Annotated in this window: 95 protein-coding genes and 1 riboswitch; of the genes, 45 read left to right on the plus strand and 50 right to left on the minus strand. The window is 27.8% G+C overall.

Going from position 1 to position 92,620, the window contains the following annotated elements; translation table 11 throughout:
- Window positions 1-247 precede the first annotated feature (247 nt).
- From GIL12_RS02340 to GIL12_RS02400, 13 genes are read left to right on the plus strand one after another with little or no spacing between them, the layout of a single operon-like run.
- A complete protein-coding gene (locus tag GIL12_RS02340; protein WP_163468740.1) occupies window positions 248-787 on the plus strand; it encodes a DUF116 domain-containing protein in 540 nt (179 codons plus the stop codon).
- A gap of 5 nt (window positions 788-792) precedes the next feature.
- A complete protein-coding gene (locus GIL12_RS02345) occupies window positions 793-3,693 on the plus strand; it encodes a tetratricopeptide repeat protein (RefSeq protein WP_163468742.1) in 2,901 nt (966 codons plus the stop codon).
- Complete coding sequence (locus GIL12_RS02350) at window positions 3,656-3,988, plus strand: hypothetical protein (RefSeq protein WP_163468743.1); 333 nt, start codon at window positions 3,656-3,658, stop codon at window positions 3,986-3,988. The genes GIL12_RS02345 and GIL12_RS02350 overlap by 38 nt, the downstream gene beginning before the upstream one ends.
- Window positions 3,989-4,003: 15 nt before the next feature.
- Window positions 4,004-4,612 (plus strand): MotA/TolQ/ExbB proton channel family protein, encoded by a 609-nt coding sequence (locus GIL12_RS02355; RefSeq protein WP_163468744.1) that lies wholly within the window; start codon window positions 4,004-4,006, stop codon window positions 4,610-4,612.
- A 5-nt stretch (window positions 4,613-4,617) separates the two neighbouring features.
- The gene (locus GIL12_RS02360) at window positions 4,618-5,052 is read left to right on the plus strand and encodes a biopolymer transporter ExbD (protein ID WP_163468745.1); all 435 of its coding nucleotides are present in this window, start codon (window positions 4,618-4,620) and stop codon (window positions 5,050-5,052) included.
- Between the two features lie 10 nt (window positions 5,053-5,062).
- Window positions 5,063-5,941 (plus strand): energy transducer TonB, encoded by an 879-nt coding sequence (locus tag GIL12_RS02365; RefSeq protein ID WP_163468747.1) that lies wholly within the window; start codon window positions 5,063-5,065, stop codon window positions 5,939-5,941.
- A 15-nt stretch (window positions 5,942-5,956) separates the two neighbouring features.
- Complete coding sequence (locus tag GIL12_RS02370) at window positions 5,957-7,348, plus strand: sigma-54 dependent transcriptional regulator (RefSeq protein ID WP_163468749.1); 1,392 nt, start codon at window positions 5,957-5,959, stop codon at window positions 7,346-7,348.
- Window positions 7,349-7,381: 33 nt separating this feature from the next.
- Window positions 7,382-8,839, plus strand: coding sequence for a DNA polymerase III subunit gamma/tau (dnaX, locus tag GIL12_RS02375; protein WP_163468751.1), 1,458 nt, complete (start codon window positions 7,382-7,384; stop codon window positions 8,837-8,839).
- On the plus strand, window positions 8,839-9,681 hold the full coding sequence (locus GIL12_RS02380) for a hypothetical protein (protein WP_163468753.1): 843 nt from the start codon (window positions 8,839-8,841) through the stop codon (window positions 9,679-9,681). Before dnaX ends, GIL12_RS02380 begins: the two co-directional genes overlap by 1 nt.
- A gap of 27 nt (window positions 9,682-9,708) precedes the next feature.
- Entirely contained in the window at window positions 9,709-10,155 is a 447-nt protein-coding gene (gene rplI, locus GIL12_RS02385; protein ID WP_163468755.1) for a 50S ribosomal protein L9, read from the plus strand.
- Window positions 10,156-10,160: 5 nt separating this feature from the next.
- A complete protein-coding gene (gene dnaB, locus GIL12_RS02390; protein ID WP_163468757.1) occupies window positions 10,161-11,498 on the plus strand; it encodes a replicative DNA helicase in 1,338 nt (445 codons plus the stop codon).
- A gap of 36 nt (window positions 11,499-11,534) precedes the next feature.
- Window positions 11,535-12,764 carry a U32 family peptidase gene (locus tag GIL12_RS02395; RefSeq protein ID WP_163468758.1) on the plus strand — a complete coding sequence of 410 codons (1,230 nt, stop codon included), beginning with the start codon at window positions 11,535-11,537 and terminating at the stop codon, window positions 12,762-12,764.
- A gap of 19 nt (window positions 12,765-12,783) precedes the next feature.
- On the plus strand, window positions 12,784-12,927 hold the full coding sequence (locus GIL12_RS02400; RefSeq protein WP_163468759.1) for a hypothetical protein: 144 nt from the start codon (window positions 12,784-12,786) through the stop codon (window positions 12,925-12,927).
- On the opposite strand, the gene GIL12_RS02405 is transcribed toward GIL12_RS02400, so the two are convergent.
- From GIL12_RS02405 to GIL12_RS02425, 5 genes are read right to left on the minus strand one after another with little or no spacing between them, the layout of a single operon-like run.
- Window positions 12,917-14,257 carry a UDP-glucose/GDP-mannose dehydrogenase family protein gene (locus GIL12_RS02405; RefSeq protein ID WP_163468760.1) on the minus strand — a complete coding sequence of 447 codons (1,341 nt, stop codon included), beginning with the start codon at window positions 14,255-14,257 and terminating at the stop codon, window positions 12,917-12,919. The genes GIL12_RS02400 and GIL12_RS02405 overlap by 11 nt on opposite strands.
- A gap of 3 nt (window positions 14,258-14,260) precedes the next feature.
- The gene (locus GIL12_RS02410; RefSeq protein ID WP_163468761.1) at window positions 14,261-15,274 is read right to left on the minus strand and encodes a GDP-mannose 4,6-dehydratase; all 1,014 of its coding nucleotides are present in this window, start codon (window positions 15,272-15,274) and stop codon (window positions 14,261-14,263) included.
- Window positions 15,274-15,546 carry a lipid-A-disaccharide synthase N-terminal domain-containing protein gene (locus GIL12_RS02415; protein ID WP_163468762.1) on the minus strand — a complete coding sequence of 91 codons (273 nt, stop codon included), beginning with the start codon at window positions 15,544-15,546 and terminating at the stop codon, window positions 15,274-15,276. Before GIL12_RS02415 ends, GIL12_RS02410 begins: the two co-directional genes overlap by 1 nt.
- Complete coding sequence (locus tag GIL12_RS02420; protein ID WP_163468763.1) at window positions 15,546-16,259, minus strand: glycosyltransferase family 2 protein; 714 nt, start codon at window positions 16,257-16,259, stop codon at window positions 15,546-15,548. Before GIL12_RS02420 ends, GIL12_RS02415 begins: the two co-directional genes overlap by 1 nt.
- 17 nt (window positions 16,260-16,276) lie before the next feature.
- Complete coding sequence (locus GIL12_RS02425) at window positions 16,277-17,758, minus strand: glycosyltransferase family 39 protein (protein WP_163468764.1); 1,482 nt, start codon at window positions 17,756-17,758, stop codon at window positions 16,277-16,279.
- Window positions 17,759-17,973: 215 nt separating this feature from the next.
- Here GIL12_RS02425 and GIL12_RS02430 point away from each other — a divergent pair, with 215 nt between their 5' ends.
- On the plus strand, window positions 17,974-18,645 hold the full coding sequence (locus GIL12_RS02430) for a response regulator transcription factor (RefSeq protein WP_163468765.1): 672 nt from the start codon (window positions 17,974-17,976) through the stop codon (window positions 18,643-18,645).
- 15 nt (window positions 18,646-18,660) lie between these two features.
- Window positions 18,661-20,112 carry a cell wall metabolism sensor histidine kinase WalK gene (locus GIL12_RS02435; RefSeq protein ID WP_163468766.1) on the plus strand — a complete coding sequence of 484 codons (1,452 nt, stop codon included), beginning with the start codon at window positions 18,661-18,663 and terminating at the stop codon, window positions 20,110-20,112.
- A gap of 32 nt (window positions 20,113-20,144) precedes the next feature.
- Here GIL12_RS02435 and GIL12_RS02440 read toward each other — a convergent pair whose 3' ends face one another.
- The 18 genes from GIL12_RS02440 to GIL12_RS02525 form a co-directional block, all read right to left on the minus strand.
- Window positions 20,145-20,957 carry a histidinol-phosphatase HisJ family protein gene (locus GIL12_RS02440; protein WP_163468767.1) on the minus strand — a complete coding sequence of 271 codons (813 nt, stop codon included), beginning with the start codon at window positions 20,955-20,957 and terminating at the stop codon, window positions 20,145-20,147.
- Window positions 20,958-20,975: 18 nt separating this feature from the next.
- Entirely contained in the window at window positions 20,976-21,614 is a 639-nt protein-coding gene (gene hisIE / locus GIL12_RS02445; protein ID WP_239056036.1) for a bifunctional phosphoribosyl-AMP cyclohydrolase/phosphoribosyl-ATP diphosphatase HisIE, read from the minus strand.
- A gap of 9 nt (window positions 21,615-21,623) precedes the next feature.
- Window positions 21,624-22,382, minus strand: coding sequence for an imidazole glycerol phosphate synthase subunit HisF (gene hisF, locus GIL12_RS02450; protein WP_163468768.1), 759 nt, complete (start codon window positions 22,380-22,382; stop codon window positions 21,624-21,626).
- Window positions 22,364-23,083 carry a 1-(5-phosphoribosyl)-5-[(5-phosphoribosylamino)methylideneamino]imidazole-4-carboxamide isomerase gene (gene hisA, locus GIL12_RS02455; protein WP_163468769.1) on the minus strand — a complete coding sequence of 240 codons (720 nt, stop codon included), beginning with the start codon at window positions 23,081-23,083 and terminating at the stop codon, window positions 22,364-22,366. Before hisA ends, hisF begins: the two co-directional genes overlap by 19 nt.
- Window positions 23,080-23,682, minus strand: coding sequence for an imidazole glycerol phosphate synthase subunit HisH (gene hisH / locus GIL12_RS02460; protein WP_163468770.1), 603 nt, complete (start codon window positions 23,680-23,682; stop codon window positions 23,080-23,082). The genes hisA and hisH overlap by 4 nt, the downstream gene beginning before the upstream one ends.
- The gene (gene hisB, locus GIL12_RS02465) at window positions 23,683-24,261 is read right to left on the minus strand and encodes an imidazoleglycerol-phosphate dehydratase HisB (RefSeq protein ID WP_163468771.1); all 579 of its coding nucleotides are present in this window, start codon (window positions 24,259-24,261) and stop codon (window positions 23,683-23,685) included.
- Window positions 24,248-25,300 (minus strand): histidinol-phosphate transaminase, encoded by a 1,053-nt coding sequence (hisC, locus tag GIL12_RS02470; protein ID WP_163468772.1) that lies wholly within the window; start codon window positions 25,298-25,300, stop codon window positions 24,248-24,250. The genes hisB and hisC overlap by 14 nt, the downstream gene beginning before the upstream one ends.
- A 19-nt stretch (window positions 25,301-25,319) precedes the next feature.
- Entirely contained in the window at window positions 25,320-26,603 is a 1,284-nt protein-coding gene (hisD, locus tag GIL12_RS02475) for a histidinol dehydrogenase (protein ID WP_163468773.1), read from the minus strand.
- Window positions 26,604-26,615: 12 nt separating this feature from the next.
- Window positions 26,616-27,242 (minus strand): ATP phosphoribosyltransferase, encoded by a 627-nt coding sequence (hisG, locus tag GIL12_RS02480; RefSeq protein WP_239056037.1) that lies wholly within the window; start codon window positions 27,240-27,242, stop codon window positions 26,616-26,618.
- A 2-nt stretch (window positions 27,243-27,244) separates the two neighbouring features.
- Complete coding sequence (locus tag GIL12_RS02485; protein ID WP_163468774.1) at window positions 27,245-28,204, minus strand: ATP phosphoribosyltransferase regulatory subunit; 960 nt, start codon at window positions 28,202-28,204, stop codon at window positions 27,245-27,247.
- A 412-nt stretch (window positions 28,205-28,616) separates the two neighbouring features.
- A complete protein-coding gene (locus tag GIL12_RS02490; protein WP_163468775.1) occupies window positions 28,617-29,837 on the minus strand; it encodes a bifunctional 3,4-dihydroxy-2-butanone-4-phosphate synthase/GTP cyclohydrolase II in 1,221 nt (406 codons plus the stop codon).
- Between the two features lie 19 nt (window positions 29,838-29,856).
- Entirely contained in the window at window positions 29,857-30,513 is a 657-nt protein-coding gene (ribE, locus tag GIL12_RS02495; RefSeq protein ID WP_163468834.1) for a riboflavin synthase, read from the minus strand.
- Between the two features lie 20 nt (window positions 30,514-30,533).
- Window positions 30,534-31,922 carry a bifunctional diaminohydroxyphosphoribosylaminopyrimidine deaminase/5-amino-6-(5-phosphoribosylamino)uracil reductase RibD gene (gene ribD / locus GIL12_RS10205; RefSeq protein WP_370456694.1) on the minus strand — a complete coding sequence of 463 codons (1,389 nt, stop codon included), beginning with the start codon at window positions 31,920-31,922 and terminating at the stop codon, window positions 30,534-30,536.
- A gap of 4 nt (window positions 31,923-31,926) precedes the next feature.
- Window positions 31,927-32,388 carry a 6,7-dimethyl-8-ribityllumazine synthase gene (gene ribE, locus GIL12_RS02505; RefSeq protein ID WP_163468776.1) on the minus strand — a complete coding sequence of 154 codons (462 nt, stop codon included), beginning with the start codon at window positions 32,386-32,388 and terminating at the stop codon, window positions 31,927-31,929.
- Window positions 32,389-32,538: 150 nt separating this feature from the next.
- Window positions 32,539-32,654: riboswitch (FMN riboswitch) on the minus strand.
- A 71-nt stretch (window positions 32,655-32,725) separates the two neighbouring features.
- Complete coding sequence (locus GIL12_RS02510; RefSeq protein ID WP_163468777.1) at window positions 32,726-34,072, minus strand: sodium/glutamate symporter; 1,347 nt, start codon at window positions 34,070-34,072, stop codon at window positions 32,726-32,728.
- Between the two features lie 168 nt (window positions 34,073-34,240).
- Window positions 34,241-35,023, minus strand: coding sequence for a putative hydro-lyase (locus GIL12_RS02515; protein ID WP_239056038.1), 783 nt, complete (start codon window positions 35,021-35,023; stop codon window positions 34,241-34,243).
- 164 nt (window positions 35,024-35,187) lie between these two features.
- Window positions 35,188-36,525 carry an MATE family efflux transporter gene (locus tag GIL12_RS02520; protein ID WP_163468779.1) on the minus strand — a complete coding sequence of 446 codons (1,338 nt, stop codon included), beginning with the start codon at window positions 36,523-36,525 and terminating at the stop codon, window positions 35,188-35,190.
- Window positions 36,526-36,553: 28 nt separating this feature from the next.
- Window positions 36,554-37,039, minus strand: coding sequence for a bifunctional precorrin-2 dehydrogenase/sirohydrochlorin ferrochelatase (locus GIL12_RS02525; RefSeq protein ID WP_163468780.1), 486 nt, complete (start codon window positions 37,037-37,039; stop codon window positions 36,554-36,556).
- 195 nt (window positions 37,040-37,234) lie between these two features.
- Between GIL12_RS02525 and GIL12_RS02530 the strand changes: the two genes are divergently transcribed.
- Together GIL12_RS02530 and GIL12_RS02535 are read left to right on the plus strand one after the other, a co-directional pair.
- Window positions 37,235-38,062 (plus strand): MerR family transcriptional regulator, encoded by an 828-nt coding sequence (locus tag GIL12_RS02530; protein WP_163468781.1) that lies wholly within the window; start codon window positions 37,235-37,237, stop codon window positions 38,060-38,062.
- A 37-nt stretch (window positions 38,063-38,099) separates the two neighbouring features.
- A complete protein-coding gene (locus GIL12_RS02535; protein ID WP_163468782.1) occupies window positions 38,100-39,311 on the plus strand; it encodes a diaminopimelate decarboxylase in 1,212 nt (403 codons plus the stop codon).
- Window positions 39,312-39,366: 55 nt separating this feature from the next.
- Here GIL12_RS02535 and GIL12_RS02540 read toward each other — a convergent pair whose 3' ends face one another.
- From GIL12_RS02540 to GIL12_RS02555, 4 genes are all read right to left on the minus strand, one after another.
- The gene (locus tag GIL12_RS02540; protein WP_163468783.1) at window positions 39,367-40,584 is read right to left on the minus strand and encodes an MFS transporter; all 1,218 of its coding nucleotides are present in this window, start codon (window positions 40,582-40,584) and stop codon (window positions 39,367-39,369) included.
- Between the two features lie 143 nt (window positions 40,585-40,727).
- The gene (locus tag GIL12_RS02545; protein ID WP_163468784.1) at window positions 40,728-42,095 is read right to left on the minus strand and encodes an aldehyde dehydrogenase; all 1,368 of its coding nucleotides are present in this window, start codon (window positions 42,093-42,095) and stop codon (window positions 40,728-40,730) included.
- Window positions 42,096-42,169: 74 nt separating this feature from the next.
- The gene (gene rnmV / locus GIL12_RS02550) at window positions 42,170-42,718 is read right to left on the minus strand and encodes a ribonuclease M5 (RefSeq protein WP_163468835.1); all 549 of its coding nucleotides are present in this window, start codon (window positions 42,716-42,718) and stop codon (window positions 42,170-42,172) included.
- A 31-nt stretch (window positions 42,719-42,749) separates the two neighbouring features.
- Window positions 42,750-43,955 carry an SAM-dependent methyltransferase gene (locus GIL12_RS02555; RefSeq protein WP_163468785.1) on the minus strand — a complete coding sequence of 402 codons (1,206 nt, stop codon included), beginning with the start codon at window positions 43,953-43,955 and terminating at the stop codon, window positions 42,750-42,752.
- 208 nt (window positions 43,956-44,163) lie between these two features.
- Here GIL12_RS02555 and GIL12_RS02560 point away from each other — a divergent pair, with 208 nt between their 5' ends.
- Together GIL12_RS02560 and GIL12_RS02565 are read left to right on the plus strand one after the other, a co-directional pair.
- Window positions 44,164-45,039 carry a DMT family transporter gene (locus GIL12_RS02560; protein ID WP_163468786.1) on the plus strand — a complete coding sequence of 292 codons (876 nt, stop codon included), beginning with the start codon at window positions 44,164-44,166 and terminating at the stop codon, window positions 45,037-45,039.
- Window positions 45,040-45,059: 20 nt separating this feature from the next.
- Complete coding sequence (locus tag GIL12_RS02565; protein WP_163468787.1) at window positions 45,060-45,221, plus strand: hypothetical protein; 162 nt, start codon at window positions 45,060-45,062, stop codon at window positions 45,219-45,221.
- Between the two features lie 61 nt (window positions 45,222-45,282).
- Here the strand turns inward: GIL12_RS02565 and clpB are convergent, their stop codons facing one another.
- Entirely contained in the window at window positions 45,283-47,844 is a 2,562-nt protein-coding gene (gene clpB / locus GIL12_RS02570; RefSeq protein WP_163468788.1) for an ATP-dependent chaperone ClpB, read from the minus strand.
- Window positions 47,845-48,071: 227 nt separating this feature from the next.
- Between clpB and GIL12_RS02575 the strand changes: the two genes are divergently transcribed.
- Together GIL12_RS02575 and GIL12_RS02580 are read left to right on the plus strand one after the other, a co-directional pair.
- Window positions 48,072-48,563: a PTS glucose transporter subunit IIA gene (locus GIL12_RS02575; RefSeq protein ID WP_163468789.1), complete on the plus strand. Its 492-nt coding sequence runs from the start codon at window positions 48,072-48,074 to the stop codon at window positions 48,561-48,563.
- Window positions 48,564-48,629: 66 nt separating this feature from the next.
- Window positions 48,630-48,899: an acylphosphatase gene (locus tag GIL12_RS02580; RefSeq protein ID WP_163468790.1), complete on the plus strand. Its 270-nt coding sequence runs from the start codon at window positions 48,630-48,632 to the stop codon at window positions 48,897-48,899.
- A 3-nt stretch (window positions 48,900-48,902) separates the two neighbouring features.
- Here GIL12_RS02580 and gshAB read toward each other — a convergent pair whose 3' ends face one another.
- From gshAB to GIL12_RS02595, 3 genes are read right to left on the minus strand one after another with little or no spacing between them, the layout of a single operon-like run.
- On the minus strand, window positions 48,903-51,242 hold the full coding sequence (gene gshAB, locus GIL12_RS02585; RefSeq protein ID WP_163468791.1) for a bifunctional glutamate--cysteine ligase GshA/glutathione synthetase GshB: 2,340 nt from the start codon (window positions 51,240-51,242) through the stop codon (window positions 48,903-48,905).
- Entirely contained in the window at window positions 51,223-52,572 is a 1,350-nt protein-coding gene (locus GIL12_RS02590; RefSeq protein ID WP_163468792.1) for an MATE family efflux transporter, read from the minus strand. The genes gshAB and GIL12_RS02590 overlap by 20 nt, the downstream gene beginning before the upstream one ends.
- Window positions 52,569-53,927, minus strand: coding sequence for an MATE family efflux transporter (locus tag GIL12_RS02595; RefSeq protein ID WP_163468793.1), 1,359 nt, complete (start codon window positions 53,925-53,927; stop codon window positions 52,569-52,571). The genes GIL12_RS02590 and GIL12_RS02595 overlap by 4 nt, the downstream gene beginning before the upstream one ends.
- Before the next feature lie 128 nt (window positions 53,928-54,055).
- On the opposite strand from GIL12_RS02595, the gene GIL12_RS02600 reads away from it, so the two are divergent.
- The gene (locus tag GIL12_RS02600) at window positions 54,056-54,835 is read left to right on the plus strand and encodes a TSUP family transporter (protein ID WP_163468794.1); all 780 of its coding nucleotides are present in this window, start codon (window positions 54,056-54,058) and stop codon (window positions 54,833-54,835) included.
- 82 nt (window positions 54,836-54,917) lie between these two features.
- Complete coding sequence (locus GIL12_RS02605; protein WP_163468795.1) at window positions 54,918-55,820, plus strand: DUF523 domain-containing protein; 903 nt, start codon at window positions 54,918-54,920, stop codon at window positions 55,818-55,820.
- A 36-nt stretch (window positions 55,821-55,856) separates the two neighbouring features.
- On the opposite strand, the gene GIL12_RS02610 is transcribed toward GIL12_RS02605, so the two are convergent.
- From GIL12_RS02610 to nhaC, 4 genes are all read right to left on the minus strand, one after another.
- Window positions 55,857-56,558, minus strand: coding sequence for a hypothetical protein (locus GIL12_RS02610; protein ID WP_163468796.1), 702 nt, complete (start codon window positions 56,556-56,558; stop codon window positions 55,857-55,859).
- A 93-nt stretch (window positions 56,559-56,651) separates the two neighbouring features.
- On the minus strand, window positions 56,652-57,836 hold the full coding sequence (locus tag GIL12_RS02615; RefSeq protein WP_163468797.1) for a CaiB/BaiF CoA-transferase family protein: 1,185 nt from the start codon (window positions 57,834-57,836) through the stop codon (window positions 56,652-56,654).
- 64 nt (window positions 57,837-57,900) lie between these two features.
- The gene (gene iadA, locus GIL12_RS02620) at window positions 57,901-59,052 is read right to left on the minus strand and encodes a beta-aspartyl-peptidase (protein WP_163468798.1); all 1,152 of its coding nucleotides are present in this window, start codon (window positions 59,050-59,052) and stop codon (window positions 57,901-57,903) included.
- Window positions 59,053-59,058: 6 nt separating this feature from the next.
- A complete protein-coding gene (nhaC, locus tag GIL12_RS02625; protein WP_163468799.1) occupies window positions 59,059-60,510 on the minus strand; it encodes a Na+/H+ antiporter NhaC in 1,452 nt (483 codons plus the stop codon).
- 206 nt (window positions 60,511-60,716) lie between these two features.
- Between nhaC and GIL12_RS02630 the strand changes: the two genes are divergently transcribed.
- From GIL12_RS02630 to GIL12_RS02690, 13 genes are all read left to right on the plus strand, one after another.
- The gene (locus tag GIL12_RS02630) at window positions 60,717-62,660 is read left to right on the plus strand and encodes a sigma 54-interacting transcriptional regulator (RefSeq protein WP_163468800.1); all 1,944 of its coding nucleotides are present in this window, start codon (window positions 60,717-60,719) and stop codon (window positions 62,658-62,660) included.
- Between the two features lie 67 nt (window positions 62,661-62,727).
- Entirely contained in the window at window positions 62,728-63,066 is a 339-nt protein-coding gene (locus GIL12_RS02635; RefSeq protein ID WP_163468801.1) for a zinc ribbon domain-containing protein YjdM, read from the plus strand.
- Between the two features lie 112 nt (window positions 63,067-63,178).
- The gene (locus GIL12_RS02640; RefSeq protein WP_163468836.1) at window positions 63,179-63,832 is read left to right on the plus strand and encodes an epoxyqueuosine reductase QueH; all 654 of its coding nucleotides are present in this window, start codon (window positions 63,179-63,181) and stop codon (window positions 63,830-63,832) included.
- Complete coding sequence (locus GIL12_RS02645; protein ID WP_163468802.1) at window positions 63,825-64,742, plus strand: TIGR01212 family radical SAM protein; 918 nt, start codon at window positions 63,825-63,827, stop codon at window positions 64,740-64,742. The genes GIL12_RS02640 and GIL12_RS02645 overlap by 8 nt, the downstream gene beginning before the upstream one ends.
- A gap of 103 nt (window positions 64,743-64,845) precedes the next feature.
- Window positions 64,846-66,543, plus strand: a complete 1,698-nt coding sequence (locus GIL12_RS02650; RefSeq protein ID WP_163468803.1) for an FAD-dependent oxidoreductase — start codon at window positions 64,846-64,848, stop codon at window positions 66,541-66,543.
- Window positions 66,544-66,567: 24 nt separating this feature from the next.
- Window positions 66,568-67,347 carry a cyclase family protein gene (locus GIL12_RS02655; RefSeq protein WP_163468804.1) on the plus strand — a complete coding sequence of 260 codons (780 nt, stop codon included), beginning with the start codon at window positions 66,568-66,570 and terminating at the stop codon, window positions 67,345-67,347.
- A gap of 19 nt (window positions 67,348-67,366) precedes the next feature.
- On the plus strand, window positions 67,367-67,546 hold the full coding sequence (locus GIL12_RS02660) for a rubredoxin (RefSeq protein WP_163468805.1): 180 nt from the start codon (window positions 67,367-67,369) through the stop codon (window positions 67,544-67,546).
- Between the two features lie 60 nt (window positions 67,547-67,606).
- Entirely contained in the window at window positions 67,607-67,990 is a 384-nt protein-coding gene (locus tag GIL12_RS02665; protein WP_163468806.1) for a hypothetical protein, read from the plus strand.
- Between the two features lie 43 nt (window positions 67,991-68,033).
- Window positions 68,034-68,309 (plus strand): RsiV family protein, encoded by a 276-nt coding sequence (locus GIL12_RS10210; protein WP_370456695.1) that lies wholly within the window; start codon window positions 68,034-68,036, stop codon window positions 68,307-68,309.
- A gap of 23 nt (window positions 68,310-68,332) precedes the next feature.
- Complete coding sequence (locus GIL12_RS02675; RefSeq protein ID WP_163468807.1) at window positions 68,333-68,782, plus strand: MarR family winged helix-turn-helix transcriptional regulator; 450 nt, start codon at window positions 68,333-68,335, stop codon at window positions 68,780-68,782.
- Window positions 68,783-68,862: 80 nt separating this feature from the next.
- Window positions 68,863-69,849 carry a YhdH/YhfP family quinone oxidoreductase gene (locus tag GIL12_RS02680; protein WP_163468808.1) on the plus strand — a complete coding sequence of 329 codons (987 nt, stop codon included), beginning with the start codon at window positions 68,863-68,865 and terminating at the stop codon, window positions 69,847-69,849.
- A 161-nt stretch (window positions 69,850-70,010) separates the two neighbouring features.
- On the plus strand, window positions 70,011-71,177 hold the full coding sequence (locus GIL12_RS02685) for a Fic family protein (protein ID WP_163468809.1): 1,167 nt from the start codon (window positions 70,011-70,013) through the stop codon (window positions 71,175-71,177).
- A gap of 15 nt (window positions 71,178-71,192) precedes the next feature.
- On the plus strand, window positions 71,193-71,801 hold the full coding sequence (locus GIL12_RS02690; RefSeq protein WP_163468810.1) for a LysE family translocator: 609 nt from the start codon (window positions 71,193-71,195) through the stop codon (window positions 71,799-71,801).
- Window positions 71,802-71,831: 30 nt separating this feature from the next.
- Here the strand turns inward: GIL12_RS02690 and GIL12_RS02695 are convergent, their stop codons facing one another.
- The 10 genes from GIL12_RS02695 to GIL12_RS02740 form a co-directional block, all read right to left on the minus strand.
- The gene (locus GIL12_RS02695) at window positions 71,832-73,307 is read right to left on the minus strand and encodes a citrate lyase subunit alpha (protein WP_239056039.1); all 1,476 of its coding nucleotides are present in this window, start codon (window positions 73,305-73,307) and stop codon (window positions 71,832-71,834) included.
- Window positions 73,308-73,323: 16 nt separating this feature from the next.
- Window positions 73,324-74,040: an aldolase/citrate lyase family protein gene (locus tag GIL12_RS02700; RefSeq protein WP_163468812.1), complete on the minus strand. Its 717-nt coding sequence runs from the start codon at window positions 74,038-74,040 to the stop codon at window positions 73,324-73,326.
- Window positions 73,976-74,977, minus strand: coding sequence for a bile acid:sodium symporter family protein (locus GIL12_RS02705; RefSeq protein ID WP_163468813.1), 1,002 nt, complete (start codon window positions 74,975-74,977; stop codon window positions 73,976-73,978). The genes GIL12_RS02700 and GIL12_RS02705 overlap by 65 nt, the downstream gene beginning before the upstream one ends.
- Before the next feature lie 8 nt (window positions 74,978-74,985).
- Window positions 74,986-75,369: an aspartate 1-decarboxylase gene (gene panD / locus GIL12_RS02710; RefSeq protein WP_163468814.1), complete on the minus strand. Its 384-nt coding sequence runs from the start codon at window positions 75,367-75,369 to the stop codon at window positions 74,986-74,988.
- On the minus strand, window positions 75,369-76,217 hold the full coding sequence (panC, locus tag GIL12_RS02715) for a pantoate--beta-alanine ligase (RefSeq protein WP_163468815.1): 849 nt from the start codon (window positions 76,215-76,217) through the stop codon (window positions 75,369-75,371). The genes panD and panC overlap by 1 nt, the downstream gene beginning before the upstream one ends.
- Before the next feature lie 345 nt (window positions 76,218-76,562).
- Window positions 76,563-77,030 (minus strand): methylated-DNA--[protein]-cysteine S-methyltransferase, encoded by a 468-nt coding sequence (locus GIL12_RS02720; RefSeq protein ID WP_239056040.1) that lies wholly within the window; start codon window positions 77,028-77,030, stop codon window positions 76,563-76,565.
- Entirely contained in the window at window positions 77,020-78,264 is a 1,245-nt protein-coding gene (locus tag GIL12_RS02725) for a SulP family inorganic anion transporter (RefSeq protein WP_163468816.1), read from the minus strand. Before GIL12_RS02725 ends, GIL12_RS02720 begins: the two co-directional genes overlap by 11 nt.
- A gap of 356 nt (window positions 78,265-78,620) precedes the next feature.
- Complete coding sequence (locus GIL12_RS02730) at window positions 78,621-79,589, minus strand: site-specific integrase (RefSeq protein WP_163468817.1); 969 nt, start codon at window positions 79,587-79,589, stop codon at window positions 78,621-78,623.
- 234 nt (window positions 79,590-79,823) lie between these two features.
- Entirely contained in the window at window positions 79,824-80,501 is a 678-nt protein-coding gene (locus tag GIL12_RS02735; protein ID WP_163468818.1) for a pseudouridine synthase, read from the minus strand.
- A 214-nt stretch (window positions 80,502-80,715) separates the two neighbouring features.
- Window positions 80,716-82,056 (minus strand): MATE family efflux transporter, encoded by a 1,341-nt coding sequence (locus GIL12_RS02740; RefSeq protein WP_163468819.1) that lies wholly within the window; start codon window positions 82,054-82,056, stop codon window positions 80,716-80,718.
- 199 nt (window positions 82,057-82,255) lie between these two features.
- Here GIL12_RS02740 and GIL12_RS02745 point away from each other — a divergent pair, with 199 nt between their 5' ends.
- From GIL12_RS02745 to GIL12_RS02765, 5 genes are all read left to right on the plus strand, one after another.
- The gene (locus GIL12_RS02745; protein ID WP_163468820.1) at window positions 82,256-82,807 is read left to right on the plus strand and encodes a hypothetical protein; all 552 of its coding nucleotides are present in this window, start codon (window positions 82,256-82,258) and stop codon (window positions 82,805-82,807) included.
- Between the two features lie 132 nt (window positions 82,808-82,939).
- Entirely contained in the window at window positions 82,940-83,803 is an 864-nt protein-coding gene (locus GIL12_RS02750; RefSeq protein WP_163468821.1) for a DUF3100 domain-containing protein, read from the plus strand.
- 2 nt (window positions 83,804-83,805) lie between these two features.
- Window positions 83,806-84,261, plus strand: a complete 456-nt coding sequence (locus tag GIL12_RS02755) for a hypothetical protein (protein WP_163468822.1) — start codon at window positions 83,806-83,808, stop codon at window positions 84,259-84,261.
- Between the two features lie 33 nt (window positions 84,262-84,294).
- Entirely contained in the window at window positions 84,295-85,614 is a 1,320-nt protein-coding gene (locus GIL12_RS02760) for an amidohydrolase (protein ID WP_163468823.1), read from the plus strand.
- Window positions 85,615-85,741: 127 nt separating this feature from the next.
- A complete protein-coding gene (locus tag GIL12_RS02765; RefSeq protein WP_203522489.1) occupies window positions 85,742-86,605 on the plus strand; it encodes a DMT family transporter in 864 nt (287 codons plus the stop codon).
- A 72-nt stretch (window positions 86,606-86,677) separates the two neighbouring features.
- Here the strand turns inward: GIL12_RS02765 and GIL12_RS02770 are convergent, their stop codons facing one another.
- The 3 genes from GIL12_RS02770 to GIL12_RS02780 all read right to left on the minus strand — a co-directional run bounded on the left by GIL12_RS02770 (window position 86,678) and on the right by GIL12_RS02780 (window position 88,057).
- The gene (locus tag GIL12_RS02770; RefSeq protein ID WP_163468824.1) at window positions 86,678-87,199 is read right to left on the minus strand and encodes a nitroreductase family protein; all 522 of its coding nucleotides are present in this window, start codon (window positions 87,197-87,199) and stop codon (window positions 86,678-86,680) included.
- Window positions 87,200-87,222: 23 nt separating this feature from the next.
- Complete coding sequence (locus GIL12_RS02775; protein WP_163468825.1) at window positions 87,223-87,768, minus strand: toxin-antitoxin system YwqK family antitoxin; 546 nt, start codon at window positions 87,766-87,768, stop codon at window positions 87,223-87,225.
- 106 nt (window positions 87,769-87,874) lie between these two features.
- Window positions 87,875-88,057, minus strand: a complete 183-nt coding sequence (locus GIL12_RS02780) for a hypothetical protein (protein ID WP_163468826.1) — start codon at window positions 88,055-88,057, stop codon at window positions 87,875-87,877.
- A 149-nt stretch (window positions 88,058-88,206) separates the two neighbouring features.
- Here GIL12_RS02780 and GIL12_RS02785 point away from each other — a divergent pair, with 149 nt between their 5' ends.
- Entirely contained in the window at window positions 88,207-88,668 is a 462-nt protein-coding gene (locus tag GIL12_RS02785; RefSeq protein WP_163468827.1) for a YbaK/EbsC family protein, read from the plus strand.
- Window positions 88,669-88,716: 48 nt separating this feature from the next.
- Here the strand turns inward: GIL12_RS02785 and GIL12_RS02790 are convergent, their stop codons facing one another.
- Both GIL12_RS02790 and GIL12_RS02795 read right to left on the minus strand, forming a co-directional pair.
- Window positions 88,717-89,520, minus strand: a complete 804-nt coding sequence (locus GIL12_RS02790) for an HAD family hydrolase (protein ID WP_163468828.1) — start codon at window positions 89,518-89,520, stop codon at window positions 88,717-88,719.
- A 1-nt stretch (window position 89,521) separates the two neighbouring features.
- On the minus strand, window positions 89,522-90,289 hold the full coding sequence (locus tag GIL12_RS02795) for an RNA methyltransferase (protein ID WP_163468840.1): 768 nt from the start codon (window positions 90,287-90,289) through the stop codon (window positions 89,522-89,524).
- A gap of 161 nt (window positions 90,290-90,450) precedes the next feature.
- Here GIL12_RS02795 and GIL12_RS02800 point away from each other — a divergent pair, with 161 nt between their 5' ends.
- From GIL12_RS02800 to GIL12_RS02810, 3 genes are all read left to right on the plus strand, one after another.
- On the plus strand, window positions 90,451-90,831 hold the full coding sequence (locus GIL12_RS02800) for a VOC family protein (RefSeq protein WP_163468829.1): 381 nt from the start codon (window positions 90,451-90,453) through the stop codon (window positions 90,829-90,831).
- A gap of 80 nt (window positions 90,832-90,911) precedes the next feature.
- Window positions 90,912-91,970 (plus strand): DNA polymerase IV, encoded by a 1,059-nt coding sequence (dinB, locus tag GIL12_RS02805; RefSeq protein WP_163468830.1) that lies wholly within the window; start codon window positions 90,912-90,914, stop codon window positions 91,968-91,970.
- An 87-nt stretch (window positions 91,971-92,057) separates the two neighbouring features.
- Window positions 92,058-92,501, plus strand: coding sequence for an ATP-binding cassette domain-containing protein (locus GIL12_RS02810; RefSeq protein ID WP_163468831.1), 444 nt, complete (start codon window positions 92,058-92,060; stop codon window positions 92,499-92,501).
- Window positions 92,502-92,620 lie beyond the last annotated feature (119 nt).

Below are 92,620 nucleotides of genomic sequence, written 5' to 3' on the forward strand. Positions count from 1 at the left end.
AATCACATCCTTTCTTTTGGTGTCGCAACTTAATTGTAACGGATTTTTTTATTTGTCTCAATTTTTTTTTGCAAAAAATAAAGGCATTAGTATTTTTACAAATACCAACACCAAATATTATAGACCCAAAAAAAATTGGTCATTTTTATGCCCATTTTTTTTTATGTAAAACTTTTAGATGTTTAAAATAGTCTAAAGTTGTGATATAATCTTAATGTATAAAAAAAAATCTTAGTGAGGTGAATAAATGACCAAAACATTTTTTCACAAGATCATTTATAGTTGCTATTATATTTCATATTTAATGAGTGAAAAGAAAATTCATGACCAAAAGAAAAGAAATAATGTAGCTGTAAATTTTGTGAAATATAACAATAAATTAGTTTTAAAAAATATAAATAAGCAAGAAATAAAAAATATTTCAATTCTTTTACCTCATTGTATTCAAAGTTATGATTGCAAATATAAAATAACATCTAATATTGAAAATTGTGTTAGATGTAAAAAATGTAAAATCTATAGATTTTTAGAGTTTAAAGAAAAATATAATGTTGATGTGAAAATAGCCACAGGTGGAACATTGGCAAGATTGTATTTAAGGGAAAAGCATCCAGATTTTATTATTGCAGTTGCATGTAAAAGGGATTTAATTTCTGGTATTTATGATGCATTTTCTCAGAATATATATGGAATATTTAATCAAATAGTGGGATCCCCTTGTATAAATACTGATATAGATTTAGATGAGGTGGAGGAAATATTGAAAAAATTATATTATAAGGAGTGATCAATTTGAAAAACCCAAGATTAATGAAGATTGCTTTAATTATTTCAATTATTACAAATGTTGCCTATGGGGATATGAAGGATGATTTAAGTAATTTAAACACTTTATACTCTAAAGGACAGTATAGTAAAGCAGTTATTAAATCTAAAAAATTTATTATGGAATATCCCCAGTCAAAATATAATAAAAATCTAGCACTTAGAATATGTAAAGTTGAATATTTAAATAAAAATTATTCAAAATCCAGTGATTCCTTTGAAAATCTTTTGAGAAATTACAAATTAGGAAGAAGTGAGAGAATGGAAGTTTATTCATATTTATATAGAATAAACAAATTATATGGGAATATTCAAAAATCCAGTTACTATGAAGAGTTGTTAAAGAAAAGAAAAAAAAGTTATGAAGATGCACTTTTTAGAACAGGAATGTTACTTGTGGACAACGAGAATAATATTTCAGCTATTAAGGAATTTAAAAAGGCAATCTCTTTAAAGGGGGATAATTATGAAGACAGTTTCCTATATATGTCCCTTGCATATGTTAATATTAAAGAGTATAAGGAAGCCCTAGGTTATATAAATAAGTATTATAACTTTAAGAACAAGAAAAAACCTGAAAATATAGTTTTAGCAAAGTATATACTAGGAACTATTAGCTATAAGAAAAATGATATTGAAACAGCAATAAAATATTTTTCATCTTTAATAGAAAATAATCCTGGTTATATATACACTGAAAAGGGAAAGGTTTCCTTAATTGAGATATATTTAAATAGTGGAGATATACAAGAGGCTTTAAAATTATATCCAACTATAGAAAATACTTACTTAAAAAATCAAAGTTCCAAAGTTGTGGGAAACTATTTTCTTTTAAGGGAGCAGTTTGAAAAGGGAATAGAATATTATGAAAAGATAATAGGGAAAAAGGATGATGAAAGTAAGTATAACTATGCCTACGCCCTTTATAAAATTGGAAATTATTCAAAGGCTATAGAGGAATTTACAAGTATACAGGGAAGATATTACACATTTAATAAAAGATATTATATTATTTTATCCCTAGATAAAAACAAGGACTATGAAGCAGTTATCAATTATGAAAAATATTTAGAAGATTATGTTTCAGACAGTGAAAAATATAATGATTTAAGAATGGTGCTATTAAATGCCTTTTATGAATTAAAAGATTATGAAAAGGCAAATAACTATATAAAAGAAATATATACAGATTATTCAACTGCAAAGAATATGAGTAAATATATATTGATCACCAGTGAAATTGGGGACAAGGATAAAATTGAAGAATTATTTAAAGACTATAAAAACCTTTACAAGGAAGATGAAGAATATAGAAGAGAAATTTATTTGGCAGTTGCAGATTTTGAAATTTCAAGAAATGATTTAATCTCAGCTGAAAAGGCATATGTGGATTATTTAAAAACCCATGATGACAAGGAAATAAGAGGAAAATTAATAGATCTTTTAATTAACCAAAAAAAATATGCAGTTACAATTAAATATTTAGACAGTCAAGAAAATACAGAGGACAACATTTATTTAAAGGGTATTGCCTATATTGGAATAGGAAAATATGAAAATGCAGATAAATTATTTAAAAGTCTTTTGGAAAAAACTTCAAATAATGTTTTACTTGAAAAAACAAAGTTCAATATTATAAAAAATTATTTCCTATGGGAAAAATACAAGGAAACAATTAAAGAGGGAAAATTCTATTTAGATAATAACAATGATTATTTAACTTCTGAAGTTTTAAACAGGGTAGCAATAAGTTATTATAGGCTTGGAGATTATAATAATGCTAGAAAATATTATGAAAAATTAGGAAAGGACTCTAATTTCCATTCCTATTCTAAGTATCAAATAGCAGATTCATACTACACTGAAAAAAATTATAAGAAAGCTTTAGAGCTATTTGAAGAAATAATAAATTCAAATGAAATAAAGGGTTATAAGGAAATAGCTAAGTATTGGTCTATAAGCTGTTACTTTAACTTGGAAAAATTTGATGAATATTTAATGGAAAGTAAAGAATTTCTAGATGATTATCCAAATTCAGTATATTATAAAACTGTTCTTTTAAAAAGAGGGAAATATTTATCTGAAACAAAAAATTATGATGAGGCTATAGAGGAGTATGCATCTCTATTTAAAAAGGAAACTGATGTTTTAGAAAAGGATAAAATACTAGAAAATATCCTAGATGTCTATATTTTACAAGATAATATAGACTCTGGAAAAGAATGGATAGATAAGATTCATAATAAGTTTAAAAAAAGCTATTACAGTTCTCATTATTACAGAAAAAAAGGTATGACAGGAAAAGCTTTAAATGAAGATAAAATTTTATTAGATAGTAAATTTTACAGGGATTATGCTCTTAAAAATTTAGGAGAGTATAATTATGAAATAAAATCATATGATAAGGCTAGAAAATATTATAGTGAAACTTTAAAATTAGATTCTAGTATATACAAAGATTTAGCCACATTTAGACTAGCTTATTTAGATAAGAATGATAAAAAATATGAGGAATCTCTAAAGGGCTTTACCAAGGTAATAGTTATTTATCCTCAAAGCAAATATGTAACACTTTCTAAGATAAATATATGTGGAATATACGAGGCTCAAAATAATATTGATAAGGCTATAAAGGCATACAAAGAAGTATATAATGATCCAAATGCTGATTCATACTTGGAATATTTAGTTGAGAAATTATTAATCTTGTCCCTAAGAAAGGAAGATAAGATAAATTCTGATAAATATTATAATGAACTTACTGGATTAAATAAAGAAACTGTAAAAAAATACGAACAATTTTTAATTAAAGACAAGGAGGAGATTACAGATGAAAAAAATGTTAGTAATAATGATGCTAAGTTGTAGTGCAGGGTTATTTGCTGCTGAAAATGTAGTTCTTGATAAGGAGGTTACAGGAATTAATAAGGAAACTATTGAAACAAGGGAAATAAAAGATAGTGGGGTAAAATTAGAAACAGAAAATGTAGAAGGAATGAGAGCTAAAATTTCTGATAAAAATATAAAGAATGAAAAACAAGGGGTTTTAAATAAAGATAGTGATTTACAAAATGAATTATCTGGAGAAGTTAAAAAGGATACTTCTTTTTTAAAGATCTTATTAGGTGTAGTTGGGATAGTTGCTATTGGAATAGCCTTATAATTTTAGGAGGAATTTATGTACTGGATAAAAAACGGTGGAGCATTAATGTATTTTATAATCTTAATGTCTGTACTAGGAACTGGGGTAATAATAGAAAAATTTATATATTTTAAAGTTTCAGAAAAGAGAAAGTTTGACGATTTAAAGGAAGAAATTAATGAATATTTGGAAAAGGGAGATTTACCAGGTGTGATAGAATATTTAGGTAAAACTAAATGTTCCACAGGTAAAGTTCTTAAGGAAGTATTTACATCATGTAATAAAGACACAAAAAGTATTGTTGTGTTAGAAGAAAAGGCAAGGGAACAAGCTCTAGCTCAAATTCCCCGTTTGGAAAAAAATATGTGGATACTTTCTATGGTAGCCCACGTTACACCTCTTATTGGGTTATTAGGTACAGTTACAGGGATGATTAAAGCCTTTCAAGCTGTTGCAATTCACGGAACAGGGGATGCTTCAATATTAGCTGAAGGAATCTCAGAGGCTTTATTTACAACTGCAGGGGGTCTATTTGTAGCTATACCAGCTCTTATTATTTATAACTACTATAATAAAAAAATAGATGACATTGTAAATGATATGGAAAAGGGTAGTGTTGAGGTAATAAACTATTTTAGGAGGTAAGTAATATGAAATTTCAAAATTTCAGAAGACGTAATAATAAAAATATCGTTTTAGAATTAACTCCTCTTATAGATGTAGTTTTCTTACTTCTTATATTTTTTTTAGTGGCAACAACATTTGAAGATGTTGATACAGGTATAAAAATAGAGCTTCCAAAATCAACAATAAGAGAATTAAAACCTGTTAAAGATTTACAAATTAGTATAACAGGGAAAAAGACTATTTATTTAAAATATAAGGATGGAAAGGAAAATAAAAAGGTAGTTGTTAAGAAGGGAAATCTTAAGGGAAAATTAGCAAAGGTACTTGGAGAGTCAGAAAGTAAGAATGTAATTATTAGTGGAGACAAATCTATAGACTATGGATTTATTGTTGAAATTATGACAATTTCCAAAGAAGCTGGTGCAGAGGAATTAGACATTGACACAGTATTAAAATAGGAGATAATTTATGAAAATACAAAAAAGTGATGCAATTTCATTTTCTTTGGCTATTATTATAAATTTAATAATTCTTATCTGTATACCAGGCTTAGATAAAGTAGAGGATGTAAAGGATAAAAAATTAAAAGTTGGACTAGTTGCTCTAGAAAAACAAAAATATACATCTAAAGCTAAGGACAAAGCGATACCAAATAAGAAAAAAGCTGAGAAAAAAGAAATATTAGATACAACTAAACAAGATTTAATAGAGGAAAGAAAGAGAATAAAAAGAGAGAAAAATTTAAATCTTATGAAAATTTCAAAGTCTTTAAAGACACCTTCTCTAGATGTTTTAACCTCTAATAAATCAGCTATTAACAAAAAATTAAATTCTATAAAGTCTGATGAAAAAAGCTATAAAGAGCAGGTTAAATTAGAAAGGGAAGATAGTGATGGAGTAAATAAAAATAGTTCTATCTTCAATGACTCTAAAATAATTGATAAAATTGCTTCAGAATCAAAGGATGAAGCAATAGATATTAAAAACAAAAATGGAAGTGGAGATATAGAGGTAAAGGAAGGAAAAGTTGAAGGACTTCCTAGTGGATACAAATTAGGAGTTGAAGATGCAGAAATCATAGCTAGATGGGATGGATCTAACAAGGAACCTAAGTATCCAGAGAAAGCTGAACTTTCAGGAATGCAAGGAACTGTAAAGGTTAAACTTGACATTGATGCAAATGGTCGAGTTATTAATTTAATTATGGAAAAGGGAAGTGGAGTACCTGAAATAAATACAGCTATAGAAACCATTGGAAGAACTTGGAATATATATCTAAGTAAAAGAGGTCAAAGAATTAAAGGAAAGGTAATATTAGAGTATTCTTTTAAACTAAAGGGAATATAAAACAAGGGGGATAAAGTGAAATTATTAGGTTTTAGATTGGAAGATGAGTTAGCAGAAAAGCTAGAAAATAATATGGATAATGAATTAAACGTTATTAATAATGTTACAGAGTTCATGGATACAGTAAAGGGAAAAAAATATGAGTGTATTTTAATAGAAGAAATGCAACTACCTTCAGAAACTTTAATAAATATTATAAGAAAAGTTGAAGAATTTCAAAAGAAAGCTGTTATAATAATACTTGGTCAAAGTTCAAATCTAAAAGTAGTAGCAGGAAGTATTAAAGCAGGAGCCTATGATTATATTTTAAAACCAATATCAAGTGAAGAAGTTATTAAAATTATTGAAAAATCTGTAAAGGATCATAAATTATTAGCTGAAAGAGTTGATAAGAATAAAAATACAGGGGATAAGCTTATAGGTCAAACTAAGGAAATAGTTGAAGTATATAAGAAAATAGGAAAGGTTGCAATAAATAAGGTTCCAGTTTTAGTAGTAGGTGAAAAGGGAACTGGAAAGAGAAGTGTTGCAAATGCAATACACCAATTTAGTGATGCTTCTAAAAAACCATTTATAAGTATCAACTGTACTTCATTTCAAAATTCTTTGTTAGAAAGAAGATTGTTTGGATATGAAAAGGGAGCCTTTGAAGGAGCAGTATTTTCCCAAGCAGGGGATTTGGAAAAGGCCAATAGTGGAACTTTACATCTTGGAAATATTGAGTTTTTAAACTTGGACATTCAATCAAAAATCCTTTATTTATTACAAGAAAAGGAATTTTTTAGAATGGGTGGAGCAGATCCTATAAAAACTGATATTAGAATAATAGCAACTACAAGTGCAAATTTAGAAGAGGCAATAACAAATGGGGAATTTATAGAAGAACTATATTTAAAATTAAGGGTTCTAGAAATTAATATTCCACCACTAAGAGAAAGAAAGGACGACATTCCCTTTATAATAGATAGATATTTAGTTGATTGTAATGCAGAACTTCATAAATCAGTTAAGGGAATTAGTAAACCTGCTTTGAAAAAAATAATGAGATATGATTGGCCTGGAAATGTTAATGAATTAAAAAATGCAATGAAATCTGCTGTTGCCTTGTGTAGAGGAACTTCAGTATTAATTGAGGATTTACCAAGTAATGTTTTGGGAAATAAACCAGTTAAGAGAAAGGGAGACATTCAAAATTGGATACTTGGAGATTGGATAGAAGGGGAAATAACAGCATATAAATCAAATGGGAAAACAGCTTACTATACACATATAATTTCAAAGGTTGAAAAGGAACTAATAAGACAAGTTTTAGAAATAACCAACGGAAAAAGAGTAGAAACTGCTGAACTATTAGGAATTACTAGAAATACCCTTAGAACAAAAATGGGTAATTATGAGTTAGATTAAGTAATTTAACTTAATTTTATGAAGGGGGCTATTGTGCAAACAACGCTATATAGGAAATATAGACCTAAGAACTTTGAAGAAATAGCAGGGGAAGCTGATATAATAAGAACTTTAAAAAATTCTTTAGATAATGATAGAATGTCTCAAGCTTATCTTTTCTGTGGACCAAGGGGAATAGGGAAAACAACATGTGCAAGACTTATTGCAAAGGGAATAAATTGTATTAACAACGGAATTAGCAGTGTTCCTTGTAATGAATGTGAAAATTGTAAAGCTATAGACAATGGAAGTTTTATAGATTTAATAGAAATAGATGCTGCTTCAAATAGGGGTATTGATGAAATAAGAGATTTAAAGGAAAAAATAAATTATCAACCTAGTAAAGGTAGAAAAAAAATATATATAATTGACGAGGTTCATATGTTAACTAAAGAGGCATTTAATGCTCTTTTAAAAACTTTAGAAGAACCACCTGTTCATGTTATATTTATACTAGCAACAACTGAACCAGATAAAATTTTACCTACAATTATATCAAGATGTCAAAGATATGATTTTCAAATTTTAACACCTAAGGAATCTAAAGATAAGCTTAAAGAAATTTGTGAAGCTGAAAAAGTTGTAATAGATGATGGAAGTTTAGAACTTATTTATGACATATCTGGGGGAAGTATGAGAGATGCAATATCTGTACTTGAAAGAGTCATTGTATCTTGCCTTGGTAATGAAATTAAAGAGGAAGACACTAGTAGAATCCTTGGTTCAACTTCAAAGACTTTGTTAAAGGAGTTTTATGAAACTATAAAGTCTGGATCAATGATGAATGGAGTTAAGTTTTTAGATAAACTATGGGAAGAATCCTTTGACATTGAAAAATTTTTCAAGGATTTTGCAAGATACATGAAGGATTCCTTGGTAAATGAAAGTGTGAAAGTGGAAGAGGGACTAAATATAATTGGAAAAGTTTACGATTCATTAAATAAGTTTAAATATGAAGAGGATAAGAGACTTTTAGGTTATGTTGTTTTAAATAATTTATTAAAAAAAGAACCTAGAACAAGTGGTAATGAAGAAAAAGCACAAATAAAAGAAATAATAAAGGAAAAAATTGTGTATAAGGATTCTAAGGAAAAGAATTCTAGAAAGAAAGAAAAAGTAGATGTTACAATAGAAGATATAAAATCAATGTGGAATGATATTGTGGATAAGGCAAAGAGTAAAAAACCTCCTTACGGGGCTTTTTTAATAACAGCAAAACCAACTAAAGTAGATAATGGATTCCTATACATAGATTTAGGAGACAGTTTATTTGCAAAGGATCAACTTGAAAGTGAGTACTATAATATTCCTTTTCAAGATATAGTTCAAAGTATGACAAAATCTAAAATAAAAATGAAGTATACAGTAGCAGAAGAAAAAAATGAAATAGAAGCAAGTGATGATGATACACTGTCTAAAGTAGTGGACTTCTTTTCAAGGGGAGAAGATTAATGAATAAAAAGATGATAAAGTATAGTTTAATTTCAATTTTATTGTATAGTTTAGCTATGATAATACCAGTTGCTGGTTTTATGTTACCAAGCTATAAAATAAAAAATGGTTTAGCTTTTACTTTGAAAGAACATATACTTACAAATATAGTTATAATAGCAGGAATAGCTGTTACTAGCTATGAAAATGCTTTAATATATGTATCGATTTTTTTAACAATAGAAATAATGTTTTATGTATTTAAGGATGCTAAGATTAAGAATTCAAGATTTAAAATTTTTGATAGAATGGTTATAACTTCTATAATATCAACAATTTTAATTGTAATATGCATGGGATTATTAAAAACAGATATACTAGAAATCAAAAAATTAGTTGAAGATATGTATGTTAATAATTATAAAATGTCAGAAACAGATTTAAAACTAGTCTTTAATTTTATTAGAGATTATAAATATTTCCTTATTTATACTTATGTTGGTCTTATGACTTATTTAACATATTTATCAAGGGGGAGAAAGCATTATAGTGGCTGGAACCTATCATATATATGGGTATTATTTTATATTATTCCATTTATAGGAAAAGAATATTTTGGTATGGATAGTTTGTTATTACAAAACATTTTACTTATAACAAAAATATCTTATATTGTATATGCAGCTAAAATATTATATAATCTTATAGGGACTAAAATAAGATTTGATATTTTAAAACATGTACTTTCAATAGTCATAGTTTTTTATTTCCCTAATGTTTTCTTTATATTAGGGGGACTAGCAAGTTTTAAAATAATAAAATTTAACGTGATCAAAGAAGACAATAAAAAAAATAAGAAATAACAAGAAAAAAATACTGGAGGATGAGAAATGGCAAAAATACAAGTAATACTTACAGAGGACGTTGCAGGACAAGGAAGAAAAGGAGACTTAGTATCAGTTTCTGAAGGTTATGCAAAAAACTTCATTATAAAAAATAACAAAGGGATGTTAGCAACTCCTGAAGCTTTGAAAAAAATTGAAAATGACAAGAAAAAAGCAGCAAAAAGAGATGAAGAAGAAAAACAAAAGGCAATTGATGTGAAAAATCTATTGGAAAAGGAAAAATTAGTTTTAGAGGTAAAAGTTGGGAATAATGGAAAATTATTTGGAGCTATTACAAATAAAGAAATTTCTGCAGAAATAGAAAATAAATATGGGAAAAAAATAGACAGAAAAAAAATAGAAGGAAACATTAAAAGTACAGGGGAACATAAAGTAACAGTTAAATTACACAGGGATGTAAAGGCTGAAATAACAGTAGTAACAAAAGGATAAAATATATGGATAGATTAGAAAAGTTAAAGTCAGTTCCAAGCAGTTTAGAGTCAGAAAGAGCTGTGCTAGGGGGAATATTTTTAAGACCTGATATTTATGGTGAGGTTGCAGCAATTATTTCCAGTCAAGATTTTTATAAGGTAGGACATAGATACATATTTGATGCTATGGGAGTATGTTATACTAACCAAGAAAGTATAGATCCACTACTTGTTATGAATAATTTAAAGAAGATTAATAAATTTGATGAAATTGGTGGAGAATCTATATTCTATGATATTTTAGAAGAGGTTCCAACAGCAGCAAATATTCTTTCCTATGCTAAAATTGTTAAGGAAAAATCTCTTTTGAGAAAATTAGGATCAGCAGGAACTAAAATAGTTGAAATGTCCTATGAAGGTTATGAGGATGTTGATGTTATTTTAGATAAGGCAGAAAGCTTAATTTTTAAAATTTCTGAAACAAAGGATTCAAAAGAATTAGTTGATATGAGACAGGCAATTTCAGATGAAATTAAAAGATTAGAGCAAATTATGAACAATAAGGGAATGACCTCAGGAATATCATCAGGATTTGTATCCTTTGATGATAAGACAAGTGGTTTTCACCCTTCAGACTTAGTAATTATAGCAGCAAGACCTGCAATGGGAAAAACAGCCCTAGCTCTTAATATGGCCCTTAATATGGCAACTAATGATAATAAAGGAATATTACTATTTAGTTTGGAAATGTCTAGTTCCCAATTACTTCAAAGACTTATTTCAATGGAATCAGGAATAGGATTACAAAAAATAAGAAATGGTTTTTTATTGGATAAGGAATGGGGAAAAATAGGTATTGCCTGTGGGCAAATATCAAACTCAAACATTCATATTGCAGATACTCCCAATGTAAATGTTCTAGAAATAAGATCAATAGCTAGAAAATTAAAAATAGCAGGGGAGTTAGATGTTATAATAGTTGACTATCTTCAATTAATAAAAAGTGCAGGTAAGGGAGAAAATAGACAACAGGAAATTTCTGAAATTTCTAGATCACTAAAGGGAATAGCAAGGGAATTAGATGTCCCTATAATAGCCCTATCACAGTTATCTAGAGCTCCTGAACAAAGAGCTGATAGAAGACCTATGCTTTCAGATTTAAGAGAATCTGGAGCAATTGAGCAAGATGCGGATATGGTTGTGTTTCTTTATAGGGATGATTATTATAATGAAAATTCTGAGGAAAAGGGAATTACAGAAGTAATAATTGGAAAGCAAAGAAATGGACCAGTTGGAACAGTTAAACTTAAATTCTTTAATGAGATTACAAAATTTGGAGATTTTACAACTGCAATTGATTAAATATAAGTATAAAATATATAAGAGAGGAATTATCAAATGAAAAAAGTAGAATTATTAGCACCAGCAGGAAACTATGAAAAAATGGAGATGGCATTTCATTATGGAGCTGATGCTGTATTTCTTGGGGGAAAAATATTTAACCTAAGAGCTGGAAGTCATAACTTTTCAAATGAAGAATTGGAAAAGGCTGCAAATTATGCACATGATCTTGGAAAGAAAGTTTATGTGGCACTTAATATAATACCACACAATGAGGATTTAGAAGTACTTCCTGAGTATGTTAGATTTTTAGATAAAATAGGAGTAGATGGAGTTATTGTAGCTGATCTTGGAGTTTTCCAAATAGTTAAAGAAAATTCAAATATTCCAATTAGTGTAAGTACTCAAGCTAGTAATACAAATTGGCGTTCTGTTAAAATATGGAAGGATATGGGAGCAAAGAGAGTTGTTCTTGCTAGGGAAATTTCTTTGGAAAACATTAAAGAAATTAGAGCTAAAGTTCCAGATATAGAATTGGAAGTATTTGTGCATGGAGCTATGTGTATGTCTATTTCAGGAAGATGTCTACTTAGTAATTATCTTACAGGAAGAGATGCAAATCGTGGAGACTGTGCTCAACCTTGTAGATGGAGATATTCTCTAATGGAAGAAAAAAGACCAGGTCAATATATGCCAGTTTTTGAAGATGAACATGGAACATTTATTTTTAGTTCAAAGGATTTATGTACAATAGATATAATAGATCAAATTTTAGATGCAGGGGTAGATTCTCTAAAAATTGAAGGAAGAATGAAGGGAATTTATTATGTTGCAAATGCAGTAAAAGCATATAGGGAAGCAATAGATAAATACAATGCTGGAGAATATGTTTTTGATGAAAATTGGTTAAAGGAATTGGAATCAACATCTCATAGATTGTATACTAAAGGTTTTTATTTTGGAAATCCAGGTGTAGATGGTCAAAACTATAACGATAGAAATTCATACAGCCAAACTCATCAACTAGTTGCTAAAGTTATTGAAAAAGTCTCAAGTGATGAATATATTTTAGATATTAGAAACAGAGTGGAAAGTGGAGAAGTTCTAGAAGTTGTTACTCCAAATACAAAGGCAATTGAATTTACTTTACCTAAAATGATATTAATTGATAAACGTGGTCATGAATCAGAAACTTTATTTGCAAATCCCAATTCAATAGTTAGAATTAAAACAAATATAAAAATGGAAGTTTTAGATATGATTAGAATAGTTAAGGGGTCAAATTAATTATTCCTAGGAGGCTATTATGCAATATATTAATCAAGCTTCAAATCGTTTAGTAAAATGGTTCACAATGATAATTCTCTTGCCATTAATTTTTGTTGGATTAATGCTAAGGTATTATGATAAATATTATAAAAAGAAAAAAGATCATCCCATTATGAGATAATGGGATGATCTTTTTTTCCAAAGGGAAAATATTTAAATATCTTTTTTATTTCAGTATTTTTATTATGGATATTTCTTAAATCAAAATAGAAATTATCCCTCATATTTTTTTTCATTTTATTTAAATCTAAGTTTTCAAACTGAGACCATTCAGTTATTAATACAATTGAGTCTGCTTTATTTGAAACCTCATACTCATTTTCACAGTAAAGGATTTTATTATTAAAATCATGCAACCTCCATTTAGCTTCCTTCATTCCCTTAGGGCAGTATGCATTTATTTTGGCCCCATTGTTTATTAAATGTTTTATAATATCAATGCTAGGTGCATCTCTCACATCATCAGTATCAGGCTTAAAGGAAAGCCCAAGTATTCCAATAATTTTTCCCTCTAGTCCATTCATTTCTTTTTTTATTTTTTCAACAATTTTAAATTTTTGTTTTTCATTAGCATAAATAGCAGCCTTTACAACTGACATTTCTTCCCCAACATTATCTCCAATTTTAACAAGGGCCTTGGTATCCTTGGGAAAACAAGAACCTCCATATCCAGGTCCACATTTTAAAAATTTAGGGGAAATTCTATTGTCCATTCCCATAGCAAGGGATATGTCATCTGTATTAGCTCCAACTTTTTCTGCTAAAAGTGAGATTTCATTAATAAATGATATTTTCACAGCTAGAAAAGCGTTAGATGCATATTTTATCATTTCAGAGGTTTTTATATTAGTAAAAACAAAGGGAATATTTTTTTCTATTAATTTCCCATATAGTTCTTTCATAATATTTAGAGCCTTTGTGCTGTCATAACCTATAACTATTCTATCAGGGTTAAGACAATCTTCAACTGCCTTTCCCTCTCTTAAGAATTCTGGATTGGAAACTATATCAAATTCCACAGGGGTATTTCTTTTTTTAAGCTCCTTTTCTAAAGTATCCTTTACTAGCTCACCAGTTCCTATTGGCACAGTGGATTTATTAACAATAACCTTATAATCTTCAATATTTTCACCAATTTCCCTTGCTACATTTAAAACATATTGTAAGTCAGCAGATCCGTCCATTGCTGGAGGTGTTCCCACTGCTATAAATATAATTTCAGAATTTTTAATTGCAGATTTTATATTTGATGTAAAGGTGATTTTTTTCCTAAGAATATTCTTCTTTAAAAGCTCTTCTAATCCAGGTTCATATATTGGAACTTCCCCCCTTTGTAGTCTGTTTATTTTATCAATATCTATATCCACACAGGTTACATTATGATTGAAATCTGCCATTATAATTCCTTGAACTAGTCCCACATAACCTGTTCCAATTACTGCAATATTCATATATTAATCCTCCTTATACCAATTAAAAAATTGTTCTATTCCACTAGTAAATGATGTTTTTGGTTGGTAGGATATAAGCTTTTTAGCCTTGCTTATGTCTGCGTAAGTTTTATCAACGTCTCCAGGTTGCATAGGTAAATATTTTATTTTAGCCTTTTTATTTAAAACCTTTTCAATGGTTTTAATCATTTCCTTTAGGGAAATAGGATGAGAGCTACCTAGGTTTAATATTTCATAGACATTATTATTTACTAATAAGTAATCCATGGATTTTAAAATACCTTGGATAATATCTTGAATATATGTGTAATCTCTGTAGGTAGATCCATCTCCAAACATTTGAATTTCTTTATTTTCTAATATTAATTTTATAAATTTATGAATTGCAAGATCAGGTCTTTGCCTTTGTCCATAAACAGTGAAAAATCTCAATTGAAACATATCAATATTATATAGTTTATGATAAACATGTCCTATTACCTCTGCTGATTTTTTAGTAAAAGCATAGGGAGAAATTGCAAAATCAACTATGTCAGTTTCTTTAAAGGGAACCTTAGTGTTATTTCCGTAAATAGAAGATGAAGAAGCTTGGATAAATTTAGTAACCTTATATTTTTTACAAATTTCTAGTAAATTCATAGTTCCCCGTACATTAACATCCTCATAAAGTAAAGGTTTCATTATAGATGGTCTAACCCCAGCAAGTCCAGCTAAATGTATTACCAATTGAGGTTTTTCTTTTACAAATATATTATCTAAGTCCTCAAGATTTCTAATGTCATTAAAGTATAATTTATATGTGTCACAATTAACTATTTTAATTAAACTTTCAATGTCTTTAACTGTGGAAATATATTTTTTGTTATTTGTACTTTCTAAAACATTTTTAATTTTTATATTTTTTCCATAGAAATCATGAAAATTATCAATATTTATAATATGATGTCCTAAAGATAGTAGATTTTCACAAAGATTGGAACCTATAAATCCAGCTCCCCCTGTTACAAGTATTTTCATTAATTATTACATCTCCTTTTTTTTCTTTTTATTAAATAGATATTTCTAGAATAAATAAATAAATTTGGAGTTTGCCCTAAAATAAATACAGGGTCCCTCCTATAGATAGCATAGGTTAAAAGAAAAAAACTACCCATTAAACTAAAAATCCAAAATGAAAAGGGAATAATACTTCTTCCTGCCTTTTCACTTGCTAGCCACTGAACTAAAAATCTCATTGAAAAGAAAGTTTGTCCAACAAAACCAATTATCATCCAAAAGTTAAGAGTCATTAGTCCTCCTTTTTCACAATTTTGTAATTTAAATGTCTTTTTTTCATCCATCTAACTGCAAGGGCATCCTTTAAACTTTTAAATAAACGATTAAATATCCCATATTTAGATGTTCCAAATTCCCTGTCATAATGTCTAACTGGAATTTCAATTACCTTAAAGCCATTTATTTTTGCAAGGGTAGGTAAAAATCTGTGCATTCCTTCAAATAAATAAAAACTATCTACAACTTCTTTTTTAAACAGTTTCAATGGACATCCAGTATCTGTAATATTGTCCTTTGTGATAAAATTTCTGATTTTATTTGCAACAGCAGAAGGGATTTTTCTTTTAAGTCCATCTTCCCTTGTTTTTCTACATCCATTGACCATATCATATGTATCGATATATTTTAAAAGTAAGTAAATATCATCAGGATTAGTTTGCAAATCTGAGTCCATTGTTACAATTAAGTCCCCAGTTGCCATTTTAAATCCAGCATCAATTGCAGCTGTTTGTCCATTATTTTTTGAAAAATGATATGTTTTCACATGGGCATTTTCATGTATAGCTTGATCAAGTATTAAATCACTTCCATCTGAACTTCCATCATCTATTAAAATTATTTCATAGGAGTTAAATTCCTTTTTTAGAGATTTTTCAACTTCATTAATAAATCTTGTAATATTTTGTTTCTCATTATAAACTGGTGCTATTACTGATATTCTTTTCATATGTCTCCCCTTGTGTTTTAAATTTTATATAAATAATAATTTTTGTTTTTTAGAATTATCTTTGCATTTTTAAAGTCCTTGGAAATGTCTTCTTTTCTATTTGACTTTGTAATAATAAAGCTTTCCTTAGGTAAAATAAGGGTAGTTCCGTTGTTAATTGGAATAATATTTTTATTAATTATGTATTTAGCATTTTGGAAATCTTCAAACCTGTAGGCATATATATTTTCTTCAGGTATGTCTTCAATTTTTTTTATAATAGGTTTAAGTGTGTAGCGTTTGCTGTAAAAATTTCCATTTATAGAAACTAGAAATATTAATGACAACATTGTGGAGCTAATTATATTTAAAGTTTTATGTACAGAATTATCTCTGTTTAACTTTTTATTTATAATAAAGGGTATTATTAAATTAAGTAGAGCTATATTTATAAGTATTTTATTTAAATGTCTATCTTTAAACTCAATTAAATATAAAATAGTTAATCCAATGAATCCATATAAAACAGGAAGTAAATATATAAGTAACTTACCACTTGCAAGGGATAAAAGAATAAATAGAGGTAGGGACATTGAGAAAAATATTTTTTCTAGCTCCTTCCAATTTTTAAAATTTCTAATATTTTTTATATAGTGATGTATTGAGAAAAATACTCCTATACCATAGGGAATTAAAACTAATGGTAAATGTTTTAAATAGTAAGCTATACCTCTAACATGGGCTTTTGATTTTACAATTCTACCTAGGGTTTCTTCCCCTAGTAAAAGATTTAAATAATTTATTCCATTATGAGAAGTATAAACTTTAAAAAACCACAGGGCTATGGAGATAAAAATAAATATAACCCCCTTTGTAAAATGAATCTTTTTTAGGAACTTTAAATCTCTATTAAGCAATAGAAAACTTAAAATAATGATAATAGGATCAATAAATCCAACAATACCCTTAGTAAAAAGTCCTAAAAAAATAAATGCATACATGAAAATTAAAATTTTGTAATTTATTATTTTAAATCCATAGTACATATTAAAAAATAAATAGATACTGGAAAAAATAAATAAATACATTAACATATCCATTCTTAAAACACTGGTACCTCCTATGAATAAAGGAGAAGCAATCAATGCTAAAGTTATGGTAAAGCTTAAAGGTTCAATAAATTTATAGGTTTTTTTAAAGTTCAATATAAAATTATAGCTAAGTATTGAAATAATATAAGATGGGATGATACTCCCAATTAAGATTCCAAGCTGGAAAAAATACTTTGGAAAATACACGTCAATTGTTTTTAATATCCAGAAATAAAATGGTGGCTTATCTGGGTAAAGATTATTTAAATAATTTAAAATAAATAAGTTGTTATTTAGGGACTCCCTTGTTATAGCTAGATATTTAATTTCATTTCTAATATCAGGAAATCTAAAAAACATTAAAGGTATAAATATAGCTAAATATATAAAAGTAAATTTAATTATTGATTTTTTGTAGTTAAGTTTCAAGTTTTCACATCCTTTTAGGTATCTTTTATTTTGCAATTGCCATTATAATTAGAATTATTAATATCACAGGTCACCTCCAAATTTAGTTTATACACAATAGTAATTCATTTTTATTAAAATTAGATTAAAATTTTATAAAATTATTATAAAAATATTAATGTAATTTTAATAATAGTGTTATAATATTTATTATATTTATTTAAAGGAAGTGACACATGAAAAAAATACTTATAATTGAGGATAATGAAAAAATAAGAAAATTATTAAAGATGGAATTAATTCATGAGGAATATTTAGTTGATTTAGCTGAAGATGGTGAGATAGGAATTAAAAAATTTAAAGAGGGTAATTTTGATTTGATTCTTTTGGATTTAATGCTTCCTAAATATTCAGGGGAAGAGATTTGTAAAATAATAAGAAAGATATCAAACATACCTATAATAATTTTAACAGCAAAGGATCAAATATTAAATAAAATAGAACTTTTGGATATGGGAGCTGACGACTATTTAACAAAGCCCTTTAATATTCAGGAACTATTTGCAAGAATGAGGGTTATATTTAGAAATAAAAAGGATTTTTATTCAAGTAATTTTATTAAGTATAATGATCTTAAAATTCACAGTGAAAAAAAGGTTCTTTACATTGATGAAAAGGAAATTAAACTAACAAAGACAGAATATAATCTAATGTATACGTTAATATTAAATAAAGAAATTGTTCTATCTAGAGAAAAACTAATAGAAGATGTTTGGGGCTGGGATTTTCAAGGGGATAATAAAATTATAGATGTATATATAAATGCCCTTAGGAAAAAGATAGAAACAAAGGAAAAAAAATACATTAAAACTGTAAGGGGATTTGGATATATCTTAAAATGTAACTAGATTTAAAGGAGGAGTATGAAATATATTTCAAAGGAACTAAGTAAAAATTATAAAAAAATAATAGTGATATTTTGTATATCATACATAGGTATAATTTCCTTTTATAGCTCATATATGTATAAAAATACAAAGAATCAAATAAGATCAATTGAGACCTTTGTAAACTATGAATTTTTAGATTTTCAACAGGAAATTGCTTTTTTAGGGGAAAACCCTAAAACCTTTTTCAAAGAAGCTTTAGATGAAAGTCCTAAACCAGATAGAACCATAATTAATTTAGAATACCAAGGTAAAAATTATTTTTATGTACCAAGAAAATTAATAAAAAATAGAAAAAATTCAAAAAATCAAGATGAAGATCTTTTGAAGTCAGAATTATTAGAAGAGATATTAAGTGGCTTTGATAAAATGAATTTATCAAATGACATTAGAAATTACAGTGGATATAGATATAAAATTTTATATAAAGAAGTAAATGTAAAGGGAATGAGTCCGATAAAATTAAAGGTTATAAAGGATATGTCAAAGGAATATGAAAGGTTGGCACTTCTTAGTTTATTTTCCCTAGTTTGGATAGTTCTAACAATATTAATAGCTAGGAATATAACTAAGAAATTTTATGTGAAATTTTCAAATTCCATTGAAGATTTGGATAATTCAACAAATAATATAAACTTAAATTCCCTAGAACTTAAGGACAAAGAACTTGATCAAAAGCTTAACTTTAAAAATGAATTTGAAGAATTTAATTTAATAAAAAGATCCTATATTGATATGGTGAAAAGATTGAAACTACAAATGGATTCCCAAATAGACTTTGTAAATAATGCTTCCCATGAATTAAAAACACCTCTTTTTATAATCAGTGGTTATGTTGATATGATAAAAAGATGGGGTATTGATGATAAAAAGATAGTTTTAGAAGCCTTAACTTCAATTGAAGAAGAAAATAAAAATATGATATCCCTAGTTGAAAAACTTTTATTTTTAGCAAAGGATAAGGAGCTCAATAAAAATTATTATGAAGATATTGATCTTGAAGAGGAGATGAAACATACAGTAAACAATTTAAAAGTTTTATACCCAGACCAAGAAATAAAACTTTATTTGGATAAAAATTTACATTTAATATTTTCTGATAAGGCCCTGTTAAATCAATTGATTTTAAATTTACTAGAAAATGCTATAAAATATGGAGAAAATAATCTGATAGAGGTTTTTCTTACTTTTGAAGATAATTATATTATAAAAATAAGAGATCATGGAATAGGAATATCTGAAGAGAATATAAGCCTTATATTTGATAAATTCTATAGGGTGGATAAGTCTAGAAGTAAAAGTATGGGAGGACATGGATTAGGTCTAACTATAGTAAAGGATATTGTTGATTTTTTAAAGGGAGAAATAATTATTACCAGTGAAGTTGGAAAATTTACAGAGGTTAAATTAATAATTCCAAGGGGATAAAAAAAGGTGTTGATAATTCAACACCTTTTTATTTATATTTCTATAAATGTTACCTTTCTATTTTTAAATTGTGCAATATGTTTAAAACCAATGTTTTTTAGGATGTTAATACCCTCTTTAAAATCTCTACATAAATCATTTGCACTATGTGCATCTGAACCTAAGGTTATAATTTTTCCACCTAATTGAAAATATCTTTTTAATATATCTCTGTTAGGATGCATTTCTCCTAGGTTATATCTTAACCCAGATGTGTTTAGTTCAATACCCTTTCCCCTTTGTATAATTAAATTTAAAATATTATCTATAGCTTCTTTAAAATCTAAATATTCTATTTTTTTATTTGGGAAATTCCCATATCTAACTATTGCATCTAAATGTCCATAAACATCAAAATTATCATAGTTCTCAATGGATTTTTCAATAGTTTTAAAATAGCTTTTATAGCTTTCCTCTTGAGTTTTTCCCTTAAAGAAATCCCCATTATAAAAATCAAGTCCCTCACATGAGTGAATGGAACAGATTACAAAATCAAAGGGATAAGATTTTATAAACTTATCCAATCTTTCATTTAAATGTGTTTGATAACCTATTTCAACTCCCAATAAAATATCAATATTAGGAAAAATATTTCTTAAATTTTCAAGTTTTTTCATATAATCAACATAATCTATTTCATATAAAAATATTTCCTCAGGACTGTCAAAATCAACATGATCTGTGAATATTACTTCTTTTAAACCTAGATCAATAGCTCTTTTAATAATATCAATCATTTTAGAATTTGAATCAGGGGAAAATTCTGTGTGAACATGGCTATCTATAATTAAATTTGTATTGTTCAAAATTCACCTCCCTATACTTTACTTTCTTCTTTTTACAAGTTCTTTTTTTATATCTTCAATGGAAACACCTTGATTAATCATAAGAACTATAACATGGTAAACTAAGTCACTTATTTCATAAATCATTTCTTCCTTACTTTCATTTTTAGAAGCTATAATGACCTCTGCTGATTCTTCACCAACTTTTTTTAGAATTTTATCTATTCCTTCTCTAAATAAATAATTTGTATAAGAACCTTCTCTTGGATTATTCTTTCTATCTGTGATACTTAAATATAATTCCTTTAGTACATCTTCATTATTTTGAAAATTTTCCTTCTTATCTTCATTTAATACTTCATTGAAAAAGCAAGAATAATTTCCAGTGTGGCAAGCAACTCCAACTTGTTCAACTTTAATTAAAATAGTGTCCTTATCACAGTCATAGTAAAATCCCTTTATTTTTTGGATATTTCCTGATGTTTCACCTTTTTTCCAAAGCTCTTGTCTACTTCTACTGTAGTAGTGAGCTATTTTTTTATTTAATGTTTTTTCAACTGCTTCTTTATTCATATAAGCAAGCATTAAAACCTTACCAGTATTTATATCTTGGGCTATTGCTGGAACAAGTCCCTTATCATCAAATTTAATTTCATTTATTACATTATTAATATTCACGTTGACCTCCTAAAGTCTAATTTCTATTTTTTTATTTTTCAAATATTTTTTAAGATCTCTTATTTTAATTTCCCCAAAATGAAATACTGATGCTGCAAGTAAACCATCAACATTGGCATATTCCACAGCTTCATAAAAATTTTCCATATTACCAGCACCACCAGATGCAATTACTGGAACATTTACTGCAGCAGTTATTTTTTTCAGTAGTTCAATATCATATCCACTTTTCATACCATCTTCATCAATACTATTTACAACTATTTCCCCTGCTCCAAGTTCTACACCTTTCACAGCCCACTGTATAGCATCTAAGCCAGTGTTTTCTCTTCCACCTTTAACATATACATCCCAAGAGCCAACATTGTTTTTCTTAGCATCTATGGATAGTACAACACACTGGGCACCAAACTTTAAAGAGGCCTCTTTAATTAATTGTGGATTTCTAACAGCTGCAGAGTTAACAGAAACCTTATCTGCACCCTTTCTTAAAATACTTGTGAAATCATCAATTGAAGAAACTCCTCCTCCCACAGAAAAGGGAATATTTATATTCTTTGCAACCTTTGCAACAAATTCAAGGGAAGTTTTTCTTTCTTCATTTGAAGCAGTAATATCATAAAATACAAGCTCATCAGCACCACAATCACTGTAGTATTTACCAAGACTTTCAGGGCTGTCAACATCCATTAAATTTTCAAATTTAACACCTTTAACCACCCTTCCATTTTTTACATCTAAACATGGTATTATTCTTTTTGCAAGCATTCTATCACATCCTTTAATTTTAAATTTTCATTATAAAGAGCCTTTCCAATTATTGCTCCATAAAGATTCATTTTATTTAGTCTTTTAATGTCATCCATGGAAGTAACCCCACCTGAAGCAATTATGTTTAGGGAAGTTTTTTTAGACAATTCTTCATATATTTCAAAGTTAGGTCCTTGAAGCATTCCATCTTTGGATATATCTGTATAAACTATAGTTTTAACACCTATTTTTTCAAGTTCAAGGCATAGATCCAAAGAGTTTACCTCACTTATAACTTCCCATCCCCTAAGGGCTACCTTTCCATTTTTAGCATCTATGGAAACCACTATTTTTTCCTTGTACTTTGAAACTAATTTTTTTAATAATTCTTTATTTTCAATTGCAATGGTACCTACAATTACCCGTTCAACTCCAGTTTCAAGTAGTTCTTCAACTCTTTTTTCAGATCTGATTCCCCCTCCAACTTGTACAGGTAATCCTATGTTCTTTGCTATTTTTTCTATTGACTTTCTATTGACAATTTCTTCATTTCTAGCACCATCTAAATCAACTAAATGTAAGAATGTTCCCCCTTGTTCTTTCCATTTAACAGCCATATCAAAGGGATCATGAGAATATACATTAATTTTATTAAAATCCCCTTGGGAAAGTCTCACACTGTTATTATTTTTTATATCAATAGCAGGAAATATTATCATTTTATCATCTCCCCATATGCTCTCAATATATTAAATCCCACATCTGAGCTTTTTTCAGGGTGAAATTGAATTCCATAGACATTATTATTTCTAACTATAGCTGGAATTTTTTCCCCGTATTTAGCATATGCAATAAGTTCTTCATTGGAAGAATTAACATAGTATGAATGTACAAAATAAACATAGTCATCTTCCTTTATATATTTTAAGATTTCATCATTTTTATTAAATTTAAGATTGTTCCATCCCATGTGAGGGATTTTAAAATCTATCTCAAGTTTTTCAACACTTCCCTTAATAATACCAAGTCCCTCATATTCACCATTTTCATAACTTTTTTCATAAAGAAGCTGCATTCCCAAGCATATTCCCATTAAAAATTTTCCCTTTTCCACATGTTCTTTAATAATTGGAATTAAATTTGTCTCATGTAATGCCTTTATTGCATCTCTAAATGCACCTACTCCAGGTAGAATAAGGGAAGTAGCAGCAGCTATTTCATCTTTATCACTTGAAATTTTAGTTTCTATTCCAAGTTTTTCAAAAGCTGTGTACACAGATTCTAGGTTACCTAATCCATAATCAATTATAATATTCAACTATAAAACCCCCTTTGATGAAGATATTTTATCAGATATAACTTCCATTCCTTCATTTAAGGCCCTTGCAAAGGCTTTAAAGATCCCTTCTATTTTATGATGGTCATTTTCCCCGTATAAAACATTAATATGAAGAGTTATTCCAGCTTTTCCAATAAATGCTCTAAAAAATTCTTTAAAATTTTCACTGGCCATTGTTCCAATTTTTTCATTTTTAAAATCAGCATTAAATACTAAATATGGACGATTACTTATGTCTAGTACCACGTGACTTAAGGATTCATCCATGGGAATATAAATACTTGCATATCTTCTAATTCTCCTTTTATCCCCTAGAGCTTTATTAAAAGCTTCCCCTAGAGCTATTCCAATATCTTCAACTGTATGATGGTCATCAACATATAAATCCCCTGTACATTTTACTTCCATATCAAAGGAACCATGGAAAGCCATTAAAGTAAGCATATGATCTAAAAATCCTATACCTGTATCTATGGTGCTTTTTCCACTTCCATCTAAGTCAATGTCCACAAGAATATCTGTTTCTAAAGTTTTTCTTTCTATTCTAGATTTTCTCATATTTTATTATCTCCTTTAAGTTTTCAATAAAAATCCTATTTTCATTTTTATTTCCCACAGAAACTCTATAATAACCTTCAAGGTCTTCTTTGAACTTTCTTATTAATATTCCCTTATGTGCCAGTTTCCCATATAAATTTTCTATATTTGAATTAAAAAATATAAAATTTCCAGAGGAATCATATGCTTTAATTTTCATTTTTATTAACTGGGAATATAAAAATTTTCTTTCTTTTTTAACCTCTTTAACATAATCAAAAATTTTATTTTTATTTTTAAAAGCCTGTACTCCTATGTATTGGGTAATTGAGTTTAAATTATATGGAGATTTAACCCTGTTAATTATTTCAATTATATCAGTATTAGCTCCCATATACCCAAGTCTAATTCCTGCAAGTCCCAAGGCTTTAGATAAGGTTCTTAAAACAATTAATCTATCATAGTTGAAAATTTCATTTATCATTGAACCTTGTGCAAATTCAATGTATGCCTCGTCAACTACTATAATTGCACTAGTATTTTCAATAAGTTTTTGTATATCTTTTTTAGTCATTAAATATCCTGTTGGATTGTTGGGATTACAGATAATTATTATTTTAGGATTAATTTCATTTGCCCTGTCTATTAATTTATCAACATCAATTGAAAAATCTTTATTGCACTGGACACCAACAAATTTAGTTGAATATATTTGAGCAAATATTGAATACATACTAAATGATGGAGTTGGACTTAGAATAATTTCATCTTTATCAACAAATGTCTTTATAACAAGCTCTATCATTTCACTAGAACCATTTCCAACTATAATATTTTCCTTTGGAATATTTACATATTTACTTATTTCACTTTTTAGAAGGGAAGCCTCGTCATCTGGGTAATAATTTAAATTAAAGTCTTTGTTAAATATTAACCCCTCTTTAATTACATTCTCTAATAAAATATTTTTACCTTCATTTGCATCAAGTTTCACAGTAAAAGGCAGATCACATGCTTTATAAGCATTTAAATTTTTTATGCTTTTTTTTATCATTTCCATAGTTGTCCTCCAATTTAAATTAATCTTCAACTCTCACCTGTATAGAATTTGCATGGGCAGTTAGCCCTTCTTCATTGGCAAGGGTTATTATGGAATTTTTAGCTTTCATAAGAGCTTTTTTGCTGTAATAGATTAAAGAAGTTTTCTTTATAAAATCATCAACTCCCAAGGGTGAAGAAAATTTAGCTGTTGAACTAGTTGGAAGAATATGATTAGTTCCTGCAAAATAATCTCCCACTGGTTCAGGGGAAAACTCACCTAGAAAGATAGCCCCTGCATTTTTAATTTTCTCATATATTTCAAAGGGATTCTTTGTAAGTATTTCCAAATGTTCAGGGGCAACTTCATTGGCAATATTTATAGATTCATTTAAGGAATCTGTTAATATTATAGCCCCATAGTTATTAAGGGATTTTTCAATTGTTTCCTTTCTTTCAAGAAGGGGAACTTGTCTCTCTAACTCTTTAATTACTTTTTCAGGTAAAGTTTTTGAATCTGTTATAAGTATTGAAGCTGCCATTTCATCATGTTCTGCTTGGGATATTAAATCAGCTGCGATATATTTAGGATTTGCTAGTTCATCTGCAATTATTAAAATTTCACTAGGTCCTGCTACCATATCTATTCCCACATAACCTGAAACTCTTTTTTTAGCCATTGCAACATAAATGTTTCCAGGGCCAACTATTTTAGATACCTTAGGTATGCTCTCTGTTCCATAGGTTAAAGCTCCTATTCCATGGGCTCCACCAACCTTATAAATTTTATCAACTCCAGAAATAAAAGCTGCAACAAGAATGGAATCTTTAATTTTTCCCTCTTTATTTGGAGGAGTTATCATTATTATTTCTTCAACCCCTGCAATTTTAGCTGGAACAGCGTTCATTAGAACTGTAGATGGATATGATGCACTTCCCCCTGGAACATATATTCCAACTTTTTCTATAGGTCTAACAAGTTGTCCAAGGATTATATCTTCATTGTCAGAGGATGTGTAGGATTTTTTAATTTGTTTTTTATGATACTTTTCAATATTTTCCCTTGCTTGAATAAGACTATTTTTCAAATTCTTATCTATATTTTTTAAGGCATTGTCTATTTCTTCCTTGGATACTAATAAATCTTCAATTAAAACCTTATCAAATTTTAAAGTATAATGGATTAAGGCCTCATCTTTTCTTTCTCTAACATCTGATAAAATTTCTCCAACAGCTTTATTTATATCTTCATATTCAAATTGACTTCTATCTAAAAGGCTTTGTAAAAAAGTTTTTTCCCTTTTAGAATCTATGATTTTTATCATGATAACCTCCCATTATAAATTGTTTTCTAATAATTTTGTAATATTTTGTATTCGATCATACTGGAATCTATAACTTATTCTATTACATATAAGCCTTGCACTAATGTTAAACATGTCCTCTATTACCTCAAGGCCATTTGCCTTTAAAGTATCCCCTGTTTCAACTAGATCAACTATAACATCAGATAATTTAACTAGAGGAGCTAGCTCAACTGATCCATTAAGTTTGATTATTTCAATTTTCTGTTGTTTTTCTTTAAAGTATTTTTTTGATATTTCTGGGTATTTAGTGGCAACCTTTAAAGTGTCATCCTTTTTATAAATATTTTGTCCCTTTATGCTAGCTATGGAAAATTTACATTTTCCAAATCCCAAGTCTAAAATTTCATATATATCTGTGTCATTTTCCAAGATAACATCTTTACCAACTATACCTAAATCAGCAACTCCCTTTTCAACATATGTAACAACATCAGATGGTTTAACATATATATAGTCAATTTTATTTTTTTCATCTTTAAAAATTAATTTTCTTGAATCTAAGTCTATGGAATCTCCTAAACCTATTTTTTTAAGAATCTTATATGCTTGTTTCCCAAGTCTTCCCTTTGCAAGTGCTATTGTTATTGTATTGTCCAATGCTATTCACCATCCCTGTAAAGAATTTTTATTAATTCATCTAAATCTATTGAAAAACCAACAGCTGGAATTTTTATACCAAAGGTTTTAGTTAAGGAATCGTATCTTCCACCACTTATAACTTCCCTAGAAGAATTTTTATAATAACCTTTAAACACTAACCCATTATAATAATCTAGTTCTGTAATCATGGATAGATCAAGATGTATACATTTTAAATATCCATAGTCCAAGGCCATTTTCTTAAAATCTTTAAGTTTTTCTATTGATAATTTCATGTTCTCATTCATGTAATTATTTTCTGCTTTATTTATAACCTCTTCCATATTCCCTTGGAAATCTAAAATATTAGAAAATAAATCTTTAATTTCTTTTTTTATATCTAAAGCACTGATACATTCTATTATTTCATTTTTATTTTTTTTATAAATTAGATTCTTTAGTTTTATTTTTAGATTTTCTTCCAAGTTAAGTTCTTTAAGTAAGGCATTAATATACTTACTAGTTCCAATTTCTAGAATGAAATTTTTTCTGTAATTTTTAAAAATCTTAAAAACTAAACCTATAATTTCCATGTCAGCTTCTAGGGAATCTTCACCTAGGTATTCTATTCCCATTTGTTTAAATTCCCTTATATTACTGTCTAATTTATTTATAAAGATAGAGGAATTATAAAATAGTTTAACCTTTAGATCCTTTTCCCATCTGGGAATTAAATTTTTAATTATATTAGTTGTAATATCTGGTCTTAAAATAAGAACTTTAGAATTTCCATCAATTATTTTAACCATTTTTTCTTTTTTTATTCTTTTGTTAATTAATGTGAAAGTGTCATAGTCCTCAAAAATTGAAGGTTCTAACTTAATATATTTAGATTCTACAAATATATCCTCTATTTCCCTTGTTAGCTTATATTTTTTATATGAATAATCTAATTCATCTTTAATTTTAATAAATTCCATTGTTCACCACCTATTTTGTAATAAAATGTGTTGAGAATAAAAAAAAGCCATATAGGTTATCCCTACATGGCTTTACAGTATGTAAATCATCATAGAAACAATCCTAAAATTTAGTATGTAAACTAAGGATTGCTTCTATGAACTATTTTTCGTTCATTATTGCAAACCTTTTTCTCTATGATGATGATGAATATGAAATTGTAAAGTTAAGTTATTAATATTTAAATTTAATTTTTTTAAAATTGATTTTTTCATTTTAACTCTCCCTACGAAATTCTTTAATTTATATTATTATACTTAGCGCTAAAGTATTTGAAACAGTATAGCACTTGTGTCTATATTTTTCAAGTATTTTTATAAAAATTTTAAAAAAAATAACCTTTCCCCTAGGAGAAAGGTTACAAATTATATGTTATTTACATTTACAATCAGGGCAATCACAAATATGTAATTTATGTCCCATTCTTTGTTCTTTAGTCTTTAAATATGATTTGTTAACACTATTAGGTTCTATTTCAATTTCTTCTCTTTTGCAAACTTTCATACCATAAGATTCAAGTCCACTTATTTTATCAGGATTATTAGTCATAAGTCTAACTGATTTAACATCCAAAGCCTTTAACATTTGAGCAGCTATTGCATAATCCCTTTCGTCAGCTCCAAATCCAAGCTCTAAATTAGCATCAACTGTGTCTCTACCTTGATCTTGAAGATTATAGGCTTTTATCTTATTAACAAGTCCTATTCCTCTTCCCTCTTGTCTTAGATAAATGATAACTCCTTCTCCATTTTCATCAATCTCTTTCATAGCTCTATGTAGTTGAGAACCACAATCACATCTAAGAGATCCTAAAACATCCCCAGTGAAACATTCAGAATGAATTCTCACAAGAACATTTTCCTTTCCTGAAATATCTCCCTTTACAAGGGCAATATGTTCCTTGTCGTCTAATTTATTGTCAAAGCCAACTATAGTAAACTCCCCTGAACCTGTTGGAAGTTTAGCAGTACATTCTACTTTAACTAACTTGTCATGGGTTTTTCTATATTGAATTAAATCTTCTATTGAAACTATTTTCAAATTATGAACCTTAGCAAAGGTTAATAAATCATCTAGTCTAGACATTGTTCCATCTTCTTTCATAATTTCACAACAAAGTCCCATTGGTTTTAATCCAGCTAGTCTAACTAAATCAACAGTTGCCTCAGTGTGACCATTTCTAACTAATACTCCATCATCCTTAGCCTTTAGTGGGAACATATGTCCAGGTCTTCTAAAGTCTTCAGGTTTAGCTTCATCCTCAGCAGCTTTAACAGCAGTGATAGAACGTTCCAAAGCTGATATACCTGTAGTTGTATCACAGTGATCTATGGATACTGTAAATGCTGTTTCATGGTTGTCAGTGTTATTTGCAACCATTTGTGGTAAGTTTAATTTTTTAATGTAATAATCAGACATAGGCATACAAATTAGACCCTTTGCATAGGTAGCCATGAAGTTTACATTTTCAAGAGTTGCAAATTCTGCAGCACAAATTACATCTCCTTCATTTTCCCTATCCTCATCATCTATAACTAATATGTTTTTTCCTTGTCTTAAATCCTCTAAAGCTTCTTCTATAGTGTTTAACATTATATTTTTCCTCCAATTTTTAAAAGAATCCATTTGATGCTAGGAATTCTTTACTTAATTTTGATTTTTTACCTTTCTTTTCTTCATTTTGGAAAGTTAAAAATCTTTCTATATATTTTCCAATTAAGTCAGTTTCTATATTAATATAGTCTCCAACTTTTTTATTTCCAAGGGTTATCATTTCTTGAGTATGTGGAATAAGAGAAACAGACAGTGTATCCCCTTGAAATCCAACAATTGATAAACTAGCTCCATCTAAACTAACTCTTCCCTTTTCAACAATATATTTCATATATCTATGTTCCATTTGAATAATATATACTTTAGCTATACCATCCTTTGTTATACTTTTAATTTGCCCTTCACAGTCAACATCTCCAGTGACTAAATGCCCCCCAAGGGGAGTGGAAAGGGAAATTGATTTTTCAAGATTTACTAAGCTACCAGCTTTCAGTCTTTTTAAATTAGTTCTTTTAACAGTTTCATGCATACAATCAGCAACAAAATAATTAGAACCAACTTCAACTGCAGTAAGGCAAGTACCGTTAGTTGCAATACTATCACCTATTTTGGCATTTTTTAAAACCTTAGTACATTTTATTTTAAGTTGTACAGATTTATCCCCACTTTTAATGGAAATAACCTCACCTATTTCTTCAACTAATCCAGTAAAAATCTTACTCACCTCTCTTTATCCTATTTGTTTTGATCAAATTCCACTGAAATATTATCTTGAAAAATATTATACTTAACATTTTCAAGATTGAATCCTTCTTTAACAGTTTTAAAATTGAAACCATCAATAAAAGGAAGTCCTCCTCCTAAAATTTTAGGAGCTATAAATATTTCTCCACCGTCTATTCTATTTTCTGAAAAGGCTTTGGAAATAAGAAATGATCCACCTTCAAGGAGAACAGAATCAATGTTTAATTTTCCAATTTCATCTAATATTTCATCAACACTAAAATCATATCCATCTAAATAAATAAATTTTATGTTTTTTTTCTTAAGTTCTTCAGTTTTTAAATATATATTTTTTAAATTATCAAAGTTAAATTTTTTTTCCAATAGGTCAATTTTTCTAAGAATTTGTAATCTACAATATTTTTCTTCATCCACAAGTTTAGATAATTCATCATTATTTAAACCATGTAAATGTTCTAAAGTGTTTAATTTTTTAATTTTCTTAAATTCTTCACTTTGATTTATTTCATCAAAATTCACTAATAATTTGCACAGTTTAGAATTTTTTTCTAATTTTTTAATATGATTAATTTCTTCAACAGTATCAGGATGAGTTAAATCCCTTATTTTATCAAAGACTTCTATTTTTTTATAATCTATAATATTATTTTTTGATGTGACAATGATACTTTTACCATCATCCATATTTACAAAATTACTATTAAGGGGAGTTTTTAAATAGGGATCAATAACTATTCTAAAGGGATCATTTCCATTTTCAACTCTAGCTGTAAGCCTTGGATTGTCATTAATAACAGTGTTTATTCCAACCATAATCCCAGAATATTTATTTCTCAATTTTTGTACTTTTTCCCTAGCTAATTCATTTGTAATCCATTTGGAATCCTTTGAATTTGTGGCTATTTTCCCATCTAGAGTAATAGCACATTTTAAGAATAAGTATGGTTTTTTAGTTTGGATATATTTGAAAAAAACTTTGTTTAAATTTTTAACTTCCTTTTCAAGGACTCCAACAACAACTTCAATACCAGCATCTTCTAATATTTTTTTCCCATTTCCTGAAACTAAAGGATTAGGGTCTAAAGTTCCAATAACACATTTTTTAATACCCATTTCCTTTATTTTTTTTACACAAGGTGGAGTTTTACCTTGATGAGAACAAGGTTCTAAAGTTACATAAATAGTTGCATCCTTTGCATCTTCCCCAGCTTGATCAAGAGCATAAACCTCAGCATGTGGGCCACCAAAAAATTTATGATAACCTTTACCAATAATTTTGTTATTTTTAACTACAACAGCCCCAACCAATGGATTTGGATTAACATAACCTTCTCCTTTTAATGCAAGGGTAAGGGCTAAATTCATGTACTTTTGATCCATGATATTACATCTCCTTTAGTAGATTACACATTTCTATAGCACCATTAGCAACATCAAAACCTTTGTTTCCAGCCTTTGTTCCTGCTCTTTCAATAGCTTCTTCAATGCTGTTAGTTGTTAACACACCAAACATTACAGGAATACCACTTTCAAGGGAAATAGTAGCACATCCCTTTGAAACTTCAGAACATACATAATCAAAATGAGGAGTAGCTCCCTTTATTACAGCTCCTAAAGCAATAACAGCGTCGTATTTTTTAGATTCAACCATTTTTTTAACAGCTATAGGTATTTCAAAGGCTCCTGGAACCCATGCTAAAGTAATGTTATCTCCATTAACTTCATGTCTTCTTAGAGCATCTTCAGCTCCACCTATTAGTTTTGAAGTTATAAATTCATTAAATCTTCCTGCTACAATTCCTATTCTTAAACCTTTTCCACTAAAATTTCCTTCTAATACTTTCATTTCTGCCTCCTAAATTTTTTTTTTAAGCTTGCAGGGACCAAAAAAAACCTGAAATAAAATTTCAGGTTTGGTTACAATTGCTAATTATTTCCAAGCTAAATAAATCATTAAAATTATATTTTAACAATCAACGTGAAAAAAAGCATATATTGTAATCTTCTTTCATCCAGACTATACTGTCGGTCTTGGAGTTTCACCAAGTCTGTGATTTATCACTTGCGGACTTTACCGCCGATCGGGAATTTCACCCTGCCCTGAAGTTTTACATTTTCATTATTCTATTTACTAACAAACAAATTATACAATATATACATTGAAAATGTCAATATTTCTTTAATTAATTTTTAAATTTCTTAGAATTAAAGTATTCAAGAATTGCAAAACCTATAACTAGCATAACTGATAAAAGCAAAATAGGTGCTATTGGACTGTACTGAACTCTTAGCTTAGTGGTATAGAAAACTAAGTTGAATATAGGTCCAAGAATGGCAATAACTGAAAATCCAAGGGAATAATCTTTTAAAACAGGGGTTTTTAATTCAGGATCACAAATTCTCAATAGTAATAACCCTGTTATAAATATTCCTGTTGAAGTTCCAAACATAGTAACACATCTTTGAAAGTGAAAATTATCTTTGAAATATTTTTTACATAAAAAATCAATGAAAAACCATGTGGAGAATATTCCAATTGTTGCAGTTATAAGTATAGGAACAATGTATGTGTATACAGCTCTTAGAGGTAGAGTAGCAACAGCTGAAACAACAGCGTATTCAATTAAAAGCCCAGAGACCATGTTTCTCAATTCAAGGTTAACACCTTCTGCCACACTATAATTTTTAACATATTTCCAAATAACAAACATTATAATCATAGCCAAAGACCAAGAGGATATATTTGAAAGTATGAAAATATTATATTTCCTAAATAAATTAGACATTACAAAGGCAGCTCCACATGCAAAAAATACAAGGGAAAAATATACAATTAATCTATTTGTTTTTAAATTTGTTCCTTTGTTGGAAACAGTTGGAGATTCTTTTTCATTACTTATATTGTATTTTATAATTTCAAGTTCCTTAAAAGAATAGGTTCTTCTTTTTCTTTTTTCAATATTTATTAGAACTATTCCAAATATAATTCCAAAAACAAGACCAAATGTTGCCATTGAAGCAGCTACCCCTTGGGCTAAATTCCAATATTTTAAATTTAAATCCTTTAGAATAAGTCCAATGATACCAGCTATTCCATGTCCCCCAGCAAATCCAGCATTAAGCTCAGAACCAAAGGATTCATAAATTGAATTTGGTTTAAAAATAGTGTAAAAATAATTTACTAAAAATCCAATTAAAAGTTGTAGAAAGGTAACTAAAAAAAGAATTAAAGTCATATTAATTCCTGAAAAATTATGTTTTTTAGATTTTTCAAGCTTTAGTCCAATTGGAATTGAAGCTGTTAATGGGATGATTAAAATACTAGGTATTGATTTTATACTTTGGTATATTTCAACAGGAATAATATTAAAATATCTTCCTAAAATTTCAGGACCTATAATTAACCCAATTAATCCTCCAATAATAGAGGAAGGAATAAAAAATTTATTTAAAAATCTAGACTTTGATTTTATAAATATCCCAAGTAGTGTAAGTAAACTGATGAAAGACAAGTTGTAAAGTATTTCCATGATATATTCTCCTTTAATAAATTTAGAACTATTATTACATAAATACACAATAAAGTCAAAAATGGATTCTGTAAGTTCTTTGACCACTGGAAAATTTTCTAAAAAAAAGATACTCTTAAAAAAGAGTATCAAATAATTTTATTAATTTAGATTGATAATTCTTGCTTATTAGTATGTTGCTAGGTCATCATCTTTTATATCAGAAATAAACATACATCCAGGAGCATGAGTTATTACAAGCTCTGGTTTAACATTCATTATTACTGCTTGAGGTGTGACTCCACATGCCCAGAATACAGGTACTTCCCCCTCTTTAATAGTTACAGCATCTCCAAAATCTGGTTTTGATATGTCTTTTATTCCAATTTTTTCAGGTTCTCCTATATGAATAGGTGCTCCATGAACTCTAGGAAATCTTGAGGTAATTGCAACAGCTTTTTCAACTAGATCCTTTGCTATTGGTCTCATACTAACAACAGTAGGTCCATTAAAAATTCCTGCTGGATTGCATTCTATATTTGTTATATACATAGGAACATTACGATTTTCTTCAATATGACGTATACCAATTTCTTCATCTGACAAAGCCTTTTCAAATGTAAAACTACAACCAAGTAGAAAAGAAACTAAATCATCAGACCACAAATTTAAGATATTATTTACTTCTTCTACCAATATTCCATCTCTATAAACACGATATTTTGGTATATCTGTACGAATATCTGCAGAAGGTGCAATTAAACCAGGTATAAATTTCCCAGGTTCACAGATATCTAAGATAGGACAAGGTTTAGGATTCCGTTGGCAGAATATAAGAAAATCCATAGCATATTTAGCAGGAAGTATTACCAGATTAGCTTGAGTGTATCCGTAAGCCATGCCTGGTGTGGGACCTGTCCATTTTTCTAGTCTTATTTCGTTTCTTGCTTGTTCTCCATTATTAATAACCAATATTACCATCTCCTTTTTAAAGTTATCATCATATTTTGTTATTATGTATACGTCTTTCTTTTAAATAGATTATATACTTACAAATAGAAAGCGTTTATAAAAAAAAGTATAACATCCATATGTGAAAAATACAAGGAAAAAATATATAGTTAATTTATTTGTTTTTAAACGTATTTTTTATTGATACTTTTAAGTCCAATAGTTATAAATATTGAAATAGAGATTATTAAAGTAAGTAATTCATTTGTTGGGGCAGACATCCAAATTCCAAGTTCATTAAACATATTAGGGAAAGTATAAAGTAAAATATTTATTAAAATAAAGCCTCTAAGGGCACTTAATATACTAGAAATAAATGAATTTTCTATAGCTGTAAAGAAGGATGAAATAACAATATTTACACCAACTAATAAATATGTGAAACTATAAATATTTATTGCTTTTTTAGTAATGTTATAAATTGTTCTATCACCATTTATAAATATAGAAATTATATTTCCCACATAGGTATTTATAAATATATAAAATATTATTCCAAGTAAAATAACAGTGGTCAATTCTATTTTTAGTATTTTTTTAATTCTTTCAAATTTTAAAGCTCCATAATTATAACTTATAACAGGCTGTATTCCCTGTGAAAAACCAGTCATAGTCATAGTTACCAATGTGGAAATATATCCAATTATTCCAAAGGCAGAAACACCCTTTTCTCCCATAATCTTCATAATAATAATATTAAAGGCCATAATAACTATTCCTGTGGCAGTTTCTGTTATAAACTCTGAAAATCCTTTGTAACAAATATTCAATGAATTTTTAAGGGTTACTTTAGTAGGAATAAATTTTAATTTTTTAGAATGAAGAACAAGATATAGAAGAAGGAAAAAAGCAGTTCCAAACTGAGCAATTCCAGTTGCAAGGGCAGCTCCTTTTATTCCCCAATGTAAATGCAGTATAAAATAATAATCTAAAAAAATATTTAAAATTGCTCCAACAAATAGACATAGCATTGAATATGCAGGACATCCTTCTATTCGAACAAATACTTCAAAACCATAAGATAGTAAATAAAAAAGTGTAAAAAAGGATAAATAAGATAAATAAGTGGCAGCATCATTTAAGATAACATCATTGGCCCCTAAAAGCCTAACAATTTCCTTAGGGAAAAGAACTCCCAATGTTCCTAAAAATGATCCGAATATAAATAGTAACTCTAAAGACAAACTATAGATTTGGTTTGCTTTTTCTTTATTACCTTCACCTAAATTAATGGCTATTATTGTTGAACTACCTATTGCAATCATTATACCTAGGGCAAAGGATAAATTAACATAGGGCATCACAATGTTTACCGCTGCAATTTCCTTTGTTCCCAAATATCTTCCAATAAATGTTCCATCAACAATTGTATATAAAGAAAAAATCCACATGGTTATCACAGAGGGACAACCGTACTTGAAGATAATCCTCGTGAGGCTATCCTTACCTAAATCTAATTTCATAATATCACTCTCCTACTAACATTATAAACTATAGAATAGTTCCAATGTCAAGAGAATGTAGCTTATTTTTTAGAGCCTTGGATTTTTTAGGATCCCCATTAGCTGAAATTCCTATTACATATTCCCCTTCCTTAAGAACACTTGCAAATCTAGTGTTCATAAGAGTTTTAGATGTGATGTTATTAACTAGTATGTTGTGTTCATCACAATACATATATAGTTCTTCATTTAATTTCTCATTATCTGTTGCAAGAATAACTAAAAAACTATTTAAACATTGTTTTTTTAAATCTTCCCTACTAAAATTACCAACTTGAAGATCTATTAAATTATTATTGAGAGCTAATTTTGTCAATCTAGGATCTCTTACTTCCCTTGTGAGAATCTTTATATTTCCTTCATATTCTAGAACAGTGGAAACCTTTCTAAAGGCAATCTTCCCAGCTCCAATTACAAGGATATTTTTATTTTTTAAATTAATAAATAATGGAAAAAAATTATTTGAATTATTCATAAATCCTCCTTAAAAAATTAATACTTTATTGTAACCTTTTCTTAAAATAAAAGCTAGTATATTATATAGTCCGATAAAACATTTAAATATTAATTTATTTTTAAGTATATAAAACCTAACATTTTTAGATAAATTTATCAATAGTTTTTATCTTTTATGTTATAATATTGTAAATTGTTAGGTGGAGGAAGATATATGAATTCTCATAAGAAAACATTTTATAAAATAGGAGAGATTAGTAAGTTATATGGAATTAGCAGTGATCTTTTAAGATATTATAATAAAATAGGCCTAGTGAAACCAGATTTTATTGGAGAGAATGGATATAGATACTACTCTAAAAGACAAATTTGGAAATTAAATAGTATAAGAAATTTGAGAAATTTAGGTATAGGATTAGAGGATATAAAAAAGTTTCTTTATGAAAGAAACACGAGAAATACTGAGGAAATGCTTGAATTTCAGCTAAATGTTATATCTGATAAAATTAATAATTTGCAAGAATTAAAAGAAGAAATTAATAATAAAATAGAAAATATAAACTTTTTTAAAGGATTTGAAGAATTTGATAAACCTATACTAAAATATATTCCAGAAAGAAAAATTTTAAAATCCAAGGGGATATTAAAAAAAGACTGGGAAATAGACTTTGAGATAAAAATTTTAAATAAAAAAACAACCTACAAAGATGACATTATATTAACTAACAATGAAATAGGAGCTTTTATATCCAAGGAGAATTTTTACAAAAAAGAATACCAAACCTTTTCAGGAACCTTTATAATAAATGAAGAAAAGGGAGAAAAGCTTAAAGAAGGTTATTATTTAAGTTTAACTTTCAGAGGGAGCTATAAATATAGTTCCAAATATTATGAAATTTTAAAACTTTACATTAAAAATAATAACTATAGGATAATTGGTGAGATTTTAGAAATTTACCATATAGAAGTTCATATAACAGAAGAGGAAGATGAATATATAACAGAAATTCAAATTCCAATTGAAAAAATAATTTGTGATTAAAGGATGTATAAAAAATAAAAGGAAAAGGAGATGTTTTATGTTTAACAAAGAAGTGATATTAGAACAAGGAAAAAAGTATGATAGTTTTTATCTTTATGATGAAAATATTGTTTTAGGAAACATTAAAAAATTAAAGAAAAATTTTCCAAATGTTAAATTTTTGTATTCTGTAAAATCAAATCATCATCCAGAAATATTAAAAACAATATTTGCCCAAGGAATTGGAGCAGATGCAGCTAGTAGTAATGAAGTTTTAAAGGCTTTTAATAATAATGTACCAAAGGAAGAAATTCTATACTCTGCTCCAGGAAAATCAATTAAAGATATTGAAACAGCCTTTGATAAATGTATATTTACAGCTGATAGTTTAAATGAAATTAAAATGTTAAATGATTTTGGAAAAGAAAAAGATCAAATAATGGAAATAGGTATTAGAGTTAATCCAGATTTTACTTTTTATTCTGATTTTGGAGTTGCCACTAAGTTTGGAATAGACGAAGAAATATTAATGGAAAATTTAGATCTATTAAATTCTTTTGAAAATATAAAAATAATAGGAATACATGTTCACTCAAGTAGTCAAGAATTGAATACAGAAATATTAAAAAAATATTATAGAAATATGTTTTCCCTAACTAAAGAACTTCAAAATAAGTTGAATTTAAAGTTAAAATTTATTAATTTAGGATCAGGAATAGGAATTCCTTTTTCAGTTACTGACAATCCTGTTGATGTTAAGGATTTAGGAAAAGAATTAAATTCCCTTTGTGAAAAATTTAAAGATGAAATAAAAGGTGTTCAACTTTATATAGAAACTGGTCGTTATTTATGTGGACCTAGTGGAGTCTATGCTACAAAAGTAATAGACATTAAAATCTCTAGAGGAAAGAAATTTGTTATATTAAAAAATACTTTCAATGGATTTATAAGACCATCAATGGAAGCATTTGTTAAATCATATTCTGACAATCCAAAAATGAATGAACCTTTATTTACTAAAAAGGGAGCTTTTCAATATGTTGTGTTAACAGATGAAAAGAAATTAGAGAAAGTTGATTTATATGGAAATCTATGTACTTCAACAGATTTAGTTGGAAAAGATTTGATTTTACCAAAAATAAAAATTGGAGATTTAATAGTTATGACAAATGCAGGATGTTACGCAGCAGTATTAACTCCTTTCCAATTTTCTTCACAAATTCCACCAAAGGAACTATATTTAAAAAAAGATGGAAACATAATACTTTAATAATAATTAATTATAAAAAAATTCTAGCACATATAAGTGTTGGCATTTTTTTATTTTATGCAAAAGTAACTTCATCTTTCCCTGCTTTTATTCCACAAAATATTAAAAATAAAATTGCAATTATTAAAATTATCATTGTAGAATTCCATGAATTAGTTAAATCAAATAAGAATCCAATTAAAATTGGTCCAATTGATGCAATTAGATAACCTGCTGATTGAGCCATTCCAGAAAGTTCTGCTGCTTTTTTTGCATTTGGAGTACGAAGGGATAAAAACAAAATTGCAAGACTTATTCCACCTCCAGCACTTAATCCCATAAATAATAATGAAAACATTATTAAAAATTTAGTTTTTGCAAAGAAAAGTAAGGTCATACCTAGTAAATAGAAAGACAAAATTATAATTGAAATTAATTTCTGACTTTTAAATTTAGCAGCAACAATTGGCACAATTAAAGTTGTAGGTAAACTTACCAATTGATAAAATAAAAGCATTGATCCAGAAAATTCAAAAGTCATATTCTTAGATACAATTATTGCAGGTAACCATGCAACTAAAGAATAGAATAAAAAAGATTGAGTTCCCATAAATAGAGTTACCCACCAAGCTAATGGGGATTTCCATATGGAATTACTTTTTAATTGCTTATTAATATTGTCATTATTAAAAATTTCTTTCTTTCTTAATTGGGGAGTCCATATTCCTATGGCAATTAATATTAAGATTATCCATATTCCTAAACTATTTCTCCAAGTAAAGGATAATTTAGTTACTAAAGGAACACTTAGGCCAGATCCAATAGCTGCAAAACTACACATACTTGTAATATATATGCTTATTATTATTCCTATATGTTTTGAAAAATTATATTTTATAATACTAGGAAGTAACACATTTCCTATTGCTATTCCTAATCCTATTAAAGTTGTTCCTAAAAATAATCCAAAGGAATTTGTATAGGACCTGATAATTTCTCCAATAAATATTAGTATTAAACCTCCTAACATTATTAAACCGTCACCAAATTTAAAACTTAATTTTGGCACATAGGGAGAGAAAATTGCAAAGGCTATTAGTGGTAGAGTTGTGACAAAACCAGCCATACTATTATTTAAGAGATATTCTTTCTTAATCAAAGCTATAATTGGTCCAACTGAAGTAATTGGTGCTCTTAAATTAAATGAAACAAAAATGATCCCTAAAATCATTAATGTTAAATATTTAGTAGATACTCTATTGTTCTTTTTTAAATTTTTTGGATCTATTCCCATAATACTCCCCCTTGAATTATCTATATTTTTAATTAAAAATAAATAATTAATATACAGAGTATATATTAACTCAAGGTAAAAGTCAATAAAAATAGAGTAGAAATATTTATTTCTACTCTAGGAAAAATCTAACTTTTAAATTTTTATTTTAATATTTTTTTAATAGCGTGCAATTTTTTCAATGAATATGGTGGAAAGATTAAAGTATTATTAATTCTTGTGGATTTATTAAGCACACCCTTTGCATGGGAAAAAGTTTTAAAACTTTCTTCCCCGTGATAATTTCCCATACCAGAATTTCCAACACCACCAAATGGCAAATGATGATTACTATAATGATTAATAACATCATTTATACAAACTCCCCCTGAACTAGTTCTTTCAATAACTTTATTAGCAACATCTTCATTTTCAGTAAAGAGATATAGAGCAAGGGGCTTTGGTCTTCCATTGACAATTTCAATAGCTTCATTAATAGCATCAAAGGATATTATTGGTAGTATAGGTCCAAAAATTTCCCCTTCCATACATTTATCATCCCAAGAAGCATTGTTAATTAATGTAGGTTCTATATACTTATCTTCAAGGTTATAATTTCCACCAAAAATAATTTTTTCTTTATCATTTTCTATAATATTTATAAGCCTTGTAGTATGTTTTTCATTTATAATTCTTGCAAAGTCAGGGGATGCATAAATATCTTCCCCATAAAATCTTTTAATAACTTTTTGTAATTCTTGAATAAATTCATTTTTTACAGAATTATGAACCAATAAATAATCTGGAGATATACAAATTTGACCTGCATTAAAAAATTTACCCCAAGCTATTCTTTCAGCAGCTGTTTTTAAATTAGCATCATGATTTATTATACAAGGACTTTTTCCACCTAGCTCCAATGTTACAGGAATTAAATTTTCACTAGCTCCCTTCATAACAATTTTTCCAACTGTAACGCTTCCAGTAAAAAATATATAGTCAAATTTACTGTGAATTAATGTGGTTATAACTTCTTTTCCCCCTTGGACAACTCTAATATATTTCTTTAAAAAGTTTTCATCAAAGATTTTTTGAATAATATTTGAAACATTTACTGTTTCTTCAGAAGGCTTAATAACTGCACAGTTTCCAGCTGCAATTGCCCCAATTAATGGTTCAATACATAAATTAAATGGGAAATTAAAGGGAGCAATAATTAAAACAACTCCATAGGGTTCTTGTTTAATATAACTTTTAGATCTAAACTGTGAAATAGGAGTTTTTACTTTTTTAATCTTACTCCATTTTTTTAAATTATTAATGGCAAAGGAAATACTTTCTAATATTACCCCAATTTCAGAAACATAACTTTCAAATTGAGGCCTTTTTAAATCAGCTTTTAGAGCATTTATAATATCATCCTCATGAAATGATATTATTTTTTTTAATTTTGTTAATTGGTTAATTCTAAAGGAAATCTCTTTTGTTTCACCTGTATAATAATAATCTTTCATTTCTTGTAAAACATCCATAACATACCCCCTTAATTGTTACAAAAAAATCCCTCAATATTTATACTGAAGGACCTTTGAAGTAAATATTTAATTTATAAAGTTTCTATTATTTCATTCATGGCTTTTTCAAATTCTTCCATTGAAATTCCATAGTGATTTAATTTAACTAAAAGTTGTTTTCCATTGGAATATCCAATTCCTAATTTTTCTCCAATTTTTTCCCTTAGGGATTTAGAGTTAGGAAATCCTGTTAAATGATATTCTAATAAATCTTCAACTGTGAAAATATTTTCAGATTCAATTGTTTCATATTTTGCCTTTTCCAAAGCCTTTATAATAGATTCAGGATTGGCATTTTCAACACCAATATTTCCATTTTTAATACCTTCATATCTATTTATATAAGCTTGTTTTGCCTCTGGAAAACGTTCAGATATAATTCTTCTAATTTGAACACCAGCAAAATCAGGATCTGTTAATATAATTATACCATTATTATCGTAAGCTTTTTGTATTCTATCTAAATTCTTTTTTACTGAATATCCATGAACTGCTATTAATTCTGCATCAACCGCTCTTTTTACAGCAGTTATGTCGTCTCTTCCTTCAACTACAATTACTTCTTTTATTTTCTTCATTATATCTCCTTAATATTGTGTAAAATTTAATAAACTATTTAATTAAAAAATATGGTTTAAGTAAAGTATCTAAAATAGGTTCTATTCCTAAAAAATCTTTAAAAGTATTGTATTCTCTTAATTTTTTTTCAAGGGATTCATTTGTAGTTTTTTCTTTGATTCCACGAATAAGAACATTTTTAGGTGTGTTTACTAAATCTATAAATTCTATAACTTGAGTTTTAAAACCACATAGTTCCAAAGCCTGTGCTCTAAATGCATCAGTTGCAATTGAAGAAAACTTTTCCAGCAATATTCCGTGTTTTCCAATTAAAGATTCACTTTCATAAAAAGAACTATTTTTATTAGATGATATTTTTTCATTAAATTCATGTTGACAACATGGAACAGCTAAAATAGCCTTGGCATTTAATTCCATAGCTTTTAATAAAGAGTAATCTGTTGCATTATTACAAGCATGAAGAGAAAATATAAGATCCACATCCTTCATTTTATTAACATCTTTAATATCCCCAGTTAAAAATTCTATGTTCTTTAAGTTAAGTTCATCAACTATATTATTACAATCTTTCATAACATCATCTTTTAAATCCAATCCAATAATATCAAATTCCAAATCATTTTTCATTTTAAAATAATAATGTAGAGCAAATGTTAAATATGATTTTCCACAACCAAAGTCTATTATTTTAATTGAATTTGTAACTAACTTTTTAGATTTCATTTCAGAAACTGTCTCATCTATAAATTGCAAATACTTATTTATTTGTTTGAACTTGTCATAACTTTTTTTAAATATTTTTCCATTTTCTCCCATAACTCCAAGTTTAACTAAAAATGGAATAGGTTCTCCCTCTTGTAAAATATAATTTTTGTTCTTATTATGTTCTAAAGAAACTTCTTCTTTTATATTCTTCGTACTTTTAATTTTAAATCCTTTTTTATTTTTTAAAATTTGAATATCTTCTTCCTTTGTAAATATCATATATTGATTAAAATTTTCTAGTAATAAATATATTTTATTTAAAGCTTCCTCTATATTCAAATTAGAATGGTAGGCCTTGTTGTTTTTGAACTCTTCAAATTGATAAAAAAATTCATTTTTTATTAAAATGGGTTTTATCATAACTTTACTATAGGGGTAATTTCCTTTCATATTGGAAAAAACACATTTAACTAATTTTTTATTGGAAAAAACATCCTCCATAAGTAAGTTAACTTTCTCTTCATTTACTTTCATTAAAACTCCTTAACATAATTTTATTAATTTTTGTCTATTAGAAATTATAACTCAAAAAATAAAAAAAAGCAATGGGAACAACTTAATTTTAAAATTCTAATAAATTTAGGTTGTTTTTATGTAATATTTTAGGTATAATTATATATATAAAATACACTTGTTTTATATAATAGATGTTTAAATGTTTTTCAGGGGGAGATGTACTATAATGAAGAATTTTATTAAAAATAACGAAAGCAAATGTTTTGCTTTTGGAACAATTTTCCTGTGGGCTTCAGCTTTTCCAGTTACTAAAATGGCTCTTTCTTATTTTACACCACAGGCTCTTGGATTTATTAGATATTTAACGGCAACTATTTGTTTGCTTTTAATAGGATATTTAAAAAAAATAGGATTACCTAAAACTAAAGATGTTCCTAAATTTTTATTTTCTGGTGGAATGGGTTTTTTCATGTATATGATAGCTTTTAATACAGGATCTATTTATTTAACCTCAGCAACAAGTAGCATTATAATAGCAATTGCTCCAATACTTACAGCATTAATGTCAAATCTCCTGTTAAAGGAAAAGATTAATGTTTATGGTTGGATTGCAATTATTATGGAATTTGTAGGGATTTTATTTTTAACATTGTGGGATGGAGAGTTTTCATTAAATGTTGGAATTTTATGGATGATATGTGCAGCTGTTGTTTTAGCTATTTATAACATTACCCAAAGGGAATATTCAAAAAATTACACAGCTTTTCAATCTACAACTTATAGTATTATTGGAGGAACGATTTTACTTTCTATATTTATGCCAGAATCAATTCCTCAAATAATAGGTGCTCCATTAAAAGCGTGGTATTTAATAATTTATTTGGGAATATTTCCAAGTGCCATTGCTTATATATGGTGGACTAAAGCTTTATCCCTTGCAAAGATTACCAGCGAGGTTACAAATTTTATGTTTGTAACTCCATTATTATCTGGTATAATGGGGTGTATACTAATTGGTGAATATCCTTCTTCAGCAACATACATAGGAGGAACAATAATTTTAAGTGGATTAATGTTATTTAATTTAACATCTAAAAAATAATATTTTAAAGAGGTGACGTTATGGCAATGATTACAGACAAGAAAAAAGCTATTTTGAAAAAAATACTAGCTATTTATGATGACGATTATAAGAAGGTTCTTCTTCAAAGAAAAAAAGAAATCTTTCACTGTGAAATGTTAAAAAATTACAAAAAAGTAAGAATAGACAATTATAAGAAATAAAATAAAAAGAGTTGAAAGATTATATCCTTCAACTCTTTTTTATTTATGTTAAGATCTAAAACTAGATACTTTTAAAATGAATTTTTCCATCAATTAATTCAACTGATATTGTATCCTTTTCTTTGATTTTTCCAGATAAAATCTCTTTAGCTAAATCAGTTTCAATGGATTTTTGAATAAATCTACCTAAAGGTCTAGCTCCATAATGTGGATCGTAGGAATTTGTAGCTAAATAATCAACTACAGAATCTGTAAATTTAACTTTAATATATTTATCTTTTAATTTTTCTTCTGTTTCTTTAAGTAAAGATTTAACAATTCTTCTAATAGATTCAAAATCAAGGCTCTTAAACATAATAATGTCATCTATTCTGTTTAAGAATTCAGGTTTAAAGGATTGTTTCATTAGTTCATTTATTTTTTTCCTAGTTTCTTCATTTAAATTAGGATCTTCCAAAATAAAATTACTTCCTAGGTTAGAAGTCATTATAATTAATGTGTTTTTAAAGTCAACAACTTTTCCCTTTCCATCTGTTAATCTACCATCATCTAGAATTTGAAGGAAGGTATTAAATACATCTGGATGAGCCTTTTCAATTTCATCAAATAAAATTACAGAATAAGGTTTTCTTCTAACTGCCTCTGTAAGTTGTCCCCCTTCTTCATATCCAACATATCCTGGAGGTGCACCAATAAGTCTAGTTACTGAGAATTTTTCCATATACTCACTCATATCAATTCTTATCATATTATTTTCATCATCAAATAAATTATAAGCTAGAGATTTAGCAAGATAAGTTTTTCCTACCCCAGTAGGTCCTAAAAATATAAAGGATCCAATTGGTTTGTTTTTATCCTTTAGTCCTGCCCTTGCTCTTAAAATAGTATTAGAAACTAAACCTACAGCTTCCTCTTGTCCAATTACTCTACTATTTAAAGATTTTTCAAGGTTCAAGATTTTTTCCTTTTCACTTTCAATTAGTTTATTCAAAGGAACACCTGTCCATTTGGAAACTATATCTGCAATTTCAGCTTCATTAACTTCTAGTTTTAATAGGGCGTGGTCAAATTTATTGTCAGTTATTTCTTGTTGTTTCTTTAGTTCTTTTTCTAAGTTAGCTAATTTTCCATATTTTAATTCAGCTAATTTATTTAAATCATAATCTCTTTCTGCTTTTTCAATTTCAAGTTTAGTTTTGTCTATATCTGATTTTAACTCCTTAACTTTTCCAACTTCTTGTTTTTCAACATCCCATTGAGATTTTAATATATTTTTCTTAGAGTTTATTTCAGATAATTCCTTTTCTAAAATTTGTAATCTTTCCTTAGATGCGTCATCTTTTTCTTTCTTTAGAGCTTGTTTTTCAATTTCAAGTTGCATTGATTTTCTTGTAAGCTCATCTAATTCGCTAGGCATTGAATCAATTTCAGTTCTTACCATTGCAGCAGCTTCATCTACTAAATCAATTGCTTTATCTGGTAAAAATCTATCACTTATGTATCTGTCACTTAAAACAGCTGCAGAAACTATAGCACTATCACTAATTCTAATTCCATGATATACTTCATATTTTTCCTTAAGTCCCCTTAAAACAGAAATAGTATCTTCAACACTTGGTTCATCTATTAAAACTGTTTGGAATCTTCTTTCAAGGGCAGGATCTTTTTCAATATATTTTCTATATTCATCTATTGTAGTAGCACCAATTATTCTAACTTCTCCCCTTGCAAGCATTGGTTTTAAAAGATTTCCAGCATCCATAGCTCCATCTGTTTTACCTGCTCCAACTATAGTATGAATTTCATCAATGAATAAAAGTATTTTCCCTTCAGAAGATTCAACTTCCTTTAAAACTGCTTTTAATCTTTCCTCAAATTCACCTCTAAATTTAGCTCCTGCAATTAAAGACCCCATATCAAGGGAAAATATCTTTTTATTTTTAAGGCTTTCTGGAACATCTCCATTAAGGATTCTTTGTGCTAGTCCCTCTGCTATTGCAGTTTTACCAACACCTGGTTCCCCTATTAAAATAGGATTATTTTTAGTTCTTCTTGAAATAATTTGAATAGTTCTTCTTATTTCTGCATCTCTACCAATAATAGGGTCAATTTTACCCTCTCTAGCTAATTCTACTAAATCCCTTGCATATTTTTGAAGTACTTCATATTTTTCCTCAGGATTTTGAGAATCAACCTTTTGATTTCCTCTAACTTCCTTTAATGCATCTTTAAATTCTTTAATTTTTATTCCAGATTTTGTAAGTATCTTACAATTTTCAAGTAAGGCTATGAAAATATGCTCCACACTTATATATGTATCTTCCATCTTATTCATTTCTTTTTCCGCTTGAATAATTATTTTGTTACTGTCATTATCAAGACCTATTTGGTTATTTCCCTCTACTGTTGCATAGGATCTTATTTCTGCTTCCAAAAGAGAAATAATGTTATTTAAATTTAATCCCATTTTCTCTATAATTCTTGGAATTAAACCTTCTTTATTCAAAAGTAATGCAAGGGCTATTATCTCTGGCTTAATACTTGATTGTTTATATTTTATAGCTAAGGCTCTCGCGTCATTTAAAGCTAGCATTGAATTTTCAGTAAACATATTTTGGTTCATATAAATCCCCTCCTTTTAGCTTTTTAGCACTCTATACATGTGACTGCTAACAAATAAATAATACCCCTTTTTCACTATATTGTCAAGAGGTTTATTTATAAAGTTCATAAATTTCATATTTGAAAAAGGCTCAAAATAAATAATAAATTTTTATAAAAATTATTGATTTATTATTTAAAATATGAAATAATATTAGAACAAGATAAAATAAGGATAAGGAGATAAATATGGGATTTTTAAATATGTTCAAAGGGAAAAAGAAACACAATATAATTGAAATTTTTTCACCACTTAATGGAAAGGTTATAACTTTAGAAGAAGTACCAGATGAAGCCTTTTCTCAAAAAATGATTGGTGATGGTTGCGCAATAGATCCAACAGAGGGAGCTATTTATTCACCAATTGACGCACAAATAGATATTTTCGATACTAATCATGCAATTAGTTTTGAAACTAAAGATGAATTGGAAATGATAGTTCACTTTGGTATTGATACTGTTAAACTAAATAGTGAAGGTTTAAAAAGAGTTAGTACTTCTGATAAAGTTTCTGTGGGAGATAAATTAATAGAATACGATTTAGATTTTATTAAAAAAAATGCAAAGTCAACAAAAACCCCAATAATAATTACAAGTATGGATATAGTTGAAAATATTGAAGTAGTTGCAAAGGGAAATGTTAAAGTTGGAGACCTTTTAATGAAAATAACTTTAAAGTAATCACTATTAATTTAAAAGTAGCAGAAATTGTATTTCTGCTACTTTTTTTATAAAAGGGAGATGAATATGAAAACTTATAAATATATAGTAAGGGGAAGAGTTCAAGGGGTAGGATATAGATTCTATGTTGGATTGAGATTGAAAAAACTAGGAGCAAGGGGATATGTTAAAAACCTAAGTAATAAAGATGTTGAAATTATTCTTCAAATAGAAGGAGAAAATCTTCTCACTGCTGAAAAATATATAAAGAATGGTTCTCCCATTGGGAAAGTTCACGAAATAAAAAAGAGCATTCTTCAAATGGAAGAATACCCTAGTTTTAATTTAAAATATTAGTTTTTAATAACCTAGAACATCTAATATTTTTTCACCTAAATGTCTGTTTTTACCTATATATGGATAGCAATGTATGTGGATCGCTGGATTAAAATTAATTTCTATAATACTGTAGTTTCCTTGTGGAACTGGATTTTTTAAATCCTTAATCATCATATCAACACCACAAATAGTTGCATTTGCAGATTTTGCAGCAGCTACAGCTATTTCTTTATATGAATCAAAAATATCATCTGTATAATCAATACTGTCTCCTCCAGTACTAATGTTTGAATTTTCTCTTAAGTACACAATTTCTTCTTTTTTAGGGATATAATCAAATGTTTTATTTTGATTTTTTAAAAATAGTTCTTCAGCTTCCCCTAATTTAATTTTTTCAAGGGGAGTTTTATAACCTTTCCCTCTTAAAGGATTTTTATTTTTTTCTTCAACTAATTCATAGATATTTGACTTACCATTTCCCTTAACATTTGCAGGAACCCTATGTAAAATTCCAGCAACTTCATCTCCAATTACAAAGAATCTATATTCTTTTCCTGAAATAAATTCTTCAATTAAAATTGAAGAATCCTCTTTAAATGCTAAATCAATGGCTTTCTTATAATCTTCAAAATCATATTTATCCTTAAAAATACTAATACCTAAACCAAAATTTGTAGATTTAGGTTTTACAACAATTGCACGCCCGTCATATTTATAAAAATCATTTATAGAAGTTTCTTTATCAGAATAATCAAGACCCCTTGGAACAGAGATTCCATTTTTTTCCAAAACTTTTTTAGTAACAACTTTATTTTCCATAATAAGCATTGTAATATATGAATCTAAAGAAGTTTTTGTAGCTTGCTTAACATATTCTTCGTGGGAATTTTTATTGAAATATATGAAATTTTCTCCTTCATCTAAAATTTCAAAGGTAATTCCCCTTTTAATAGCTTCCTTTAATAAAATTTGACTGGAAAGTTCTAAATTTTCATATCCCTTTAGTGCAAAACTTTTATTTTCACTTTGAACTAAATATTCCTTAGCCTTTTTCAAATGAAATTCTATGTATCCATTTTTTTCAACTTCCTTTAAAAGTTTATTAACATAAAGATTTTCTGGATTTTTAATTTTATTTTCTTGGAAGTTTAAAATTTCCTGATCATCCTCTGAAAACAAAGAGATTTCTTGTAAATTAGCCTTTAAATCTTCTATTATTTCAAGAGCATAATCTGTTATTTTTATAGGATTATCCTTACAACAAGTAATTTCTAAGTTGGGATTTCTATCTTCATTTGCTATTAATTCTTGATTTTTTAAAAATCTATTATAATCATTTTCATTAAATTCATGATCCTCTTCTTTAATGGCAAAATATTTTACAAGTAAATGAATAAATTTTAAATCTTCTAAATTAACCCCAACTTGCGAAAATGGATTTATATCAACAGTTCTTATTTCTAAATATTCTATTCCATCCTTTAAAAGAGAATCAAGAATATTCTTAGGATCCTTTGATTTCAATCTTATTGGACTATAATATTCCCTAGCCCCATCAAGAATTTTTCCATCTATTAATCCTTTAATATCATTTACATAATTTTCAACAGAATCATGGGAAATGAAAAATTTATCTTTGTTTTTATAACCACATCTACCATTTCTAAATGAAAGAGTTCCATCAAAATAAAAGGAATTTTGATTTAATTTTTCCATATTTTCCATACAAGTTTTTCTATATGACTTGTGCACTGTTGAACTAGAACCTAAAAGATAAATAATAAGCCAACCATATTTAAAGAAATTTCTAGTTGTTTTAAGATAAAGCTCATCTTTAAAATCCTTTAAAGATAGGTCACTTTTGGATTTTTCATGCAAAAGATTTATAAAATCCTTTGAAAATGAAAAATTATAATGTATTCCTGATATTAATTGAATTTTCTTTCCATATTTTTTAGCCAGTTGATTCCTATATTCTTCAGATTTTTTCCCCTCTTCCCCTTGAAATCTAGCAATTGGAATCTTTTCTTCCTCTGGAATAATACAAGGTATACTTTGAGGCCAAAGGTATTCATTAGTTAAATTAGTTGAAACAATATCATTTAAATTTTTTAGAAAATCATATGTTTTCTCTATGTTTTTAAAAGCAGGTGTTATCATTTCTATTTGACTTTCTGAAAAATCAACTGTTATATAGGGATTATTAATTTTATTTCCAAATACTTTTGGAAAATCAGTTAAGGCTAAATTCCCTGTTAAATCAGTTCTTAAATTTTCCTTTTCTATACCAAAGTTTCCTTGGTTAAAAAAATTAGATAAATTATTTTCCTTAATAATTTCTTTAAAATTTATTTTGTTCATAAATTCCTCCATTTTGTTTTATTAAACTTTTTAATTTAAAAGTAAAAGCTGTAGGTGTAATTAACCCCTTTGCTAACATTGAAAAACTAATAGCCATCCAAACCCCTTTAATTCCATATATAGATGACAAATAATATGCAACTGGAATTCTTGCTCCTGTAAAAATAATACTTACAGAGGATGGTATATTAGGAGACCCTATTCCGTGGAAAGAAGCGCTTGAAATTATTTCAATACACATAAATATTTGAGTGTAACCTAATATAGTCAAATAATCTCTTCCTATTTCTATTGTTTTAGGATCATTTATAAATAACATCATTAAATTTTCAGGGAAAAACACAAATAAAATAGATGTAAATAATCCAAAGGCAATAGCTAGGGATCTAGCTATTTTAAATCCTTCCTTTATTCTAAGTAATTGCTTAGCACCAAAATTTTGTCCAACAAAGGCAGACATTGCTCCGTATAATCCTCCTGCTGTAAGGTAGGAAATGGATTCTATTTGTAATCCTATTCTCTGTGCTGCAATAGCATCAGAACCAAAATTAGAAACTATTTTTCCAAGTACAATACTGATACCTGTAAATATAATTCTCTGAATTCCTCCAGGAAGACCTAATTTAAAAATATTTTTTATTTTATCCAAATAAACTTTAAAAAGAGAAGATAGTACAAAATATTTTCTTGAAACAATTATATATAGTATAGTTGTAAAACATTGGGATAATAAAGTTGCTATTGCTGCACCTGTTACCTTGTAATCCAAAAGAAATATAAAAATTGGATCTAAAAGTATATTTAATAAAAGTCCAATGGCGCTTATTTTAAAGGGAAGTTTAGTTTCCCCAAAACTATTTAATATTCTCATAAAAAGCATGTTCTCAAATAAGAAAACTAATCCAAATCCTGCTATAACTAAATATGCAATGGCATCCATTTCAATTTGTACATCAGTTAAATTAAAATATCCAATTAGAGGAACTCTTAATAAATATAATAAAATAAAGTATATAATGGAAATTACTATATTAACAGTAAAAGCTGAATTAATATATTCATGTAAATCCTTTTTATTTTGTGAACCAATACAATGGGCTGCTTTAATACCTCCCCCCATGACAATAATAGAGTTTATAGCATAACCCATACCTATGTAAAAGGAAGCTGTTCCTATTGAGGCTACAGCGCTGCTTCCAAGTTTACCAATCCACATCATATCCACAAGACCATATGTCATCTGTAAAAATGAAGTTCCTATAATTGGTAAAGCCAAAGAAATAAGAATCTTTAAAATATTTCCATCTGTTAAATTTTTACCTTTAATCACTTTTTCTCTCCTAATAATATTTTTTTTAAAGTATATTCACTATAAAAATAAGTTAATATAACTGCTAGCCAATTAACAATAACAATTCCAATCCAAATACCTGTGATTCCCAAATCAAATATATTTGTAAAGACATTGAATAAAATAAAAGGCATGATAATTTGTCTAAATAATCCTATAAAAACAGACCAATTAGGTTTTTTGATTCCTTGTAAAACGCTTAAATACAATCCCAAAATTATATATGTAGGTAGGGCAAAAATTTCTATTTTTAAATAATTTGTCCCAGCTGTTACAACATTAATATCTGAGGCAAATACTCCAATTAATGAAGATATAAAAGGATATATAATTATTCCTCCTACAATGATAAATCCCACTCCAATTAAAAGAATTTTATTTTTAACTTCAATAACCCTAGAAAATATTTTTCCTCCAAAATTTTGTCCAACAATTGTAATTCCTGCAATATTCAATCCCATTGTTGGTAGTAAAATCAACTGTTCAACCCTCATAGCAGAACCAAAGGCAGCTATAGTAACTGGACCAGGAGCAATTTTTAATATAAAATAATTAATTACAAAAACTCCAAGGGCAGTGGTTGCTGTAGTTAAAGTAGAGGGAATTCCTTGTTCTAATAATTCTAGCATAGTTTTAATTCTTAAATTACATCTTTTAAATATATGAATTTTAAAAACATGATTTTTATATAATCTATTGGCTAAATAAAAAGTTCCAGTGATTTGAACAAAAATAGTCGCAAGGGCAACTCCCATTATTCCAAACTTAGGAAAACCAAACCAACCCATTATAAACAATGGATCAAGTATTATATTTAAAAAGAACCCTATAATTAAAAAATTTCTATAGGATTTAGTATCTCCATAGGAAGTTAGTAGGGCATTTAATATTGAATTAAGTATAAAAAATACAGAACCTAGAAATATCACATTCATGTATTTTACACCATATTCCAATTCAAGTCCACTAGCACCTGAAAATTTAAATAAAAAAGGAATAAAAGTTTTCATGGAAAAAACCAAAATTAAACTTGATATGATACCTATGAACATTGAATTTAAAGCTAGGGAATGATAATTATCTATGTCATTTTCCCCAAGGGAAATAGAGGTTAAAGCAGTGGTACCATTTCCTATTCCTGTACTTATTGCAATTATTATAAAGTAAATTGGAAAACCTATTGTAATACCTGCTAGGGCCTCTGTTCCTAGAATTTTTCCTGCAAAATAAGTATCAACAACATTATAAAAAGTATTAAAAACTAAACCTGTACTTGCAGGTATAGCTATATTTTTAATTAATTTAAAAATTGAATCCTCAGTTAAATTATTCATAAAAATCCCCTCTTGTTATATTATAATATTATTATATAACATATTCAAAGAAATGTGTCTATTTAATATTGTTTATAATGTTTTTATATGCTACTATCTTTAGTATATTATTAAAGTAGGTGAAATTTATGGAAACAATTTTCTTTGATTTTTCAATTGGTAAATTTTTATTTTTAAGTGTAGCTTGTTTCATTGGAGCCTTTATAGATGCCATAGCTGGGGGAGGGGGAATAATAACTGTTCCTGCCTATATACTTTCAGGTATGCCAATACATTTTGCTCTGGGAACTAATAAGTTTACTTCTGTTTTTTTAGGTTTAGGAAGTTCCCTTAAATATTTTTATTCTGGAAAAGTTAATTTTTCAATTATAAAATATACATCAGTTGCTGCTTTTTTTTCCTCTCTTCTTGGAGTTTATACAGTTAGTAAAATAGACGACAAGTTTTTAGAACCACTAGTTATGATTCTTTTAATCCTTCTTACTGTTTATGTAATTTTCAATAAAAGGCTTGGATTTGAAAATACATTTAAATATTTGGATATGAAAACTAATATTATTGGATTAATTGCAACCTTTATAATTAGTTTTTACATTGGATTTTTTGGACCTGGAGGAGGATCATTTTTATTATTTGCATATGTAAAAATCTATGGTTTTGATTTTATAAGTGCATCTGCAAATGTTAAAGCTACAACTTTCTTTGCTGCTATTGCAGCAGTTCTTGGATTTATAATTTTAGGAAAGATTATATATATTTATGCTATTCCCTTAAGCTTTGTAATGTTTATAGGAGGGCAACTGGGAGCTAAGTTTGCTATAAAAAATGGTGCCTCTGTAGTTAGACCTGTATTTATAAGTATTTCAATTTTAACTGTTGGGAAAATGATATTTGATAAATTCATATAAAATTTGACTTTTAAAAAATTAGAAGGTAAGCTTATATTAAAGAAACTATAAGCATCCCATTTAATTTTTAGAAGGAGGAAATATGGATTTAAAGTTAGAAGAAAAAATAAATATTGGTATTTCTGCTTGTCAAATAGGGGCAAAGGTTAGATATAATGTTAAAGGATACGATATGCTCGGATATTTAGATAGGGAAAAATCAGATTATATTTGGCATCCTGTATGTCCTGAGGTTATGGCTGGACTTGGGGTTCCAAGATATCCAATAAGAATAATTGGAGGAAATGGTTTTGATGTTCTAAATGGAATAGCAGAAATTAAAAATAGAAGAGGGAAACGTTTAACAAAAGAGCTTTTAAGTGGCTCAAAAGCCTGTTTAGAAACTTTAAAGGCTGGAAATGTAGAAGTGTTTATATATATGGAAGGTAGTCCAAGCTGTGGAGTATACAGAACAACATTGAAAAATAAAAGATTAGGACATCCCCCTGGATTATTTGGAGCTATGCTATTAAATGAAGAAATATTCTTAATTCCATCATCAGATCTTCAAAGTCCAGTAAAATGGTGGGATTCTAGAAGAAGACTTCAAGCCTTTGTTTGGTTGAAAAGACAAGATATAAAGGAAGCAAAGGATATTTATGAAGCATGGCATTTTTTGAAATTTTTATGCCAAGAATTGGATAATGAATGGGCTAGGAATTTTGGTCGGAAAATAGGTGATTTAACAAACTATGACCTTCAAGAAATTAAAAAAGAGATTTTATTTTGTTTGAGGAAACCTTCTTCATTGGAAAGAATTATGGGTAGTCTTAAGAAAAATTATTCATTCTTAAGAAAGAAATTTGATCTTTCCTTAGATGCTGATTTTGATGATGTAAGAGGTATGACAAGAATCGCTGAAAAAATGTTGCTTTTAGAAAGACTGTTAAAGAAAGAAGAATATTTATTTGGGACAGCTCCAATTGATTATAAACCACCAAGATAAAAAAAGGTAGCATCAAAATGATGCTACCTTTTATAATTAAACTGTTTTTACATCTGGATTTTTTTCTCCAAATAATTCAACTAATTTTTCCATGATTTCTTTTCTACTTCTTCCTAGTCCCTCTTCCTTCTTTATAAACTTATAAGTTTTAAATAAAGTAGATGGACCTATTTCTGATGAAAAATATCCAATTCCTTGATTCCAAGCAAATAGAGAAAATAATTCATCTAATTCTTCTGTTTTAAGACCTATTGAGTAAGCCTTTACAAGTTCCCTTGTAGCTTGTCTATATCTTCCTGCTCCAACTGCATTTGATAAAGAAAGTAATAACTTTGTTTTTAAATCAATTGCAGGATTTTCCTTTTCCCAAATAAACTCCCAAAAATTAACAACTTTATCTGCAAGTCTACTATCAATTTCCTTATAATTAAGAATTGAAGTTGGTTTAAAGGGCATATCTCCACTTTTTTGACTCATTTCCTTTTTAGTTATTCTAAAGAAATATGTTTTATATTCATCTTCACTTATTTTTTCTGTATAGTGTTCATAACCTAAAGCTTCATAAGCTTTGTATAGAGGTTTTGGTTCAAAGGATTGAATAACTGCAATTCCTTCTCCAACTTCCTTTGATTCACCTTTTTTCAACATACCTGGTAAAAAATTATTACTTGCTTTTCTTACATCTATAACTTCAAAACTATCAGCCTTATTCATCCAAACTTTTCTTTCTTTTTCCATAATATCTACCATCCTTATAATTAATTTATTTATATTTCATAATGTAATTATAAGCTTTTTTCTATAAATTAGATGTTGCTAGGGCAACAGTTTTTATATAATCTCATCTTTTAATAACTTTTTAATTTCATCTTCATTATATCCAAGTTTTACTAAAACTTCCTTAGTGTGATAACCAAGTGGATAACCACTTTTAGAATATTTAACAGGACATTTTGATAATTTTATAGGAGAGCCCATTTGTTTTATTTTTAAATCATTATCATTTGAAATGTTTACTTCCACAACCATTTCCCTAGCTTTAATTTGATCATCTTCCATTAAAGCTTCTTTCATATTTAAAACAGGTTCAACACACACATCTTTTCCTTTAAATACATCCATCCACTCACTGAGAGTTTTTCCCTTTAATGTATTTTTTATAATTTCTTTTATTTCTAGAATATTTTCTAATGTAATTTCCTTTTCAATTAATTGAGGAAGCTCTATGCATTTACAAAAATTCCTCCAAAATTTAGGTTCCAAAGCTCCAACACTTAAATATCTATCATCTTTAGTTTTATAAAAATCATAAATATCTCCACCATTTAATCTAGTTTCTTCCCTTTTAGATTCTATTCCTGTGGCTAAAAAACTTGCCCCTTCCATTGCGTGAAATGGAATTAAGCCATCTAACATTGAAACATCAATGTATTGCCCTTCCCCTGTGTTATTCCTATAATTTACAGCAGCAAGAATTCCAACAACAGAATGAAGAGATCCAACTCCCATATCAGCTATTTGCATATTAGTTAAAACAGGGCCAGTTGATTTTCTACCAGAATAAGACATGTTTCCACTTCTAGCAAGATAATTAATATCATGACCTGCATTATTTTTCATAGGACCACTTTGACCATAACCTGTGAGAGAACAATAAATTAATTTTGGATTAATTTTCCTTAAAGTTTCATAATCAAGACCTAATTTTTTCATAACTCCAGGTCTAAACTGTTCCAATAAAATATCATATTCTAAAATTAATTTTTTAATTATATTTTTCCCCTCTTCTGATTTTAAATTTAAAAACATATTTTTTTTATTTCTTCCTAGCCAAGCTTGGTTTGCAGATAAGTTACTTCCTTTAATAAATGGAGGATAGTCAGCTACTATATCACCTCTAGTGGGAGAACTTATTTTTAAAACTTCAGCACCTAAATCTGCCAACATTAAAGTTGCATAGGGTCCTGGTAGCAATGTTGAAAAATCTAGTATTTTTAATCCAGTTAAAGCACCCATATCTTCACTTCCTTTCTAAAAAAATTCACTCTACTTCATTATATCATAAAGTAGAGTGAATCCATTATTTTTCGTAAGTGCCCTTAACAACTATTTTTTTATTTTCCATCATTATTTTACCATTGCTTATAACAAAATCCAAATCTAGATTTTCATCTAATATAAGTACATCTGCAAAATATTCCTCTTTAATATAACCTCTGTTCTTTGAAATACCAATGGCTGTGGCAACATTGGATGTTCCAAATTTTATGGAAGTTTCCAAAGGGAAAATATTATTTTTTACTAATTCTATAATTTTATTTAAAACAGCGTCACATTTAGATGCTCCTATTTCTATCATTTTCCCAGAGGCATCATAGTTTGACCAGCTTCCATTTCCATCAGAAGTTAAAGTTATCTTTGAAAAATCACTGTTATTTTCCTTTAATACATTGAAAAGATCAGGTAGTTTCATTATATTCCCATTATCATCAGCAGTAATATCTATATACCCTCCTAATTTATTGAATTTTATACAATCATAGAATAATTCCTTTTTTCTTCCAACATGTGTAGGCCTAAAATGATTAATTGGAATATCTGAATTTTCTAGAATTTCAAATATAGGCTGTATGGATCTTACTCCATCTCCCATATGTAAAGTAACATATCCTGCTTTTCCAGAAAGCATTCCTCCAACCCTTGCTTCAGTAACAAGTCTTCCTAATTCATGATTGTTAATTAATGATGATCTATGATCAGAAAGGGCTATTTTAATCCCTATTACTTCCTCTATAAACATAATATCTTTTTTTACATTTCCTGTTAAATTAGGTGAAGGAAATTCATATCCCCCTGTTAGACAATAGGCATTTATTCCCTCTTCCTTTAGAGCCTTTGTTTTTGCAACTAAATTCTCCATACTTCTAGTAAGACAATCTGTTCCAAGTAGTCCTACTACAGTTGTTATTCCCCCTTTAACTAAGTCAGAAAGATTAACCTCAGGAACTCTAGTTTTAAAACTTCCTTCTCCCCCTCCACCAGTAACATGAATGTGTTGATCCATTATCCCTGGAATTAGCTTCTTTCCTTTTCCATTAATTGTTTTTAAGTTTTTTAAATTATAGGAAATATCTTCACCTATCTCTATAATTTTATCATTACATATTAATACATCCCTTTCCCCTATATAATCAGGAGAATAGATGTCTATATTTTTTATAAGTATGAACATCCCTCTCTATTCCTCCTCTGTAATATTTAATTTTTTCATATATGTTTCTTGTTCTTCTTTGGATAATTTTGCTATACCAATACCAGTGAAAGCTAAAATTATTGCTATAACTATTCCTAAATAGTTTAATATTGCCCAAGGAGCATAGGAAAAAGTTGAAACTCCAAGTGTTGCAGTCATATAGGCTCCTGCTGCAGACCAAGGAACCAATGGAACTAATACAGTACCTGAATCTTCAAGTGTTCTTGATAAGTTTTTAGGATGTAACCCTCTTCTAACATATGTAGCTTGAAATAATTCACCAGGTATAAGTATTGTTAAATAAGAACTTCCTGTAACAAAGGCCATTGTGAAACATGATAAAATAGTAGAGTTAATTATACCAGCTGTTGTTTTTACTCTAGAAAGTATTTCTCCTAATACAACATCTAACATTCCTGAAACACTTATAATTCCAGCAAAACCCATAGCACAAAATATTAATACTGTAGTTCCTGTAACAGATACTACTCCACCTCTATTTATTAATCTAATTACATCTGGCATAACAGTTCCTTGAAAACCTGTCATATTAATATTGAAACCTTTAACTAAAGCAGCAAAACCATTTTTCAAAGTAAACCCTTGAACTATAACCCCTAAAACTACTGAAAACAAACTTGTTCCAAGCATAGTTGGAATAGATGGCCATTTTTTAACTGAACCAATTATAATTAATAAAACTGGAAGTATTAATATTATATTCCAACTGAACATATTGTCAAGTTGAGATAATAACATTGTAACTTTTTCAGGAGTTGCAACTTCACCAGTTGCCTTTAATCCAACAAATAAATAAATAACAATTGAAATTAAAGCTGCTGGTATTGTTGTATAAAGCATATGTCTTATATGTTCATATAATTCACTTCCTGCAGCTATTGGAGCAAGATTTGTAGTATCTGAAAGAGGTGATAATTTATCTCCAAAATAAGCTCCTGCAACAATGGCACCTGCTGTGGCAGGTAATGAAACTCCAAGACCTCCAGCTATTCCCATAAGAGCAACACCTATAGTTCCTGCACTTCCCCAAGAAGTTCCTGTAACTGTTGAAACTAAAGCTGTTATTAGAAAAGATGTTACAAGTAAAAATCTTGGATTTACAATTTGAACACCATAGTATATAATCATTGGAACTGTTCCTGAGAACATCCAAGAACCAATTAATAATCCAACACTCCATAATATTAATGTGGCTGGCATTGCCTTTCCAATTTTATCAATAATTGCTTCTTGCATTTCTTCCCAAGTATAGCCCAATCTTAAAGCTAATATTCCTGCAACAAAGGCAGATAAAATCAGAATAGGCTCTGTTCTAAATCTTAAATATCCATATCCTATAGATAGGGCTAAAATCATAAATACAATTGGAAATAATCCCTCTTTAACCGTTGGTTTTCTTTTTACATTTTTCTTCATATATTCCCTCCATAAACTTTATTGTAGTATTAAAAAGCAATTTCAATGCCAAAGCTTTTATTTTCTTCATTGGAACATAAAACCTATGTATTTTCTATTTTAAAACACAAAGCTAAAATAAAATTTTTAATAAAAATCATATATTTTAAATTTATTTATGTTATACTAATACAACACCAAAATATATCCAAAACAAAGGAGAAATTATGAAAGTTATAACGTTAATAGCAGGAACTTATGTAACTAAAATCAATCTATTAAAACAACTTAAAGATTTATTGTTTGAAGATGTTATTATTAATGGATATTCTTTGGATGAGATTGGAGAAAATGAAATTAATGGAGATTTAATAGTTTTCTCAAGCAATTATACATTTGAAAAGGTAAAGAAAAGAAAAATAAGTTTCCAATTAAAAAATTCAATTGTTGCTAAGAGAACAATAAATTATAACAATATTGATATTTTGTTCAATATAAAAGACAGAAATGAAGTTATTTTTGTAAATGACTCTAGGGAATCCACATATGAAGCTCTTACATCATTGGAAGAAATAGGTATAAAGCACATTAAATTCATACCCTATTATCCTGAAAAATCAGGAATTATTAAAAAATTTAAAATTGCAGTAACTCCAGGGGAAGTGGACAAGGTACCACCCTTTGTTGAAAAAATATATGATATAGGATCTAGATTAATTGAAATGGAAACTTTAATATTAATATTAAATAAGTTGGACTTATTCTCTTTAAATAGTAGTAGAATATCAAATAATTTTCTAAATAAAATAGTAAAATTAAATGAAGAAAAGCATAGGACCATGAGAAAAGAAAAGGAGAAGAGGGATAGTTTATTTAACATTATAGACACCCTTGATAAAAATTATATTATTTTCTATAAGGATGAACTGCAAGAGTTTTCCTTTGAAAATGATATTGTAAAACATATAAAATTACAAATTAAATATGAAAATTCTAAAAAATACTTAAAACAAGGGGAAATACTGGAATTTTTAAAGGATAAAAATAACTTTTCAAAGACAGCATTAATAAACAACAGTAAATTTATTTTAAAAAAGAATATATTTAACAAATTCACATATATAAGCATATATAAGGAAGACATGCATTTGGAATCAAATTTTAAAGGTAAGTATTTTCTAAATCATATAATTGGGGAATCTGAAAAAATAGTTAGTTTAAAAAATAAGATAGAAAAATTATCCAAAAGTGAAATAACTGTTTTGCTAGAAGGGGAAACAGGAACAGGGAAGGAACTTTTTGCATCTGCTATACATAATTCTTCAAGTAGAAAAAATAATCCATTTATTCCTATTAATTTTTCATCATTAAATGAAACTATTATAGAAAGTGAACTTTTTGGCTATGAAAAGGGAGCCTTTACTGGAGCAAGTCCAAAGGGGAAAAAGGGATTCTTTGAACTTGCTCAAGGGGGGACAATATTCCTTGATGAAATAGGGGATATAAGTTTAAAGATACAGTCAAGACTCCTTAGAGTTTTAGAAGAAAAGGAAATAGTGAGAATAGGAGGAGAGAAAATAATTCCAATAGATATTAGAATTATAGGAGCTACAAACAAGGATATTTATCAAATGTGCAAGGAGAACAGATTCAGGAAGGATTTATACTATAGATTGAGAAGCGGATACCTAAGAATACCTCCCCTAAGGGAAAGGAAAGAGGATATTGAAACTATTATAGAAGACTTCCTAGTTAAAAATTCCTATGAAAACTATGAAATTTCAAAGAAGGCTATGGATTTTTTAAAAAATTATCCATGGGAGGGAAATGTAAGGGAATTAATAAATACAATATCTTACGCTATACTTTTAAGTGATTCTAATTTAATAACCATAGACACCTTAATGGAAAATGATTTTCTAAAAGATAAGATAAAATGTGGAAAAGAAAAAAGAATTTTCAATAGGGAAGAAATAAAAAAAGATATATTAAATATTATAAAGGATCACTGTATTAAGGAAGTTTCCATAGGAAGAACTAAGATATTCAAAATTCTAAAGAACACATACAACATAAGTGAGTATAAAGTTAGAAAATTAATAGATGAGCTAAAGGAAGAGGGAAGAGTGGAACAGGGGAAAAAAAGCCAAGGTATTAGATATATCAATTAAAAAATTGACAAAAAATCAAAAATATAGTACAATGTCCAAACATATATTAATTTATTGGAGGGAGATAATGAAAATAATACCAAATTGCCCTGAATGTGATTCAGCTTACACTTATAAAGATGGAAATTTATTTGTTTGTCCTGAATGTGCTTATGAGTGGACTGAAGAAAATGTTGAAGAAGAGATCAATGAGAAAATTTATAAAGATGCTAATGGAAATGTACTGTGTGATGGAAACTCTGTAACAATCATAAAAGATTTGAAAATTGGTGGAGGTTCTGGAGTTATTAAAAGAGGAACTAAAGTGAAAAATATAAAACTTACTGATGGGGATCATGATATTGATTGTAAAATACCAGGTTTTGGGCCAATGCAATTAAAAACATCTGTTGTTAAAAAAGGTTAATAAAAAAAGGCATTATATGCCTTTTTTTATTTTTTTCAATTGATTCTTGATATTAGGTAGGAAGTATACTAAAATATAGTAGAGGTGTTATATGAAATTAGAAAAGAATAAGATAAAAATTAATTATGAACTTGAAATGGAGCGTCAATTAAAATCAATTGAAAATAAAAAGGATAAACCAAAACTATTATTACAAGTATGTTGTGCCCCTTGCAGTTCAGGAGTTTTAGAAACTTTAATGGAATATTTTAAAATAACTTTATTTTACTATAATCCAAATACAACTGAAAAGGATGAATATGGGAAAAGATTAATAGAACTAAAAGAATATATTAGTAAAAGAAAGTATAATATAGATATAGAAGAGGGAAGATATGACCCTGTGGAAGATTTTTTTAACAAGGTTAAGGGAATGGAAGATTTAAAAGAAGGTGGAGAAAGATGTTATAAATGCTATACTATCCGTCTTGAAGAAACAGCTAAACATGCTAGTGAAAATAATTATGATTATTTTGCAAGTGTTCTTAGTATAAGTCCATTAAAAAATTCCAAGTGGATAAATGAAATTGGAGAAAATTTAGAAAATAAATATTTAGTTAATTATCTATATAATGACTTTAAGAAAAAGGGAAGATATCAAGAATCAATTAAGCTGTCAAAGGAATACAACTTATACAGACAAGATTATTGTGGATGTATATTTTCTAAAATAGAAATGGACAATTATAGAAAAGAAAAATTAAAAAGGGAAGAAACCAATGAATAATGATAGATTTTATTCTTTGAATAACTATTTAAAGGATAAGTTTGGAAAAAAAATATATAAGGTTTCATTGGATGGGGGCTTTACTTGTCCAAATAGAGATGGAACAATATCATCACAAGGATGTATTTTCTGCAGTGATGTTGGAAGTGGAGAATTTGCAGGGTCTAGAAGAAAAAACATAAGTGATCAAATTGACGAGCAACTGGAATTTATTAAATCTAAAAATAAGGATAATAAGGTTATTGCTTATTTTCAAAACTTTACTAATACCTATGGGGATATTAAATATTTAGAAAAAATATATTTCCAAGCTCTAGCTCATGAGAAAGTAATTGGAATAGCAATAGCAACTAGACCTGATTGTATTGGAGAAGATGTTTTACAATTACTTAAAAAAATTAATGAGAAATATTTTTTATGGGTAGAATTGGGATTGCAAAGTGCTAGTGACAGTATAGGTGAAATTATAAATAGAGGGTACAACACTTGTACATACATTGAAACAGCAAAAAATTTAAAAAAAGAAAATATTAAATTTGTAACTCATATGATAGTATCCCTACCAACAGAAAAAAAAGAAGACTTATATAACACAGTTAAACTAATTAATAGTGTTGGTTCCTGGGGAATAAAAATTCATATGCTCTATATTTTAAAAAATAGTAAGTTGGAAAAATACTACAATGAAAATTCATTTAAAATCTATAATGAAGATGAGTATGTGGAAACTGTAATCTCTCTACTGGAAAGATTAAATAAGAATATAGTGATCCATAGACTAACTGGGGACCCTAAAAAAGAAGATTTACTGTTGCCCACTTGGTCTTTAAATAAAAGAAAAGTCTTAAACAGCATACATAAAAATATGAAACTTGAAAATACCTTTCAAGGGTCAAAGATAGAAGAATAAATAGGGAAGTTTTATTTTATTTACACAACCAAATTGCTTTAAATTAAGTCTAATAGTGTATATAACATGTTTAGTTTTAATTTTACAGAAGGGGGAGATGTTTATGAAAAAAATTGTTATAGTTGGAGGGGTAGCTGGAGGAGCTTCTGTTGCCACAAGACTAAGACGACTAAATGAAGAGGATGAGATTATCATGTTTGAAAGGGGAGAACATGTTTCATTTTCAAGCTGCGGTCTTCCATATCGTTTAGGAAATGTTATAAAGAACACAGAAGATCTAATTGTCACTAGCCCTAAAGGATTTTTAGATAATTTCAATGTTGATGTTAGAAATAATACAGAAGTAATTGAAATAGATAGAAAAAATAAAAAACTTAAAATAAAAAATTTAAAAACTGAAAGTATGTATGAAGAAACATATGATAAACTTATTTTATCCCCAGGAGCAAATCCAATTGTTCCTAAATTTCCAGGAATAGAAAAAGTACAAGTATTTACAGTTAAAAATGTAATGGATGTTATAAATATTATTAAATTTTTAGATAATAAGAAAGTAAAAGAAGTAACAATAATTGGAGGTGGATTTATAGGAGTTGAGACAGCTGAGAACTTAAAGGAAGTTGGATATAACATTACTTTAATAGAAGCTATGCCTCAACTATTGAAACCCTTCGATTATGATATGGTGCAAATTTTCCATAAGGAGTTAACTGATAAAGGAGTTAACTTAATATTAAACAAAAAAGTAGAAGGCTTTGAAGAAAATAAAGTTCTTCTCTCTTCTGGGGAAAAAGTGGACACTGATGTTGTATTTATGGCAATAGGTGTATCCCCTGAAACTACTTTAGCTAAAGGTGCTAATTTAGATATAGGTAAAATGGGAGGAATAAAAACAAACCAAAACTATATGACAAATGATCCTGATATTTATGCAATTGGAGATGCTGTGGAAGTTTATGGTAGTTTATTCCATGATTACTTTAAACTTGCATTGGCAGGTCCAGCACAAAAACAAGGAAGAGCTGTTGCAGATCATATAAATAATTTACCAGTTGATAATAGAGGATATATAGGAACTTCAATAATTCAAGTTTTTGATTATAATGGAGCTTCCACAGGTCTAAATGAGGGATTTATTAAAGCTATGAATCTAAATGTAGATTATGATACTGTATCCTTAGTTGCCCATGATAGTGTTAGTATAATGCCAAATTCCAATCCAATGTATTTTAAATTAGTTTATGAAATCCCAACAGGAAGAATTTTAGGAGCTCAAGCCATTGGAAAGGGAGATGTTGCTAGAAGAATAGATGTAATTGCAACTGCTTTAAAATATAATGGAACTATTTATGATTTAAAGGATTTAGAACTATGTTACGCTCCTCCATTTGGAACAGCAAAGGATGTAGTTAACTATGCTGGATATATAGCAAGTAACTTAATGAGTGATACTTACAGACATTGTTCATTTGATAAGGTAAGAGAATTAGTTGAAAATAATGATTATATATTAGACGTAAGACCTAGAGCATTATTTGATATTGGACATATAGTTAGTGCTGTTAATATTCCAATTGAAGAATTAAGAGATAGAATAAATGAGATACCTAAGGATAAGACTATATATATACATTGTAAAACAGGAATGACAAGTTATAACGGTGCTTTAATATTACAAAGTTTAGGAATTAAAGATGTAATTGCCATTGATTGTGGATTCTCACTATTATCATATTATGAATACTTTAACGACAAATCTCAATCAAGAAAACCTATCTTAACAAAATATATGTTTAAGTAATAATATAGTAACAAGGAGGTATTTATGACAGAGAATTTATGGGAATTATTAGAAAATTTAAAAGACCTAGAGTGGATAGAGTTATCCCACACACTAACAAATGAAAGTCCTTTTTGGGATGGAATTCCAAAGGGTGCTGTTGAGCTTGGAACTGTGCTAGTTAATTATGACTATATAGAAGGAATGCCACTACAGATTCAAAGCTTTAAATTTCCAGGACAGTTTGGAACTCATATAGATTATCCCAAGCACTTTATAGAAAATGGAAGAAATTCTGATGATTTTCATATTAAAGATACTGTGCTTCCTTTAGTTATTATAGATGTTAGTGAACAAGTGAAAAATAACTTTGATTATGAATTAACCCTAGAGGATATTGCTAATTTTGAAATTAAACATGGAAGAATTCCAAAAAATAGTTTTGTTGCTATGAGAACTGACTGGAGTAAAAGATGGCCTGATAAAACTTTGTTGGAAAATGTAGATTATGATGGAAAAGAACATTTTCCAGGATGGACAATAGAAACTTTAAATTATCTATTTAAAGAGAGGGAAGTTGCAGGTATAGGACATGAAACTTTAGATACAGACTCTGCAATTACCAGTGCTGCTGCTGGGGATCTTCAAGCTGAAAGATATGTATTAGCTCAAGATAAGTTTCAAATTGAAATGTTAACTAATTTAGATAAGATTCCTTTAACAGGAGCATTAATCTTTATAGCTGCTCCAAAGATTTCTGGAGCCAATGGACTTCCAGTAAGAGCTTGGGCTGTAGTTCCTTCAAAACATAAAAAACATAAATAATAAAATAAGGGGGGAGAATATGAAAAAATGGAAATGTACTGTTTGTAATTATGTTTATGATCCTGAAATAGGTAGTCCTAAAACTAATATAGAGGCAAATACAAAGTTTTTAGAATTACCAGAGAATTGGACTTGTCCTATTTGTAATGCTAAAAAAGATAAATTTGAGCCTTTAATTACAAAAATACTAACTGATTAAAACTTGAGGGTAGATTTACATCTACCCTCTTATACTTTTACAAAGGGAGAAAATAAATAAATGAAAAAAACAATAACTTTATTTCTATTAATTGCATCAGTAGGCTGTATAGGGGAAAAGAAGATAGTTATTAAAAACATTAAAGAAAATAGTGAAAATAAATATTATTCTTATAATTATTCAGTACCTCAGCTTTCCTTTAAAAACAAGGATTTTTCTTTGGAAAATGAAAAATTTAAGGAAATGATAGAAAATAGTAAAAATAATTTAAAGGAAGAATTACCAGAAATTAAATATTTACAAGAAAATATGAATAATTCCATTAAGTATGAGGAAAAAATATCCTATGAAACTTATGAAAATGAATTTGGAATAACTTCTATTTTTAAGTACTTATTATTACCAAGGGGGAGCCCATGGATTAACTGGGGTATCTTCATATAACTATTCTAATAAGTCAGGAAAAGAATTAACAATAGAAGATATTATCACAGAAGAGGGAAAAGCAGATATTGAAAATAAAATTTTAGAAAGCATTGAAAAAGATTTTAAAAAATCAAATAATGATGAAACTAAAGTTTTCTATTTTCAAGATAGTCTAGAAAGTGATGCAGTTAAATTAAAAAATGCAAATGTTTATTTTAATGGGGACAAGCTAATTGTTACATACCCACATTATACTTTAGCACCCTATTCAACAGGGATGCCAGAGTTCATATTTTCAAAGGAAGAAATGAAAAAATATTTAAAAGATTTAACATAATTAGTTAAGCAGAAGGGGCGAGCATGAATAATACAAAAACTATAATAGGTTTAATTTCAATAATTAATGAGAAAAGTAGTCAATACATTAATGAAGAACTGAGAAGAAAGGAAATTAAAAATATTATTAATTCTCATGGAACAATATTTTCTTTATTATATGGAAGTAAGGGAAGAATAACAATTAATGAAATTGTAAGTAAAACAGGAAAAAGAAAATCAACTATAACAGATATGGTTAAGAAATTAGAAAAACTAGGATATATATCAAAGGAAAAAAATAAAGATGATGCTAGAATAATAGAAATAACACTTACTGAAAGTGGATGGAAATTTAAAGAATCTTTTAAAGAAATAAGTAATAACCTTTTAGATAAAACATACTTTGATTTTACAGAAGAGGAAAAGGAACTTTTAGTTACACTACTTAGAAAAGTCAGAAAAAATTTTTTAACAGAAGAAAATAAAAATTGACAATTTTTTTAATTTAGTGTATAATCACTTTGTTACAAATAAAGTACGAAACCGTACTAATTGATTATCAAGGGGGACATATGTTATTTAAAGCTTTAAGAATTTTTGAAGAAGATGGAAAATTTATTAGAAAAATAGTAGAGAGAAATATTAATGATTTACCAGAGGGTGAAGTGGTAATAAAAGTTAAATATTCATCTCTTAATTATAAAGATGCATTATCATGTACTGGAAATAGAGGAGTTACTAGAAAATATCCTCATACACCAGGAGTTGACGCTGCAGGAATTATTGAATCATCAACAGTTGATACTTTTACAAAGGGTGAAGAAGTTATAGTTACTGGATATGATCTAGGAATGAATACTGATGGAGGATTTGGAGAATATATTAGAGTTCCCTCTTCTTGGGTTGTAAAAAAACCAAAGGATTTATCTTTAGAAGAAGTAGTTATTTATGGAACTGCTGGATTCACTGCTGCTCTATCAGTTTTTGAATTAATTAGAGAAGTTAAGCCTGAAGATGGAGATATTTTAGTAATTGGAGGAACTGGAGGAGTTGGAAGTCATTCAGTTAAATTCTTAACTAAATTAGGATATAATGTTTATACAACTATTAACAACCCACAAGAAGAAAAATTTGCTATGGATTTGGGAGCTAAGGGAGTTTTATCTAGAGAAGAAATTGATGATAAATCTGGAAAAGCATTATTAAAACAAAGATGGGCAGGAATTATTGATACTGTTGGAGGAAATCCTCTATCAACTGGAATAAGAACTCTTAAATATGGTGGAACTATAACTAGTTGTGGAAATATAGCTGGAGGAGATATTCCAAATGCCAATGTTTACCCTTTCATTTTAAGAGGAGTTAGATTTATAGGTATTGACTCTGTTCAATGTCCTATGGAAAAAAGAGTTGCTGTATGGGAAAAATTAGCAATGGAATGGAAAGGTACTAACTTAGAATCTGGTATAACAGAAGTTCCTTTGGAAGAAATTTCACAAAAAGTAGATGACATGCTTGCAGGAAAAATTATAGGAAGAGTCATTTTAAAACACAATTAATATACTCTTAGAAGATATTATTTTTATCTTTTAACATAAAGCCAATCACTTTAGAAAGAACTTAAGAAATTAAGTTCTTTTTAAATTACTTGCAAAATTTATAAATCAATGGTAAACTGATATATATTAGTATCAATTAGTATCAGTTAAAGGGAGGTAATATGGAAACAACTTTATTTTTTAATCTAATCAATGATAATGATTTTTTCAACCTTAAAAAATTAAAATATAAATACTCAGAGAAAGAGGTTTCTAACTGTATAGATATATTAAAATCAACTATGTTTAGAGAAATAGAATTAAAAGATTTTACTGAGAATAATTTTGTTTTTATACCAAGTAAAGTTTCCCTAAATATTAACTGTATAAAAAATTTGATAAAACCAAATTTAACAGAATATAATTATGGATTTAATGCAATGAATGAAGAAATTTATTCTACTTTAGAAATAGAAAATATACATTCAGAAAGAAAAAACATTGAAAATGTTTTAAATGGCTATGCTATTAGTGGCAATAGAGATAATCACATAATGGGAATAAAAAATGCTCTTGATTTTATAAGTGATAATTCAAATAAGATAAACAAGGAGAATTTAAAGACTTTATATGATTTAGCAATTGGAAATTATTTACAAGGGGAAAGCAAGCTTTTAGAGGGTCACTTCTATCGTCACGATAAAGTATTTGTTGTTGGAGGAAAAGAGGTTCACCAAGGATTAGCCTATGAAAAATTACCTGAATACATGGACAAATTTATAAAATTTATCAATGATAAATCAGATATAGATGATTTTATAAAATCTGTAATTATACATTTTTATTTAGCATATATTCATCCTTACTTTGATGGCAACGGAAGAATGGCAAGATTATTACATTTATGGTTTTTAGTTCAAAAGGGATATCCTACTTCTCTATTTGTATCCTTTTCAAAGCATATAAATCATAGTAAAAAGAAATATTATAAAGCTTTTCAAATTATAGAAGAAAATCAAAAAATGTCAAAGGTTATTGATGTAACACCTTTTATAAATTATTTTATAGAAAATGTATATAATAAACTGGAATTTAGTGGAAATGAAGAAAGTGTCTTTGATATATTTTTAGAAAAATTAAATGCAGGGGAAATAACCTTAAAGGAAAAGGAACTTTGGAACTTTGTTATATCTCACTATGGGAAAAATGAATTCACAACAAAGGAATTAGAAAAAACCTTTGGAAATGCAGCTTACGCCACTATTCGTTCCTTTGTATTAAAATTTGAAAGTTTTGGACTCTTAGGAAGTCAAAAATATAAAAACAGAAATAAATATTTTATAAAATAAGTAAATGGAGGTATTATGATTTTTAAAGGTTTTAAATTTGGAATGTTACTTCAATTAGCTGTTGGTCCTGTTTGTTTATTTATTTTTAACACTGCTATTTCTTCTGGATTTTTATTTTCAGAGTTTGGAGTTTTAGGGGTAGTTTTCACAGATGCTCTATTTATATTATTAGCTATTTTAGGTGTTGGAAAAATTCTTGAAAAATCCAAGAGAATTAAACAGTTCATAAGCTGTTTTGGAGGAGGAATTTTAATTGTTTTTGGTCTAAGCTTTATATTATCCTCCTTTGGAATTTCTATTTTGCCAAACATCAATCTTTTAAAAGAAGTTACATCTAAAAACATATTTTTAAAAGCAGTTATACTTACAGGTTCTAACCCTTTAGGTATTATATTTTGGGCAGGAGTATTTTCCACTAAAATAATAGAAGAAAATATTACTAAAAAAAATGTTTATTTTTTTGGAATAGGAGCTTGTCTCTCAACTTTATTTTTTTTAACTTTAGTTGCTTTAGGAGGCAGTTTAGTAACTAATTTTTTACCAGAAAATATAATAACTATTTTAAATATAGCAGTTGGAATGATTTTAATTGTTTTTGGATTAAAATCATTAAAAAAGTCCTAGATTTTTCTAGGACTTTTCTTTAATAAAATATTATTTTTTTATTTGCTTTATTATATCAATTACTTTCCCATCTGAAGATTCTATTACCCCAACTATATTTTCTGTATAAATTGGTTTCTTAGGTACCCCTGTTATTTTAGTAACTGTTTCGTATAATTTCTTTATATTAGTTAATTTTATATTTTCTTTCTTTAAAATTTTAATTAAATCTTTTCTTCTAGGATTTATACAAATTCCTCTTTCTGTTACTAATATATCAATATCTTTTCCAGGAATGACTACATTTGTTACTTTTTTAGTTATTATAGGAATTCTTTTTCTCATACATGAAGACATTGCAACTGTAATTTTTGAAGTGCGAGCAATATCTTGTGTCACTGTGGGAACTCCCATTATAATACCATTAGATCCTGTTAATAAATTTATATTAAAATCAATATCTATTTCTGTTGCATTTACAATTGCTATATCCAAATTAGACAAAATTTCATTATAGGAAGCATCTGAAATTTCTATATGTTTTTCATTGTTTAATAAAGATTTAGCAGAAACAACATCATAACTTTGCAAATCAAAAATATTTTCAAAGTATCCCTCTTCTAATAAATTTACTAAATAAGCAGAAATTCCGCCACTTAGAAAAGATCCTTTAATTTCATTTTTTTTCATATATTCTTTAAGAAATTTACATATTGCTAAGAATGATCCCCCAGGTCCTGGTTGAATAGAATATCCAGCTTTAATATATCCTAATTTAATAAGAAGCTCTGCAGCTTTTTCTGCAATTATCAATTCTCTTGGATTTTTAGTTAATTTAATAGAATTTAAAAAATTCGTATTAATAGTCAATGATTTTATTTTGACTATATAATCTACATAGTCCATGGATATTGAAATTTTTCCTAAAGGAAAGGTCACAATATTATCTGTAATCACAATAACTTTATTTGCAAATTTCGTATCAGTCATAGAATAACCAGTTGAACCAAATGCTGATTGACCCTCAATACCATTAAAATTTCCCATTGTATCACAAGATGAGGCAATCAAAAAAGCAACATCTATTTTTAATTTCCCAGAAAGTACTGAATTAACCTTATTTCCAGAACTCCTAAAAACAACAGGATTTTTTAATATATTATTTATTGAAATTTCCTTTGCTATTTCTCCTCTAATCCCAGAAGTACTTATCTTTGTTATTACTCCTTTTTTAATATATTTAATTAAAGGTTCATGTATTTTACCAAGAGAAGAAACAACTAAATTTATGTCATTTATTCCTAACTTATCAATTTCTTCAATTATTAAATTTAAAATATTATTATTATTTCTATGATTAGTTTGAAAGGAAATAGTCATTCCACTTATCAAATTACTTTTAATTATGCTTTCTTGTATGTTCTTTAAAATTTTATCCTGTGGTTTTTCATTAGCTTTATTTTCATTGTAAAGCTTAACTTTTCCATAACCTTTTATAAAATCAGGTATTTCATTAGAATTCTTCACATTTTCTCCTTTCATATTAATCCTTATAATAATAACTATTTTTATAAATACTATTTATTATTCTAACTTGAGATGGATGAAAACAAATTTTTCCATTAAATCCAATATTCATATTATTTTTAATTTCTTTTATAAAGTTATCTTCATCTGATAAATCTTCAAAGGGACTATCAATACAATAAATATCCTTAAGAGATGCTCCCATAATTAACATTTTTTTACCTAAAGATAAATCCTCATTGTTTTTATGTTTTTCAACTTTTATATTTTCTCTAAACTCACCCTTATTAAAAGAAAGAGCAAGTATCCTATCTGTATTCATAATTATATTTTGAATATTCATAATTAAAAATGGTTTTCCTATGGAATATAAAATTTTACAACTTCCCTCTTCCATGTTAAATTTATTTTCTAATTTCTTTAAAAATTCATCAATCTCTTTAATGTGTTTTTCTTCTTCTAAATGTATACCAAAGTTTCTTATTCCAGTAGCAAATAAATCTTTAACATCTTCCTTCCAATAATCAGATGAAATTAAATTAATATTTATTATAATATTATCTAAATTATAATCCATACATTTAACTCCTTGTACAAGCAATTCTCTAGCAGAATCTTTTTCCTCTATGGATATGGTTTTATCCAAATCAAATATTAAATAATCTGCTTCATATAAATGAGCGTTTGCAAGTATTTTTGGGGTGACAGATGAAATTAATAAACTTCTCATCATTATTTATTTTTTTATTTTTCTCCACCAACACCAGTTGACAAAGAACCGAAATATTATGCCAGACACTAAATAATGCTCCTGGAATTGTTGCAAGTGGATTTGCTGCAAAATTATTAACTGCTAAAGAAACTGCCAGTCCTGAATTTTGAGTTCCAACTTCAATTGATATAGCACTACTTTTATAATCTTCTAATTTTAATATTTTTCCAACTAAATAACCTAGTAATAGACCAAGTAAATTATGGAATATAACTACTAGTACTACAGTGAATCCCATAGTTAAAATTTTAGAAGAATTATTTCCTATAATACACCCAATTAATATAACTATAGTTATAATTGATATTAAAGGTAAAGTGCCCTTTATATTTTCTATTTTTTTTGAAAATAAATGATTAATTAATATTCCTAAGAATATTGGTAATGCAACTATCTTTAATACTGATATTATCATTGCTACTAAAGAAACTTTTACCCATGTTCCAATTAATAAATAAGTTATTAATGGAGTAAGTATTGGAGACAATAAAGTTGACAACATTGTCATTCCAACTGAAAGAGATACATCTCCCTTAGCTAAATAAGTTAAAACATTTGAAGCTGTTCCCCCTGGACAAGTTCCAACTAGTATAACTCCAATTGCTAAATCTGGTGGTAATTTAAATATTACTGCAAGAACATAAGCAAGTAAAGGCATTATAGTAAATTGTGCTAAAGTTCCTACAATTATATCTCTTGGACGTAATAAAATTAATTTAAAATCTTCTACTCTTAAAGTAAGTCCCATTCCAAACATTGCAATTCCTAATAAAGGAACTATGTATGGAGTAGCCCATGTAAAAAAACTAGGTTCAAGCATTGCTATTATTGACATGATAACTATAATTAATCCCATAAATTTTCCAACATTTTTAGTAAAGGCAACTAAAATTTTCATTTTATCACCTATCCTAACTGCCCGTGTTTTTCATATCTAGTAACTCTTTTAATTTTATTGTCTTTATCCACAAAAACCACTTTAGGTTTAACTGTTTTTGCTTCTTCAACAGACATATTAGCATAACACATTATAATTATTTTATCATTCACACTTACGCATCTAGCAGCAGATCCATTTAAACAAATTAAACCAGATCCTCTTTCCCCTGCTATAACATAAGTTTCAAATCTACTTCCATTATTTACATCTGAAATCTGAACTTTTTCATATTCAATAATACCACTTGCATCCATTAAATTTTCATCAATAGTAATACTTCCAACGTAATCAAGAGCTGCTTGTTTCACTGTAGCACGATGTATTTTTCCTTTTAGCATTGTTAATTCCATTATATTCTACCTCCATTAAATGTAAAATTGTCTATTAAACGAGTATTTCCAATATATACAGCTACAGCAACTAAAATATCTTTTTTTATTTCCGAAACAGGCTCTATATTTAAACTGTCCACCACTTCAACATAGTCAATTTTTGCTAGAGGTTCACTATTAATTTTATTAACAATAACTTCTTTTAAATGATTTACATTATTATCTTTTTTTAAATAATCTTTACCTAATTCAAGTGCTTTACTTAAAACAAGTGCTGCTTGTCTTTCCTCTTCATTAAGATAAAAATTTCTACTACTTTTAGCTAAATTATCCTTTTCTCTAACAATAGGACATCCAACTATTTTCACATCAAAATTTAGATCTTTTACCATTTTTTTAATAATAGCCAATTGTTGAGCATCTTTTTCACCAAAGTATGCTCTATCAGGAGTAACTATGTTTAATAATTTTGAAACTATAGTACAAACTCCCTTAAAATGGATTGGTCTAGATTTACCACATAAATTTTTTGATAAATTATTAATATTAACATAGGCGCATGGATCTATATACATTTCTTCTGACGATGGATTAAAAATTAAATCAACACCTACAGCTTTACATAAAGCAGAATCTGCTTTTAAATCTCTTGGGTAAGAAGATAAATCTTCATTTTCTCCAAATTGGGTAGGATTTACGAAAATTGAGACTACAACTTTATCGTTTTCCTCTTTACATTTTTTTATAAGACTTAAATGTCCCTCATGAAGATACCCCATAGTTGGAACTAATCCAACTGATAATCCTTCTTTTTTCCAATACTTTACTAAACTTCTTACTTCTAAAATTTTTGAACCAATATTCATTCCTTCTCCTCTTTATATCATCCTACATATTTAAGCATATTTCCATTTACAATAGTTATACAATAAACTCAAAGTAGATCGATATACATAAAATAATATAAATTTATTAGGAATTTATATGTTTTTAATACTATTTACAAACTAAAGATACCAACTAGATTTTTTTGCTTTTATATTTTAAGCTATTATCTTACACATATATTAATTTCACAAATTTCTATATTTCTGTCAATATCTGATCATATGTTTTTGTAAAAGTTTAAAATGAATATTATAGCATATAAAACACTAACTAAAATAATAATAACAAATTATATAAAATTACGCAAGTAATTTATTATTTTTTTAATTTTGTTCCAATTGTAATAGTTTTTCCTTCAAATGTAATCCCCCTGCAAAGCCTACTAGCTTCCCATTTTTCCCAATTACCCTATGACAAGGAATAATAATTGGAATTGGGTTTTTATTATTAGCAGATCCAACAGCTCTAAAGGCCTTTGGACTACCTACTTCAATAGCTATTTCCTTATAACTTTTAGTTTCCCCATAGGGAATATTACCCAAAGCTTCCCAAACTTTTTTCTGAAATTTTGTTCCTGTAAGGTTCAACTTTAAATCAAAGGATTTTCTATATCCTGAAAAATACTCATTTAACTGAAGAATTATATTTTCAGAAAATTCATTTTTCTTCTCTTTAATGGCATCCTTTTCATTTCCATTTAAAAAATTTAATTCTAAAACTTCCTCATCACTATGGACAATTAAAAACTTTCCAAGGTCACATGTGTATATAAATTCATAATTATTTTTCAAAAGAATCCCTCCTAATTTTATTTAATATATAGTAAGATACCAATCCTAATATTATACCTAGGGAAACATTCTTTATAATAACTACCACAGCTGTTATTATAAAGGGAATATGTTCCTTTGGATTTTTGAATACTTCTTTTAAAACCTTTATTTTATTCATTTTTATTCCTGTTCCTATTAATATACCAGCTAAAACAGTTAATGGAATATTGGATATATATTTTCCAAAGAATAAAACGATGAGTAATATTGTCACTGATTGAACAAGGGGAGCTACTCTAGTTTTTTGATTGTTCATAATCCCAACTTGGGTACAAGATATTGAAGCTGCTGTTGGGATTGCCCCTAAAAATGGCAAAATAATATTTCCTATTCCAAGGGAAAATAACTCATTATTTGAATCTAAAACTTCATCCTTCTGCTTAGCTGAAGCTAAACCACAGGATATGGATTTTAAAATCAACAAAAATCCTATGGAAAAACTAGGAGCTATTAGGGGAAGTATATTTTTAAATTTAATATAGCTTAAGTTTAAGGATATTCCATTGAATATGGACCTTGGAATTTCCCCTATTATATTTATGTTTAATTTGAAACTTATATTTATAATTAGAAAAAGTATAATTGCACTTAAGGAAGCTGGAAAAATATAGTTTAATCTTTTAGGATATAAGAAAAGTATGGCAATTGTACCAGCTCCCACTCCTAGAGAAACTAAGTTAATATCCCCTACATTGGATAATGCAAAGATAATTTTTTTAATGGCACTTCCACTGGTTCCTTCAACTCCAAAAAGTTCATTTAATTGATTGGCAATTAGTAGTATTGATATTCCAGAATTTAGACCAAGTATAATTTCATTTGGAGTTCTATTTATATATTTTCCTAAATTGAGTACGCTACATAATAAAACTAAAATCCCTGAAATTAATCCAGTTAAAAAAACTGCCTGTGCTCCGTACATGGAAGTTAAACTAGCTAATATTCCAAGAGTAACTGCTGTTGATCCATTTACTTGAAAACTTACATTGGACAGAGCTCCTATAATAATGCTTCCAAATAAAAAACTATACAATCCAGAAATTGCTCCAGTCCCACTAATAATTCCATAACTAAGACCTAAAGGCAAAGCCACTGCCACAACTGTAAGACCAGCTAATAAATCTTTCATGAAAATTTTTAAAGAATAATTTTCAAATTCTTTTTTATAAACTTTAACGTAATTGATACTCACCTAAACTCCTCTCATTTTCATTTGTAATTTAAGTCCTGTTATATATATTATTTAACAAAAGCCTAATAACTTGGGAAATCATTATTTCTCGTAATTATTATTTTAATATGTTCTCTTAACTAATATCATATAATGTTAATTATATGCTTTACACACAACTTAATAATTATTATTTTGATAGTTTGTTATTTTTTGTAGTTTTTAATTTTATGTTTTTCTGTATTTTTTCTTATTCCAATTACAATTTATAAGTTTAAAATATAGAAAACTCTTAAAATTAAAATAAAATACTTATAACTGAATTTTCATAAAAAATTAACTTCTTGTTAAATATAATTACTAATAGGACTTTAATTTTAATCTGGTATTTTTGAAATCACTTTCTTGTCCAAAAGAGATTTTGCATTAATATATATCTCTGTAACCTTACTATCTGAATGTCCAAGAAAATCTCTAATTTCTAGAAGATCTGCTCCGTTGGCAGAAAGTTCAGTTGCAATAGCATGTCTAATATTATGTGGACTAATATCTAAATTTATAGTTTTTCCCATTTCTTGAATTAAACTATAGAGAGCTCTATATGATAATTGTGTATTTTTTTCAAAGGAACTTGGGAAAAGAAAAAGATCTTTAATTTCATCCTCCTCATATTCATAAACATTAAAAACATAATTTTTATACTCTTCTATTTTTTTTATTAAAATTGGATGCAGGGGTTTATACTGTTCCCTTCCATTTTTAGATTTTTCTATCTTTATAAAGTAGTCATCATTTCTCTTAAGTATATTCTTGTATCGGACGTTTATTAATTCTTGACTTCTCATTCCAGTATAAAATAAAGTTGTCATAATAACAGTGTTTCTATATTCCTTTTCATTTGTAACTTTATAATTTTTTAAAATCTCCTTTATATCCTCAAAGGATACTTTTAATATATTATCTAAATTTCTAGTTGTCTTAAATAATTTTACAAATTTAAATGGATTATTTATTTTATGTTTTTCTAATTCCTTGTACAATGACTTTAAAGCTGATATTATTTTATTTACAGATGTCTTTTTTAATTTTCTCTCATATAGTAAATGGGATAAATAATCCTCAACATCCTCCTCTGTTATGTCAGACATTAATTCTACTATTTCATCAGGTTGAATTTCATGATCATCGTCATATACAAAGGATAAGAAATTATTTAAATAGAAAAGATAATCCTTCATTGTTTTTTCACTTTTATAAATTTCAAATATTGATTTTCTAGGTTTCTTTTCCTTTTTCTTTCTTCTTCTAACACTTACTTCATTTTTATCCTTTACTAATAAATCCAAATGTCCACCTCCCTTTCCCTGTAAAATAATAGTCCTATTAAAAAGTATATTTAGTTTATAATGTAGAAATTACATTTTTTTAAATATACTTAATTATAGGACTACTTTTGTGTTAATATTCTAATTTAGATGAAATTATTTTCTTGGATTAATTACACCTAAGCTTTAAAAATTCACTTTTAAAAGGTGAATTAAAAACTATAAAAAATAATTTTAATCTGAAATAATTAAATTTTAGATAATGTCTTCTAAATCTATTTCTTTTACTTCTCCCAATTCTAAATCATCCAATTGTAACTTCCCAAAAGAAATCCTTTTTAAATATGTCACTTCATTATCCAATGCTTCTAACATTTTATTAACTTGATGAAATTTTACTTCCTTAATAGTTAATAATATTTTTCTACCATCTATAACTTCCACTTTACTTGGAGAAGTTGTAATTTCACCAATATCAATTCCCTCTTCTAATTTTCTAATATCATTTTGACTCATTGGATTTTTAGCTTCCACATGATAAGTTCTAAGAACAGTATTTTTTGGAGATACTAATTGATGACTTAGTTTCCCATTGTTAGTAAAAATTAAAAGTCCCTCTGCTTCCTCATCTAAAACTCCAACTGGAGCAAGATTTTTTCTTACTACCCATTCAGGTAAAAGTTCCATAACACTTGAATCTTTATTTTCAACTGTTGTTATATATCCAGCTTTTTTATTTAATATATAATATCTAAACTTTTTATAATTTATTCTTTCTCCTCTAAACAAAATAATATCATTTTCCTCATCAATACTAGTCTTTGATAAAACCTTGCAAGTACCATTAACCCTTACTGCATTTTCATCTATTAAACTTTTCACTTCTTTTCTACTACCGTATCCGCATTCTGTTAAAAATTTATCTAATCTCATATTTCTCCCTTTTTAAATTTATTCTATACTACTATTATACATTAATTTGACCAATAATTATATAATTATTTACATACCCTGGGATTTATATGGATATTTTCCCTATACAATTAAAAAATCAACACTTTATTTAAACAAAACATAAAAAAGTGCTGATTTCCCCTGGGATATATAATTTTTTTTGTTGAAAATATTTTTTTTGTTGAATTTTCCTTTAATATTGATATCTTGTTTTTTTTATTAAAATAAAAGTGATTGAAACTATTAATCCTAATACTTCTGCTATTGGTACTGCTATCCATAGTCCTGTTCCCTTTAAAAATAGAGGTAATATTATTATGGCCCCTGATAAAAAAACTAAAGTTCTAGAAAATGATATTAGAGCTGAGGTTTTACCCTCAGAAAGAGCAGTAAATAAATTTGAAGCAAAAACATTATATCCAACAAATAAGAAAGAATAGGAAAATAAAGGAAAGCCTTGTAAAACTAAATTATATACATTACTTCCTCTAGGAGCAAAGATTACAACTAAATTAGATAAAAATAATCTAGATATTAAAAATAAAATAATTGAAGAAATACCTATGAAAAATACACTGTATTTAAATATCTTTTTCAATTGATCTGTATCTTTACTTCCATACTTATAGCTAATTAATGGGGATACTCCCATTGAAAATCCAAAATATACAGACATAAAAATAAATTCCAAATACATTCCTATGGTTATTGCTGCAACTCCATCTTCCCTATAATATTTTAGAAAATAAAGATTAAATAAAAATGTAGTAATACCTAGAGCTAAATTAGTTACCATTTCTGAAGAGCCGTTAATAAGAGACTTATGTACAAATTTTTTATCATACTTAGTTTTTTGAAAATATAACTCTCCCCTCTTCATAAATCCAAAATATATTAATCCAACAAAGGAAGGAACTAAATATCCTATTCCACTTCCAAGAGCTGCTCCTAAAACTCCTAATTTTAAAATAACTATAAAATAATAATCTAAAACTATGTTTAATATTCCTCCCCCTGCTGTACTTAAAAGTCCTAACATTGGAACTCCTGCAGATACAAAGAAGGTTTGAAACATTACTTGTAAAAATAAAAATGGTGCAAAGAAAAATAGTGTTTTCCCATAATCTATACTTGCAGATATTTGAAGATCACTAGCTCCAAGAGCCTTTGCTATTTCATAAGTAAAGTTAGTTCCAATTACAGCAATTATTATTCCAATTACTATTCCTAATATTATTATTAATGTGAAATTCTTCCTAGCCTCTTCTAATCTTTTTTCCCCAAGCTTTCTTGATACAATTGCACTTCCACCAGTTCCAAGCATTATTCCAATTGCAAATTCCAAGCTTAAACATCCTGGAAACATAATATTCATAGCAGATAATGCTGTTGTTCCCACATACCTTGATACAAAAATCCCATCAACATTAACATAAACTGATAAAATCAACATCATTAATATATTTGGGAAAACAAATTTCATTAAAGAAAAGAAATTGTAACTTTTCCCTAAGTTGTTAGTCGTATTCACCATCTCCCCTCTTCTGATTTTTTAAGAACCTTCCCTCATTCTAATCTATTTTAATATTTATGTCAAGATATATTAATCTCCCTACTAACTTATAACTAATAATTATTAATTACAATAATTATTAAACATTGATTTTTTATTTTATATACTGTATAATTAACCTTATACAGATTATATTATATAGTTTAGGAGGAAACATACAATGATAGATTTTGAAAAATTAGATGAATATATAGAACTTATTGAAGAGGGAACCATTCCAGAGGAAATGACTTTTAATGAATTTGCAATGGATTTCTATAGGGAAGCTAAAATCATACCCCTTTCTAAATATTTGAGAAATAAGAATAAATTAAAAAAATTACCTAAAATCATGAATATGAAAAAAGCAGGGGAAATTCTTACAGATACATATAAGGATGTTACTGGGGAAGTTTCTACTTTTTTAAAGAGAAAGGGATACAAGGAAATTCCCCAATTAAATTTCACTATAATAGCATTAGTGAGAAAGGTGGATCTAATTAGCAATTGGAAAAGACTTCTTAGTTATCTTGGAGGGGAAAAAACAATTGAAGAAATTAATAATTCCACTAAAGTACAATTATTTCCAGGGGAAATAGAAAAACTAGAGGTCTTTATAAAGGAAGAATTGAAAATTAATGATGAAGAATTAAACTGGCTTCTTACAAAGTTAAAAAAAATAGGAAACAACCGTAATTTGTCAAGAGCTTTAAACAAACTTAATAGACAATAATTCATATCTTATCCCCCATTTTTTCTAGTTTACTGAAATTTTGTTCACCACAGAAAAACAGTTGACTTCACACAGGAAACATGATACTATTACTCATTAGATAAATAGATTATATACATTGGGAGGATATTTATGGAAGAAAATGTTTTAAGTATGAAAAATGGAAGGGCAGAAATATTTATTAAATTATTTTCAATGCTAATAGTTATTGGTATTATAGCAGAGGGAATAGGAGCTAAAATTATACTTCTTGGAAGTGTGGGAAAAGTTGTTTTATTACCTATGTTATTTGCTATGATTATAGCAGGGGCAATTACACCTCATGCTCTTGGACAAATAATACCAGCTCTAAAAAATATTTGTGATGATAGAGAAATTGAACTAGCTGAACAAATAGTTATGTATTCATTACTTTTTTTAGGAGTTAAATTAGGAGCAAGTGCAGGTCCAAATGTAGGAAAAGTTGTTGAAGCTGGACCAGCTTTACTTTTACAAGAATTTGGAAATTTAGGAACAATGTTAATTGGACTTCCTATAGCTATAGCTCTTGGAATGAAAAGAGGAGCTGTTGGAGCAACAGTTAGTATATGTAGAGAACCAACTTTAGGATTAATTGGAGAAAAATATGGAATCAATTCCCCTGAGGGACTTGGAGTAATGGGAACTTATATGACAGGAACAGTTTTTGGAACTATATTCTTTGGATTACTTGGATCCCTTGCTGCTAATACTAGTATTCACCCATATGCACTTGCTATGGCTAGTGGAATGGGAAGTGGATCTATGATGACTGCTGCATCTCAATCTCTTGCTGCTAGTGTTCCTGGAATGCAAGATGAAATCCTTGCTTACGCAGCAACTTCAAATATTATGACAAGTATAACAGGACTTTACATGGTATTGTTTGTTTCTTTACCACTTGCTAATAAACTTTATGCATTTTATACAAAAATATTTGGTATTAAAGAAGATTCTAAAAAAGAAGAGGTGAAATAATAATGGTAAAATCTATGGACGAAATAAAAATATTTGTATTATGTGGAATAACAGCTTTCATAGCTCAATTTGTTAATTCTAGAGGATCTATGGATCTTGGAAAAGGATTTATAGGAATACTATTAATAATTATTGTCTCTTTTATAGCAATGAAAATAAAAGCAAGAATTCCTTTAAAAATACCTGCCTTTGCATGGGCATCATTACTAGCTTTTATAATAACTACTCCTATTAGTCCAATTCAAGGTTTCTTTATTGATATGACTAAAGGATTTGGTTACTCTGCAGTTTCCACAGTTATACTTGGTGCTGCTGGAATATCAGTTGGTAATAAATTAAATGACATTAAAAAATTAAGTTGGAAAATAGTTTTAATATCACTAGTTGTTTTTACAGGAACTTTCTTTGGTTCTGCATTAATAGCTCAAGCTGTACTTAAAGCTCAAGGAATTATTTAATAGGAAACAATTTAAAAATGGAGATGACATATAATGACAAAAGAAGAATTAAAACAACATGTTTTAAAAACTATTGATGAAAACAAGGATTTAATCCTTAACATTGGAAGGGAAATTTATAAAAATCCAGAATTTGGATACAAAGAATTTGAAACTACTAAAAGAGTTGCTAATTTTTTAAAAAATGAATTAAATTTAGAACCTGAAAATAATATAGCCTATACTGGATGTAGAGCTAGATTAAATTCTGAAAAAGCTGGTCCTAAAATAGCCATCCTTGGAGAACTTGATGGAATTTCTTGTAATGAACATGTTGATGCTTTGGAAAATGGAGCAAGTCACACTTGTGGGCATAATATCCAAATTGCTGGAATGCTTGGAGTGGCAATTGGTTTAATTAAATCAGGAGCCTACAAGGAACTTGATGGAAAAATAGATTTCATAGCTACCCCTGCAGAGGAATTTGTTCAACTAGAATATAGAAGCAAATTAAAAGCAGAGGGAAAAATAAAATTTTTCGGTGGAAAACAAGAACTTATTTCAAAGGGAGCCTTTGATGATGTTAACATGAGTATCATGTTCCATGCTCAAGATCTTCAAGATAAAAAAGTTTTAGTTGGACCTGTTAGTAATGGATTCATTGGAAAACAAATTAAATTCATAGGAAAGGAAGCCCATGCAGGTTCTGCTCCCTATGATGGAATCAATGCTTTAAATGCTGCAATGCTTGCAATTAATAATGTTAATGCCCAAAGGGAAACTTTCAAAGAGGAAGATAGAGTTAGATTTCATCCAATTATAACTAAAGGTGGAGATATTGTAAATGTTGTTCCTGCAGATGTTAGAATGGAATCCTATGTTAGAGCAAGAACTATTAACAGTATGCTTGATGCAAATAAAAAAGTTAATAGAGGATTAATAGCTGGAGCAATGGCAGTTGGAGCTAATATTGAGATAACTGAGTTACCTGGATATTTACCAATATTAAGACACGATAACATGGAAGCTGTTTTAAAAGAAAATCTTAACTATATGGGAATTAAAAATGAAGAAATAGTTGATGGAGGAGATTTTACAGGATCCTTTGATTTTGGAGATGTTTCTCATATTATGCCTACACTTCATCCTATGTTCGGTGGAATAACTGGAGCTCTACATACAAGAACTTATAAAATAGTAGAAGAAGAAAGAGCTTATTTATATCCTGCAAAGGCAATGGCTTTAACTGTTATAGATTTATTATTTGATAAGGCTAAAAAGGCCAATGAAATTTTAAAAGATTTTAAACCTCTTATGACAAAGGAAGAATATTTAGAATTTATGAATTCAATTGATAATACAATAAAAAAATAAGATATATTAGAAAGGTCACCTAAGGGTGATCTTTTTTTTATTATTTATAACTTGAGTTATTATAAAATATTTGATAGTATAGAGTGAGATATAATGTGTGTTTATTAAAAATATTTAGGAGGATTTTGTGGATAAAAATATTAAAAAGGGAATAATATTTGTTATTATTTCAGCTCTTTCTTTTACTACTATGGGACTCTTTATTAGACTTAGTGGAGACTTGCCTGTAATGCAAAAATCTGTTTTTAGAAATGCTATTTCAGCTTTATTTGCATTTGTTATTTTAATGAGAGAAAAAAATTTAGTTATGAAAATAGAACCTAAGGCTCTAGGAACTTTAATTTTTAGATCTTCCTTTGGAACTCTTGGAATTCTTTGTAATTATTATGCTGTGGATCATTTACTATTATCAGATGCAACTATGCTGTTACAACTTAGTCCATTTTTTGCAATTATTTTTAGTTTTCTAATTTTAAAGGAAAGGGTAGTTACAAAACAAATATTAATAGTGGTGTTTGCTTTTATTGGAGCTTTATTTGTAATAAAACCTTCATTTTCTTCAATTAGTTTAATACCTTCTTTAGCAGGTGTTTGTGGGGGAATGTCTGCAGGGCTTGCCTATACATTTGTTAGAAAATTGGGTAAAATGGGAATTGGTGGCCCATTTATAGTTTTCTTTTTCTCAGCATTTTCTTGTTTGAGTATTTTACCCTTTGCTGCTATGTCCTATGTTCCAATGACAACAGCTCAAATTATTTATCTTTTATTTGCTGGATTATTTGCATGTGCAGGACAATTTTCAATGACAACTGCATACTACAGTGCCCCTGCAAAGGATATATCAGTTTACAACTATTCAAGTATAATATTTGCTGCTATCCTTGGCTTTACTTTCCTAGGACAAATACCAGATATATTTAGTGTAATTGGATATATTATTATTTTAATAATGGCCTATACTATGTTTAAATTTAACCAATCTAAAGAATAATAATTTAAATATAGTTATAAAATATAAGAAGAGGGAAAATTAATTTTCCCTCTTCTTATTTATATTATTTGATTATTTTTTATCATATTTATTATAGCTCACTTTACCAAAGTTTAAATCTTTTTCTGTGTATTCAGGTTTTTCCTCATTAGAGTAACCTATTGCAACTACTGCAAATAACACTAGGTTTTCTGGAATAGGAACTATTTTTCTAAAAAATTCTTCTGAACTTTGATTATCCACAGCTTGTCTACCTACCATATGTACCCAACAAGAACCTAATCCTAAATCATAGGCTTTTAATCCTATTGTATGTGTGGCAACAGATCCATCTTCAAGTAGTGTAGAGGCCTTATCCTTATTAACTAAAATTGCAATTGCTGCAGTTGCAGTTTCAAGTGATATTCCACCACGGGGCTTAATTCCAGATAATTTTTTAACTTCTTCCCTTGTATCAAAAACAATAAATTCGCAAGGGTCTTTACCTAAACCACTTGGAGCCTTTAGAGCTGCTTTTATAATTTCATCCAATGCTTCTTTTTCCACTGGAATATCTTTAAATTTTCTAATACTTCTTTTTCCTAAAAAATTCATACTTCTCCTTTATTCTACTATATTTATTCAATAATTTTTCCATTCTTATACACATGTTCTACAGTTATTTTTCCATCTTCAGAGTATTCTTTATAAGGGCCATCTAATTCTCCAGCTACATAATATCCATCTATGTATATTTCTCCACTTGGATAATATTCTTTGTATGCTCCTTCTAACTTACCATCTTTATAATTTTTATCCATTTTAACTTTTCCATCTGGATAGAATTTAATATCAGTTGTAGTTGTATGAGCATTAACATAAACTTTTAATTTTTTAACTTGTCCATTTGGGTAAAAACTTTCATATCTTCCTACCATTTCTCCATCAACTAAATTATAGGAAACATCCCTTGCACCATTTAATAAAAATGTTTCATATGTTCCGTGAAGATTTCCATTTTTATAGAATTTTCTAGTTTCTATTTGACCATTGGAATAATAGCATTTATATTCACCTTCTCTAATTCCGTTAACATAATTTTTTTCTTCCTTAACTTTACCATTTTTAAAGTTTTTTACCCATAAACCTTCTTTTTTGCCCTGTGCATTGTATTGATTATACATGTCAGACCGCCTCCTCTTATAGATAATATAGTGTTTTCAGAATGAAATTGTTTCTATCACTATGAGTATACCTCATAAACTATAAAAAAACCAGTTACAAAAAAATTTAGATAAACACGTGAATCTCTTCACCATTTGTCAATTCTAAAAGATACCATTTTAATTGTGGATACATTGGAGAAACTCCATTGTCAATAATATCATTTACTAAGTCACATTCTTCAAATTCTTTTAACTCTTCTTCTGATATTGGTTGGCTTTGATAACCTCTTAAATCTTCTAATGTCATTTGTATCACCTCTTTTTTAGTATAATTGTTTTGCATCACATATATTATACATCTTTTTTTGTAAAATCCAAATATTTAATTTTAATCTTTAACTTTCTAGAAAAATTTGATATAATCTAACTTAATATAAATAATCAGGAGGCTTAAATATGAGTTTAGAAACTGTACAAGAATTTTTTTTGAAAAACAAATTACCTTTAACTGTTATAGAAACATCTAAAGCAACTGGAACTGTTAGTGAAGCTGCTAAAGCTTTTGGAATATTAGAAGATGAAATTGCTAAAACTATGGGATTTCTATTAAAAGATGACACTTGCATTTTGATACTTATGAAAGGCACTGCAAAGGTTGATAATAAAAAATTTAAAAAAGTTTTTAAAGAAAAGGCTAAGATGATTCCCTTTGATAGGGTAGAAGATTTAACAGGACATAAGCCAGGTGGAGTTTGTCCCTTTGGTCTAATTAATCCCCTTAAAATATATTTAGATGAAACTTTAAAGGAATTTGAGATTATGTATCCAGCAGGGGGCACTTCCCATTCTGCAGTTAAAATCTCTGTGGAAATGCTAGCTAATGTTACCAAGGGAACTTGGATAGATATTACAAAATAAATTATTGAAAAATGCTGCGGGTTAATTCCTACAGCATTTGTTTGTATATTATAAAAATAATTTTGCTAAATGTATACCAATTGCATCTTCATCATTGTTTCCAATAACTTCACACTGGGGTAACATTTCCTTTAATTTTGGATTTGCATTTCCCATAATGAAACCCTTTCCCACTGAGCAAAGCATTTCATAATCATTTAATCCATCTCCAAAACCTATAACCTCATCCTTTGAACAATTTAAATTTTCTAGGATTTCCTCCACTGCACTTCCTTTATTTGCAACACTTGCCATTACTTCAATGCATTGAGGAAAAGAAGAAGTTATGTTTATATTGTTCCCAAAACAATTATGTAGTTCATTTTCAAGCTCTTCAATTTTACTTAAGTCATCACACATATAAAAAACTTTAGAAATTTCTTTTCCCTTGGCTTTTTCAAAGGAGTCCACAACCTCTTGGGAAAATCCAGATTCAGTTATAAAATGCTTATCTTGTTCCCTAAGCTTAGAAGAATACCAATTGTCCCCTTGGGAAATATTCATAAATATATCCTTATCCCTAGGTAAATCTAATATCCTATCCCCATATTTACAAGGTATTGTATGACATTGAACAATTTCATTTTTCTCATCTAATATTACAGCTCCATTTAAAGCTATTAAATAAGATTCACATTCTAATATATTCTTATAGTGTATTGCATCCTTGTGATGTCTCCCAGTTGCAATAACAACTTTAATTCCCTTTTGAATTATTCTTTTTATTACTCTTATTGTATAATCAGATATTTTATGATTAGAATTTAATAATGTTCCATCTAAATCACATATTACTGCTTTGTACTTATTCAAATTATTTTACCTCCAATAACTCTTTTGCTTTATAAACTATAATTCCACATGCCATAGCTACATTTAATGACTCAGCACTTCCATATATAGGTATAATTATTTTTTCATCTGATGCATCTATTATATTTCTAGAAATTCCATTTCCTTCATTTCCAAAGATAATTGCATTTTTTTCTGTTAGTTTCATTTGATTATATAAAATTGAATCCTTTTCTAAAGTTGCACTGATCATTTTATAATTATTTGACTGTAAAAAAGAAATTAAAGATTCATCATCAATATAGTATAAATTAATATTGAATATTGATCCCATGGTACTTCTTATGGTCTTCTCATTATAGGCATCTACGCTTCCCTTTGTAAGGATTATATCTCGTAGCCCTGCAGCATCAACTGTTCTTATTATAGTTCCTAGATTCCCTGGATCAGATACTTTATCTAAAACAACAACATTGTCTTCTATATTTTTTATGTCCTTAACCTCGTAGGAATATACTAGTATTATACCTTGAGAATTTTCTTGGGAAGAAATATTTGAAAATAATGAAGAGGGAAGTATAATTTTCTCACAACTAAACTTTTCTATTCTATCCTCTATCCTCTTATAATCAAAATCCTCATCTATAATAATGTACTTGGGACTTCTACTAAAATCTAAAAATTTAATTCCCTCTGCTAGGAACAATTTTTCAATATCTCTATATTTCTTTTGTTTTAATTTTTTAATTCTTTTAAAAGTATTATTTTCTTTACTGTTTATATATAACATGGCTTTTCCTTTTATAATGTTTTGTAAGTATAATCTTATTGTATCATTAAATATAGAATATTTCAATGAAATCTATTTCTCCCTTCTTAAGATATTTTTATTTCCTAACCTATAGGTTAACTGATATAATATAGAAAAAGAATATTAATAAGGAGAGATAAATGATAATTGAACACATTGCTATTTGGACAAAGAATATTGAGATTATGAAAAATTTCTACTGTGATTTTTTCAATGGAAGGTCTAATAATATGTATGAAAATAATAAAAAAGGTTTTAAGTCCTACTTTATAACCTTCACCAATGGATGTAGGTTGGAGCTAATGGAGTCCACTAATATAAAAGAAGAGGGAAACCCTTTAACTTTTGGCATTGCTCACATAGCCTTTAAAATTGGAAGTGAAAAGGAAGTTGATAAACTTACTGATTCTTTTAGAAATAAAGGTTTTACAATAATAGGCAATCCTAGAACTACTGGGGATGGATATTATGAAAGTATAATTTTAGATCCAGAAGGAAATACTATTGAGTTAGTAGCCTAGACTCTATTGATTTATTGTTGAAAAGGGTTTAATATATGTATGAGAGTTATATACTAATTACAAGATAATTTAGGAGATATATGAAAAAAATAATCGTACATTATGATATGGATTCCTTCTATGCTTCCATTGAAATGAGAGACAATGAAAAATATAAAAATAGACCTTTAGTTGTTGCAGGGGGAGTAGTCACCACTGCTAATTATATGGCTAGAAAATTTGGCCTTCATTCTGCCATGTCCACATATGAAGCAAAAAAATTATGTCCTAACTTAGTTGTTGTTCCTGTTAACAAGAAAAAATATTCCTATGAATCAAATAGGATTCATGAGCTTGTTTTAAAAATAACTCATAAAATAGAATTTATAGCCCTTGATGAGGGATATATAGATATGACTGATGTTATCCATAATTATGATTCAATAGAAAAATTTGGAGAAGTTTTTAGAAAGAGAATATTTGAAATAACAGGTTTAACTTGTTCAATAGGAATTGGATTTAATAAACTAACTGCTAAAATTGCTAGTGATATAAATAAACCTGGTGGCCAATATATTTTTAAAACTGAGGAAGAGTTCACTGAATATATGAAGGATAAATCAATTAGAAAAATTCAAGGGGTAGGTAAAAAATTTGAGAAAATTTTAAATAAAAACAAAATATATATTGTTGAAGATATTTTAAAATATACTTATAAGGAACTTGTTGGAAAATATGGTGAGTCTAGAGGTAAACTTCTTTATTTATCTAGTAGAGGTATTGATCATAGGGAAGTAAAATATAATAGACCAACTCACTCAATAGGAAATGAATCTACTTTTTCTTTTCCAATATCAACAGAAGAGGAAATAGCTAAGAATATAGATGATATTTATGATAAAAGTTTTAATAGAGTTATCTCTAAAAATTTTCTTATTCAAACTGTTTCCATAAAAGTAAGATATGATAATATGAAGACAATTAGTAAATCAAAAACTATTAGTTTTCCAACTAAGGATAAAGAGTTTCTTAGGTTTATAGTTGATGAACTCTTAGAAACAATAGACTTTAAGGATAAAAAAATTAGGCTTTTAGGAATATCTTTTAAAAATTTAGTGAAAGAGGAAACTAGGCAATTAAAATTAAAAATGATTCGTTGACAATCAAATATTTAAGTTGGTATAATAATAAATAGGGAAAATTTAGGAAAGCTTAATAAAATTACACAGCTAAAGGGAGGAGTTAATATGGCAGTTTTGTCATTAAATAATGTTCATCTTAGTATGAGAGATGAGCTAGGAGAAAATAAGATATTAGATGGTGTTTCGTTAGAATTTGATCCAAAGAAAATTTATGTTATCACTGGACCAAATGGTGGAGGAAAATCAACATTAGCAAAATATATTATGGGAATTGAAAATGGTGAAGAGGGAAGTTTAACCCTTGATGGGGAAGATATTACTAACTCAACTATTGTGGAAAGAAGTAAAAAAGGAATTGGGTATGCTTTCCAAACTCCAGCTAGGTTTAAAGGATTAAAGGTTAGAAAATTACTTGAATTATCAAAGGGAGATGCAAATAAAAATATTTATAAACCTTTGAAGGATGTTGGACTTTGTCCAGAGGATTATCTTGATAGAACCTTAGATGATAGCTTTTCTGGGGGAGAAATAAAAAGAATTGAAATGTAGTGCACCCAAAATCTTAGACAAATAAGATGGAGGGTGCATTTCTTATGTCCAAATTAACAAATAAACAAAAAATAGAAATTTATGAAAGAAGGTTGAAAGGAGAAACAGTAAAATCTTTA

It is taken from the genome of Fusobacterium sp. IOR10, from assembly GCF_010367435.1.
GTDB lineage: Bacteria > Fusobacteriota > Fusobacteriia > Fusobacteriales > Fusobacteriaceae > Fusobacterium_B.

What these genes read in the sequence shown, in the direction of transcription:
- GIL12_RS02665 (WP_163468806.1), top strand. Translation starts at nt 67,607, where the DNA reads ATGAAAAAAACAATAACTTTATTTCTATTAATTGCATCAGTAGGCTGT.
- GIL12_RS02685 (WP_163468809.1), top strand. Translation starts at nt 70,011, where the DNA reads ATGGAAACAACTTTATTTTTTAATCTAATCAATGATAATGATTTTTTC.
- ribE (WP_163468776.1), bottom strand. Translation starts at nt 32,388, where the DNA reads ATGAAAGTATTAGAAGGAAATTTTAGTGGAAAAGGTTTAAGAATAGGA.
- GIL12_RS02415 (WP_163468762.1), bottom strand. Translation starts at nt 15,546, where the DNA reads ATGACTCTTAACTTTTGGATGATAATTGGTTTTGTTGGACAAACTTTC.
- GIL12_RS02580 (WP_163468790.1), top strand. Translation starts at nt 48,630, where the DNA reads ATGAAAACTTATAAATATATAGTAAGGGGAAGAGTTCAAGGGGTAGGA.
- GIL12_RS02630 (WP_163468800.1), top strand. Translation starts at nt 60,717, where the DNA reads ATGAAAGTTATAACGTTAATAGCAGGAACTTATGTAACTAAAATCAAT.
- GIL12_RS02690 (WP_163468810.1), top strand. Translation starts at nt 71,193, where the DNA reads ATGATTTTTAAAGGTTTTAAATTTGGAATGTTACTTCAATTAGCTGTT.
- GIL12_RS02735 (WP_163468818.1), bottom strand. Translation starts at nt 80,501, where the DNA reads ATGAGATTAGATAAATTTTTAACAGAATGCGGATACGGTAGTAGAAAA.
- GIL12_RS02610 (WP_163468796.1), bottom strand. Translation starts at nt 56,558, where the DNA reads ATGGAAAAAGAAAGAAAAGTTTGGATGAATAAGGCTGATAGTTTTGAA.
- GIL12_RS02420 (WP_163468763.1), bottom strand. Translation starts at nt 16,259, where the DNA reads ATGAAAAGAATATCAGTAATAGCACCAGTTTATAATGAGAAACAAAAT.
- ribD (WP_370456694.1), bottom strand. Translation starts at nt 31,922, where the DNA reads ATGGATCAAAAGTACATGAATTTAGCCCTTACCCTTGCATTAAAAGGA.
- GIL12_RS02400 (WP_163468759.1), top strand. Translation starts at nt 12,784, where the DNA reads ATGCAATATATTAATCAAGCTTCAAATCGTTTAGTAAAATGGTTCACA.
- GIL12_RS02650 (WP_163468803.1), top strand. Translation starts at nt 64,846, where the DNA reads ATGAAAAAAATTGTTATAGTTGGAGGGGTAGCTGGAGGAGCTTCTGTT.
- GIL12_RS02490 (WP_163468775.1), bottom strand. Translation starts at nt 29,837, where the DNA reads ATGTTAAACACTATAGAAGAAGCTTTAGAGGATTTAAGACAAGGAAAA.
- GIL12_RS02675 (WP_163468807.1), top strand. Translation starts at nt 68,333, where the DNA reads ATGAATAATACAAAAACTATAATAGGTTTAATTTCAATAATTAATGAG.
- GIL12_RS02535 (WP_163468782.1), top strand. Translation starts at nt 38,100, where the DNA reads ATGTTTAACAAAGAAGTGATATTAGAACAAGGAAAAAAGTATGATAGT.
- nhaC (WP_163468799.1), bottom strand. Translation starts at nt 60,510, where the DNA reads ATGAAGAAAAATGTAAAAAGAAAACCAACGGTTAAAGAGGGATTATTT.
- hisB (WP_163468771.1), bottom strand. Translation starts at nt 24,261, where the DNA reads ATGAGAAAATCTAGAATAGAAAGAAAAACTTTAGAAACAGATATTCTT.
- GIL12_RS02510 (WP_163468777.1), bottom strand. Translation starts at nt 34,072, where the DNA reads ATGGAAATACTTTACAACTTGTCTTTCATCAGTTTACTTACACTACTT.
- GIL12_RS02645 (WP_163468802.1), top strand. Translation starts at nt 63,825, where the DNA reads ATGAATAATGATAGATTTTATTCTTTGAATAACTATTTAAAGGATAAG.
- dnaB (WP_163468757.1), top strand. Translation starts at nt 10,161, where the DNA reads ATGGATAGATTAGAAAAGTTAAAGTCAGTTCCAAGCAGTTTAGAGTCA.
- GIL12_RS02525 (WP_163468780.1), bottom strand. Translation starts at nt 37,039, where the DNA reads ATGAATAATTCAAATAATTTTTTTCCATTATTTATTAATTTAAAAAAT.
- GIL12_RS02740 (WP_163468819.1), bottom strand. Translation starts at nt 82,056, where the DNA reads ATGGTGAATACGACTAACAACTTAGGGAAAAGTTACAATTTCTTTTCT.
- GIL12_RS02545 (WP_163468784.1), bottom strand. Translation starts at nt 42,095, where the DNA reads ATGGATGTTTTACAAGAAATGAAAGATTATTATTATACAGGTGAAACA.
- GIL12_RS02785 (WP_163468827.1), top strand. Translation starts at nt 88,207, where the DNA reads ATGAGTTTAGAAACTGTACAAGAATTTTTTTTGAAAAACAAATTACCT.
- GIL12_RS02520 (WP_163468779.1), bottom strand. Translation starts at nt 36,525, where the DNA reads ATGAAATTAGATTTAGGTAAGGATAGCCTCACGAGGATTATCTTCAAG.
- GIL12_RS02635 (WP_163468801.1), top strand. Translation starts at nt 62,728, where the DNA reads ATGAAAATAATACCAAATTGCCCTGAATGTGATTCAGCTTACACTTAT.
- GIL12_RS02750 (WP_163468821.1), top strand. Translation starts at nt 82,940, where the DNA reads ATGGAAGAAAATGTTTTAAGTATGAAAAATGGAAGGGCAGAAATATTT.
- iadA (WP_163468798.1), bottom strand. Translation starts at nt 59,052, where the DNA reads ATGTTCATACTTATAAAAAATATAGACATCTATTCTCCTGATTATATA.
- GIL12_RS02605 (WP_163468795.1), top strand. Translation starts at nt 54,918, where the DNA reads ATGGATTTAAAGTTAGAAGAAAAAATAAATATTGGTATTTCTGCTTGT.
- hisF (WP_163468768.1), bottom strand. Translation starts at nt 22,382, where the DNA reads ATGCTTGCAAAAAGAATAATACCATGTTTAGATGTAAAAAATGGAAGG.
- GIL12_RS02615 (WP_163468797.1), bottom strand. Translation starts at nt 57,836, where the DNA reads ATGGGTGCTTTAACTGGATTAAAAATACTAGATTTTTCAACATTGCTA.
- GIL12_RS02430 (WP_163468765.1), top strand. Translation starts at nt 17,974, where the DNA reads ATGAAAAAAATACTTATAATTGAGGATAATGAAAAAATAAGAAAATTA.
- hisC (WP_163468772.1), bottom strand. Translation starts at nt 25,300, where the DNA reads ATGGAAATGATAAAAAAAAGCATAAAAAATTTAAATGCTTATAAAGCA.
- GIL12_RS02530 (WP_163468781.1), top strand. Translation starts at nt 37,235, where the DNA reads ATGAATTCTCATAAGAAAACATTTTATAAAATAGGAGAGATTAGTAAG.
- GIL12_RS02435 (WP_163468766.1), top strand. Translation starts at nt 18,661, where the DNA reads ATGAAATATATTTCAAAGGAACTAAGTAAAAATTATAAAAAAATAATA.
- panC (WP_163468815.1), bottom strand. Translation starts at nt 76,217, where the DNA reads ATGAATATTGGTTCAAAAATTTTAGAAGTAAGAAGTTTAGTAAAGTAT.
- GIL12_RS02755 (WP_163468822.1), top strand. Translation starts at nt 83,806, where the DNA reads ATGGTAAAATCTATGGACGAAATAAAAATATTTGTATTATGTGGAATA.
- panD (WP_163468814.1), bottom strand. Translation starts at nt 75,369, where the DNA reads ATGGAATTAACAATGCTAAAAGGAAAAATACATCGTGCTACAGTGAAA.
- dinB (WP_163468830.1), top strand. Translation starts at nt 90,912, where the DNA reads ATGAAAAAAATAATCGTACATTATGATATGGATTCCTTCTATGCTTCC.
- GIL12_RS02380 (WP_163468753.1), top strand. Translation starts at nt 8,839, where the DNA reads ATGAATAAAAAGATGATAAAGTATAGTTTAATTTCAATTTTATTGTAT.
- GIL12_RS02595 (WP_163468793.1), bottom strand. Translation starts at nt 53,927, where the DNA reads ATGAATAATTTAACTGAGGATTCAATTTTTAAATTAATTAAAAATATA.
- GIL12_RS02555 (WP_163468785.1), bottom strand. Translation starts at nt 43,955, where the DNA reads ATGAAAGTAAATGAAGAGAAAGTTAACTTACTTATGGAGGATGTTTTT.
- GIL12_RS02700 (WP_163468812.1), bottom strand. Translation starts at nt 74,040, where the DNA reads ATGATGAGAAGTTTATTAATTTCATCTGTCACCCCAAAAATACTTGCA.
- GIL12_RS02355 (WP_163468744.1), top strand. Translation starts at nt 4,004, where the DNA reads ATGTACTGGATAAAAAACGGTGGAGCATTAATGTATTTTATAATCTTA.
- GIL12_RS02780 (WP_163468826.1), bottom strand. Translation starts at nt 88,057, where the DNA reads ATGACATTAGAAGATTTAAGAGGTTATCAAAGCCAACCAATATCAGAA.
- GIL12_RS02410 (WP_163468761.1), bottom strand. Translation starts at nt 15,274, where the DNA reads ATGAAAATACTTGTAACAGGGGGAGCTGGATTTATAGGTTCCAATCTT.
- GIL12_RS02680 (WP_163468808.1), top strand. Translation starts at nt 68,863, where the DNA reads ATGTTATTTAAAGCTTTAAGAATTTTTGAAGAAGATGGAAAATTTATT.
- GIL12_RS02770 (WP_163468824.1), bottom strand. Translation starts at nt 87,199, where the DNA reads ATGAATTTTTTAGGAAAAAGAAGTATTAGAAAATTTAAAGATATTCCA.
- GIL12_RS02395 (WP_163468758.1), top strand. Translation starts at nt 11,535, where the DNA reads ATGAAAAAAGTAGAATTATTAGCACCAGCAGGAAACTATGAAAAAATG.
- GIL12_RS02655 (WP_163468804.1), top strand. Translation starts at nt 66,568, where the DNA reads ATGACAGAGAATTTATGGGAATTATTAGAAAATTTAAAAGACCTAGAG.
- gshAB (WP_163468791.1), bottom strand. Translation starts at nt 51,242, where the DNA reads ATGAACAAAATAAATTTTAAAGAAATTATTAAGGAAAATAATTTATCT.
- GIL12_RS02745 (WP_163468820.1), top strand. Translation starts at nt 82,256, where the DNA reads ATGATAGATTTTGAAAAATTAGATGAATATATAGAACTTATTGAAGAG.
- GIL12_RS02560 (WP_163468786.1), top strand. Translation starts at nt 44,164, where the DNA reads ATGAAGAATTTTATTAAAAATAACGAAAGCAAATGTTTTGCTTTTGGA.
- hisA (WP_163468769.1), bottom strand. Translation starts at nt 23,083, where the DNA reads ATGATAATATTTCCTGCTATTGATATAAAAAATAATAACAGTGTGAGA.
- GIL12_RS02775 (WP_163468825.1), bottom strand. Translation starts at nt 87,768, where the DNA reads ATGTATAATCAATACAATGCACAGGGCAAAAAAGAAGGTTTATGGGTA.
- GIL12_RS02600 (WP_163468794.1), top strand. Translation starts at nt 54,056, where the DNA reads ATGGAAACAATTTTCTTTGATTTTTCAATTGGTAAATTTTTATTTTTA.
- GIL12_RS02340 (WP_163468740.1), top strand. Translation starts at nt 248, where the DNA reads ATGACCAAAACATTTTTTCACAAGATCATTTATAGTTGCTATTATATT.
- GIL12_RS02800 (WP_163468829.1), top strand. Translation starts at nt 90,451, where the DNA reads ATGATAATTGAACACATTGCTATTTGGACAAAGAATATTGAGATTATG.
- GIL12_RS02795 (WP_163468840.1), bottom strand. Translation starts at nt 90,289, where the DNA reads ATGTTATATATAAACAGTAAAGAAAATAATACTTTTAAAAGAATTAAA.
- GIL12_RS02360 (WP_163468745.1), top strand. Translation starts at nt 4,618, where the DNA reads ATGAAATTTCAAAATTTCAGAAGACGTAATAATAAAAATATCGTTTTA.
- GIL12_RS02405 (WP_163468760.1), bottom strand. Translation starts at nt 14,257, where the DNA reads ATGAATATTGCAGTAATTGGAACAGGTTATGTGGGACTAGTTCAAGGA.
- GIL12_RS02565 (WP_163468787.1), top strand. Translation starts at nt 45,060, where the DNA reads ATGGCAATGATTACAGACAAGAAAAAAGCTATTTTGAAAAAAATACTA.
- GIL12_RS02705 (WP_163468813.1), bottom strand. Translation starts at nt 74,977, where the DNA reads ATGAAAATTTTAGTTGCCTTTACTAAAAATGTTGGAAAATTTATGGGA.
- GIL12_RS02760 (WP_163468823.1), top strand. Translation starts at nt 84,295, where the DNA reads ATGACAAAAGAAGAATTAAAACAACATGTTTTAAAAACTATTGATGAA.
- GIL12_RS02660 (WP_163468805.1), top strand. Translation starts at nt 67,367, where the DNA reads ATGAAAAAATGGAAATGTACTGTTTGTAATTATGTTTATGATCCTGAA.
- clpB (WP_163468788.1), bottom strand. Translation starts at nt 47,844, where the DNA reads ATGAACCAAAATATGTTTACTGAAAATTCAATGCTAGCTTTAAATGAC.
- GIL12_RS02575 (WP_163468789.1), top strand. Translation starts at nt 48,072, where the DNA reads ATGGGATTTTTAAATATGTTCAAAGGGAAAAAGAAACACAATATAATT.
- rplI (WP_163468755.1), top strand. Translation starts at nt 9,709, where the DNA reads ATGGCAAAAATACAAGTAATACTTACAGAGGACGTTGCAGGACAAGGA.
- GIL12_RS02350 (WP_163468743.1), top strand. Translation starts at nt 3,656, where the DNA reads ATGAAAAAAATGTTAGTAATAATGATGCTAAGTTGTAGTGCAGGGTTA.
- GIL12_RS02810 (WP_163468831.1), top strand. Translation starts at nt 92,058, where the DNA reads ATGGCAGTTTTGTCATTAAATAATGTTCATCTTAGTATGAGAGATGAG.
- GIL12_RS02485 (WP_163468774.1), bottom strand. Translation starts at nt 28,204, where the DNA reads ATGGAATTTATTAAAATTAAAGATGAATTAGATTATTCATATAAAAAA.
- GIL12_RS02540 (WP_163468783.1), bottom strand. Translation starts at nt 40,584, where the DNA reads ATGGGAATAGATCCAAAAAATTTAAAAAAGAACAATAGAGTATCTACT.
- GIL12_RS02365 (WP_163468747.1), top strand. Translation starts at nt 5,063, where the DNA reads ATGAAAATACAAAAAAGTGATGCAATTTCATTTTCTTTGGCTATTATT.
- hisD (WP_163468773.1), bottom strand. Translation starts at nt 26,603, where the DNA reads ATGATAAAAATCATAGATTCTAAAAGGGAAAAAACTTTTTTACAAAGC.